The sequence below is a fragment of the uncultured Porticoccus sp. genome, assembly GCF_913061305.1.
GTDB lineage: Bacteria > Pseudomonadota > Gammaproteobacteria > Pseudomonadales > Porticoccaceae > Porticoccus.
Genome location: NZ_CAJXST010000007.1, coordinates 57,672 through 173,014 on the forward strand (window position 1 = coordinate 57,672; position 115,343 = coordinate 173,014).

General features: G+C 55.2%; 113 protein-coding genes and 1 other RNA gene (2 of these 114 cut by a window edge). 43 read left to right on the forward strand and 71 right to left on the reverse strand.

The window, feature by feature from the left end:
* On the forward strand, window positions 1-726 hold the 3' portion of the coding sequence (locus tag QZ516_RS09810; protein ID WP_297188932.1) for a sigma 54-interacting transcriptional regulator. 582 nt of this gene lie to the left of the window's left edge; the window shows 726 of its 1,308 coding nt (coding positions 583-1,308); its start codon lies beyond the left edge, outside the window; its stop codon occupies window positions 724-726.
* A gap of 209 nt (window positions 727-935) precedes the next feature.
* On the opposite strand, the gene groL is transcribed toward QZ516_RS09810, so the two are convergent.
* From groL to QZ516_RS09825, 3 genes are all read right to left on the reverse strand, one after another.
* The gene (gene groL / locus QZ516_RS09815; protein ID WP_297188938.1) at window positions 936-2,588 is read right to left on the reverse strand and encodes a chaperonin GroEL; all 1,653 of its coding nucleotides are present in this window, start codon (window positions 2,586-2,588) and stop codon (window positions 936-938) included.
* A 53-nt stretch (window positions 2,589-2,641) separates the two neighbouring features.
* Window positions 2,642-2,935 (reverse strand): co-chaperone GroES, encoded by a 294-nt coding sequence (gene groES, locus QZ516_RS09820; RefSeq protein WP_297188942.1) that lies wholly within the window; start codon window positions 2,933-2,935, stop codon window positions 2,642-2,644.
* A 133-nt stretch (window positions 2,936-3,068) separates the two neighbouring features.
* A complete protein-coding gene (locus tag QZ516_RS09825; RefSeq protein ID WP_297188945.1) occupies window positions 3,069-3,536 on the reverse strand; it encodes an FxsA family protein in 468 nt (155 codons plus the stop codon).
* A 100-nt stretch (window positions 3,537-3,636) separates the two neighbouring features.
* Here QZ516_RS09825 and QZ516_RS09830 point away from each other — a divergent pair, with 100 nt between their 5' ends.
* Window positions 3,637-3,945: an MGMT family protein gene (locus QZ516_RS09830; protein ID WP_297188948.1), complete on the forward strand. Its 309-nt coding sequence runs from the start codon at window positions 3,637-3,639 to the stop codon at window positions 3,943-3,945.
* Here the strand turns inward: QZ516_RS09830 and QZ516_RS09835 are convergent.
* On the reverse strand, window positions 3,903-5,282 hold the full coding sequence (locus tag QZ516_RS09835; RefSeq protein WP_297188950.1) for an AmpG family muropeptide MFS transporter: 1,380 nt from the start codon (window positions 5,280-5,282) through the stop codon (window positions 3,903-3,905). The two genes, QZ516_RS09830 and QZ516_RS09835, sit on opposite strands and share 43 nt — an antisense overlap.
* A gap of 68 nt (window positions 5,283-5,350) precedes the next feature.
* Between QZ516_RS09835 and QZ516_RS09840 the strand changes: the two genes are divergently transcribed.
* Together QZ516_RS09840 and QZ516_RS09845 are read left to right on the forward strand one after the other, a co-directional pair.
* A complete protein-coding gene (locus QZ516_RS09840; protein ID WP_297188953.1) occupies window positions 5,351-6,235 on the forward strand; it encodes an ABC transporter ATP-binding protein in 885 nt (294 codons plus the stop codon).
* A gap of 4 nt (window positions 6,236-6,239) precedes the next feature.
* Window positions 6,240-7,274, forward strand: a complete 1,035-nt coding sequence (locus QZ516_RS09845; RefSeq protein WP_297188956.1) for an ABC transporter permease — start codon at window positions 6,240-6,242, stop codon at window positions 7,272-7,274.
* A 7-nt stretch (window positions 7,275-7,281) separates the two neighbouring features.
* Here QZ516_RS09845 and ampE read toward each other — a convergent pair whose 3' ends face one another.
* The 4 genes from ampE to QZ516_RS09865 all read right to left on the reverse strand — a co-directional run bounded on the left by ampE (window position 7,282) and on the right by QZ516_RS09865 (window position 13,526).
* The gene (gene ampE / locus QZ516_RS09850) at window positions 7,282-8,121 is read right to left on the reverse strand and encodes a regulatory signaling modulator protein AmpE (RefSeq protein WP_297188958.1); all 840 of its coding nucleotides are present in this window, start codon (window positions 8,119-8,121) and stop codon (window positions 7,282-7,284) included.
* A 1-nt stretch (window position 8,122) separates the two neighbouring features.
* On the reverse strand, window positions 8,123-8,680 hold the full coding sequence (gene ampD, locus QZ516_RS09855) for a 1,6-anhydro-N-acetylmuramyl-L-alanine amidase AmpD (RefSeq protein WP_297189304.1): 558 nt from the start codon (window positions 8,678-8,680) through the stop codon (window positions 8,123-8,125).
* A 116-nt stretch (window positions 8,681-8,796) separates the two neighbouring features.
* Window positions 8,797-11,073, reverse strand: coding sequence for a DUF1631 family protein (locus QZ516_RS09860; protein ID WP_297188961.1), 2,277 nt, complete (start codon window positions 11,071-11,073; stop codon window positions 8,797-8,799).
* Between the two features lie 194 nt (window positions 11,074-11,267).
* Window positions 11,268-13,526, reverse strand: a complete 2,259-nt coding sequence (locus tag QZ516_RS09865; protein WP_297188964.1) for a DUF1631 family protein — start codon at window positions 13,524-13,526, stop codon at window positions 11,268-11,270.
* Between the two features lie 272 nt (window positions 13,527-13,798).
* Here QZ516_RS09865 and nadC point away from each other — a divergent pair, with 272 nt between their 5' ends.
* The gene (gene nadC / locus QZ516_RS09870; protein WP_297188967.1) at window positions 13,799-14,653 is read left to right on the forward strand and encodes a carboxylating nicotinate-nucleotide diphosphorylase; all 855 of its coding nucleotides are present in this window, start codon (window positions 13,799-13,801) and stop codon (window positions 14,651-14,653) included.
* On the opposite strand, the gene QZ516_RS09875 is transcribed toward nadC, so the two are convergent.
* The 3 genes from QZ516_RS09875 to QZ516_RS09885 are packed head-to-tail and all read right to left on the reverse strand — an operon-like array spanning window position 14,650 to window position 16,907.
* Window positions 14,650-15,744 carry an inositol-3-phosphate synthase gene (locus QZ516_RS09875; RefSeq protein WP_297188970.1) on the reverse strand — a complete coding sequence of 365 codons (1,095 nt, stop codon included), beginning with the start codon at window positions 15,742-15,744 and terminating at the stop codon, window positions 14,650-14,652. The genes nadC and QZ516_RS09875 overlap by 4 nt on opposite strands.
* Before the next feature lie 32 nt (window positions 15,745-15,776).
* Window positions 15,777-16,169, reverse strand: coding sequence for a GtrA family protein (locus QZ516_RS09880; protein WP_297188973.1), 393 nt, complete (start codon window positions 16,167-16,169; stop codon window positions 15,777-15,779).
* 3 nt (window positions 16,170-16,172) lie between these two features.
* The gene (locus QZ516_RS09885) at window positions 16,173-16,907 is read right to left on the reverse strand and encodes a CDP-alcohol phosphatidyltransferase family protein (RefSeq protein ID WP_297188976.1); all 735 of its coding nucleotides are present in this window, start codon (window positions 16,905-16,907) and stop codon (window positions 16,173-16,175) included.
* 334 nt (window positions 16,908-17,241) lie between these two features.
* Between QZ516_RS09885 and QZ516_RS09890 the strand changes: the two genes are divergently transcribed.
* The 4 genes from QZ516_RS09890 to QZ516_RS09905 all read left to right on the forward strand — a co-directional run bounded on the left by QZ516_RS09890 (window position 17,242) and on the right by QZ516_RS09905 (window position 22,677).
* Window positions 17,242-18,267, forward strand: coding sequence for a Fe(3+) ABC transporter substrate-binding protein (locus QZ516_RS09890; protein WP_297188979.1), 1,026 nt, complete (start codon window positions 17,242-17,244; stop codon window positions 18,265-18,267).
* Between the two features lie 17 nt (window positions 18,268-18,284).
* Window positions 18,285-19,949, forward strand: a complete 1,665-nt coding sequence (locus tag QZ516_RS09895; RefSeq protein WP_297188982.1) for an iron ABC transporter permease — start codon at window positions 18,285-18,287, stop codon at window positions 19,947-19,949.
* A gap of 1 nt (window position 19,950) precedes the next feature.
* Complete coding sequence (locus QZ516_RS09900) at window positions 19,951-21,018, forward strand: ABC transporter ATP-binding protein (protein ID WP_297188985.1); 1,068 nt, start codon at window positions 19,951-19,953, stop codon at window positions 21,016-21,018.
* 159 nt (window positions 21,019-21,177) lie between these two features.
* Window positions 21,178-22,677 carry a hypothetical protein gene (locus tag QZ516_RS09905; RefSeq protein ID WP_297188987.1) on the forward strand — a complete coding sequence of 500 codons (1,500 nt, stop codon included), beginning with the start codon at window positions 21,178-21,180 and terminating at the stop codon, window positions 22,675-22,677.
* On the opposite strand, the gene QZ516_RS09910 is transcribed toward QZ516_RS09905, so the two are convergent.
* The 8 genes from QZ516_RS09910 to QZ516_RS09945 form a co-directional block, all read right to left on the reverse strand.
* A complete protein-coding gene (locus QZ516_RS09910; protein ID WP_365333492.1) occupies window positions 22,662-22,880 on the reverse strand; it encodes a hypothetical protein in 219 nt (72 codons plus the stop codon). The two genes, QZ516_RS09905 and QZ516_RS09910, sit on opposite strands and share 16 nt — an antisense overlap.
* A 363-nt stretch (window positions 22,881-23,243) precedes the next feature.
* Window positions 23,244-23,636 carry a class I SAM-dependent methyltransferase gene (locus QZ516_RS09915; RefSeq protein WP_297188990.1) on the reverse strand — a complete coding sequence of 131 codons (393 nt, stop codon included), beginning with the start codon at window positions 23,634-23,636 and terminating at the stop codon, window positions 23,244-23,246.
* A 66-nt stretch (window positions 23,637-23,702) separates the two neighbouring features.
* Window positions 23,703-24,533, reverse strand: coding sequence for a phytanoyl-CoA dioxygenase family protein (locus tag QZ516_RS09920; protein WP_297188993.1), 831 nt, complete (start codon window positions 24,531-24,533; stop codon window positions 23,703-23,705).
* Window positions 24,523-25,473: a glycosyltransferase family 2 protein gene (locus QZ516_RS09925; RefSeq protein ID WP_297188996.1), complete on the reverse strand. Its 951-nt coding sequence runs from the start codon at window positions 25,471-25,473 to the stop codon at window positions 24,523-24,525. The genes QZ516_RS09920 and QZ516_RS09925 overlap by 11 nt, the downstream gene beginning before the upstream one ends.
* Window positions 25,470-26,165, reverse strand: a complete 696-nt coding sequence (locus QZ516_RS09930) for a WbqC family protein (protein WP_297188999.1) — start codon at window positions 26,163-26,165, stop codon at window positions 25,470-25,472. Before QZ516_RS09930 ends, QZ516_RS09925 begins: the two co-directional genes overlap by 4 nt.
* Window positions 26,166-26,477: 312 nt before the next feature.
* A complete protein-coding gene (locus QZ516_RS09935; protein ID WP_297189002.1) occupies window positions 26,478-28,070 on the reverse strand; it encodes a hypothetical protein in 1,593 nt (530 codons plus the stop codon).
* 138 nt (window positions 28,071-28,208) lie between these two features.
* Window positions 28,209-30,329 (reverse strand): sulfatase-like hydrolase/transferase, encoded by a 2,121-nt coding sequence (locus tag QZ516_RS09940; protein WP_297189005.1) that lies wholly within the window; start codon window positions 30,327-30,329, stop codon window positions 28,209-28,211.
* Window positions 30,330-30,468: 139 nt separating this feature from the next.
* Window positions 30,469-30,957, reverse strand: coding sequence for a pilin (locus QZ516_RS09945; protein WP_297189008.1), 489 nt, complete (start codon window positions 30,955-30,957; stop codon window positions 30,469-30,471).
* A gap of 412 nt (window positions 30,958-31,369) precedes the next feature.
* On the opposite strand from QZ516_RS09945, the gene pilB reads away from it, so the two are divergent.
* The 5 genes from pilB (at window position 31,370) to yacG (ending at window position 36,594) form a co-directional block, all read left to right on the forward strand.
* Window positions 31,370-33,106, forward strand: a complete 1,737-nt coding sequence (gene pilB / locus QZ516_RS09950; RefSeq protein ID WP_297189011.1) for a type IV-A pilus assembly ATPase PilB — start codon at window positions 31,370-31,372, stop codon at window positions 33,104-33,106.
* A 3-nt stretch (window positions 33,107-33,109) separates the two neighbouring features.
* Window positions 33,110-34,318 (forward strand): type II secretion system F family protein, encoded by a 1,209-nt coding sequence (locus tag QZ516_RS09955; RefSeq protein WP_297189014.1) that lies wholly within the window; start codon window positions 33,110-33,112, stop codon window positions 34,316-34,318.
* 271 nt (window positions 34,319-34,589) lie between these two features.
* On the forward strand, window positions 34,590-35,453 hold the full coding sequence (locus QZ516_RS09960; protein WP_297189017.1) for an A24 family peptidase: 864 nt from the start codon (window positions 34,590-34,592) through the stop codon (window positions 35,451-35,453).
* 97 nt (window positions 35,454-35,550) lie between these two features.
* A complete protein-coding gene (coaE, locus tag QZ516_RS09965; protein WP_297189020.1) occupies window positions 35,551-36,159 on the forward strand; it encodes a dephospho-CoA kinase in 609 nt (202 codons plus the stop codon).
* 216 nt (window positions 36,160-36,375) lie between these two features.
* The gene (gene yacG, locus QZ516_RS09970; protein ID WP_297189023.1) at window positions 36,376-36,594 is read left to right on the forward strand and encodes a DNA gyrase inhibitor YacG; all 219 of its coding nucleotides are present in this window, start codon (window positions 36,376-36,378) and stop codon (window positions 36,592-36,594) included.
* 43 nt (window positions 36,595-36,637) lie between these two features.
* Here the strand turns inward: yacG and mutT are convergent, their stop codons facing one another.
* The 21 genes from mutT to rnpB form a co-directional block, all read right to left on the reverse strand.
* Window positions 36,638-37,042: an 8-oxo-dGTP diphosphatase MutT gene (gene mutT, locus QZ516_RS09975; RefSeq protein WP_297189025.1), complete on the reverse strand. Its 405-nt coding sequence runs from the start codon at window positions 37,040-37,042 to the stop codon at window positions 36,638-36,640.
* Window positions 37,039-38,256 carry a bifunctional glutamate N-acetyltransferase/amino-acid acetyltransferase ArgJ gene (gene argJ, locus QZ516_RS09980; protein ID WP_297189028.1) on the reverse strand — a complete coding sequence of 406 codons (1,218 nt, stop codon included), beginning with the start codon at window positions 38,254-38,256 and terminating at the stop codon, window positions 37,039-37,041. Before argJ ends, mutT begins: the two co-directional genes overlap by 4 nt.
* Window positions 38,257-38,312: 56 nt before the next feature.
* On the reverse strand, window positions 38,313-41,018 hold the full coding sequence (secA, locus tag QZ516_RS09985) for a preprotein translocase subunit SecA (RefSeq protein ID WP_297189031.1): 2,706 nt from the start codon (window positions 41,016-41,018) through the stop codon (window positions 38,313-38,315).
* A gap of 71 nt (window positions 41,019-41,089) precedes the next feature.
* Window positions 41,090-42,010, reverse strand: coding sequence for a M23 family metallopeptidase (locus QZ516_RS09990; protein WP_297189034.1), 921 nt, complete (start codon window positions 42,008-42,010; stop codon window positions 41,090-41,092).
* A gap of 42 nt (window positions 42,011-42,052) precedes the next feature.
* On the reverse strand, window positions 42,053-42,967 hold the full coding sequence (lpxC, locus tag QZ516_RS09995) for a UDP-3-O-acyl-N-acetylglucosamine deacetylase (RefSeq protein WP_036859284.1): 915 nt from the start codon (window positions 42,965-42,967) through the stop codon (window positions 42,053-42,055).
* 142 nt (window positions 42,968-43,109) lie between these two features.
* Window positions 43,110-44,294 carry a cell division protein FtsZ gene (gene ftsZ, locus QZ516_RS10000; RefSeq protein ID WP_297189037.1) on the reverse strand — a complete coding sequence of 395 codons (1,185 nt, stop codon included), beginning with the start codon at window positions 44,292-44,294 and terminating at the stop codon, window positions 43,110-43,112.
* Window positions 44,295-44,332: 38 nt separating this feature from the next.
* Window positions 44,333-45,571: a cell division protein FtsA gene (gene ftsA, locus QZ516_RS10005; protein WP_297189040.1), complete on the reverse strand. Its 1,239-nt coding sequence runs from the start codon at window positions 45,569-45,571 to the stop codon at window positions 44,333-44,335.
* 8 nt (window positions 45,572-45,579) lie between these two features.
* Window positions 45,580-46,410, reverse strand: coding sequence for a cell division protein FtsQ/DivIB (locus QZ516_RS10010; protein ID WP_297189043.1), 831 nt, complete (start codon window positions 46,408-46,410; stop codon window positions 45,580-45,582).
* Window positions 46,411-46,504: 94 nt separating this feature from the next.
* Window positions 46,505-47,446 carry a D-alanine--D-alanine ligase gene (locus tag QZ516_RS10015; protein WP_297189046.1) on the reverse strand — a complete coding sequence of 314 codons (942 nt, stop codon included), beginning with the start codon at window positions 47,444-47,446 and terminating at the stop codon, window positions 46,505-46,507.
* 3 nt (window positions 47,447-47,449) lie between these two features.
* Window positions 47,450-48,841, reverse strand: a complete 1,392-nt coding sequence (gene murC / locus QZ516_RS10020; RefSeq protein WP_297189307.1) for a UDP-N-acetylmuramate--L-alanine ligase — start codon at window positions 48,839-48,841, stop codon at window positions 47,450-47,452.
* Window positions 48,842-48,863: 22 nt separating this feature from the next.
* Window positions 48,864-49,916 carry an undecaprenyldiphospho-muramoylpentapeptide beta-N-acetylglucosaminyltransferase gene (murG, locus tag QZ516_RS10025; RefSeq protein ID WP_365333509.1) on the reverse strand — a complete coding sequence of 351 codons (1,053 nt, stop codon included), beginning with the start codon at window positions 49,914-49,916 and terminating at the stop codon, window positions 48,864-48,866.
* 13 nt (window positions 49,917-49,929) lie between these two features.
* Window positions 49,930-51,114, reverse strand: a complete 1,185-nt coding sequence (ftsW, locus tag QZ516_RS10030) for a putative lipid II flippase FtsW (protein WP_297189049.1) — start codon at window positions 51,112-51,114, stop codon at window positions 49,930-49,932.
* On the reverse strand, window positions 51,111-52,454 hold the full coding sequence (gene murD / locus QZ516_RS10035) for a UDP-N-acetylmuramoyl-L-alanine--D-glutamate ligase (RefSeq protein WP_297189052.1): 1,344 nt from the start codon (window positions 52,452-52,454) through the stop codon (window positions 51,111-51,113). The genes ftsW and murD overlap by 4 nt, the downstream gene beginning before the upstream one ends.
* A gap of 21 nt (window positions 52,455-52,475) precedes the next feature.
* The gene (mraY, locus tag QZ516_RS10040) at window positions 52,476-53,558 is read right to left on the reverse strand and encodes a phospho-N-acetylmuramoyl-pentapeptide-transferase (RefSeq protein WP_297189055.1); all 1,083 of its coding nucleotides are present in this window, start codon (window positions 53,556-53,558) and stop codon (window positions 52,476-52,478) included.
* A gap of 2 nt (window positions 53,559-53,560) precedes the next feature.
* Entirely contained in the window at window positions 53,561-54,919 is a 1,359-nt protein-coding gene (gene murF / locus QZ516_RS10045; protein WP_297189058.1) for a UDP-N-acetylmuramoyl-tripeptide--D-alanyl-D-alanine ligase, read from the reverse strand.
* Complete coding sequence (locus QZ516_RS10050) at window positions 54,916-56,418, reverse strand: UDP-N-acetylmuramoyl-L-alanyl-D-glutamate--2,6-diaminopimelate ligase (protein WP_297189061.1); 1,503 nt, start codon at window positions 56,416-56,418, stop codon at window positions 54,916-54,918. The genes murF and QZ516_RS10050 overlap by 4 nt, the downstream gene beginning before the upstream one ends.
* Window positions 56,418-58,160 carry a penicillin-binding transpeptidase domain-containing protein gene (locus QZ516_RS10055; protein ID WP_297189064.1) on the reverse strand — a complete coding sequence of 581 codons (1,743 nt, stop codon included), beginning with the start codon at window positions 58,158-58,160 and terminating at the stop codon, window positions 56,418-56,420. Before QZ516_RS10055 ends, QZ516_RS10050 begins: the two co-directional genes overlap by 1 nt.
* Window positions 58,157-58,444, reverse strand: a complete 288-nt coding sequence (gene ftsL, locus QZ516_RS10060; protein ID WP_297189067.1) for a cell division protein FtsL — start codon at window positions 58,442-58,444, stop codon at window positions 58,157-58,159. The genes QZ516_RS10055 and ftsL overlap by 4 nt, the downstream gene beginning before the upstream one ends.
* 14 nt (window positions 58,445-58,458) lie before the next feature.
* Window positions 58,459-59,394 (reverse strand): 16S rRNA (cytosine(1402)-N(4))-methyltransferase RsmH, encoded by a 936-nt coding sequence (rsmH, locus tag QZ516_RS10065; RefSeq protein WP_297189070.1) that lies wholly within the window; start codon window positions 59,392-59,394, stop codon window positions 58,459-58,461.
* A gap of 17 nt (window positions 59,395-59,411) precedes the next feature.
* On the reverse strand, window positions 59,412-59,867 hold the full coding sequence (gene mraZ / locus QZ516_RS10070) for a division/cell wall cluster transcriptional repressor MraZ (RefSeq protein WP_297189073.1): 456 nt from the start codon (window positions 59,865-59,867) through the stop codon (window positions 59,412-59,414).
* A 465-nt stretch (window positions 59,868-60,332) separates the two neighbouring features.
* Window positions 60,333-60,719, reverse strand: an RNA gene (gene rnpB / locus QZ516_RS10075) — RNase P RNA component class A.
* Between the two features lie 163 nt (window positions 60,720-60,882).
* On the opposite strand from rnpB, the gene QZ516_RS10080 reads away from it, so the two are divergent.
* Complete coding sequence (locus QZ516_RS10080; RefSeq protein ID WP_297189076.1) at window positions 60,883-61,590, forward strand: ParA family protein; 708 nt, start codon at window positions 60,883-60,885, stop codon at window positions 61,588-61,590.
* Between the two features lie 21 nt (window positions 61,591-61,611).
* Here QZ516_RS10080 and rsmI read toward each other — a convergent pair whose 3' ends face one another.
* Entirely contained in the window at window positions 61,612-62,448 is an 837-nt protein-coding gene (gene rsmI, locus QZ516_RS10085; protein WP_297189079.1) for a 16S rRNA (cytidine(1402)-2'-O)-methyltransferase, read from the reverse strand.
* 14 nt (window positions 62,449-62,462) lie between these two features.
* Here rsmI and QZ516_RS10090 point away from each other — a divergent pair, with 14 nt between their 5' ends.
* The 4 genes from QZ516_RS10090 (at window position 62,463) to QZ516_RS10105 (ending at window position 66,001) form a co-directional block, all read left to right on the forward strand.
* Window positions 62,463-64,355 carry a penicillin-binding protein activator gene (locus QZ516_RS10090; protein WP_297189082.1) on the forward strand — a complete coding sequence of 631 codons (1,893 nt, stop codon included), beginning with the start codon at window positions 62,463-62,465 and terminating at the stop codon, window positions 64,353-64,355.
* A 73-nt stretch (window positions 64,356-64,428) separates the two neighbouring features.
* On the forward strand, window positions 64,429-64,818 hold the full coding sequence (locus tag QZ516_RS10095; protein ID WP_297189086.1) for a YraN family protein: 390 nt from the start codon (window positions 64,429-64,431) through the stop codon (window positions 64,816-64,818).
* A 23-nt stretch (window positions 64,819-64,841) separates the two neighbouring features.
* Window positions 64,842-65,429, forward strand: a complete 588-nt coding sequence (locus tag QZ516_RS10100) for an SIS domain-containing protein (protein WP_272980889.1) — start codon at window positions 64,842-64,844, stop codon at window positions 65,427-65,429.
* Window positions 65,429-66,001: a BON domain-containing protein gene (locus QZ516_RS10105; protein WP_297189089.1), complete on the forward strand. Its 573-nt coding sequence runs from the start codon at window positions 65,429-65,431 to the stop codon at window positions 65,999-66,001. Before QZ516_RS10100 ends, QZ516_RS10105 begins: the two co-directional genes overlap by 1 nt.
* Before the next feature lie 70 nt (window positions 66,002-66,071).
* Here the strand turns inward: QZ516_RS10105 and QZ516_RS10110 are convergent, their stop codons facing one another.
* The 8 genes from QZ516_RS10110 to zapE form a co-directional block, all read right to left on the reverse strand.
* Complete coding sequence (locus tag QZ516_RS10110; RefSeq protein WP_297189092.1) at window positions 66,072-67,250, reverse strand: acetyl-CoA C-acyltransferase; 1,179 nt, start codon at window positions 67,248-67,250, stop codon at window positions 66,072-66,074.
* A gap of 11 nt (window positions 67,251-67,261) precedes the next feature.
* Window positions 67,262-67,699, reverse strand: a complete 438-nt coding sequence (locus QZ516_RS10115; protein ID WP_297189095.1) for a ClpXP protease specificity-enhancing factor — start codon at window positions 67,697-67,699, stop codon at window positions 67,262-67,264.
* A 97-nt stretch (window positions 67,700-67,796) separates the two neighbouring features.
* The gene (locus QZ516_RS10120; protein ID WP_297189098.1) at window positions 67,797-68,423 is read right to left on the reverse strand and encodes a glutathione S-transferase N-terminal domain-containing protein; all 627 of its coding nucleotides are present in this window, start codon (window positions 68,421-68,423) and stop codon (window positions 67,797-67,799) included.
* Window positions 68,424-68,494: 71 nt separating this feature from the next.
* On the reverse strand, window positions 68,495-70,528 hold the full coding sequence (locus QZ516_RS10125; protein WP_297189101.1) for a cytochrome b N-terminal domain-containing protein: 2,034 nt from the start codon (window positions 70,526-70,528) through the stop codon (window positions 68,495-68,497).
* The gene (petA, locus tag QZ516_RS10130) at window positions 70,528-71,121 is read right to left on the reverse strand and encodes a ubiquinol-cytochrome c reductase iron-sulfur subunit (RefSeq protein WP_297189104.1); all 594 of its coding nucleotides are present in this window, start codon (window positions 71,119-71,121) and stop codon (window positions 70,528-70,530) included. The genes QZ516_RS10125 and petA overlap by 1 nt, the downstream gene beginning before the upstream one ends.
* A gap of 181 nt (window positions 71,122-71,302) precedes the next feature.
* Window positions 71,303-71,695: a 30S ribosomal protein S9 gene (gene rpsI / locus QZ516_RS10135; protein ID WP_036859255.1), complete on the reverse strand. Its 393-nt coding sequence runs from the start codon at window positions 71,693-71,695 to the stop codon at window positions 71,303-71,305.
* Window positions 71,696-71,708: 13 nt separating this feature from the next.
* Window positions 71,709-72,137 carry a 50S ribosomal protein L13 gene (rplM, locus tag QZ516_RS10140; RefSeq protein ID WP_297189107.1) on the reverse strand — a complete coding sequence of 143 codons (429 nt, stop codon included), beginning with the start codon at window positions 72,135-72,137 and terminating at the stop codon, window positions 71,709-71,711.
* Between the two features lie 150 nt (window positions 72,138-72,287).
* Window positions 72,288-73,424: a cell division protein ZapE gene (gene zapE / locus QZ516_RS10145; protein ID WP_297189110.1), complete on the reverse strand. Its 1,137-nt coding sequence runs from the start codon at window positions 73,422-73,424 to the stop codon at window positions 72,288-72,290.
* 218 nt (window positions 73,425-73,642) lie between these two features.
* Between zapE and QZ516_RS10150 the strand changes: the two genes are divergently transcribed.
* Window positions 73,643-74,158 carry a DUF1043 family protein gene (locus tag QZ516_RS10150; protein WP_297189113.1) on the forward strand — a complete coding sequence of 172 codons (516 nt, stop codon included), beginning with the start codon at window positions 73,643-73,645 and terminating at the stop codon, window positions 74,156-74,158.
* An 89-nt stretch (window positions 74,159-74,247) separates the two neighbouring features.
* A complete protein-coding gene (locus QZ516_RS10155; RefSeq protein ID WP_297189116.1) occupies window positions 74,248-75,396 on the forward strand; it encodes a trypsin-like peptidase domain-containing protein in 1,149 nt (382 codons plus the stop codon).
* Window positions 75,397-75,405: 9 nt separating this feature from the next.
* On the opposite strand, the gene hisC is transcribed toward QZ516_RS10155, so the two are convergent.
* The 6 genes from hisC to QZ516_RS10185 form a co-directional block, all read right to left on the reverse strand.
* Entirely contained in the window at window positions 75,406-76,470 is a 1,065-nt protein-coding gene (gene hisC / locus QZ516_RS10160; RefSeq protein ID WP_297189119.1) for a histidinol-phosphate transaminase, read from the reverse strand.
* 10 nt (window positions 76,471-76,480) lie between these two features.
* Window positions 76,481-77,794 (reverse strand): histidinol dehydrogenase, encoded by a 1,314-nt coding sequence (gene hisD, locus QZ516_RS10165; protein ID WP_297189122.1) that lies wholly within the window; start codon window positions 77,792-77,794, stop codon window positions 76,481-76,483.
* 2 nt (window positions 77,795-77,796) lie between these two features.
* Window positions 77,797-78,429: an ATP phosphoribosyltransferase gene (hisG, locus tag QZ516_RS10170; RefSeq protein WP_297189125.1), complete on the reverse strand. Its 633-nt coding sequence runs from the start codon at window positions 78,427-78,429 to the stop codon at window positions 77,797-77,799.
* A 53-nt stretch (window positions 78,430-78,482) separates the two neighbouring features.
* Window positions 78,483-79,748, reverse strand: coding sequence for a UDP-N-acetylglucosamine 1-carboxyvinyltransferase (murA, locus tag QZ516_RS10175; protein ID WP_297189127.1), 1,266 nt, complete (start codon window positions 79,746-79,748; stop codon window positions 78,483-78,485).
* A 71-nt stretch (window positions 79,749-79,819) separates the two neighbouring features.
* The gene (locus QZ516_RS10180; RefSeq protein WP_297189130.1) at window positions 79,820-80,053 is read right to left on the reverse strand and encodes a BolA/IbaG family iron-sulfur metabolism protein; all 234 of its coding nucleotides are present in this window, start codon (window positions 80,051-80,053) and stop codon (window positions 79,820-79,822) included.
* A gap of 3 nt (window positions 80,054-80,056) precedes the next feature.
* On the reverse strand, window positions 80,057-80,701 hold the full coding sequence (locus QZ516_RS10185; RefSeq protein ID WP_297189132.1) for an ABC transporter substrate-binding protein: 645 nt from the start codon (window positions 80,699-80,701) through the stop codon (window positions 80,057-80,059).
* Window positions 80,702-81,037: 336 nt separating this feature from the next.
* Between QZ516_RS10185 and QZ516_RS10190 the strand changes: the two genes are divergently transcribed.
* From QZ516_RS10190 to QZ516_RS10250, 13 genes are all read left to right on the forward strand, one after another.
* On the forward strand, window positions 81,038-82,009 hold the full coding sequence (locus QZ516_RS10190) for a KpsF/GutQ family sugar-phosphate isomerase (protein WP_297189134.1): 972 nt from the start codon (window positions 81,038-81,040) through the stop codon (window positions 82,007-82,009).
* Between the two features lie 2 nt (window positions 82,010-82,011).
* A complete protein-coding gene (locus QZ516_RS10195; RefSeq protein WP_297189137.1) occupies window positions 82,012-82,545 on the forward strand; it encodes an HAD-IIIA family hydrolase in 534 nt (177 codons plus the stop codon).
* Between the two features lie 4 nt (window positions 82,546-82,549).
* On the forward strand, window positions 82,550-83,131 hold the full coding sequence (gene lptC / locus QZ516_RS10200; RefSeq protein ID WP_297189140.1) for an LPS export ABC transporter periplasmic protein LptC: 582 nt from the start codon (window positions 82,550-82,552) through the stop codon (window positions 83,129-83,131).
* Entirely contained in the window at window positions 83,121-83,624 is a 504-nt protein-coding gene (gene lptA, locus QZ516_RS10205; protein WP_297189144.1) for a lipopolysaccharide transport periplasmic protein LptA, read from the forward strand. The genes lptC and lptA overlap by 11 nt, the downstream gene beginning before the upstream one ends.
* The gene (gene lptB / locus QZ516_RS10210) at window positions 83,625-84,350 is read left to right on the forward strand and encodes an LPS export ABC transporter ATP-binding protein (RefSeq protein ID WP_297189147.1); all 726 of its coding nucleotides are present in this window, start codon (window positions 83,625-83,627) and stop codon (window positions 84,348-84,350) included.
* A 124-nt stretch (window positions 84,351-84,474) separates the two neighbouring features.
* Entirely contained in the window at window positions 84,475-85,926 is a 1,452-nt protein-coding gene (locus QZ516_RS10215; RefSeq protein WP_297189151.1) for an RNA polymerase factor sigma-54, read from the forward strand.
* Between the two features lie 20 nt (window positions 85,927-85,946).
* Window positions 85,947-86,234, forward strand: coding sequence for a ribosome-associated translation inhibitor RaiA (gene raiA, locus QZ516_RS10220; RefSeq protein WP_297189154.1), 288 nt, complete (start codon window positions 85,947-85,949; stop codon window positions 86,232-86,234).
* 5 nt (window positions 86,235-86,239) lie between these two features.
* The gene (ptsN, locus tag QZ516_RS10225) at window positions 86,240-86,698 is read left to right on the forward strand and encodes a PTS IIA-like nitrogen regulatory protein PtsN (protein WP_297189157.1); all 459 of its coding nucleotides are present in this window, start codon (window positions 86,240-86,242) and stop codon (window positions 86,696-86,698) included.
* Between the two features lie 12 nt (window positions 86,699-86,710).
* Window positions 86,711-87,571 carry an RNase adapter RapZ gene (rapZ, locus tag QZ516_RS10230; RefSeq protein WP_297189160.1) on the forward strand — a complete coding sequence of 287 codons (861 nt, stop codon included), beginning with the start codon at window positions 86,711-86,713 and terminating at the stop codon, window positions 87,569-87,571.
* A 25-nt stretch (window positions 87,572-87,596) separates the two neighbouring features.
* The gene (locus tag QZ516_RS10235) at window positions 87,597-87,878 is read left to right on the forward strand and encodes an HPr family phosphocarrier protein (protein WP_036859234.1); all 282 of its coding nucleotides are present in this window, start codon (window positions 87,597-87,599) and stop codon (window positions 87,876-87,878) included.
* 151 nt (window positions 87,879-88,029) lie between these two features.
* Complete coding sequence (mgtE, locus tag QZ516_RS10240) at window positions 88,030-89,331, forward strand: magnesium transporter (RefSeq protein ID WP_297189163.1); 1,302 nt, start codon at window positions 88,030-88,032, stop codon at window positions 89,329-89,331.
* A 5-nt stretch (window positions 89,332-89,336) separates the two neighbouring features.
* Window positions 89,337-89,852, forward strand: a complete 516-nt coding sequence (yjgA, locus tag QZ516_RS10245; RefSeq protein WP_297189166.1) for a ribosome biogenesis factor YjgA — start codon at window positions 89,337-89,339, stop codon at window positions 89,850-89,852.
* Window positions 89,853-89,881: 29 nt separating this feature from the next.
* Window positions 89,882-90,487 (forward strand): DNA-3-methyladenine glycosylase I, encoded by a 606-nt coding sequence (locus QZ516_RS10250; protein WP_297189315.1) that lies wholly within the window; start codon window positions 89,882-89,884, stop codon window positions 90,485-90,487.
* A 20-nt stretch (window positions 90,488-90,507) separates the two neighbouring features.
* Here QZ516_RS10250 and typA read toward each other — a convergent pair whose 3' ends face one another.
* Window positions 90,508-92,319 carry a translational GTPase TypA gene (gene typA / locus QZ516_RS10255; RefSeq protein ID WP_297189170.1) on the reverse strand — a complete coding sequence of 604 codons (1,812 nt, stop codon included), beginning with the start codon at window positions 92,317-92,319 and terminating at the stop codon, window positions 90,508-90,510.
* 294 nt (window positions 92,320-92,613) lie between these two features.
* On the opposite strand from typA, the gene QZ516_RS10260 reads away from it, so the two are divergent.
* The gene (locus QZ516_RS10260) at window positions 92,614-93,564 is read left to right on the forward strand and encodes a diguanylate cyclase (protein WP_297189173.1); all 951 of its coding nucleotides are present in this window, start codon (window positions 92,614-92,616) and stop codon (window positions 93,562-93,564) included.
* A gap of 134 nt (window positions 93,565-93,698) precedes the next feature.
* Here QZ516_RS10260 and QZ516_RS10265 read toward each other — a convergent pair whose 3' ends face one another.
* Window positions 93,699-95,471, reverse strand: coding sequence for an SLC13 family permease (locus QZ516_RS10265; protein ID WP_297189177.1), 1,773 nt, complete (start codon window positions 95,469-95,471; stop codon window positions 93,699-93,701).
* A gap of 120 nt (window positions 95,472-95,591) precedes the next feature.
* Window positions 95,592-97,046, reverse strand: coding sequence for a tRNA uracil 4-sulfurtransferase ThiI (gene thiI / locus QZ516_RS10270; protein ID WP_297189180.1), 1,455 nt, complete (start codon window positions 97,044-97,046; stop codon window positions 95,592-95,594).
* A 337-nt stretch (window positions 97,047-97,383) separates the two neighbouring features.
* Here thiI and glnA point away from each other — a divergent pair, with 337 nt between their 5' ends.
* The 4 genes from glnA to glnG all read left to right on the forward strand — a co-directional run bounded on the left by glnA (window position 97,384) and on the right by glnG (window position 102,118).
* Window positions 97,384-98,790, forward strand: coding sequence for a glutamate--ammonia ligase (gene glnA / locus QZ516_RS10275; RefSeq protein ID WP_036859227.1), 1,407 nt, complete (start codon window positions 97,384-97,386; stop codon window positions 98,788-98,790).
* 132 nt (window positions 98,791-98,922) lie between these two features.
* Window positions 98,923-99,453, forward strand: a complete 531-nt coding sequence (locus QZ516_RS10280; protein ID WP_297189184.1) for a DUF4124 domain-containing protein — start codon at window positions 98,923-98,925, stop codon at window positions 99,451-99,453.
* 180 nt (window positions 99,454-99,633) lie between these two features.
* A complete protein-coding gene (gene glnL, locus QZ516_RS10285; RefSeq protein WP_297189187.1) occupies window positions 99,634-100,701 on the forward strand; it encodes a nitrogen regulation protein NR(II) in 1,068 nt (355 codons plus the stop codon).
* A gap of 1 nt (window position 100,702) precedes the next feature.
* On the forward strand, window positions 100,703-102,118 hold the full coding sequence (gene glnG / locus QZ516_RS10290; RefSeq protein ID WP_297189189.1) for a nitrogen regulation protein NR(I): 1,416 nt from the start codon (window positions 100,703-100,705) through the stop codon (window positions 102,116-102,118).
* 64 nt (window positions 102,119-102,182) lie between these two features.
* On the opposite strand, the gene secB is transcribed toward glnG, so the two are convergent.
* From secB to QZ516_RS10305, 3 genes are all read right to left on the reverse strand, one after another.
* Complete coding sequence (gene secB / locus QZ516_RS10295; protein ID WP_297189192.1) at window positions 102,183-102,695, reverse strand: protein-export chaperone SecB; 513 nt, start codon at window positions 102,693-102,695, stop codon at window positions 102,183-102,185.
* Between the two features lie 82 nt (window positions 102,696-102,777).
* Window positions 102,778-103,053 (reverse strand): glutaredoxin 3, encoded by a 276-nt coding sequence (gene grxC, locus QZ516_RS10300; RefSeq protein WP_297189197.1) that lies wholly within the window; start codon window positions 103,051-103,053, stop codon window positions 102,778-102,780.
* Window positions 103,040-103,450 carry a rhodanese-like domain-containing protein gene (locus QZ516_RS10305; protein ID WP_297189200.1) on the reverse strand — a complete coding sequence of 137 codons (411 nt, stop codon included), beginning with the start codon at window positions 103,448-103,450 and terminating at the stop codon, window positions 103,040-103,042. The genes grxC and QZ516_RS10305 overlap by 14 nt, the downstream gene beginning before the upstream one ends.
* 163 nt (window positions 103,451-103,613) lie before the next feature.
* On the opposite strand from QZ516_RS10305, the gene gpmI reads away from it, so the two are divergent.
* The 4 genes from gpmI to QZ516_RS10325 all read left to right on the forward strand — a co-directional run bounded on the left by gpmI (window position 103,614) and on the right by QZ516_RS10325 (window position 108,050).
* The gene (gpmI, locus tag QZ516_RS10310) at window positions 103,614-105,164 is read left to right on the forward strand and encodes a 2,3-bisphosphoglycerate-independent phosphoglycerate mutase (protein ID WP_297189204.1); all 1,551 of its coding nucleotides are present in this window, start codon (window positions 103,614-103,616) and stop codon (window positions 105,162-105,164) included.
* Between the two features lie 23 nt (window positions 105,165-105,187).
* Window positions 105,188-106,336 (forward strand): peptidoglycan DD-metalloendopeptidase family protein, encoded by a 1,149-nt coding sequence (locus tag QZ516_RS10315; protein WP_297189208.1) that lies wholly within the window; start codon window positions 105,188-105,190, stop codon window positions 106,334-106,336.
* A 53-nt stretch (window positions 106,337-106,389) separates the two neighbouring features.
* Window positions 106,390-107,673, forward strand: coding sequence for a S41 family peptidase (locus tag QZ516_RS10320; RefSeq protein WP_297189210.1), 1,284 nt, complete (start codon window positions 106,390-106,392; stop codon window positions 107,671-107,673).
* 143 nt (window positions 107,674-107,816) lie between these two features.
* Window positions 107,817-108,050, forward strand: coding sequence for a DUF6316 family protein (locus QZ516_RS10325; protein WP_036859208.1), 234 nt, complete (start codon window positions 107,817-107,819; stop codon window positions 108,048-108,050).
* A gap of 25 nt (window positions 108,051-108,075) precedes the next feature.
* Here the strand turns inward: QZ516_RS10325 and hisF are convergent, their stop codons facing one another.
* The 10 genes from hisF to ribD form a co-directional block, all read right to left on the reverse strand.
* Window positions 108,076-108,849 carry an imidazole glycerol phosphate synthase subunit HisF gene (gene hisF / locus QZ516_RS10330; protein WP_297189213.1) on the reverse strand — a complete coding sequence of 258 codons (774 nt, stop codon included), beginning with the start codon at window positions 108,847-108,849 and terminating at the stop codon, window positions 108,076-108,078.
* A complete protein-coding gene (gene ribA, locus QZ516_RS10335; RefSeq protein WP_297189217.1) occupies window positions 108,846-109,460 on the reverse strand; it encodes a GTP cyclohydrolase II in 615 nt (204 codons plus the stop codon). The genes hisF and ribA overlap by 4 nt, the downstream gene beginning before the upstream one ends.
* 92 nt (window positions 109,461-109,552) lie before the next feature.
* On the reverse strand, window positions 109,553-110,203 hold the full coding sequence (locus QZ516_RS10340; RefSeq protein ID WP_297189220.1) for a TIGR02281 family clan AA aspartic protease: 651 nt from the start codon (window positions 110,201-110,203) through the stop codon (window positions 109,553-109,555).
* A gap of 61 nt (window positions 110,204-110,264) precedes the next feature.
* On the reverse strand, window positions 110,265-110,753 hold the full coding sequence (locus QZ516_RS10345) for a phosphatidylglycerophosphatase A (RefSeq protein ID WP_297189223.1): 489 nt from the start codon (window positions 110,751-110,753) through the stop codon (window positions 110,265-110,267).
* Window positions 110,754-110,810: 57 nt separating this feature from the next.
* Entirely contained in the window at window positions 110,811-111,773 is a 963-nt protein-coding gene (gene thiL / locus QZ516_RS10350; protein WP_297189227.1) for a thiamine-phosphate kinase, read from the reverse strand.
* Window positions 111,774-111,804: 31 nt separating this feature from the next.
* On the reverse strand, window positions 111,805-112,245 hold the full coding sequence (gene nusB, locus QZ516_RS10355) for a transcription antitermination factor NusB (protein ID WP_297189230.1): 441 nt from the start codon (window positions 112,243-112,245) through the stop codon (window positions 111,805-111,807).
* 9 nt (window positions 112,246-112,254) lie between these two features.
* Window positions 112,255-112,725 (reverse strand): 6,7-dimethyl-8-ribityllumazine synthase, encoded by a 471-nt coding sequence (gene ribH / locus QZ516_RS10360; RefSeq protein ID WP_297189234.1) that lies wholly within the window; start codon window positions 112,723-112,725, stop codon window positions 112,255-112,257.
* A 69-nt stretch (window positions 112,726-112,794) separates the two neighbouring features.
* Window positions 112,795-113,907, reverse strand: a complete 1,113-nt coding sequence (gene ribBA, locus QZ516_RS10365) for a bifunctional 3,4-dihydroxy-2-butanone-4-phosphate synthase/GTP cyclohydrolase II (protein WP_297189237.1) — start codon at window positions 113,905-113,907, stop codon at window positions 112,795-112,797.
* Between the two features lie 41 nt (window positions 113,908-113,948).
* Complete coding sequence (locus tag QZ516_RS10370; RefSeq protein ID WP_297189240.1) at window positions 113,949-114,557, reverse strand: riboflavin synthase; 609 nt, start codon at window positions 114,555-114,557, stop codon at window positions 113,949-113,951.
* Window positions 114,558-114,614: 57 nt separating this feature from the next.
* On the reverse strand, window positions 114,615-115,343 hold the 3' portion of the coding sequence (gene ribD, locus QZ516_RS10375) for a bifunctional diaminohydroxyphosphoribosylaminopyrimidine deaminase/5-amino-6-(5-phosphoribosylamino)uracil reductase RibD (RefSeq protein ID WP_365333552.1). 375 nt of this gene lie beyond the right edge of the window; only the last 729 of its 1,104 coding nucleotides appear in the window; the start codon falls outside the window, past its right edge — the gene reads right to left on this strand; its stop codon occupies window positions 114,615-114,617.

Here is a 115,343-nt window from a genome sequence, read left to right on the forward strand (position 1 = left end):
CTTACAGAGACGCTGTTCGAAAGTGAGCTGTTTGGACACGCCAAGGGGGCGTTTACCGGCGCCACCTCCAGGAAAGCCGGATTGATAGAAGCAGCCGAGGACGGCACGCTGTTTCTCGACGAAATCGGCGACGTGCCACTGGGCATGCAGGTCAAGCTTTTGCGCTTGCTGGAAACAGGAACCTATCGTGCAGTGGGCAACACGGAAATCAAGCGCGCCCGGTTTCGGCTGATCTGCGCCACTCACAAGAATCTGCCGGCACTGATTGAGCGCGGCGGGTTCCGCGAAGATCTCTATTACCGCATCAATGTCTTCCCCATTGAGCTACCACCACTGCGCAAGCGGTACGAAGACATCGCTTTGATCGCCAAATCCGTTCTCGAGAAAATCAGTGGCGGCGACAAGCTCCATATCAGCAATTCCGCCGTCAAACTCCTGCAACAACAGCCCTTTCCGGGCAACGTCCGTGAGTTGCGCAACCTAATGGAGCGTGCGCTAATCTTCAAACAATCCAATGTCATTGATGACTCGGTGATTATCAGGTGCTTGAACGACTTACCGCAGATACCGCAACCTCGCATCGAGCAACAGGACATCGATCTCAAGACACTGGAATACAATTACCTGCGGACGTTAATGTCAGCGCACCAGGGGGACAAGGGCAAGGTGGCAAAGATCGCTGGCATCAGTGTGCGTTCGCTGTATCGCAAACTCGCCGAGGGGTAACAGACTTCTACAAGAACACCTCTCGCGAAGACGCGAAGGCTATTAAGTGGACAGATACATCATTTTCTCTAACTGACCTGCCCCCAATCAATATCCCAGTAATTGATGGGTTATCATGCAGACAAAATGCTACACCAAGCTAACAAAAAGGCCTGCAAACACTGGGCTTGCAGGCCTTTTTGAGGTTTATTGAGAGTATGCTTGGACGTTTACATCATGCCGCCCATACCACCCATACCGCCCATACCACCCATATCGGGCATACCACCACCAGCATTGTTGTCCTGGGGAGCCTCTGCCACCATGGCTTCAGTGGTCACCATCAGACCGGCAATCGAACCTGCCGCCTGCAGCGCAGTACGGGTCACCTTGGCCGGGTCGAGAATACCCATGGCAATCATGTCACCGTATTCACCTGTGCCGGCGTTGTAACCGTAGTTGCCTTCACCTTGCTTGACCTTAGCCACCACCACGGAGGCTTCCTCACCGGCGTTGGTAACGATCTGGCGAAGCGGGGTTTCCATGGCACGACGGGCAAGACTGATGCCGGCATCCTGGTCGTGGTTATCACCTTTCAGCGACTCAATCGCCTGAAGTGCACGAATCAGGGCAACACCACCGCCGGGCACAACACCTTCCTCTACTGCAGCACGGGTGGCGTGCAGCGCATCTTCCACACGGGCTTTCTTCTCTTTCATTTCCGTTTCAGTGGCAGCACCGACCTTGATCACTGCAACACCGCCAGCCAGTTTGGCAACGCGCTCCTGCAGCTTTTCACGGTCGTAGTCCGAGGAAGTATCTTCGATCTGGGCACGAATCTGATTGACGCGACCCTGAATGGCGCCGTGATCGCCGGAACCATCCACAATAGTGGTGTTTTCCTTGGTCATGGCCACGCGCTTGGCAGTACCCAGGTGATCCAGCGTCGCTGACTCCAGGTCCAGGCCCACTTCTTCAGAAATCACCGTACCACCGGTGAGAACAGCAATATCCTCCAGCATGGCTTTGCGACGATCGCCGAATCCCGGCGCTTTACAGGTGGCGACCTTGACGATACCGCGCAGATTGTTCACCACCAGCGTAGCCAGTGCTTCACCTTCCACATCTTCCGCAATAATGATCAATGGCTTGCCGGCTTTGGCAACGTTTTCCAGCAGCGGCAACAACTCGCGAATATTGGAAATCTTCTTATCAACCAACAAAATGAAGGCATCGTCGTGTTCAACGCTCATGCTTTCCTGATTATTGATAAAGTAAGGTGACAGGTAACCGCGATCAAACTGCATACCTTCCACGATATCCAGTTCATTCTCCAGACCGGTGCCCTCTTCTACGGTAATGACGCCTTCCTTGCCAACCTTGTCCATCGCCTCGGCGATGACATCGCCGATGTGGGCATCACTGTTGGCAGAAATCGTACCGACCTGGGCAATTTCCTTATTATTGGTGCAGGGCTTTGCCAGTTTCGCAATCTCTGCTACAGCGGCAATTACGGCTTTGTCGATACCGCGCTTCAGGTCCATCGGGTTCATACCCGCGGCAACGGACTTCAAGCCTTCATTAACAATCGCCTGGGCCAGCACAGTGGCCGTGGTAGTACCATCGCCCGCATCATCGGATGCTCTGGAGGCAACTTCCTTCACCATTTGCGCACCCATGTTCTGGAACTTGTCCTTCAGCTGGATTTCCTTGGCCACAGAAACACCATCTTTGGTGACAGTGGGCGCACCAAAAGATTTCTCCAGAACCACATTGCGGCCTTTTGGCCCCAGGGTAACTTTTACGGCGTCCGCCAGAATATTGATACCTGCTAGCATCGGGTGGCGTGCATCATCTCCAAACTTTACGTCTTTGACTGACATAATTAACCTTCCTTAAAAAATCGCGCTAATTAAATTTACTGAGCAACAAGGCATCATCCAGTGATAACGGCCTTGATGTCGCTTTCAGACAGAATAACCAGTTCCTGACCGTCAATTTCAATGGTGTCACTGCCGGCATATTTACCGAATACCACCTTGTCACCAACCTTGACGTCGACCGGGCGAACTTCACCGTTATCCAGCACTCGCCCAATACCTACGGCGACCACCTCACCTTCATTGGGTTTTTCCTTGGCGGAGCCAGGTAACAGGATGCCACCGGCTGTTTTTTCTTCTTCTTCCTTGCGACGAATAACGACACGATCGTGTAAGGGACGAATTTTCATTGTGTTTCTCTCCAACTTTTAACGTTCTACCCTATTAATAAGAACAGAGTCCGGATGTAACCGAGCTGTGCACTATGTGGAGGCTCCTGAAGCTATTTCAAGGGCCCTAAAAAATATTTCGTGCGTTCAACCTTCATTTTTCATTGTCCTGGTCCCGCCAGAATTCCCCCTCAAGGGTCTTGCCTTCGCCTTTTTGGGGAGGCTGATCGGCGCAGAAAGGGTCACTGGCAGGCGGTGCCTGATGGCGAACCACCACCAGGTTTTTCACAAACCTGGAGACCAACCAATACCGCACGGGGGGAATCAAACCAGCAAACCCCAGCACATCGGTCGCAAAGCCCGGCGTCAGGAGCAATGCCCCGCAAACCGCCAACACGATGGCCTCCGCCATTTCCATGGCCGGCAATTCACCGAGATCCATTTTCTGCCGGGCCCTGAACAAAGTTGCAAAACCCTGTGCCCGCAACAGCGCTACCCCCACAACAGCCGTGAGCAACACCAGTCCGATGGTTGGCAGCGCCCCAATCTGTCGCCCGACCGTGATCAGCAACCACATCTCCACGACCGGCATCACGATAAAAAGCAGCAACAGATATCTCAAAGCCATCCTCCTGAACCCATAGCCAACGAAATGGGGGCAGTTACCGCTAAATTCAAGGCAATTACTGGACGAAAGAAAGAAAACATTTCTATCATTGGCCATGACGTACGAAGATCAACTGCGCATCTACACTGTGCTCAATGCCATTCCCCCGGGATTCGTCACCAGCTACGGTTGCGTGGCCACACTCGCGCAACTTCCCCGGGGCGCGCGACAGGTGGGCAGACTTCTCAGCCAGCTTCCCGCAGAGTCAACGCTGCCCTGGCACCGGGTGCTCAGAGCTGATGGCTCAATTGCTTTCCCGCTGGACAGCCCGTCGTACCGGCGTCAGAAACAGCGACTTGAAAGCGAGGGTGTGACTGTGACTCAGGGCAGGGTGGATTTATCCGGGTTTGGCTGGAAGGGCTGACCCGCAACCAGCGCATGCCGCCACAGTAACCAGGAGAGCAATACGGCGGGCAATCCCATCAGTGCCGCATAGGTAAAAAACAGCTCATAACTACTGGCATCGACAATCACGCCGGAAAATCCGCTGAAAAATTTTCCCGGCAGCGTCATCAACGAACTGAACAACGCATACTGGGTCGCCGTATAGGCCCGATTGGTCATACTGGACAGATAGGCGATAAAAGCGGCATTGGCAAAACCACCGCTCAAGTTGTCGCCGCTGATGGCTACCGCCAGCCAGGTCAGATCAGCGCCCACCAGCGCGAGCTTCACAAACAGCAGATTGGTCAGCGCCACCATGACCGCACCGGCAAAAAGGGGCCGAAAAATACCGTAACGCACCACCAGCAGCCCCCCCAGAAAGGAGCCGACCAGGGTCATCACAAAGCCGTAGAGCTTGCCAACATTGGCGATATCCGTTTTGCTGAAACCGAGATCGAGATAAAACGGGTTGGCCATGATACCCATGGTGATATCACTGAGCCGATAAAGACCGATAAAGGACAGGATCAGAATGGCCCAGGTCCCGTTGCGTCGAAAAAACTCCACAAACGGTGCCACCACTGCCCCCAGAAACCAGCTTTCCAGCCTGAACCACCAACCGGGCCGGTCAGCGTGCAAGCTATGCTGCAGACCGGATTCAAGCTGCCAGGTTTCGGCTGGAACGGCCCGCTCGGGTTCACTAACCAGCAACACGGTTACCACGCCGACCAGCATCAGCAGCGCCATACACAGATACGCCGTACTCCAGCCCGACCAATCGGCGAGATAAAAGGCACCGGCACCGGCAACCAGCATGGCGATCCGGTAGCCAAAGATGTACATGGCCGACATCGCGCCCTGGTATTCATCAATGGCCGACTCGATCCGGAATGCATCGATGGCCACATCCTGGGTGGAGGCGGAAAAAGCCACCAACAGCGAACAAATGGCGACGCTGACCAGCGACACGGTCGGATCGGTGAGCACCATCGCCACCAACCCCAGCATCACCCCCATCTGACCGAGCAAGATCCAGCTGCGCCGCTGACCCAGCAGCCGGGTCAACACCGGCAGCCTGAGTCGATCCACCACCGGCGCCCAGAGGACCTTGATGGAATAGGTGATGCCCACCCAACCAAAGAAACCGATTGTACTGCGGCTGATCCCCAGATCCCTGAGCCAGGCGGTCAGTGTCGAGAACACCAGCAACAGGGGCAAACCGGCGGCAAAGCCGAGAAACAGCATGGCAATGACCTGTGGTCTGGAGTAGACCCGCACCGCCTCACCCCAGCTTGCCGTACCATCCTTCAATGCCATAACGACGCCTCTCCAAACAGGGCAATACCCTAACAGATAATCCTGCAGATGCTATACACTACGCCGCCATGACAGCCATCCTCGAAGTACGCAACCTGAGCAAATCATTTCGTTCACTGAAAGCTGTGGATGATATCTCCTTTGCCATTCCCAAAGGGGCCTGTTTCGGGCTGCTCGGGCCCAATGGCGCGGGGAAAACCACCACCATCGAAATGGTGGAAGGCATCACCAAACCCAGCTCGGGAGAGATCTACTACAGGGGTAAACCCAGGGACAGCAGCTTTCTGGAGGAAACCGGCATACAGTTTCAATCCACCTCGCTGATGGACTACCTCAGAACCCGCGAAGTGCTGGCCCTGTTTGCCCGCTTTTACGCCAACAGCACACCCATTGAAGCACTGATCGAGCTGTGCCAACTGGAAGATTTCCTGGACACCTATGCCACCCGCCTGTCCGGTGGCCAGCGCCAACGCCTGCTGCTGGCCGTGGCACTGATTAACGATCCGGAAATTCTGTTTCTGGACGAACCCACCACCGGACTCGACCCCCAGTCCCGACGACACTTCTGGTCACTGATACGAACCATCAAGGCCCGCGGCAAAACCGTGCTGCTCACCACCCACTACATGGAAGAAGCCGAGCTATTGTGCGATCAGCTGATTATTATGGACAAGGGGAATATCATCGCCGAGGGGTCGCCCCAGTCCCTGTTGCGCCAGCACTTTAAGGACAGCTATATCTGTCTCAACCGGGAAGATCTCGACGATGACCTGGCAAGCCTTGGCAGCCGGGTTGAAGTCCGTGAAGACGGTATTGCCATCGCCACCTCCAACGTCGAAAAAACCCTCGCCGAGCTGGTGGCCCTCAATATCAACCTGCGTTCCCTGCGAGTCCGCAACCCCTCCCTGGACGATCTGTTCCTCAAACTCACCGGCCACCATTTAAGGGAATAAACCCATGCGACGAATACTGGCCCTGTGGATGGCGAGAAACCGCGAATACTACCGGGATAAAGGCTCCCTGTTCTGGTCATTCATTGCCACTCCGTTTATCGTGATTGTACTGGCGGTCGCGTTCTCGTCTGAAAACGAGGAAATATTCCGCGCCGGCCTGTTGATCGACTCTGCGTCCGACCGCGCCTACACACACCCCTTCGGTGAAGAAACCGCCATTGGCCTGGTGGAATACACCGACCGACAGGAGGCCCTGCGGCGGGTACAATTTCATCAACTGGATATTCTCCTCACCACCCAGCAGCCACCCCGGTACTGGATCAATACCGAATCGGCCAAGGGCCGACTACTGGAAAAGTTGCTGCTCGCCCGGCAACAGACCGGGACAACGTTGCCACCTCAGCCGGACTGGCAGAAGCAGGAGGTCAGTGGAAAGAAAATTCGCTACATCGACTGGGCCATCCCGGGAATACTGGCCATGAACATGATGTTCAGTGGTTTATGGGGGATTGGCTATGTGATCGTCCGCTACCGCAAAAATGGTGTATTGAAACGACTTCAGGCTACCCCTCTCAGGGCCTGGGAATTCCTGATATCCCAGGGGCTGTCGCGACTGGGCATCATGCTCGCCGTGACCGTCATTGTATTTCTGATCTGCCATCTGTTCATCGGTTTCATGATGGCGGGCAGTTACCTGCTGTTACTGCTGATCGCCATCATCGGTAACCTGTCCATTATCAGTATTTCACTGCTGATGGCCACCCGCACCGCCAGCGAAGAACTGGCCAACGGCCTACTCAACCTGATCAGTTTTCCCATGCTGTTGCTGTCGGAACTGTGGTTCTCGCTTGACGATGCACCCAACTGGTTACAGCAACTCTCCCAACTGCTGCCGTTAACCCACCTGGTGTCAGCGGCCAGGGAGGTCATGCTGGAAGGGGCCGGGATCGTACAGGTGGCACCTCAGCTACTGGCACTGGTTGCCATGACGGCAGTGTTCATTACCCTGGCGGGTATGCTGTTCCGCTGGCACGACTGAGCCATCCTCACCAGAGCACCACCATCAACGCCACCATTGAAAGCGCAAAGATCAGGGTCCGGGTGAACAGTGCCTGAAGGTTGGCCGGCATCTCTTCACCGGCTGCATTGAGCGCTACTTCGCCCTCGGGCACAGCGTGCTCCGCATAACCACCCAACACCTCAGCACTTTCGGCAGAAGAAAAAAAGGAGCGCTGCCAGTGCTTGAGGCAGGCCGAAAAGTTACCCACAAAGCACATGGAAATACCCACCAGCCTGACTGGCAGCCATTCCAGCAACCAGAGCCACCCTGTATCGACAGACTCGCCGGTTGTACTTGCGCGGTCGCGCCGAATCACCGACAACCGATATAAAAGCGCGCCGGGAGCACCCGCCAGGATGAACCAGAACATCGCAGCAAAATAACGCTCGAAGTAGCGGTAGGCAATCACCTCCAGGGCCGCCAGGCGGGACTGCTCCGCATTCACCACATCGTCCTGGCGATCGGGACTGAGCGCCGCAACATCGCGATAAGCCGCCTGGTGATCACCCCGCCCCAGGTCTTCCTCGTAATCCGCCACCTCAGGCTCAAGACTGCCGCGCCCGAGCGCATAGAGAAACACCAGCAAACTCAGCACAAACTGCGGCAAACCCAGCCAGCTGTTACCCAGCAACCCGATCACCAGCGCCAGGGCGGCGACCGGCAGCAACAGGGTGATCACCTGCTGCACGCGGGGAGCCGACTGAAGCTTTGGCCAGCTGGCAAGCCGATCACAGAACCGGTGAAACCAGCCATCGGACTGGATCGCCGCCAACGAACCCAGCTGACGTAACAGCAGAAGCCCCACCACAATTACAATAAATTCCATATCACGCCTCCAGGGCAGCGCTCAATCGCCGCCAGTCAAAGCAGGGGCCCGGATCGGTCTTGCGCCCGGGCGCGATGTCACTGTGACCGACAATACGCTGTTTTGACAGACCGGGGTAGTGCGCCAGTAAAACCCGAACCAGCGCCGCCAGACAGTGGTATTGCTGGTCGGTATAGGGCTGGTCATCGCTGCCCTCCAACTCTATCCCCAGCGAAAAGTCATTACAGTTTTCCGCGCCATCAAAGCAGGACTGCCCCGCGTGCCAGGCGCGGTCGTGAAACGAAACAAACTGCACCACGCCACCATCGCGCCGGATCAACAGGTGAGCGGAGACCCTGAGATCGGCAATCTCACGAAAATAGGGGTGGGCGTCGGCATCCAGGCAATTGGTAAAAAAGTCGCAGATGTGCGCACTGCCAAACTGACCGGGTGGCAGGCTGATATTGTGGATCACCAGCAATGATAGCGCCGCCGTTGCCGGCCGCTGATTAAAGTTTGGCGAGGGCACATGCCGCGCACCCGTCAGCCAGCCTTGCGAATCGATAGAAAAACCAGAAATAGTCTATGCTCCCGGCAAAGAATCACCTGAATACTAGTGGGGGTTATCCCGGGGTTGAAGAATCAGCGGGGACAGCTCCGCAGCCTCTTGTTTGCAGCAGGAAAGCCAACATAGCCTCAATGCACCGATTTGGACTGGCACATCTCACCGACCACACCTTCCAGAGCACGGTCAAACAACCGGGTTTTTTCCAGCGGGCGAAGCTTCTCGGTTTGCAGATCCATCGCCACCCGGTTGCGGTGCTTTTCAGATACTTTGGCGCCCTGGCGGTTCACAAAAATAAATTTACCGGAAGGCAACACAACCCCCGCCAGCTTACAGCGCCGCTTGTCGGCGCCCTCATCGGTCATTTCGACCCAGGCACCTCTGGTGAGGCTATCGGCCCGACGCAGGTACTGCTCATCCACATGCTCAGCCGAATCGTCCTCCAACCCGGCAGGATTACCCGGAATATTGGTTCTGAGCGCATCCACCAGCACCGACTGCAGGGGGCTGGCAGACACACCGTGGCGCAAGCTCTCCTCGCTGCCAGTAACGGGTTCGCCACGAAAATACTGTTCCATCGCCCCCAGCAAACGGCCCATGTCATAGTCGTCGTAGGAGACATTTTCCAGACTGTCCTTGATGGTTGCCAGTACCGGTGCGACAACCCCGGCATCCGTCTGCCCCTGGGCGACCAGCTCAAGCAAACGATCCAGCAACCGAATGCTGCCATGCCATTCTTCAGAATCCTGACCGGACCGCACGTGGTTCAGGAACAACACCTTGCACCAGGCGTCTTCGGCAAAACTGACCACAAAACGCGGCAGGGTTTTGCCCTTTACACGCTCCATCAGCACCTTCACCACGGCCTGATGCGCATGGTTGACCTTTTCTGTGGCAGTCGCCTCCTCCATCAGCCGCTGCTCAAGTACGGCAACACGGCGCCGCTCTTTTTCTACCAGATCAATAAAGTTCAGCAGCAATTGTGTCAGCGCAGCATGGTCGCCGGGAGGCTGCCCGGCGAGCTCATCGGCCACACTGGAAATTGCTCGCGCAACCGGATCTTCATCAACATCGACCTTTTCCGTGTAACCGATGGACGCTTCGGCAATTTCGTTTAACAGCCGTCTGGCCGGGTGCTTTTCCCGATCAAGAAATGTGTTGTCCTTGAGGGCGAGCTGCAGAATAGGCAACTCCAGCTTGCGCAATTCCGTCGCCAACTGGGCACAGGCAATCGTCTGGTGATTGACCTTGACAAACAACCTGTCGAGCAAATCGACGAGTCCTCGCTCAGTACCACCGAGACTGGCTTCTCCCTGCCGCTCGAGATGGCCATCAATAAGTTGTAAAAGCCCTTCGCTGTCGTCAGCTTCAGCGCTGACCGCATTGGACCAGTCCTGCTGCAAATCGCCCACCATGGAGACGAGCTGGTCCCCCTCAATGCGCTGGCGCGTGTCAGCAGCCTCGGAACCCGACTTTCCCGACGCACCCCAGTGCAACAGATTTTTCAGCTGCGAAAGCAACTGACCATAGCGCTGGCCATCATCCTGCCTGCGATTCGTCGGTTGACCGGTACCGGCTTGATGGCGGCTGTCGGTAGCGCGGCTATCCGGGCCGGGCTGACCAGCGGTCTCTCCAGAAGCAGAAGCAGAAACCGGGGCAGGGGAAGAGGAGGAATGTGCGGTGCCGGCCACAGACGCCTGTTCCGGCGGGGGCGCCGGGGGTTTTTCCTGCTGTCGCTGTTCAACCCGAGCCTTGCGCAACTGCTCCAGATCGGGCAACACGCCCATATCGCGGAGACGCTTGTTGCCCTCCACCAGAAAATCCTTCAACGACACCATTACCTGACGGTCAAACAACTTGAACAGCACCAACTTAACCGGCAGTTTGAGTTCGAGGTGGGCCACGGCCTCATTAAAGGATTCACAGATCACATCCGGCCCGACCGGATTGTTTTTCATGGTCACCGTGGCCGGCACCATGGAGCTGAGACGGGTATTGAGGGCTTCGAGTTCAGGCTTGCAGAGCTCCGATACCCGAAACACCATGGTATCCAGTGCGATGATTTCTTCGAGCTGTTCGTTCTCCACCACTTCCAGCCCTTCGGGCTCCTGAGTGGGTAGTTCCGGATCCTGGTGCTGGCCCAGCTGCTGAAAGCTCTGGGTGAGCACACCAAAAAAATTGTGCTCGATATTTTTTCGTTCCATCCGGATCAGACGCATCGCATCAAAATACATGGTTTGCTGGCGGTTGTTGTCCGCGCGATCGGCGAGATCGAAAAAGGTGTCATCCACCTGATCAAACATATTGTTCAGACGGGAAGAGAGGAACGTATGGACACGCCCCTTGAGCGCCAGTAGTGGCCGAGGCAACCGAAACAAAGCTACTGATAGCTTATCTACATCTGTCACTTCTGCCCTCTACTCCAAAACAACCAGTTGCTGATCATAACTTACCTGCACATTCGAGTCTCAGGTTGTCCTGGAAGAATAGCTTAACAACAGGGAACAACAAGGGTGCCCGGCCACTGAAACTGGCCGGCTATGGCACCAATTGTTTATTTGCCGCAGAAGAGGGCATCAGAAAAAGTGTTGCAACAATAAGGCTAGTGAGCCTGGCGGCTGGTTCGAATATCCTTTATTACGCGCTCCAAAGTATTGTCAAACAAGTGTGAGTTATCCAACACAACCAGGTTTTTGTTTTGTATGCTGATGGCCGTGCGGTTGCGGTTCATCTCAGCAACCTTGGTGCCCTGGCGGTTCACGAAAATATAGATTCCCGGGGGAGATATCACTCCAGCCACCTTGCAGCGCTTGTTGGAAGAAGTTTCATCCAGAAAATCAACCCAGGCGCCGCGACAGAGAGAATTGAGTGCCTTCAGAGACGCTTCATCAGGACCTGCCGCCTCATCACCTTCAGTGGCAGCATCCTCCTCCAGTTTGCGCTGCCCCGGCATGTCCGTTTTAATTTTCCTGATAACCACTGTCTCATGTGGTTTATTGGCAACAACGATGGTCTGTACTTTCGGCCCGGCCACCTCTTCCGGTTGGCCGGTCAATTCTTCAGCGACGGGTTCTATCTGGCCAACACCTTCATCGGGTTTATCGTTTTCAGATTTATTGCGATAAAAGTATTCCTCGAGCCTGATGATCAGCCGACCCAGGTCATAGGATTCATAAGCGATATCTTCGAGGTGTTCCTGAATGGCAGCCAATAGCGACTTGACGTCGTCATCACTCACCTCACCGCCATCTGCATGTGCCAGCACCCGGTCCAGAATCCCAACCGCAGTTTCCCACTGCTCGGGCGACGATTCAGTCCGCAGACAGGCCATGAACATCACCCGGCACCAGGCCTTCTCGGCAAAATGTACCAACAGTCGAGGGAAAGACTTGCCCTGCATGCGCTCATTCAGGGTCTTGTCGACCAACTGGTGTGCCTGATTGACCTTTTCGGATGCCGCCGCTTTCTCTATAACGCGCTGCTCCATCATGAGAGCCTTGCGACGTTCCTTTTCTGTCAGCTGAATGAAGTCGAGCAGCAACTGTTTAAGGTCCTCCGTACCCATGGTTTCTTCAGCCGAAAGCTTCTGGGCGATTTCAGAGATAGCTCTACCCACAGGATCGGTATTGATATCCGCATCTTCGGGAAACCCTATGGCAACCTGTGTTATCTCATTGATCAACCTTCTTGCCGGGTGTTTCTCCTTATCAAAAAAGCTGGGGTCCTGAAGCACGATTCTCAGAAGGGGTAATTCCAGCTTCCGCAACTCACGGGAAAACCCGCCCGAAATATGGTTTTCACTGTGCATTCTCGAGAACAGCTGATCCAACAGGCTGACCACACTGTAATCCTGCCGCCCCAGACCCGGGCCGCCCTGTTGCTGGAGTCGGCCCTCAATCAGACCAAGCAGCCCCCCCTCGCTGTGGCTGCTCTCGCCCCACTCGCGCTGCAGGCCGGAAACCAGAGAGACCAGCTGATCCTGGCTGATGGATGCGTTAGGTGCCGAAGCATAAGCATAATTATCCGGTTGCCCCAGAAATTCCTGTAATTGAGAAATAAGCTGGCTGTGGCCGCCGGATCTCTCAGCGCCATGTTTTGCAAAGGCGGAGTTGCCTTCTTGATAATCCGGTTTCTTGGCCGCACCACTGCCCTGAGCAGATTGATTGGGGTTGATCGCTTTTTTTGCCTGCTGCTTTTCCAGGTCAGGCAATACACCGAATTTACGGAGCAACCGGTTACCGTCAACCAATAGAGTCCCAACAGCATCCATGACATGCCGGTCAATCAGTTTAAGCAACACCAGTTTTGAGCGAATATCAATTTCCAGCTCCAATAGTGTCTGCCGCAGTGATTCACAGATAATGTCCGGCCCAAGGGGGTTGTTAATTGCGGTGACTTCACTGGGCACTATGGAATTTATCCGCATCACCAGCAGCTTGAGATCGTATTTATGGCGCTTCGCCACCTTGGAAACCATGCTGTCCATGGCAATCATTTCTTCGAGATCTTCGTTTTCCACCAGCGTGAGACCCGCCGGGCTCTCCGCTGCGGATGCCCTGGTGCTGGCACCCCGATATCCCCGGTTGCCAAGCCGTTGAAAAGAATTGTCGATGGCCTGTGAAAATTTATGTTCAATTGATTTTCGTTGCAGACGAATCAACCGCATCGCATCGAAATACGTTGCCTGCTCACCGTTACTCGCCGCCCGATCTGCAAGATCGAAAAACGTATCATCCACATGGTCAAAAACTTCAGCCAGCCGCTGATCCAAAACGACTTTTGCGTGATCTCTCAACTGGCGAAGGGACTCAGGCATTTCAAAGCCCCTGGCCTTCATTTTTTCAGCCTCAACTAATTTCAAACGCTCGTTCATCATTGTGTGGCCTGCTCGGAGATAAATCGTATTAGACGAAGTGGTCAAATATTGACTCAGATTATAGGTCCCATACCCAGCACCCGGGATAAGTGAAACGCCAACCAGTTCCCATAACTGACCAGCCGATCAGGACTTTGTCCAAAACCGAGAAACAGGTCACACTTGCTGCCGCCAATGACTGCCGCAACTTATTCCACACCAGCCTATTCCCCCATAAACGACTGTTGTAATATGCCCGGATCGCAGCTGGATACCCTATGTCAAAGAATTTGCCTGAAAACCATATCGCCACCTCCGTCAAGCAGGCCCTCGCAGAAGATATCGGCGAAGGGGATATTACTGCCCTCCTGATTCCAGAAGAAAACACTGCCGAGGCCAGCGTCATTACCCGTGAACAGATGGTGGTATGCGGAACGGCCTGGGTGGATGAAGTGTTCGCCCAGCTTGACCCCGCGGTCAGGATCGAATGGCGGGTTCGCGACGGTGACGAGGTCAAACCGGGGGGAACTCTCCTGACCCTCTCCGGACCGGCCCGCAGCCTGCTGACCGGCGAGCGCACCGCGCTGAACTTTTTGCAGACCCTCTCCGGCACCGCCACCATTGCACGGCAGTTTGCGGCACTGGTAAAAGGGACGACCATTCAGATTCTCGATACCCGAAAAACCATCCCCGGCCTGCGTCTGGCGCAAAAATATGCGGTGACCGTGGGCGGTTGTCACAACCACCGTATCGGGCTGTACGACGCCTTTCTGATCAAGGAAAACCACATTGCCGCCTGTGGTGGCATCGTCGCTGCCGTCACCAAGGCACGGGAGATCGCCCCCGGCAAACCTGTCGAGGTGGAAGTAGAGAGTCTGGAGGAGTTTCAGCAGGCGCTGCAGGCCGGAGCCGACATTATCATGCTGGACAATTTCGATGAAAAACAGATCCGCGAAGCGATCGCCATGAACCAGGGGGCCGCCAGACTGGAAGTGTCCGGCAACCTGGAAATGGACAACCTCTCCTCAAAAGCTATCGAAGGAATCGATTACCTGTCATCCGGCAGCCTGACGAAGCACTGCCGGGCCATTGACCTGTCGATGCGGATACAGCTGAAAAGCCTGCCGGGCTAGACCCACTCCGCCATCAGCGCAGCATAGGACTCGTCGTCCGGAATCTGGCGCGGCGGATGCTTGCAGAAGAACGCCGAGGGAATGTCCACAGTCCCACTGATGCCGCGCTCCAGCGCCAGCTTCGCACAGCGAAGGGTGTCGATGGCCACCCCGGCGGAATTTGGCGAATCCTCCACCGACAGCCGCAGTTCAATATTCATCGGCACATCGCCGAACAATTTGCCCTCCATGCGGATAAAGCAGACCTTGTTGTCATTCTGCCAGGGCACATAGTCACTCGGCCCCACGTGAATATTCTCATCGGCCAGCCGCTGGGGAATAGCACTCTGCACCGCTTCGGTCTTGGACTCTTTCTTGGAGGCCAGGCGATCCCGATTCAGCATATTCAGAAAATCCGTGTTACCACCGGTATTCAGCTGGTAGGTCCGCTCCAGTTTCACGCCGCGATTTTTGAACAGGTTACCCAGCGTACGATGAAGAATCGTCGCCCCCAACTGCGCCTTGATATCATCGCCGATAATCGGCAGGTTCTTTGCCTTGAAGCGGGCGGCCCAGTCCGGATTGCTGGCAATGAATACCGGGATATTGTTAACAAAGGCACAACCGGCCTCCAGGGCGCACTCGGCATAAAACTCAGTAGCTTTCTGGGAACCCACCGGCAGATAGTTCATCACCACATCCACCGCTGCATCCTTTAACTGCGCCACCACATCGGCCAGGCTCGGCTGGGGGTCGGAGCAGAGCAGAAACGTGCGATCATCGCCGTAACCCGCCATATGCTCTGAATAACCGTCGAGCACATTGCCCATGGAAACTGTGACACCGCAGGGCGGCAGATCCGGACAAAATACCGCAGTACAGTTGGGCAGTGAAAAAATCGCCTCGTTGACATCCCGACCCACTTTTCGCTTATCGATATCAAAGGCAGCGACCACCTCGATATCTTCCGGCCGGTAACCGCCCAGTTCGTAATTCAGCAAACCGATTGAATCCTGCACCCCACGCAAACGGTAGTGGTGAATTCCCTGAATCAGCGAGCTGGCACAGTTGCCCACACCCACCACCGCTATTTTTATTTTCTGTCTTTCCACTTGGGCTCCTTAAACATCAAAAACAGCAAAACCTAGTCGTCGCTGACAAACCTGCCAGAGGTCACAAATACCACCCGCCGGTGCAGGGGATAATTAATGGCCAATGCCACCGCAGTCGCCACCAATATCCTCGCCAACAAATAATCCAGTGAAAAATACTCTACCAACGTCAATACGCCAACCACATTGGCGGCGGCGGCGATCAGACAAACCAGCATATAGCTATAGATCTGCCAGCCAATGTCCTCCCGGTGGGCATTGAAACTCCAGCGGCGGTTGAGAAAAAAGTTTACCAACCCGCCACTGATCGGCCCAGCCGCCACGGCAAACGCCAGCGGCAGACCCAACACCTGAAAACACAGCATCATCACCAGAAAATCGATAGCCGTGGCCACCACAGCCGATGTCTGCGCCCGAAAAAACATCCGTCAACCCGCCCGTGCCGACAGGAACAACGCCCTGAACCGCAGCGCCGCAGAGACATTACCCAGTACGGCCACGAGCCAGATCACCAGCAATAGCGGCAGGCCCTGCGGCCAGAATGCCGAGGCCGCCAATCCCAGCAACAGATACACGTAGCGCTCCGTGCGCTTCATGACACCCCGGGGGACGGCCAGCGTCATGGCCTCCGCCTTGGCGGTGGTGTAACTGATCATGAATGAGCCGTGAATGGCCAGCAGACAACCCAGCAGAGCCCAGGTCTGGTGGCGAAAAAACAGCGCACACCCGGCCAGCAACATAAAATCCACATAGCGATCAATGGTGGAATCGAGCACCACACCACCGCGATCCGCTGTCGCCTGCAACCGCGCCAGCATGCCGTCCAGCACATCGCTGACACCGGACAACAGGGCCAGGCAGAACCCGTAGCCAAAATGGCCGAGGGCAATCGACACTGCGGCAAGCAGGCCGAACAGCAAAGACACGAACGTGACCTGATTGGGCGTCACCGAACAGCGCTGCAACAGTCTCACCAGCGGCTCGACACACCAAACCGCAAAATTCATCAACGCCTTGCCGAGCAGCGCGCTGCCACCCTGACGATCCACGCGCTCGTAGCGTTTGAACCCCCCGCCGGCCAAACCCCGCAGAAAATAAATCAGACCGAGTGACAGCATCAGCACAAACACCGCCAGAACGACCCATGCCTCACGCTCTATCACGGCGAGCACCCGGTGACTTCATCGGCCCTGATCGGCAACCGTTTACGACGGATCCACCCGTATAAAACGCCAAACAACATCGTTATTTTTATCTCACCTTCAGCCAGCCACTACGGTCAACGCGAACACTGTCGCCCTGACCCCTCGACACCGGCCATTATAGGAAGGTCAAGAGCCGCTTCCCACCGTTTATTTCAAACCGATGACACCCGTTGCAATGAGAGATGATAATTTGATCCAGCGCAACGATCTGCCACATATTTCTCAAAGCGACTGTTTCATTTAATAATAAATCTCATTACCATTAAGGGTTATTGCTACCGGAGAGGGTGTTATGCAAATCAGTAGGCGTTTTCCACACTGTATTCTGGGCCTGCTTCTGGCCTGCTCCACTGCGGTTGCCTCAGCCGCTGAAGTCAACTTGTATTCCGCGCGGATCGAGGCGCTGATCAAGCCATTGCTGGACACCTTTACCGAGCAGACCGGTATCGAGGTCAATCTGGTCACCGGCGATGCCGACGGTCTGATTCAGCGCCTGAAGAGTGAAGGCCGCAACTCCCCCGCAGATATTCTGCTCACCACCGATGTAGGCCGCCTGTACCGGGCCAAAGAGGCCAACCTGACCCAATCGGTGGAATCGACCACACTGGAGAAAAACATCCCCGTGATGTATCGCGATGACAGCAACCACTGGTTTGGTCTATCCCTGCGTGCGCGGCCCATCCTTTACGTCAAGGACAAAGTGGACCCGGCCGAACTGAGCAACTACGAAGACCTCAGCGACCCTAAATGGAAAGGCAAAATCTGTATTCGCTCTTCCAACAATGTTTACAACCAGTCCATGGTGGCATCGCTGATCGCCGCCAATGGTCTGGAGGCCACCGAGGAATGGGCCAAGGGGTTAGTAGCCAATTTCGCCATGCCACCCAGAGGTGGCGACCGCGACCAGATCAAGGCGGCGGCGGCCGGCCAGTGCGACCTGGCCATCGCCAATACCTATTACCTGGCGGGCATGCTCACCAGCGATGACGAAGAGCAGCGGGCTGCCGCCGAAAAAATGGCCGTGTTCTGGCCCAACCAGGATGGTCGTGGCGCCCACGTCAATATCTCCGGTGCTGCCGTCACCGCCTCGGCACCCAACCGCGACAACGCCATTGCCCTGCTGGAATTTTTAAGCACCGATGCGGCGCAATCCTGGTATGCACGTGAAAATGGCGAATACCCCATCCGCGATGATATCGAGATCGGTCCGGTACTGAGCAGCTGGGGCACCTTCAAGGCGGACCCGGTGGAACTTTACAAGCTGGGAGCCGGCAACGGCGAGGCACTGCGCCTGATGGATCGGGCCGGCTGGCGCTAGCCCGCCAAGCCCCCTCCATGCCAGATTCTCCACGACAACAACAGACACTGATCAGTACCGGCGCAGTGCTCCTGGCACTGTTGCTGGCGCTGCCGGTGATTGTCGTGGTGAGCTACGTGTTTGTGCCCACTGGCGAAATCTGGAGCCATCTGGCCGCCACGGTGCTGCCGGATTACATTATCAACTCGTTGCTGCTGATGCTCGGCGTCGCCATCGGCACCCTGCTGATCGGGGTGAGTACCGGCTGGCTCACCAGCATGTGCCAGTTTCCCGGCCGGGGCCTGTTTGAATGGGCCCTGCTGCTGCCCATGGCCATGCCCGCCTACATCATCGCCTACACCTATACCGGCATGCTGGACTTCTCGGGACCGGTACAAACCACCCTGCGGGAACTGACCGGCTGGGGCTTCGGGGATTATTATTTCCCCGATCTCCGCTCGATCGAAGGGGCTGCCATCATGCTCACGCTGGTGCTCTACCCCTATGTTTACCTGCTCAGCCGCGCCGCTTTTCTCAATCAGTCCATCTGTGTGCTGGATGCCAGCCGTACCCTGGGCAACGGGCCATGGAGCACCTTCCTGTTTGTCGCCCTGCCATTGGCCCGACCGGCGATTATCGCGGGGCTGTCACTGGCATTGATGGAAACCCTTGCGGATTTTGGCACCGTGCAATATTTCGGGGTATCCACCTTTACCACCGGCATTTTCCGCACCTGGTTCGGCATGGGCAGTGCCGCCGCCGCGGCCCAACTGGCTGCCGGGCTGATGGGTTTCGTGATGATTCTGATTCTGGTGGAGCGCTACTCCCGACGCCGCGCCCGTTACCACCACACCAGCCGCCGCCATCAGGATATCCACCGCTATTCACTGCGGGGCATGCGAGCCGTTGCGGCAAGCGGTTTCTGCTTCGGTATCGTCGCATTGGGATTTCTGCTGCCCGCCACTCAATTGCTGAGCTGGACGGTCAGTGTTGCCGACCAGGTGCTCGATGCACGGTTCATGGGGCTGGTGACAAACAGTCTCGAGCTGGCCAGTTACGCCGCCGTGCTGGCTCTGCTGCTGGCTTTACTGCTGGCCTACAGCCAGCGACTGTTTCCGGGCAAGGTTCTGCAGGGTGCCGTCCGGCTGGCAGGCATGGGCTACGCGGTACCCGGCCCGGTGATTGCGGTGGGTGTGATGATTCCGTTTTCCTTTATCGACAACAGCATCGACAGCTGGGCGCGCAGCAATTTCGATATATCCACCGGGCTTATGCTCAGTGGCACCGTGGTGGCCGTGGTGTTTGCCTACCTGACCCGGTTTCTCGGTGTATCGCTGCAAACGGTGGACAGCGGCCTGAGCAAAATCACCCCATCCATGGACGAAGCCGGTCGCTCCTTCGGTTATGGCCCCCTGCAAATCCTCAGACAGGTGCATGTGCCCATGCTGAAAGGCTCCCTGCTCACCGCCCTGCTGCTGGTCTTTGTCGACGTCCTGAAAGAGCTCCCGGCCACCCTGATTTTGAGGCCATTCAATTTCAACACCCTCGCCGTGCGCGCCTACGAACTGGCATCGGATGAACGTCTCGCCGAGGCCGCGCCCGCTGCCCTGGCCATCGTCGCTGCTGGTATACTGCCGGTCATCTTGATCAGTTGGACCATTACCCGGACCCGCCGGGTGGCCGTCACCAGGGATACCCCATGACATGACATCACAACTCACCGTCACGGACCTGCAAATTGACTACGCGGGAACAAGTATCCTGCAACATATTTCTTTCTCGCTGGAAGCGGGTGAAATCGCCTGCCTTGTCGGGCCGTCTGGCTGCGGTAAAACCTCCCTGCTGAGAGCCATCGCCGGCTTCGAACCGATTTCCGCCGGACAGATCGAACTGCGTGGCCGGATCGTCTCCGGCCCCGACAAAACACTGCCGCCGGAACAGCGCCACATCGGTATGGTGTTTCAGGACTTTGCCCTGTTTCCCCACCTCACCGTAGCCAGGAACATCGCCTTCGGTCTGCGCAAAATGCCGCGCGGGCAGCGTCGGCAGCGGGTCGACGAACTGCTCAAGCTGGTGGAGATGCAGGATACCCGCAACCAGTACCCCCACCAGCTCTCCGGCGGCCAGCAACAGCGCATCGCACTGGCGCGCGCCATGGCGCCGCGCCCGGATATCCTGATGCTCGATGAACCCTTTTCCAGCATGGACTCGGAACTGCGCGAACAACTGGCCCGCGACGTGCGCCAACTGCTGCGCAAGGACGGCATCACCGCCATTCTGGTGACCCACGACCAGAACGAAGCCTTTGCCATGGCAGACCACATCGGCGTACTGGGGGAGGGGACACTGCACCAGTGGGGCACCGGGTTTGATCTCTACCACCGCCCCGCCGACCGGTTTGTCGCCGACTTCATCGGCCAGGGTGTACTGCTGCCGGGCATGATCATCAACGACAAGCAGGTGCGCACCGAGCTGGGAATCGTCACCGGCGATCTGGAACCCGGCGAAGCCGCCTCACCGGCCAAAATAGTCGACCTGCTGCTGCGTCCCGACGATGTCATTCACGTTGAAGACAGCCACCTGCAAGCCGAAATTGTCGCCCGCGCCTTTCGCGGCGCCGTGTACCTCTACACCCTGCGCCTGGAGAGCGGCCAGAAAGTGCTCTGCCTGGTACAGAGCCATCACCAGCACGAAATCGGTGAAATGCTCGGCATCCGTCTGGAAGCGGACCACCTGCCGGTCTTCAGGCGGCACACCTCCCCGGCAACCTGACACCCGGTCACTTATACCGGGTGTCGTTGAAAAGACTACAAAACTCCGCTCTGCTATCTATCCAGACGGCCTTCGCCGGATTACACTTCGCACAGATAACCCGCTCCGGCGCCGACTCGACCAACCCCTAAAAATAATAACTATTTTTAATAATCATTGATGCTAAGAAAAACCTGCAAGGATGTGGTGCTATTCCCCATCACCATTTATCGGGCCTGCCTGTGGCTGCCCGCGCGGCTGCGTGGCGACCGGTGGCACCCCCGTATCAACACGACTCTCGGCCTGCTGCTTTACGGCCTGTTTGGCCTGCCACTATCCATCCTGCTTCTGCTTGAAATACTGATCGTCATCAATACCCAACTGATGGCACAGCCGATGGATGACGACGAAGCCACACAGCAACCGCTCTCATCGACCGGCTACAGCCCCACTCACCACGGACCCGGCAGGGCACTGGCGGAGTGGCCCTCAGACCTACAGGTCACACTGCCCGGCTATGCGGACAACGCATCCCCACCGCCGGACCCGACACTGCCACGCGACCAGTATTATGACCAGCTACTGGCAATCTACAGCCCCACCATCCTTCACAAAATGGGGCACGAACCGCTGTGGGACATTCCCACCGACATCTTCTTCGACGGCGACACAGACCCGCGCAACAACGTGAGCAATGCCCTGAGCCTAGGCACAGTGCCACCAGTGGTCCACGGCGAAGTCATTGCCGAAACCCGCGACGCCTACTACCTCACTTACATGCTCTATCACGTCAAGGACTACGACCTGCCCGTGCGGGAAGCCATCTCCGACGCCACCTTTCACGACGGCGACAACGAAGGCATTCAATTGCGCATCGACAAGGCCAGCATGCAGGTCACCCTGGTAGAAACCTGGTTCCACAACCGCTTCTTCCTATGTAACCGCACCGGCGAATCCCAGGGCACCGAACCCATCCAGACCCGCACCCTGTTCGAGGGCGGCACCCACCTCGTCCTGTTCGTCCAGAGCATGGGGCACGGCGTGCGCTGCGCCAGCCCGGCGGATTTGGAAGAACTGGCCAACAACAGCAAAATCCTGCGACTGGCCAGCGACCCGGACAAGCTGATTGCACCCGCAATCAACGACCACACCGAATACAATATCGGCTACCGACTCTCCAGCCTGAAGCCCTGGTACCGCCTGGCTAAAACCCATGCTGACTCCGGCAATGACGCCACCACCCTGTTCGAAGACACCATCGTGCTGAGCACAGATTCCACCGGAAAGGAGATTCAGATCGGCAAATTCTTCGCCGCCAACGACTTCGAAAAACGCGCCTGGTCACGTCCCAAACCGCCCTGGGCATGGGACGATCGTTGGGACGACATCCCCGTCGCCCTGTGGCACTTCCACCCTGCACTGGCCTTCAACAGCCATACCGGCGAAACCTACTCGGAGCAGTATTACTACAACGCCCCGATGAGCCTGATCTTTACCGCCGATGAAAGAAACACCGTGCTGACCAGCCTGCTGAACGAACACTACCACCGTGCACCCCAGCGGCTGGCGAGAAAAACCAACCCGGCGGTCCGGCAGCCATCCTCACCGCCCACCGAAAAGCCGGGCATCGGAGTACAGGTCAAACGCTATATGAACTACGTGATTCATTCGTTGGGGTAATAGCCTGCCAAATAAACATTGCTCGTGGCCATCCTCCTGGCCAAGGCAGCACCCTCGCAGATATCCACTTGATAGAAATGATAGCGAGTCGATTCGACTACCGAAGCCAGTGACTCCAGGTTGCCCGCATAGGTCAACTTATCGAGGTTGGCGACCTCGCTAGCGGTATTGTCGATCCACGGCGGAGCCGATAAAGCCGGCACCGCCGGTTATTAGAATTTTTGAGGTCACTATCTTTACCAAAAATGATTTAAATCTTACCCAAGCGCTGCATCCACGGCGGCTACAACGGTTTTTACTCCGTCGTCAAGGCCAACCCAGAGCGGTAAACGCACCAACCTTTTCGCAACGCTATCGGTCTTCAGGGTCCCACAGGAACGCCCAAAGCGTAAACCACCAGGCGCCTCTTCATGTCACTTTCCTTACCAGAATTGTGAATTCATATAACCCGTAATCATGTAGCAATGCCACATTGCACGAGTAGCGGCGCTTGCAGAGGTCAAACAATGCGCAGGGATCCGCATAGAAGAGATCGTCGCGCATCTTCTCTGCATCCGAATAAGAAGTCAGGCAGTTGAAGGAAAAACCGATGCGACTGGTACGGTCGAGAATGTCCAACGCGGCTTCGACATATTCACACCATTCCGCACCTTATCAGCCCCCTGATAACGCTGCTGAGCGGACCGAATCATATTTTCAGAGACATCAATGCCAGAATAGCAAAATCCAGAAAAGCGGCCACCGAGAAAATCACGCAGCGCTCCATAGCCACAACCGAGATCATTGAGCGAAAATTGATTCTGACCATCGATGAGCTTGCACAGCTGCTCGAAGCGCAACGTTTGACTGTATTCTCCGTTCCAGTCAACCCCTTTTGGGGTTTCGCCATGGAGTGCTAATTTTTCCGAGTAGTAGTCAGCCACATCAGACAAGATTGCTTTCTCAATGCCGCCGCTCATTTTTGCCTCTCTTGCGGCACGGGCCAAGCCTCAAAAAAATTATCATGAGCCTAAACCATGCCACCATTAACACTTAGTGCTTTTAGCATCACGCGTAGATAAATAGTCAAGGATAGAACATGGCTCGACATAATCGAATCCAAAAATATTTTTTTCCTCAAGCGAGAGCCCGACACCCTCAAAGCTCCTTGGGATATTTATCTGCTGTTTGAAAAAAGGAATAGTGTAAACATGATTAACTGCGCGCCTTGCCAGGTGCGAATTATTATACCCACCTGCATGGAATAGCATACAATCGAGCAAGATAAAGGATCCTGCTTTTGCTTCAATCTGTACTGCATTTCTGCTGACATAGCTTTCAGAAGGAAAGGCTTCTGATTTGTGCGACGCAGGAAGAACGAAAGTAGCTCCATTATCAAAGGTGAAGTCATCAACACAAAACAGGGCATTAATGGCAAGCGGCCTTGATGAGATGAAGTGCTGATAGGGCAGGTCACGATGCCATGCGCCCTGATTATATATTTCCTGCGGCGGATTGATCACACCATTCTGTTGATTAAGGATAAACTTTCCCGAAATCAAACATCCAAGAACAGACAATAATCTGGTATTTAGAACAAGATCGATAAACGGCCTGCCTCCATGCGCGAACGGAGAGCGAATCGTGTAAATTTCGTTGATGGCCCTTAGTCGAGATTCACCATAGGTTTCAATATAACGCTTTAATGTACGATCAAACTCATCCGAAACGTCTTGGATCTGTGACAATGAACAACCCGAATCCAGAACGGCATAGCCAAGACTACGAACTTGTTCAACCACCTCATCAAGAGTGTTATCCACCTTGCTTTGCTCAAGAACACCGTAAAAATCCCGAGGCACATCATTAGGCATCATCCTCTCCCCTTTCCTTTGTGCCTTTTTTATACAGGTGGCGAACAATTGTATAGGGGCGCTGCTTTACTTCAGAAAACAGCTTTGAAATATATATCCCCTGAATACCAATAAAAAAAATAATCAGCCCTGAAAAAAGCCATATTGATGCAATAATCGAAGTATACCCATCCGGTGGAGAGGAGCCCGACATATACCCTACTGAAAGATAAACGATATAAGCAAGAGCGGAAATAGAAATACATAGCCCCGAGTAAAACGTAAAAACCAGTGGTAGGCTGCTGAACGATGTTACTGCATTTACAAGATGACTAAACTTTCTGGAGAATGTATAGGTCGTACGGCTACTAGAACGTTTAAGTACGTTTCGCTGGCATTGTTTGAATCCCGTCAGCAGCCAAAGACCACCAATATTTATTTCGCGTTCCCGATGCAAAAGAAGCGCTTCCACGTATCGTCGGGTCATCAATCTTGCTGTCAAAATATTGTCTGGCTGCGCTATTCCGGTAAGAAGGCGGAATATGCGATAAAAAAGGTTGCCGGTAACTTGCTCGAAAAGCCCGCCTTTTCTTACGGACTGAACACCAAAAACAACATCACTTGCTTCGTCATTCATTTGCATTTCAAACTGAAGCAACCACTCAGGATCCTCTTCTAGGTCACTGTCGATCAGAAATACCCGCTCGCCCACCGCGTGGGCAAGCCCGGTCATCATGGCCTTGTGATGACCGAAGTTACGCGATAGGTCCACGACGACAACATGACCATCGTACTCTGAAATTTGCACAGCCAAGTCCAAACTGCTGTCTGGCGATCCGTCGTTTACCAGCACGATCTCATAATTGTCACCGACGAGCTGTCTGGCAGCGGCACCCGCACGCTGATGAAACTCGGCAATGTAGGGAGCAGATTGGTAGAGGGTTGCAACGATAGACAACTTCATGAGCGCACATACCTCATGTTGCGGTGTGCATTTTTACCGCAGTTGAAAAGCAAATCGAGAATGCTGACCTCGTGGGTGAAGTCGCCCCAAAGCTGAGGATATTCTGGGTATCCGGCGTAGTCAAACCACGTCAGCTGGATACCACGCTTGGCGAACACGGCTCTGTCGATGTAGTCCTTGGTAGCGGGGCCGGAGATGTATTCGCTCCCACCACCCGCCGCACACAGATCAGCTAACCGCTCTGACTTACCTTCAGACAATGGATAATCCCATGAATTACTGATGGTCGTCTTGATACCCAGGTAAGTGCAAATTGCTTCAATAAAGCATCGATTCAGTTGTGAAAGTTGCTCTGGCGGCTCAGCCAAATAAAGCGGCTCAAGCCAGGCCGAAATCTCGTTGAAATATGGTGCACGGCGATAGTTCTGCGAAAGTGCTTTCCAATGATCCTTTGCCCACTGGGTACCTTCGACCTCCGTTTCGCGAATGGCCTGGTAATATTTGCCCTTTACCTTGACAGGAATAGTCAGCCAGTTAGCACCTTGTGTCGTCTTGATCTGATTTCGATTACGCCAATCACGCCGAGTATATTGCATGTCATCAAAGAGAATAAACTCGTCGACTGCAGCAATCATGTCGAAGTAGCCTTTCCAGGGAATATAGTTGGATTGAACAATAGCTACTTTCTTCACAATGGTTTGCTGCCCACCAAATACGTGAATTATCTTAGAGCATCAATTGGCATAAGAGGCGCTTCCTTTAACAGCGAGTACCGCTCGGCATGTCCGGGAATCTATCATTGGTGGGCTGAAGCTGGTCACTATCAAGATCTCCCTAGCTCCTGCCTCCACGCAAGCATCCTCCAGCTGACCTTTCCCCTGAATTAGCACCATTGGCTTGATGACATTTGGACTCATTATAACAAGGAACTACTATAGCCAGCGTGCCAACTTTATTACTAATTTGATCCATTATTTCTTATTCCTAATACTGTTCCACAGTATTTACTGATGCAGCTTCGAAATATCCACAATTGAACCTGTAAAACCGTCGATATTATATTCATCCAAAAGTTTAACCTCATAGGTATCAGGCGCCTTTAGTGCTTGATATAGCAAAGCAGACATATACTGCCCCCCATGGGACACGTTGCTCAACACCAAGGCAAAACTGTCGGGATATTCACTCAAGTCTGCCTGATTGTTATGGTATGTCACAATATATTTGAAATTCTCTTTACGGTGATCGATGTACCCCATTATTGGACTTGATGTATAAAAGGTATCAAAGAGATTCAGATAGACATTCCGGTCATCTATATTTTCTGCCGATTTCAGTAGAGAGCTTTGCATTTCATTGAAGGACCTGTATTCCATACTGCGCTCTGCAATAGAAAATGCCGTAATATCTTTCCCATAATTCGGATAATATTCCCCTGATTTATTGCTCCAGAAAAAACCTATCATCACCAACATAAGAACATTGACAAAAATTTTTACAGCATGACTATAGCTTTTATTTTCTCGCTTTAACTTACCACTTGCACACGATATCAGCGTGACAAGTGTTATAACCATTACAGGCCAAATCCAGATGTAGTACCTTATAAGCGGGTAAAACTCCACACCAGTCAATGGGACTACAACAATAAAACCCACAAACGCACTTATCATCAATATACCGCCGAGCAGTACCCTTTTTTCGGCCTCGATATCTCCCGCACCGTGATTGCTCAGCAAAAATTTCCTTCTGAACATATCCTTGTTCTTCACCAAATACCACCATCCACCCATAGCAAGGAAAAGCAATATCAAATAGAAGTCGGGTGTCTGCGAGAGCCGACCATGAAACTGATGGATTAAATAGCCAACAAAATCAGTATTGTTAGTTAGTGCCTTATCGGCAGCCTGCATCCAACGCAACCATTCAATACCAACACCAAATATCGCCATTATAGCCACATAAAGCATACGCCTGGCTCGCCCACCCTTTTCGAGCATAAATAGCAAAGAAAGGCACGTTATTATCGGCAAACCTAGCGACTTGACCAAGCAAGCGGCAATTGCAGCAATCGCCGCCCAAAAATAATTCTGCTTAACCCAATTTGAGAAGGCGAGCATTACACATAGGCTTCCCCCGATCTCCATATACATATATCTTGATTGAATTAGAAAAGGAGGAAAAAGCAAGATAGCTGCTGTCACCAACAGCGAAGTATAAATGCCGAAAATTGACCTGCTCAGATTAAAAACGACAGCCAACACCGCCCCGGTTAAAAGAAACTGGATGAAGTGAAGCAATAGGTAGACAAGCTCATTATCACCATCGAACAGCCACATCACTGCCGCCGTCACAACTGTGATAGGTGTATATACGTGGACGTTCGGGCCCGCTTGCCGAAATCCGGGCTCTTCTACCAAGGCGTAAAAATCAAATCCTGTTTCATAGAGGTAAATTGCGGGAGCAAAGACACCAGCCGCAGTATCCCATACAGGCTTTTCGTAACGAGCATCCCAATTGAGGATACAAACAAGAATGAAAAAAACCAAAAATACCAAACACGCAGAAAAGTACTTTTTTCCTTTTAAAATATCCATTACCTTTCCACAACTCTAGGCACTCATAACTTAAGCGTTTTCATCAAACCAGCCCCGCAACCAATTAAGAGTGCATCTAAAATCCGAACTATAGATTTAACCTAAAAACCCAAGTTTTCGAATAACTATTGCACAAACTTATCGAATTTTCTGGTCACAAATACCGGCCGTATCAAACCCGACGTCATTCTTATAATGCTCGCACAGGTCACGAAGCATACCGGCAGTGTCGGCATCCCCTTCATACTGGTCCAGCGACCACCATTTTTTTTCGGGGATGTTAATCAGCACCAAGTATTCGCCCATGCTGGGAATCAGGGTCAACTGCCAGTCACCTTTGACCACGGCGCGGTGTTTGCTCCTGATAATCATGTCCCGGAAGTCATCCCTGACCACCAGCTTGCCGGCAGCATCGGTGGCATAAATTCCCACGGTCTGGGTCAGCAACCTTTTTTTGTTGATCTCGTCCTTGGTCAGTTCCGTGACAATTACCCCGGTTTCCATAAACAGAGGCCTGTTTGATAACTCCCGGTCGGTGACAGAAAGCAGTGATAGACCATCGAACGCTTTATCTGCAAAGCGGTTATCCAGCAGTTCTGAGATCGTCGGGGCAATATCCATCAGTGAGCCGTTACCGGTGCGGAGCGCCGGGCCAAAATCATCGTTGCCGTAACTTTTTGCTGCCAGTAGCACACGGCTCTGGCCCAAGTTAAGCAGATTGGTGGCGTGGCCGCGGGTGGTGGTATACACCTCAAAAATGGCATCGTCCCGGGCTGCCGTTAATTCATCGGCCGGCAGATCAAAGCCGTCACCGTGGTCCGACATAAAGAACACGTAGGCATTATCCAGCGCACCGGTCGCCTCCAAGTCCGCCATAAACTGACCGAACTGCCTATCTACCTGCTTCAGCATCATGCGGTAGCGGTAAAACGACTGCTCGGCGGGGTCATCGCTATAGGCCTCACCCTCCAATGGCTCCCACTCCCGTGATAACCAGGGCCAGTGGGGCAACACAAAATGAGCAGCCAGAAACACCGGTTTATCCGGCTCGCTGACCACGGCATCCAGAATCGCCTGGCTGTATCGCTCGGGGTCGTAGTTCATGTCGCGCCCCCGGTTCAGATACATATTCGGAAACAGCCACTTGCCCGCCACGGTATTGCAAAGCAGGTTGACCAGCGGGTGATCAAAACCGCCGAGCATGAAGTTGAGTGCACCGTACTCGGGGCCGACTACCTCATCAAAACCGAAAGTTTCGTCAATGTTATTGAAGCGCCTCTCGTCCATCGCATAAATTGAACGATAGCCACTATTCTGCATCCAGCGTCCCAGTGCGCGGTTTTTGTCTATATATTTATGGTTAGTCAGATTGTAGCGGCCATTGTGGTTGACCGGCTCGGCACCAGTGAGAATGCTCATCCACGCCGGAAAGGTTCGGGCATAGGGCGTGTAGGCATTTTCAAATACGGTGCTCTGTTGCAGAAATTTGTCTACATTGGGCGTCAGGCCGGTGGTATTGCCAAAATAGCCGGTCTGGTCCGGACGCAGGGAATCGATACCGATAATAAAGATATTGGGTGGTCCAGCACCATTGGCCCCAGCACTATTAACCACAGCACTATTAACCACAGCGCCATTAAATTGCGCATTGCCGGCTGTGATGCTCAACCCGTACATCACGCCAAACGCGCCCACTGCCAACACACAGGCCGAGCCCCAGACACGGGCGTTGCGCCGAATCAGAAAACCCAGGCTTACAACAAACGCCACGGCAAAAATCGTCAGCAGGCCGACGAATACCGCGTCACTCATTAACCAGGGGCTTTGATGGAGAAAACCGCTGCCCTGCATCTGCGGATAGCGCCGGTTACTCCACACCAGCAACAACAGCGCCGACAACAGAAACAGCAATACCGGCAACAACTGGCGGTTTTTCGGGCTGATCGCAGGCAGGCCCAGCCAGCCCGCAGAAGCCAGCCACAGTAAAAATAGCCAGGCCAGATGAATCGCCACCATGGCCAGCACAAAGTAGCCCAGATCCCACCAGAAGCCGGGGCTGACCAGCAGAGCATGGTAGAAGGCTTTCATGTCAACCTGGTCCGGCGCCACAATCAGCACCTGGTAAAAGTTGGCCACTAACACCACCAACAGAAAACCCAAAATCAGCCCGGTGTAGAGGGAGATCGACTTGCGGGGTGGGATAGCTTCTAATCTGGGTCTGGCGGCCAGGCTGCGGTCCGTATCGGGGGTGTCCGTCATAATCAATTACATCTGCTGGTAATAAGCTTCATTCATGAAAAAACCCTGCCAGGTCATCCAGGCAGGGTTTTGTTTACCACGATCGTGAACTGATCCAGTAGCAATCACACTCACAAGGCCCAAAGGCCCAGGTGCGGACTTAGCCTTTACAGGAACCTGGCAGGAATTTATTCATAGTAGTATTTTCAGGCTCACACTTAAACTTGAATATCTGCGTGCCTGCGTCAGAGGTCGTCATTGTGGTGGTACTATCGGAATAAGGTACCAGCTTGATGACCTCGCTATCAACGTCAGTATCACCAAAGCCCTGAGTAGTGACCTCGATCACGCCACTACCGGTCGTATGAATACTTTTGACGTATTTGGTAATGCCGTTGCCACCGGTACCGCTGCCTTCACCACAACCCCAACCGTCGGACCCGATGGTCGACAGGGAGGTTGAATCGGCTGTCTGGTAGACCTCAGATATCGTGGTGCGGCACTGGCTGGTGGCCAGGATCACTTCAGACATTTTCGCCTTGACCACGTAGCTCTGGTAGGCAGGCAGTGCCACGGCGGCCAGAATACCGATAATCGCGACCACGATCATCAGTTCGATAAGGGTAAAACCCTGTTGTACTTTCTTCATTGTATTTCTCCCTTGAAATAACGGTATGCCAAATGGCGTTGTTGCAGTGTATATGGAGAGCATTTACCGTGCCAACCAAAAAATTATTGGACAGTAAGGGCAACCGCCTTCCGCAAACTGACAATTTTTGTCAGTTTACACCAAGACCCGACAGCTATAGCGCGTTCAGCCGGGCATCCTGACGCCCCCGGTCAGCCCGTAAGCCCGGCGTCAATCAGCCGCTATTCACTACCAACCGGTTGCGCCGCCCACCCCTATCGGTGTCACCGCCCACAACTAATCATTTGCGCCGTGGTCAACGGGGTTGACGCCCGATTGCCAGACTATGGCTCCCACCGCCACCTTGTATTACCATCACGGCTGGTTCTACTACTTCATACTTCTTTATTAGCCGCTGAGTATCTGTCCGCCTATGAAACAAACCGATACATTGAAGGGCTTGGCCAAACGTCTGGTAACAGATCAGTTGCTGGAAGAAAATGTTGCCGTGCAGGCACTGGCAGAATGTGAAAGCGACAAGTCCAACCTGGTTCATTACCTGACCCACAATAATCTGCTGGCCCCCAGCCTGATCGCCGCGGTTGCGGCCAATGAGTTTGGCACACCACTCTACGATCTCTCGGCCCACAACATCGATGCCAGCCCGAAGGAGCTGGTCGAGAAGAAGTTGATTCGCAAACACCAGGTATTGCCCCTGTTCAAACGGGCCAACCGCCTGTTTCTGGCAGTGAGCGACCCCACCAACCACCAGGCGGTGAGCGAGGTGCGTTTTCAGACCGGCCTGTCCGTTGAGCTGGTACTGGTGGAGCACGACAAACTGGAGCGGGCACTGGATGCCTACCTGCATGAGCAGGATGAACACGAAATGGGCGATGCGCTCGGCACCATGGATGATGTGCACCTCGACGACCTGGATATCGAGGCCGTCGACGAAGATAAGAAAGGCAGCGGCACCGGCATTGACACCGCCGATGTGGACGATGCCCCGATTGTGCGGTTTATCAATAAACTGCTACTGGACGCCATCAAGCAGGGGTGTTCGGATATTCACTTTGAACCCTACGAAAAAGTCTACCGGGTGCGGTTCAGAACTGACGGTATTCTTCGCGAGGTCACCAAGCCCCCGGCCAATCTGGCCCCGCGGATGGCGGCTCGTCTGAAGGTGATGTCGCAGATGGATATTTCCGAGCGCCGCGTACCCCAGGATGGCCGGATTAAACTGCGGATTTCAAAGAACCGGGCCATCGACTTTCGGGTGAACACCCTGCCCACCCAGTTCGGTGAGAAAATCGTACTGCGGATTCTCGACCCCGCCAGTGCCCAGGTGGGTATTGAAAACCTCGGCTATGAAGAAGACCAGAAGCAGATGTATCTGGACGTGCTGAACCAGCCACAGGGCATGATTCTGGTAACCGGCCCCACTGGTAGTGGTAAAACCGTCTCGCTCTACACCGGCCTGAATATTCTCAATACCACGGAACGCAATATCTCCACGGCCGAGGACCCGGTGGAAATCAACATGCCCGGCATCAACCAGGTGCAGATCAATTACAAGGTAAAACTCACCTTCCCCGAAGCACTGCGGGCTTTCCTGCGACAGGATCCGGATGTGATCATGGTGGGTGAGATCCGCGACCTGGATACCGCTGAAATCGCCATCAAGGCAGCCCAGACCGGTCACCTGGTATTGTCCACCCTGCACACCAATAGTGCGCCGGAAACCCTCAACCGTCTGCTCAATATGGGCGTGCCCGCGTTTAACGTGGCCACCTCGGTGAACCTGATTATTGCCCAGCGGTTGGGCAGACGACTCTGCGTGCACTGCAAAAAACCCGCTGACGATATACCCCAGAAGATTCTGATCGATGAGGGTTTTGACACCATAGGCCGCCCCCTGGAGGAGCTGACCCTGTTTCACCCGGTGGGCTGCCCAAAATGCACCAACGGCTACAAAGGACGGGTGGGGATTTACGAGGTGTTGAAAGTGACACCCAAAATAGCCCGGCTCATCATGGAAGGCGGCAATTCGATTGAAATTGAACAGGCGGCCATTGAAGAAGGCTTCAGAACTTTGCGCCAGTCGGCACTTCGTCGTGCGGCCGAGGGTATAATCAGCCTGGAAGAGGCTAATCGGGTAACAAAGGACTAATCCATGGCAACAACGGCGCAGGTCTATACCTACAAGGGCAAGGATAAAAGAGGCAAGCCCATTCAGGGCGAGTTGAAGGCGAGCAGCGCGGCGATGGTAAAAGCCCAGCTCCGCAAGCAGGGCATTGCCGCCAACCGGGTAAAGAAAAAGGCCAAGCCCTTGTTCGCTGGCCAAAAGCCCGTCAAACCCCAGGATATCGCGATATTCACTCGTCAGCTGGCCACCATGATGCGCGCCGGTGTGCCACTGGTACAGAGCTTTGATCTGGTCGGCGAAGGTGCCGATAAAGAGAGTCTGCGCGACATCATTTATACCATTCGCGATGACGTCTCCTCAGGTATCAGCCTGGAGGGGGCTCTGCGCAAACATCCCAAACACTTTGATGACCTGTTTTGCAGCCTGGTTGGAGCCGGCGAACAGGCTGGTGCGCTGGAAACCATGCTGGACCGGATTGCCACCTACAAGGAAAAAACTGAATCCCTGAAAGCCAAAATCAAAAAAGCACTCACCTACCCGATTGCCGTTGTTCTGGTGGCGGTGATTGTGACCGGGATACTGCTGGTCAAAGTGGTGCCGGTATTTGCCCAAACGTTCAGCAATTTCGGGGCCGACCTGCCCGCGTTTACCCTGTTCGTACTGGGTCTGTCGAATACGGCCCAGGAGTGGTGGTTTATCTGGCTAATCAGCCTGGTCGCTTTCTTTGTGATCTTCCGCGAGGCCAAGCGGCGCTCAACCAGGTTTGATGCGTTCATTGATAAATACATGCTGAAAGTGCCGGTGGTGGGCAATATTCTCTACCAGGCCATTATCGCCCGGTTCGCCCGCACACTCTCCACCACCTTTGCCGCCGGGGTACCGCTGGTGGATGCCCTCACGTCGGTGGCGGGGGCGGCGGGCAATGCTGTTTACCGGGAAGCCATATACAAGGTTCGGGACGATGTAACCACCGGGATTCAGCTTCATCAGGCCCTCAAGACAACCAACAAATTCCCTGTGATGCTGCTGCAAATGACCTCAATCGGTGAGGAGTCCGGCGCACTGGATGACATGCTGGAGAAATCTGCGGTGTTCTACGAGGAGGCGGTGGACAATGCCGTGGATAACCTGACCACGCTGTTGGAACCGATGATCATGTCGGTTCTGGGGGTTCTGGTGGGCGGTCTGCTGATTGCCATGTACCTGCCGATCTTCAAACTTGGCGCGGTAATCTAGGGCCTGTTAACACTAATTGGATTGCCACTGTTGTGGCTAAAAAAGCGCCAATCAAGGCGCGAGGAGCGTAGTTTGGTGATTCTAAATAAGAGACGAGCAACGAAGAGTGGCGTTTTTTTAGCCGCAACCCTTTGGGTTGGGGACATTTTTGCCTCCAGTGTTGTTGAAATTTGCTCATTTAGAGTGACTAAACTTTGCTCATTCCGCCTAGCCGGAGGCAAAAATGACCGCCAGCAGAGATAATCCAATTAGTGCTAACAGGCCCTAACCGATGCCTGACATGCTGGGTTTATCCGTTGCGCCAGTGCTGGCTGTCAGTCTGGTACTGGGTTTGCTGGTGGGCAGCTTTATCAATGTGGTGATCTACCGCCTGCCCCGGCAACTGGCCGCCAGCTGGCGGCGGGACTCCCAGGAGTTTCTGGAGATTGAACCCGATTCAGAGGCCGTGCCGGAACCGCTCAATGTGGTGTTTCCCGCTTCGCACTGCCCGCAATGCGGTGCTCCGATTAAAGCCATTCACAATATCCCCCTGCTGAGCTACCTCCTGCTACGCGGCCGCTGTGCGCACTGTCGGTCTGCCATTTCCCTGCAATACCCGCTGGTTGAACTGGTTTCCGGCCTGCTGACCCTGGTGGTGGTGTATCAGTTTGGTCTGACGGCGACCACCGCACTGGCATTACTGTTCAGCTGGAGCCTGCTGGCGCTCACCGGCATTGATTTCAACGAGCAATTGCTGCCGGATGGCATTACCCTGCCCCTGCTGTGGCTGGGCTTGCTGGTCAACGTCAACGGCCTGTTCACGTCGCTGGACAGCGCGGTAATTGGTGCGGCTGCGGGCTATCTCAGCCTCTGGTCGGTGTTCTGGCTGTTCAAGCTAGTGACCGGCAAGGAGGGCATGGGCCATGGCGATTTCAAACTGCTGGCGGCGCTGGGTGCCTGGCTGGGCTGGCAACAATTGCTGTTGATCGTTTTACTGTCTTCGCTGGTGGGCGCGGTGGTGGGCCTGCTGATGATTATTTTGCTGGGACGGGACAGGCAGATACCCATTCCATTTGGCCCCTACTTGGCAGCGGCTGGCTGGATTGCCCTGCTCTGGGGCGAAACCTTGACCAGCAGTTACCTGACGCTGTTCTGACCGATACTGTCGACGAACGTTGTTCGTTGATGTTTAGCTCGATTATGCTTTTCTCCGTAATTAATATGTTTTCAACCTTCCTGTGAGTGACCGCTTCATGTTTACCGTAGGTCTGACCGGCGGCATCGGCAGTGGCAAAAGCGCCGTGGCACAGTTATTTCGACAGCACGGTATCACCGTGGTGGATGCCGATCAGGCGGCGCGCGAAGCCGTGCTGCCCGGTTCACCGGCATTGGCGAAAATCCGCGCCCATTTTGGGGCCGCGGTGCTGAAGGAGGACGGCTCCCTGAACCGCGCCTGGTTGCGGGACGCGGTGTTTGCCGATCCCGAACAACGACAGTGGCTGGAAGCTCTGTTACACCCGGCCATTGCAGTACTGATAGACGAGGCCCTGAATAGCGCCACCAGTCCCTACGCCATTCTGGAATCGCCCCTGCTGCTGGAAACCTCACAGCACGCATTGGTGGATCGGGTATTGGTGGTGGATGTCAGCGAGGCGACCCAGGTGGCCCGTGCCGTCCGGCGTGATGGCAGCGACGAGGCACAGATTCGCGCCATTATGGATGCCCAGATCAGTCGCCATGGGCGACTCGGCAGGGCGGACGACATCATTGATAACGATGGTCCGCTGGCGGCATTGGAACCGGCCGTGGCGGCGCTGCATCAGCGCTACCTGGCGCTGGCAGGCCAGCGCACCGGACAATAGAAAACTGCCAGAACGGTCATAACAGGGTGACAGAGGCCCGGATGATAAATCGGTGAATATGCCGTAACATTCGGGCTGTCACTTTATCGCGACAACCTATGGCAAGTAACGTGATGGCAAGTAGCCTGATGGTCAATAACGGTTTCACTTTCAATAATTCAATAACAGCCCGATCCCTCCAACAACAATCCTCCAACAACAGTGTCTGATGTCAGTATGAATAAACCCAAACCCCTTACCGTGAACTGCCCCACCTGCAAAAAGTCCGTGATCTGGGGAGAGGACTCACCCTATCGGCCGTTTTGCGGCAAGCGCTGTCAACAGCTGGATTTTGGCGCCTGGGCAAGTGAACAGTTCAGTATTCCGGGCGATGAGACCATGCCGCCGGACGATGCAGATTCCGATGCCGAAAACGGTGGTGTCACCCGGCATTGATCTGCAACCTGCCTAACCGGCGTTGGGGAGGTTGCGCAGTCAGTCAGTTCGGCTGTAATGCCGATTGTAGTGCATCGATAATCGGCTGATTGGCAGCGGGAAAAGCGTAGTCCGCCAATTCGGCCACTGTCACCCATTGTAACGGCTGCCCCTCATTGCCTTGCGGCTGGCCGGAAAATGCCCGCACCCACCACACATCGAGCAGAACCGCCTTGTCGGCGTAATCGTGTTGCACCTCGAGAAAGGGCTCGGCGGACTGCACCGAAATCGCCAGTTCCTCGTGAAGTTCGCGGTGCAGGGCGGCCGCCACGGTTTCATCCGGCTCGACCTTGCCGCCGGGAAATTCCCACAGCCCACCCTGATGCTTATGCTCGGGCCGTCGGGCAATCAGAATGCGCTGGTCTGCCGCCAGAATCACCGCTGCCGCCACATGAATACGAGGGGTCAAGTGCGGTATTCCGCGTTGATGGTGACGTACTCGTGGGAAAAGTCGGTGGTCCAGACGGTTTCCCTGGCTTCGCCGCGGTTGAGGCGGATTTCGATGGTAATTTCTTCCTGACTCATCACCGATTGGCCTAGTTGCTCGGTGTAACTGGCGGCGCGTCCACCGTCTTCTGCGATCAGCACGTCGTCGAGGTAGACCTGAATGGCGTCCACGTTGAGATCGGCAATACCGGCCCGGCCAATGGCGGCCAGGATCCGTCCCCAGTTGGGGTCCGAGGCAAACAGGGCGGTTTTCACCAGCGGCGATTCCGCCACGGTATACGCCACCGCCAGACATTCGGCACTGTCACCGCCACCGGTGACCCGCACGGTGACAAACTTGGTGGCCCCTTCACCATCCCGGATGACCTGCTGCGCCAGGGAGATGAACACCTCGATCACCGCCAGCTCAAAACGGGTCTGCTCCTCGGCGGACAACCCGTCAATATCCAGATTCGATGCACCGGTGGCCACCAGCATGGCGGCATCATTGGTGGAAGTATCGCCATCCACGGTTATGCGATTGAAGGAGCATTCTGCGGCCGTACTGACCAGTGTCTGCAAACGGGTTGCCGAGATTTCGGCATCGGTGGCCACATAGGCCAGCAGGGTGGCCATGTTCGGTTTGATCATTCCGGCGCCCTTGGCAATGCCGGTGATGGTAATGGGCTGCCCCGCCAGGGTGAGCTGGACGCTGGCGCCTTTGGGGCGCGTATCGGTAGTGAGAATACCTTTGGCCGCGCTGGTCCAGCCATCTTCACTGAGGGCGCCAATGGCGTTTGGCAGGGCAGCCAGAATTTTTTCGACCGGCAGTGGTTCGCCAATCACCCCGGTGGAAAATGGCAATACCGCAGTGGGTTCAACATCACCGAGCTCGGCAACTTTCTCGCAGACCCGGGCCGCGTTAATACGGCCCGACTCGCCCGTTCCCGCATTGGCATTGCCGGTATTGGTCACCAGGTAGCGAGTGGCGGTCCCGGCAAGATGTGCCTTGGCCAGCTGAACCGGCGCGGCGCAAAAGGCGTTTTGGGTGAACACGCCAGCAGCGCGACCACCCGGCGCAATCGCCATCAGCACCAGATCCTCGCGACCGGGTTTTTTAATACCCGCACTGGCTGTACCGAGCCGGAAACCCGGCACCGGGTGCATCACCGGAAAACAATTTTCGCCAACGGCCATGATGTCTGTCTCTTTATGTTTTCGCTATGGGCGCACGTCGCAGGGCCTGAACCCACTCACGACAGGCGTCCGTGACACTGTTTGTATTTCTTTCCGCTGCCGCAGGGACAGGGGTCATTCCGGCCCACCTTGCGACCTTCCCGAACAAACGGCTGCTCAGGGTTTCCCTGCTGCTGTGCAGGCGATTGCCCGCCCAGTGCCGACACTTCCTCGTGCTGCATCTGCAACTGCTGGCGCTGCTGCGCTTCCCGCTGCTGTCGCTCCAGGGCTTCGATTTCCTCGTGACTGCGGACTTCGACGCGACAGAGAAACTTGATGGTCTCGAGCTTGATATTATCGAGCATTTCCCGGAACAGCATGAAAGATTCACGCTTGTATTCCTGTTTGGGGTTTTTCGCCGCGTAGGCCCGCAAACCGATACCCTGGCGGAGGTGATCCATGTTCGATAGATGCTCTTTCCAGAGGGTATCCAGCACCTGCAACATCACCTGCCGTTCAATGGTGCGGATATCCTCGCCGATAGTCTGGGCTTTTTGCTCATAGCGCTCGCTCATCGCCTGCTGGATACGGTTGCGAAGACCTTCCTCGTGCAGCCGGGAATCCTCATCCAGCCACTGCTGGACCGGCAGTTTCAGTCCGAATTCCGTGGAGAGGTGTTCCTCCAGTCCGGGAATGTCCCACTGTTCAGCGAGACTCTGGGGCGGCACAAAATAGTCGATCGCCTGATTGACCACGTCAGCCATGATGTTAGTGATCACATCGGCGATATGATCGGCCGACAGCAGGTCTTCGCGCTGCTGGTAAATGACCTGACGCTGATCGTTGGCCACATCATCGTATTCCAGCAGGTTTTTCCGGATATCAAAGTTGCGACCTTCGACCTTGCGCTGCGCTTTTTCAATGGCACCGGTCACCATGCGGTGCTCAATGGCCTCTCCCTTTTCCATACCGAGGGCGCGCATCATGTTCTTGACCCGATCCGAGGCAAACAGACGCATCAACTGGTCTTCCAGTGACAGGTAGAAGCGGGTGACACCGGGATCGCCCTGACGTCCAGCCCGACCGCGCAACTGATTGTCGATACGGCGGGATTCATGGCGCTCGGTACCCAGAATATGCAGACCACCAGCGGCAATGACCGCATCGTGGCGCTCCTGCCAAGCCTCTTTGACTGCTGCAATTTTTGCCTCGTCCGGGTTGGCCAGCTCGGCAATCTCGGCATCCAGATTACCCCCCAGCACGATATCCGTGCCGCGACCCGCCATATTGGTGGCAATGGTGACAGCGCCGGGTCGTCCCGCCTGGGCGATAATCATCGCCTCTTTTTCATGCTGCTTGGCGTTCAGGACCTGGTGGGGAATTTTCGCTTCACGAAGGCGGGCCGCCATAGCCTCTGAGGTTTCGATGGAGGCGGTACCAACCAGTACCGGCGCCTTTTTTTCAATACAGGCGCGGATATCCTCCACCACGGCATCGTATTTTTCCTCGGTGGAGAGGTAGATCAGGTCGTTGAGATCTTTTCGGGCCAGCGGTTTATTGGAGGGTATGACCACCACCGGCAGGCCGTAAATCTGATGAAATTCGTAGGCTTCGGTATCCGCGGTGCCGGTCATGCCCGCCAGTTTTTCGTAGAGACGGAAGTAATTCTGGAAAGTGGTGGAGGCCAGTGTCTGGCTCTCGCTCTTGATCGTCACCCCTTCCTTGGCTTCGATAGCCTGGTGCAACCCCTCGGAGAGACGCCGGCCCGACATGGTGCGACCCGTGTGTTCATCGATCAGGACGACCTCACCCTCCTGGATGATGTACTCGACATCCCGGTTGAACAGGTAGTGGGCCCTGAGGGCGGACTGCACGTGGTGCAACATGCCCAGATTGGATGCATTGTAGAGGCTATCACCGGATTGAAGTAAGCCATCACTTTCAAGCAATGACTCTATTTTCTTGTGGCCTTCTTCAGTAAGTTCTATCTGGCGGGTTTTTTCGTCAATGATGAAATCGCCGGGTTCTTCATCGCTGTGGGACTTCAGCATCGGCATCATGCTGTTCATGCGTTTGTACAGGGCCGAGCTGTCCTGGGCCGCGCCGGAGATGATCAGCGGTGTCCTGGCTTCATCGATCAGGATGGAATCCACTTCATCCACGATGGCAAAATTCTGACCCCGCTGAACCCGGTCGTCGAGTCTCAGCACCATATTGTCGCGCAGATAATCAAAGCCGAATTCGTTATTGGTACCGTAGGTAATGTCCGCCTGGTAGGCCCGTTTTTTGTCCTCGGGCAACTGCTGGGACATGATCGCGCCCACGCTCAGACCGAGAAATTCGTAGACCGGCGACATCCATTCGGCGTCGCGTCTGGCCAGGTATTCGTTCACGGTGACCACGTGTACCGCGTCACCGCCGAGGGTGTTGAGATAGGCCGGCAATGTAGCCACCAGCGTTTTACCCTCACCCGTGCCCATTTCCGCAATGCGTCCCTGATGCAACGTCAGGCCACCGATCATCTGCACATCAAAGTGGCGTAGTCCGAGGGTTCGCCCGGCGGCCTCGCGCACCACGGCAAAGGCTTCCGGCAGCAATTGATCGAGAGACTCTCCCTCGCTGACACGTTGTCTGAACTCGGTGGTTTTGGCTTTTATCTGGTCGTCGGTGAGCTCCGCGAGAACCGGCTCAAATGCGTTGATCTGTCGAACAGTCTTCCACATTTTTTTGATTTCGCGGTCATTTTTACTGCCAAGAAGCTTCTTTAAGAGTTTCATTATCAAATCCAGTATCACAAGATGCGCCAAGGCGCCCTGAAAAACGTGCGGGTGTCGGGTGTGGACAGATGGGAGCGCTAGCGGATGGTGCGTCGGATATAACTGGCCGGATCGACCGAACGACCATTTTTGTAGACTTCGAAGTGAAGGTGGGGACCGGTTGCACGGCCGGTACTACCCATCAGGGCAATCACATCACCCTGCTTGACGGTATCGCCCGCCTTCACCAGGTTTTCGCGGTTATGGGCATAGCGTGTCAGGTAACCTTCACCGTGATCCACCTCAACCAGTGCACCATAGCCGCTGTGTCGACCCGCCCGGGTAACCACACCGGAGGCAACCGCAATGATTTGATCCCCTTCCTGGCCGGCAAAATCGACGCCGTTATGCCAGGCGCGGTGGCCGCTAAAGGGGTCGGTACGTCTGCCGTAACGGGAGGACAGCCAGCCTTTCAACACCGGCCGTCCAGCCGGTTGGCTCTGGCCATTGAGCTGGCGGTCCAGCATCAGTGATTCGAGGACACCGAGCTGACCTTCACGGTTTTCCACCTGGGACTGAAGTTGGGCAAACATGAGATCCAGCTCGGTGTGGCTGTATTCAAGTTCTAGGGGTTCCAGCTCTGGCCCGCCGATAGCCGGTTGCAGACTGAAATCAAATTCACCGTCTTCGAGATCGGCGATGTTTGCCAGCCGCGCACCCAGTGCATCCAATCGCAACAGCCGGGTTTGCAGGGCGGCCAGTTTTTTGGTGAGAGCGGCCACTTTTTGTCTGGCTTCGTCGCGGCCCGCGTCGAGATTGGCCTGTTGCTCGGCCAGCTCCTGCTGCATGTAGTCCGTCAGCCGGTCATCCACCTTGCTTTCACCGAGCTGCATGCCGAGGTAAATGCCACCGGACACAGGTAAACCCAGCAGGCACATGGACAACAGGAACTTGGCCCAGTTATTCAGGGTCAGCGTCCAGGTTTTTCCCTTGCGGTTACCGATAAAAATGATATTCACGGGTTGACGATCACCCTCTTTGGCTCTGCACAACAGCTCACGCTAGGCGGTGACCATTGGCTTGATATAGGAGATGGGCACATCGGCTTCATCCTCTTCGAAGGTGACCATTTCCCAAGCATCTTTCTGGGCAATCAACTGCCGCAGCGAAGCATTGTTCAGTCCATGGCCGGATTTGTGCGCAACAAATTCGCCGATCAGGCTGTTGCCAAGCAGGTACAGGTCGCCAATGGCATCGAGTATCTTGTGCTTGACGAATTCGTCTTCATAGCGAAGACCGTCCTCATTTAACACCTGATACTCGTCCACGACAATAGCATTGTCCATGCTGCCGCCCCGGGCCAGGCCCATGGAGCGCAGGTATTCAATTTCGTGCATGAACCCGAAGGTACGGGCCCGGCTGACTTCTTTTACAAAGGAGGTGGTGGAAAAGTCCACTTCCGCCTTGAGCGTCCGGTTGTGAAATACCGGGTGATCAAAATCGATGGAAAACGTCACCTTGAATCCGTTAAACGGTCGCAGGGAGGCCGACTTGTCGCCATCGGTCACCGTGATCGGTTTCAGGATACGGATAAACCGTTTCGGTTCTTCCTGCTCACGGATACCCGCAGATTGCAGCAGGAACACGAAAGGTCCGGCACTGCCATCCATGATCGGCACTTCCGGCGCCGTGACATCGATAATGGCGTTGTCGATACCGAGACCGGCCATGGCGGACAACAGGTGCTCCACGGTCGAGACCTTGACGTCGCCGTTCACCAGTGTGGTGGACAGGGTGGTCTCGCCGACGTTCTCGGCCTTGGCGTGAATTTCCACCACGGGATCAAGGTCGGTTCGACGGAAGATAATACCGGTGTTAACTGGGGCTGGATGGAGGGTCAGGTAGACTTTCTCGCCAGTGTGGAGACCCACACCCGTGGCGCGAATCATGTTGTTCAAAGTACGCTGTCGAATCATGCGTTACGAATACCTGCCAAAATTACAAAAAACCGCCGACAATACTAGCAGAACTCTGCCCACAGCTCCATAAAGCAAACCGCCAGACATTTGAGGGGTGTCACTGGCGGTTCACCTTGTGGATCCAGATAACCTACGTCGGTCAGTCGGCCTGACGACGCAGGAATGCCGGAATATCCAGATAGTCCATGTCGGCATCGGCACGGGCGTCCAGCTTGCGCGCCACCGCTTCACCACCACTGGACCCGCGCCGGATGACGGTGGGTTTTTCCAGGGCATCGTAGTCGGTTTCACCACTGCTCTTGCGCATGTGAATCGGCGCCACATGGCCGTTGTCGACAACTTTGGACGGGGCCTTGCGTTCCAGTGCGGGCTGACCCAGACCAGTGGCCACGACCGTAACCCGCAGACGATCACCCATTTCCGGGTCGATCACTGTTCCCACCACGACGGTGGCGTTATCGGAGGCAAAAGCTTCTACAGTGTCACCCACATCGGAGAACTCACCCAGAGACAGATCGGGACCAGCGGTGATGTTAACCAGAATACCGCGGGCACCCTGCAGGTTGATGTCTTCCAGCAGCGGGCTGTGAATCGCTGTTTCGGCGGCGATCCGGGCACGATCTTCGCCTGTCGCTTCACCGGTACCCATCATCGCCTGCCCCATTTCGGACATCACGGTGCGCACATCGGCGAAGTCCACGTTGATCATGCCGGGGCGGATAATCAGGTCGGCAATCCCCTGTACAGCACCCAGCAACACATCGTTGGCCGCCTTGAAGGCCTCCAGCAGACTGGTGGTTTTACCCAGCACCTGCAGCAGCTTTTCATTGGGCACCGTGATCAGTGAATCCACCCGGTCCTTCAGTTCTTTCAGGCCCTCTTCGGCGATGGCCATGCGCTTGCGGCCCTCAAACACAAACGGCCGCGTGACCACCGCCACGGTCAGGATGCCCAGCTCGCGGGCCACATCGGCCACAATGGGCGCGGCACCGGTACCGGTTCCACCACCCATGCCAGCAGTGATGAACACCATATCGGCGCCCTGCAGGACATCGGCGATGCGCTCGCGATCCTCCATGGCGGCATGACGCCCCACTTCAGGGTTGGCTCCCGCACCCAGCCCCTTGGTCAGGCCATTGCCCAACTGCAGGATGGTGGCGTGCCCCAGGTCCTTGAGTGCCTGAGCATCGGTGTTGGCGCAGATAAACTCCACCCCGTCCACACAGCTGCTCATCATGTGACGGACAGCGTTTCCGCCACCGCCTCCGACCCCTATTACTTTGATTTCTGCGCTATCCGGTGCGCTATCTACGATCTGAAACATGATAAATACCCCTCATTTGGTATAACTGCGTTAAAAAATTACAAATTTCCCTGAAACCAGCTTTTCAGCCGGGCGATAAAACTTTCCTTGGCGCTCTCCCGGCGCCGCACGGGACGGGTACCGTCCTGCTGCTGCTGCAAGCCATAGAGCAGCAGTCCGACGCCAGTGGAGTAGATCGGGTTGTCGACAATGTCCGCCAACCCTTTGATATTGTGTGGCGAGCCAACGCGCACCGGCATGTGGAAGATCTCTTCCGCCAGTTCGATGACCCCCTCCATCTTCGAGGTGCCACCGGTCAGCACGACGCCGGCGGCCACCAGATCTTCAAAACCGCTGCGGCGCAACTCTGCCTGTACCAGGGTGAACAGCTCGTCGTAGCGCGGTTCGACCACTTCTGCCAGGGCCTGCCGGGACAGGTCCCGCGGCGCACGATCGCCGACACTGGGCACCTTGACGGTCTCGTCCGGACCAGTCAGCTTGGCCAGCGCACAGGCATATTTGACCTTCAGTTCTTCGGCGTGCGCGGTGGGCGTACGCAGGGCGTGGGCAATGTCATTGGTCACCTGATCACCGGCAATGGGAATGACCCCGGTATGACGAATGGCACCGTCGGTGAAAATCGCGATATCCGTGGTACCGCCACCGATGTCCACCAGACAGACGCCGAGCTGCTTTTCATCTTCGGTGAGCACAGCGTAGGAAGAGGCCAGCTGCTCGAGAATGATGTCGTCGACCTCAAGGCCGCAGCGCCGAATACATTTTTTAATGTTCTGGGCGGCATTCGCGGCACAGGTCACCAGGTGTACCTTGGCTTCCAGTCGCACGCCCGACATACCCAGCGGTTCGCGAACACCTTCCTGGTTGTCGATAATGAATTCCTGAGGCAGGACGTGGAGGATCTCCTGGTCGGCGGGAATCGCCACCGCCCGCGCCGCATCGATAACCCGTTCAATATCCAGGGGCAACACCTCACGATCGCGAATGGCCACGATACCGTGGGAATTCAGGCTGCGGATGTGGCTGCCGGCGATACCCACATAGACCGAGTGAATATGGCACCCCGCCATCAACTCGGCTTCTTCAATTGCCCGCTGAATGGAATGAACGGTGGACTCGATGTTGACCACCACACCCTTTTTCAAGCCGGAGGAGGGATGCAGCCCGGTGCCGACAATTTCCAGTGTGCCACCGGGTCCCGCCAGACCCACGATCGTCACGACTTTTGATGTGCCGATATCCAGCCCGACAATGAGTTGTTCGTCATTTGAGTTCGCCATTCTCGACCTCATACTTGCTCTGGCTCGCCAGATGCCATTGATAATTGCTGTTGATTGAGTTGCGCCTGTTGCGCAGGTTTTTTCACCCACTGCACCGCGACACCGTTGTCATAACGAATATCTACCCAGCCAACCTCTGTCGCCCGCGCCTTGAGGTGCTGATCCCAGACCAGCAGGAAACGGCGCATTTTTTCGATAATCTGATCGCGGCCGATCACCAGTTCCAGATCGTTGGTGAGCGTCAGCCGCCAGGCATCGCGGGCATCGCGTTTCAATGCTGCAATACGCAACTCCGCCGGTTGCAGCATCTGCGCCATCTGCCGGTAGGAGCGCATCATCTGCCGCTCACTGCGTTCAACGCCTTCCAGTAGAGGCAGGTGTGACAGCATGCTGTTGTCGCCGATTTCCAGTCGCTCCCCGCGATGATTGAGAAAAGCGCTATCGCCCCAGCGAGCGATAGGAACCTCTTCTACCAACCGGATCACCAGACTGTCTGGCCACTGGCGACTGATACTGGCCTCTTCGATCCAAGGATGCTGCTCCAGACCGTCGCGGATTTTTTGCAGGTCGAGGCTGATAAAACCACCACTCAACAGCGGCTCAACCATCTTCTGGATCTGTGCCTGATCCACCTGGGTGTATTGCCCCCGCACCAGGATCACCCCGATGGGCGCATCGACTTTGTTGAACACCAGCCACGCACCCCAACCGCTGCCGACCAGCAATCCACTCAGCAGCAACAGCGACAGACCGCGTTGCAGCCAGGCCAGGCGATCACGCCAGGGCTTCGTCTCGCCCCGCCGTTTGGCCCCTGCCATTTTTGGTAATTTGCCTGCCATCGCTCTGCTGTTTCTCCGTTGTTGCCTTGCCAAACTTTCAGGTTGTATCACTCGTCCTCGAAGCGCGCTCACAGCGCCTTTAAAGACAACGCCTTTAAAGAGAGGTATCGAGGATCTTCAATACCAGCTCATCAAAGCTGTAGCCCGCCGCCTTCGCCGCCATCGGCACCAGACTGTGGTCGGTCATACCCGGTACCGTGTTGACTTCCAGCAGCTGGAATTCACCGGCCTGATCACACATCACATCCACCCGCCCCCAGCCACTGCACCCGAGGCTGTTAAACGCCGCCAGCGCCAACTCCTTGAGTTCGGCCTCCCGGTCCTGATCCAGCCCACAGGGGCATAGATAGCGGGTGTCATCGGCCAGATATTTGGCGTTGTAATCGTAAAAACTGTGGTCGGTCTCCAGCCTGATCGGCGGCAACACCTCGCCGTTGAGCACCGCCACGGTGTACTCCGCGCCGCTGATCCACTGCTCGGCAATCACACTGCTATCCATTGCGGCGGCCTCAACCCACGCCTTCTCCAACTCAGCGGCACTGTCCGCCCGGGTCATGCCGAGACTGGATCCCTCATGGGATGGCTTGACCATCACCACACCGCCCAGGGCATCGAGTGTTCCCTGCCAGTCACTGCTGTCGTTCAATACCGCAAATTTTGCCGTGGGCAACCCCACGCCCTGCCAGAACTGCTTGCTGTGCAATTTGTCCATGGCCAGCGCGGAGGCAAATACGCCGCTGCCGGTGTAGGGCAGACCGAGAAACTGCAGGGCGCCCTGCAGGGAGCCGTCTTCACCACCCGGCCCGTGCAGCATGATCAAGGCCCGCGCCAGTGACAGCTGCGGCAGTTGCTGCAACAGGTCGGCAGCCACATCGATGGCGACCAGATCGACACCGCTGCGCTGCAGGGCCGCGATCACCGAGCTACCGGAGATCAGTGAAATCTCCCGCTCAGCGGAGGTGCCCCCATAGAGCACACCCACCCGGCCATATTTCTGTTTCATTGCCTCACTGACTGCCATCGTTCTCTCTGTCATGTTTCACTGGACCAATTGTCGATCGTCGAGCAGCTTCACCAACTTGCCCACACTGCCCGCCCCCTGGGTCATCACCAGATCACCGTCGCGGAGCAGGTCTTTCAGCACGTCACCGACAGCTTCAATGTCTTTCACATAGATCGGTTCCACCAAACCGCGCTGACGGATACTGCGACACAGGGCGCGGCTGTCTGCGCCGGGAATCTCCTCTTCACCGGCGGGATAAACCTCCAGCAGAATCAGCACATCGCAACCGGAGAGCACCTGTACAAAGTCTTCGTAGAGATCGCGGGTACGGGTATAGCGGTGTGGCTGGAAAACCATGACCAGACGCCGCTCCGGCCATCCCTCACGCACAGCCTTGATGGTGACGGCCACTTCTTTCGGGTGGTGGCCGTAGTCGTCCACCAGCATGGCCGTGCCACCGCTCACGGGGTATTCACCGTAAATCTCGAAACGTCGACCCACCCCCTGGAAATTGGCAAGTCCGCTCTGGATGGCCCGGTCGTCGACACCTTCATCAGTGGCGACAGCCACCACCGCCGCCGCGTTCAGCACGTTGTGCTCCCCGGGAATATTCAGGGAGATGGGCAGGGGCTCGGCATGGTCGGGCCGATAGATCACGAAATGGCTGTTGTTCTGGTGAATAGTGACCTGGTCAATGCGGAAATCGGCATCCTCGGCAAAGCCATAGGTCAGCACCGGGCGCGACACCAGCGGCAGAATTTCCCGAATCACCGGTTCGTCAATACACAGCACCGCCAGCCCGTAAAACGGCAGGTTGTGCAAAAACTCGACAAACGTCTGCTTGAGCCGGTTGAAATCAAATCCGTAGGTTTCCATGTGGTCGGCATCGATATTAGTCACGATGGCCACCATCGGTTGCAGGTGGAGAAAAGAGGCATCGCTCTCATCCGCTTCAGCCACCAGATAGCGGCTCTCCCCCAACCGCGCGTTGGTTCCCGCGCTCTTCACCAGCCCGCCGATGACGAAAGTCGGGTCCTTGCCACTGGCGGCCAGTACCGATGCCAGCAAACTGGTGGTAGTGGTTTTACCGTGCGTCCCCGCCACCGCAATGCCGTGTCGATAGCGCATCAGTTCCGCCAGCATTTCCGCGCGGCGAACAACCGGAATGCGCCGTTCCCGCGCACTGACAATCTCGGGATTGTTTTCATCCACAGCGGAGGACTGCACCACCACGTCCGCATCCGCAATATGCTCGGCCGCATGCCCCAGGGTAATCCGCACACCGAGCCGGCGCAGCCTGACAATATTGCTGTTGTCCGCCAGATCGGAGCCGGAAATCAAATAGCCCTGATTCAGCAATACTTCGGCGATGCCACACATGCCGCTGCCACCAATACCAATAAAATGGATACGGCGGATACGACGCATTTCCGGTACGGGATGAAAGCCTTTATCGCCCACGGCAAACCTCCTCGCAAATTTCGGCCACGGTCTCCGCCACATCAGGTCTGGCAAGTTTTCGCGCATTCAGCGCGCGCTGTTGCAGCTGGGCGGCATCCGCCAGCCAGTCCGCCAGCAATGTCGCCAGTTTTTCAGCGGTCAGGTCCTGCTGCTGGATCATGTCGGCCGCACTCTCGGCCACCAGCCACTGGCCGTTGCCGGTCTGGTGGTCGTCAATGGCGTGGGGGTACGGAATGAGAATGGCACCGATGCCCGCCGACGCCAGCTCGGAGACGGTCAGGGCACCTGCCCTGCAAACCACCATGTCCGCCCAGCCATAGGCGTCGGCCATGTCCTTGATAAAGGGCTCGATCTCGGCATTCACACCCTGTTGCTCGTAGGCCGCAGCGGTGGCATCCACATGGTTCCTGCCACACTGGTGACGGATGAGAGGCCGCTGGGCTTCAGGCAGCAGTGCCAGCGCCGCCGGCAGGATCTGATTGATCGCCAATGCACCGAGGCTACCGCCCAGCACCAGAAGGTGGCGGGGCCTCCCCACCGGGGCAATTCGTTGCTGCGGGGCGCCGAGCGCCGCAATCTCGGACCGCACCGGATTGCCGATCCACACCGCGTTGGGCAAGGCATCGGGGAACGCCGACAGTACCCGGTTTGCCACCTTCGCCAGCAAGCGGTTGGTGGTCCCGGCCACGGCATTCTGTTCGTGAATGACCAGCGGAATGCCCAGCAATTTGGCCGCCAAACCACCGGGGCCAGAGGCAAACCCGCCAAATCCCAGCACCGCATCGGGGCGCTCGCGGCGCAATACGGTGATGGCCTGGCAAAGTGCCCGCAACAACTGCCAGGGTGCGCTGATCAGCTTTCGCCACCCCTTACCGCGCAACCCCGCCACTTCGATATAATGGATCGGGAAACGATTGGCCGGCACCAGTTCGGCCTCGATACCGCGCCGGGTGCCGAGCCAGCACACCGCAATATCGCGTGCGCGCAGGACATGCGCCACCGCCAGGGCGGGGAACACGTGTCCACCAGTGCCGCCGGCCATGACCATCACCTTGTTACAACTCCGCTCTGTCACGTCTCACCTGTTTTGCAACGGCCTGCACATCATCCATCTCCCGGCTGATCCTCAGCACCAGTGCCACCATGGCACAACACACCAGCAGGCTGCTGCCGCCGTAACTGATGAAGGGCAGTGTCAGCCCCTTGGTGGGCAACAGCCCGGAGGTGACACCGATATTGATAAACGCCTGGCCCGCCAGCACGATCGCGATACCGAAACAGCTGTAGGCGGCAAACCAGTCCTCCTGCCGAACTGCTTTTCTGGCCACATGCACGATTCGCGACACCAGCAGACTGTAGAGCCCGAGCACAACCGCAACCCCGATCAGACCGAACTCCTCGGCGTAGATCGAGAACACGAAATCGGTGTGTGCCTCGGGCAGAAAAAACAGCTTCTGGATACTGTTGCCCAGACCAACCCCGAACCACTCGCCGCGACCAAAGGCGATCAACGACTGGGTTAACTGATAACCGCTGTCGTATTGATGGGCCCAGGGATCGAGGAACGTCACCAGACGCTCAAGGCGGTAGGGGGAAATCAGCGCCATGGAGGCAATGCCACCGATACCGGCCAGCAACAGCCCGCTGAACAGCCACAGCTTTGCGCCACCGATGAACAGCATGGCCAGCACCGTGCCGCACACCACAACCATTGAGCCGAAATCCGGTTCCAGCAGTAACAGGCCCGCGACGCCAATCAACAGCAGTACCGGCCTGATAATGCTCTGCCAGCGTTCACGCAGCTCCCGCTGATAACGCTCCAGATAGCTGGCCATGAACAGGATCATCATGAACTTGGCCACTTCGGAGACCTGCAGATTGATCGGTCCCAGGGGGATCCAACGCTGGGCACCGTTGACCCGGCGACCGATTCCGGGAATCAGCACCGCCACCAGTAAAATGATGGTGACCACCAGCAGAGGTACCGCGTTGTGATACCAAAATCGCGATGGCAGGTAGAGAAACAGCGCGGCCACTACCAGCCCCATGGTCATGTACAACACCTGGCGCTTGAGAAAATAGAAACCGTCGCCAAGACTGTGTTCGGCAAAACTGATGGAGGCCGAGCTGATCATCACCAGTCCGATGGTGGCAATGGCGATTGTCGACAGCAGCAAACCCTGATCGAGCTCCCGCAGGAACAGGGTAATGCGCGGCCAGTAGACAGCGGCAAGATTCATCGCAATGCCTCCGCCGCCCGGACAAATTGTTCACCGCGGTCGGCAAAACCCCGGAACATATCAAAGCTGGCACAGGCCGGTGACAACAGCACGATGTCACCGGGTCTGGCGATCTGTGCGGCGGCACTGACTGCCGCATTGAGACCCGTAGCAAACAGCACGGGAACGGCCCCAGCCACGGCATCGCCAATAACCGGTGCATCCTCGCCCATCAGGATCAGCTGCCTGACAGCCCCCTGCAGGACGCTGGCCAGCGGGGTGAAATCCTGCCCCTTGCCCTGTCCACCAGCGATCAGCACCAGATTATCAGCACCGCGCAGACCGGCGATTGCCGCCAGGGTGGCTCCGACATTGGTGGCCTTGGAGTCGTTGATATAGGTGACACCGTTGCGTGTCGCCACCCGCTGGCAGCGGTGGGGCAGGCCCTGGAAACGCCGCAACACGGCCAGCATCGGGGCTATTGGCAGGCCAGCTGCCGTCCCCAGCGCCAGGGCCGCCAGCGCATTGGCGGTATTGTGTCGCCCGGTCATACCCAGCTCCCGCTCCGCCAGCAACGGTTCAAACTGGTAGTACAGCCAGGACTCGCCCTGGTGCTGACGCAGGCCAAAGCCTTTGAAATCGGGCTGATCGAGACCAAAGCTCCACTGTTTTACGGCATCGCCCACCAGTGCCGCACTGAGCCGGTCGTCGCGATTGGTCACCACCTGACGCGCCCCGATAAAAATCCGGTGCTTGGCCTGGTGATAGTCCAGTAAGCTGCGATAGCGATCCATATGGTCAAGGCTGATGTTCAGCACAGTGGCGACTTCGGCGTTCAGTGCCAGCACGGACTCCAGCTGGAAACTGGACAACTCCAGTACGTAATACGCGATGTTGGGTGCCAGCAGATCGAGCGCGGGCACGCCGAGATTGCCGCCCACGGCGGCGTCGATGCCGGCTTCCGCAAACATCTCCCCCACCAGGGTGGTGACGGTGCTTTTGCCGTTGGAACCCGTGATGGCGACGATCGGTGCACTGGCGCGGCGGGCAAACAATTCAATGTCGCTGATCACCGGAATTCCGGCCTCGATGGCTGTCTTTACCGCCGGGTGCTGGCGCGATAATCCGGGGCTGAGGATCACTTCATCGGCACCCAGAAAGGCGTCGTCGCTGAACTCGCCCAAGGTCAGTGGTACATCGGGCAGTTCGCTTTGCAGCTGTGCCAGGCAGGGGGGACTGGTGCGACTGTCGAGCACCACAAACCGCTCGCCCATTTCGCTTAAATGACGCGCCACAGACAAACCGGTGACACCGAGACCGGCGATCACTTTCAGTTTGCTACTGGCGATTAATTGCGTCATTGCCACTCCCGTATCCTTCCCCTAACGCAGCTTCAGGGTAGCCAGGCCAAACAGCACCAGCACCAGCGTAATAATCCAGAAACGCACGATAACGCGCGGCTCCGGCCAACCTTTCAGTTCAAAATGGTGATGGATCGGCGCCATGCGGAAAATCCGCCGTCCAGTCAATTTGAAGGAGGCCACCTGCATGATCACCGAGACGGTTTCCAGCACGAACACACCCGCCATAATGAAAAACACAATCTCGTGGCGCACGATCACCGCGATGGTGCCCAGTGCCGCACCCAGTGCCAGCGCACCCACATCACCCATAAATACCTGGGCCGGGTAGGTGTTGAACCAGAGGAAGCCGAGGCCGGCGCCACCCAGCGCCGCGCAAAACACCACCAGTTCGCCGGCACCCACCACATAGGGAATGTGCAGATAACTGGCAAACTGGGCATTGCCCACGGCATAGGCAATCACCCCCAGCGCACCGCCGATGACGACACTGGGCATGATCGCCAACCCATCCAGGCCATCGGTCAGGTTGACGGCGTTGCTGCTGCCCACGATCACGAAATACCCCAGCAGCACATAGAACAAGCCCAGTGGCAGCGCCACCTCCTTGAAGAACGGTATGATCAGCTCGTTCTCCGCACCGGTACTGCCGGTGTAGTAAAGAAAAAAGGCAGCCCCGAATCCCGCGACCGACTGCCAGAAATATTTCCACCGGGCCGGCAGGCCACGGGAGTTTTTTTCCACCACCTTGCGATAATCATCCACCCAGCCGACGGCGCCAAAGGCCAGCGTCACCGCCAGAACCACCCAGACATAACGGTTAGTGAGGTCGGACCAAAGCAGCGCACTGATGAAAATGGACAGAATAATCAGTGCACCACCCATGGTCGGTGTGCCGGATTTACTGAGGTGGCTTTGTGGGCCATCGTTGCGAACCGACTGCCCGATCTGCAGATGATTGAGCCGGCGGATCATCACAGGACCCAGCACCAATGACAGTCCCAACGCAGTGAGCGCACCGAGAATGCCGCGAAATGTCAGGTACTTCACCACGCCGAAAACGGTGAAGTACTGTGTCAGATAGTCTGCCAGCAAAAGCAACATGGCTAGTGTTCCCCCAGTTCCGTTATCATCTTCACCACAGCGTCCATGGCCATGAAACGCGATCCCTTCACCAACACCACAGCATCTTTATCCAGCAGGCTCTTCAACCTTTCCAGCAGCTGTTCCTTGCTGTCTAAATGTTCGGCCCCTTCACCAAACTCACGAACCGTATTGATCGACAAAGGTCCAACTGCGAGCAGGTGGCCGACACCCTTGTCAGCGGCATAACGACCCACTTCGCCATGCAGCGCAGCTTCGTCGTCACCCAGCTCGCCCATGTCACCCAACACCAGAATCTGTTTTCCGCTGATGGTCATCAGGGTATCCACCGCAGCTTTTACGGAACCGGGATTGGCGTTGTAGGTGTCATCAATCAGCGTGCCGCCAGTGGCCAACATCTGCCTGTGCAGGCGACCCGGCACTGCCCGAACTTTATTCAGGCCGGCGGCAACTGCACCGAGGTCGGCGCCCGCTGCGTGGGCACAGGCCGCCGCTGCCAGTGCGTTGGCAACGTTGTGGCGACCGCTCACCGCCAGCTGCACGGCCGCTTCGCCGACGGGAGTCACCAGCACAAAGGAGAAACAGCCCTGCGGGTCTGGCACCATGGCTTTGGCATAAAAATCAGCGGATTCGCTGACGAGGGAGTAGCTGACCACTCTGGCCAGGGTGGCTGCACGCCATTGGGGCGCCCAGCTTTCGTCGAGATTGATTACGGCAGTGCCTTCGGAACAGACGCCGCTGTATATTTCTCCCTTCGCACTGGCAATCCCCTCCAAGCTGCCAAAACCCGACACATGTGCGGGCAGCACATTATTTACCAACACCACATCCGGCTTGGCCAGACTGCATAAATAGCTGATTTCCGACGGCCCGCTGGCACCCATTTCGATCACGGCAAAACGGTGTTTGGCAGTGAGGCTGAGCAGGGTCAGCGGCACGCCAATCTGGTTGTTCAAATTGCCTTTTGTGGCGAGCACGGAGCCACATTCGCCGAGGATAGCGGCCACCATTTCCTTGACGGTGGTTTTGCCGCTGCTGCCAGTAATCGCCACCACCGGCCCGTGAAAGCGACGGCGGTTTAACAGCGCGAGCTGGCCAAGTGCCACCGTGGTATCCGGCACCACCCACTGGGGCAGGTTGATGTCCCTGTCGGCGTATTCCACCACCATTCCCGAGGCTCTGGTGGCCACATCGGGCAGAAAATTGTGGGCATCGAAGCGCTCACCGCGCAGGGCGACAAACACCTCGCCCTCATGGATCTGGCGACTGTCCGTACTGACCGCGCTAAATTCACAATCGGGGTACATGAGTGTGCCGCCAAAGGTTTGCGCAGCCATCGTCAGGGTCATCGGCTGAATCATCGACACCCCCCTCGCTGGCGCAATGCCAGCCTGGCCTGCGCCTGGTCGCTGAACGGCAACCGCTCGGCACCGATCAACTGGTAGTGTTCGTGCCCCTTGCCGGCAATCAGCACAACGTCGGCATCGGCCGCTTCCCAGACTGCGCTCTGAATGGCCAGGGCGCGATCGGCAATACTATCCACCGCTGCACCGGCTGCAACGCCCCGTACAATATCGGCAATGATTTCGCCGGGCTTCTCACTGCGCGGGTTGTCACTGGTCACGATGGTGCGGTCAGCCAGCTGGCTGGCGATTGCACCCATCTGCTCGCGCTTGCCCCGATCGCGATCACCACCACAACCAAATACGCACCACAGCTGGCCTTTACAGTGCTCGCGCAAGGTGAGCAGCACCTGCTCCAGGGCAGCCGGTGTGTGGGCGTAATCCACTACCACTGTAGGCCCGGCACCCTTGGTGATTTTCTCCATACGACCCGTCGCTGGCTGCAAACCCGGCAGCGCGCTCAACACCTGTTCCAGGGGCAGCCCCTGAATGCAGGCAGCAGCCAGCACGGCCAGCAGATTTTGCAGATTGAAGCGGCCCAGCAGGGAACTGGCGAGCTGTCCGTCACCCCAGGGCGTGGTCACATTGGCTTGCAGGCCACTGTCGGAAAATGCGATGTCCGAGGCATACACTGTGGCGGCGGGATTGCCCAGTGAGTAAGTCGTCAACGCGACGGACGGGGGTAGTCGCAGAATCATTTCTGCGCCGACCGGGTCGTCGATATTGATTACCGCGTGAGCCAGCCCGGGCTGGGTGAACAGCCGCGATTTGGCATGGGCGTAATTCACCAGATCACCGTGATAATCCAGGTGATCCCGGCTCAGATTGGTGAAGACTGCGGTATCAAATTCAATGGCCGACACCCGGCATTGATCGAGACTGTGGGAAGACACTTCCATCACCACACGGTCTACCGATTGATCGGCAAAATCCTCCAACAGCGCCTGCAACGTGATGGCATCCGGCGTGGTCATACCGGTTTCAGTGAGCGCCACCTGACCCTCGCGCACCACACCGCAGCCCAGTGTGCCGATCACCCCGGCCGGATAACCCGCCAGACTGAATAGCTGTGCCAGCAGCAGGCTACAGGTGGTTTTACCGTTGGTGCCGGTAATACCGGTCAGTGACAGTGACGCCGAGGGATCGCTGTAAAAACGGCCTGCCAGCTCACTCAGCTGACGATTCAGGCCCTCGACCGGGATCACACGCGGGTCCTGGCAGTCGAGTCCATCCGCCTCGGCCAGCGCGGCAACAGCACCGGATGCCAACACCTGGGACAGGTAGTCGCGGCCATCTGCGTTGGTACCGGGAATCGCGATAAATAGTTGACCCGGCTCGAGTAAACGACTGTCGAGACACAACCCGGTCACGGGTGTGCCGGCCAATGCGGCAGGCAGGGACATGCCCGGCAACAGGGTTGCCAGTGTTGGCAGCGGGGTGTTCGCGGAGGCTGTCATCACGTGGCATCTCCGGGCTTGCGATTGTTCAACACCACTTTCTGCTGGATATTTTCCAGCGATGGCGGAATTTTCAGCATTCTCAGGGCATCGGCGGTCACTTCGGAAAATACCGGCGCAGCCACTGCCCCGCCAAAATAATCATCACCCCGCGGATCATTGATCACCACGACGGTCACCAGCCGCGGGTTGTCGGCGGGCACCATGCCGGCAAACATCGAGACATAGCGATTTTTTTCGTAGCCGAATTTGCCCACCTTGTGCACCGTGCCGGTTTTCCCCGCCACATCGTAGGAACTGATCGCCGCCCGGGTGGCTGTGCCACCCGTTTCGGTGACATGGGTCATCATCTCCCGCATGGTGGTGGCCAGCTCTGGATCCACCACCTGCTCGCCGACCGGCACATCATTCACACTGAGCAGCGATACCGGTTTTTTCAGACCGTCGCTGGCGATCACGGCATAGGCCTGGGCCAGTTGTAATGCCGTGGCAGAAAACCCGTGACCAAATGCAAAGTTGGCCCGCTCGATCGAGGGCCAACGGCGGTAGTCAGGCAGGCTGCCGGGGCTCTCTCCCGGGAATCCGGTACCGGGACTTTTTCCCATCCCCACCCGGTAGAACATCTCCCGGATATGCTCCGGCTCGAGATCCAGCGCCATCTTGGTGGTGCCCACCTGACTGGACTTGGTCAACAGTGTGGTCAGATCAATCACGCCGTAGTTGCGATGATCATAGAAGGTCTTTCTGCCAACCCGTATTGAGCCGGGGTTGGTATCAATCAGGGTTTCGGGTGAGTACTTGCCGCTCTCCAGTGCCGCCAGCACGGTGAAGGGCTTCATGGTGGAACCGGGTTCCACCAGATCAGTCACTGCGCGATTGCGCAGCGCATCAGAACTCAGCTGGCTGCGATCGTTGGGATTGAAAGACGGCTGATTGGCCATGGCCAATACTTCGCCAGTGCGCACATCCAGTATGACCACCGACCCCGAGACAGCCTGAAATTTACCCATCGCCGCCTTGAGCTCGCGGTAGGCGGTGTACTGCAGGCGCAGGTCGATACTGAGGGCCAGATTTTGTCCCGGCTTCTCGCTGTGCACCAGCGCCAGATCCTTGATCACCCGGCCCTTGAGATCCTTGAGCACCTGCTTTGCCCCGGGCACACCGGTTAACAGGTGGTCGTAGGCAAGCTCCATGCCCTCCTGACCACGGTCATCGATATTGGTAAAGCCTACCAACTGGGCTGCAACCTCTCCGGCCGGATAAAACCGCTTGTATTCCGGTTGGCCAAAGACCCCTGGAATTTCAAGGTTTAGCACCTGCTCCGCCTGCTCGGGCGTTACCTGACGAGCCAGATACATAAACTCCTTGTTGGCATAGCGAACCAGACGCTGCTGCAACTCCTCCCGGGTGATGGACAACAGGCTGGCCAGCTCGGCGAGCTCGGGCGCCCGGTTATCCATCAACTTTGGATTGGCCCATAGCGTTACAACCGGCGTACTGACAGCCAGGGGCTCACCGCGACGATCGGTAATGACGCCCCGGTAGGCCGGAATCGTTTCGGTCCGGACTGTACGGGCCTGCCCCTGTATCTGTAAAAACTCATAACCGCGGTCGACGTCCGGCAGTACCTGCAGGCTGGCGATATGCCAGAAACCTGCCACCGGCAGAATCGCCAGCACCATCACCACCAGCATGTAACGCCAGCGCTGAATAGTGAGTTTGTTGTGCCTGATGCCACTCATTCGACTTTCTCTCCGGCACGAACCACAATAACTTCACCGGGTTTCGGTACCCGCATATGCAATTCCGATTTGGCCAGTTGCTCTACGCGGCTCAGCGAAGCCCATGAGCTCTGTTCCAGCAAATAGCGGCCCCATTCAACCTGAAACCCATTGGCCTCCTGCTCGAGTTTGGCCAACTCGTTGTACAGCTGGCGGCATAAGTGGCTGACATAGATAACCGACAGCGCCGAGAGCACCAACAGCAACCACAGCACTGGCAACCAGCCGCCCGTGCGAACGGACAAAGGGCGCCTGGCAATCACGACAGTTTCTCCGCGACGCGCATCACGGCGCTTCTTGAACGCAGGTTAGCGGCGACTTCAGCCGAACCCGGTTTGCTGGCCTTGCCCACAGAGCGCATCCGCCGAACAATATCTTTCTCCATAATGGGCAGCCCTTTTGGCAGCGGCTTGCCGCGCTCTTTTTCCCGGATAAACCGCTTCACAATCCGGTCTTCCAACGAGTGAAAGCTGATAACCACCAGCCGCCCGCCAACCGCGAGCACATCCAGAATTGAGGCCAACGCCAACTCGAGGTCTTCCAGCTCGCGGTTAATAAAAATACGAATACCCTGAAAAGCCCGGGTGGCCGGGTGTTTACCTTTTTCCCAGGAGGGGTTGGCTTCAGCGACAATCGAAGCCAGCCTCGCGGTGCGGGTAATTGGTTGCTCATTGCGGGCGGCAATAATGGCTTTCGCCATGCGCCGGGCAAAGCGCTCTTCGCCGTAGTCGCGCAGCACCCGGGTAATTTCTTGCTCTTCTGCAGTTGCCAGCCAGTCGGCCGCACTGATACCGGAATCCGGATCCATACGCATATCCAGAGGACCATCGCGAAGAAAACTGAATCCCCGCGAGGCATCATCCAGTTGGGGAGAGGAAACACCCAAGTCCAGCAGCACCCCCTGAACCTCACCCAGCCGATGCTGTGCCGATACCATCTCGGCCAGCTGCGCAAAGGAGCCACGGACTATCTGAAAGCGGTTGTCTTCAGCAAATTTTTCGCTGGCAACCTGACAGGCCACCGGGTCTTTGTCGATGCCCATCAGCCGACCCCGCTCACTCAGTGCGGCGAGAATCCTGGTCGCGTGCCCGCCCCGGCCGAAAGTGCCGTCCACGTAAAAACCGTCGGGGTCGGTGACAAGGGCAGCAACTGCCTCGTCCAGCAGAACGGTCGTGTGTTCGACCTGTGCCGACATAGCCCCTTACCTCAGCATTACAGTGACAGGGATTGCATTTCTACCGGTATCTGCAGATCGCCTTCGCTGTCAGCCAGCCAGCTCTCTCTACCGGAATTCCAGTTTTCTTCGCTCCACAACTCAAAGCGGTGGCGCTGGCCTACCAGCACCACTTTCTTGTCCAGTTGCGCGTATTGGCGCAACTCCGGGGGGATCAGAACACGTCCGTTACTGTCCAGTTCCAGTTCTCGGGCATGGCCGATCAGGATTCGTTGCAACTTGCGCGTCAGCGGGTTGAAGGAAGGCAGCTGTGCTATTTCTTCTTCAATCTTTTCCCATTCCTGTAGCGGATAGATCAGCAGACATTTATCCTGTATATCGATAGTGGCAATCAGGCAGCCACCGCAGCTGGCTTCCAGGGAGGCACGGTACCGCGCGGGCATGGCCATTCGCCCCTTGGTATCCACATTAATTTCGTTGCTGCCTCTGAACACTGCTATCGCCTGACTCGAAATGACAGGGGGAATGGGAGAGAAAACCCACTCCGCCCCACTTTTACCCACTTTTCGTCACTATATGCCGACCAAGGCCAATGTCAAGGCAAAAAAAGGGACGCGAATCACGAAAAATGTTTCGAAAACTCAACAACTTGCGACAAACAACAGGACACAGAAAAGCGCCTTGAAAAATATAGCGAAGATAAACAATTCGCTAGAATCCGCCGTTAATGTTTTACATTAACTTTGAAATAACGGCGGCAGAGAAAACACATACGAAGATTTTTTTGATTAATTTTTGACCACCTTGCAGGAGGCGTAAACGGGTTAATCCCGGCACCGTCTTGCTGGCGGCGTTGGGCGACTGCCCTTGAGAAAACACTGAGATTCGAGGCAAACGCGGTCACTGACCATGTTGTCAATTCGAGTCGATGAACAGGCTGTTCAGAAAGGGGGATAAAAAATGGGAGTTGGCCGATAAGCCGGGTTCTGTCGTGGGCAACCATTCCTCTAGGGTGCACGTCACCGTACACCTCAAGCAACCTACCCGGATCCAGCGCGGGCCACGCCAAAGGATCCCTATTTGGTCTTGCTCCGAGCGGGGTTTGCCGTGCCACAAACTGTTACCAGTTGCGCGGTGCGCTCTTACCGCACCCTTTCACCCTTACCTGTGCCACAACGTATTGCGGCCATCGGCGGTCTGCTCTCTGCTGCACTTTCCGTAGGCTCACGCCCCCCAGGGGTTACCTGGCACTCTGCCCTATGGAGCCCGGACTTTCCTCCCCTTCACTCCCACCATCACCTGCGGAGATAACGAGAAATTAAAGCGGCGGTTGCCTGGCCAACTCCCGCGGCAAGGTTAGCACGAAGCCAGCCCCGCTGGCGATTGGCAAAAGCGGCAAAAAGCCCATTGCACAGCAGGCGCATTGGTTATTTTTTGATCTGATCGTGGTTTCTGCGAGGCGTTGTTGGGTAGCCTAGGTAATCTTGCGAATCATACGGGATCAGAGAAATGCAAAGAATCGTGGTAATGAACCCCAAAGGAGGGTGTGGCAAAACGACGCTGTCCACCAACCTGGCCAGTTATTTCAGCCATTGGGGCAAAGTCACCACATTAATGGACCTGGACCCCCAGGGGTCGAGTGTGTTCTGGGCGCACAAACGTCCCGACACGGCCTCCTACATTCAGCTGGTGGATGCGCATCATGCACCGCAAAATGTCACTCGCAGCTGGGCGATTCAGCCGCCCCGCAATACGGAAGTGCTGGTTCTCGATACCCCCGCCAGACCGGACCTGAACAATCTCAGCCCCTTACTGCGTGAAGCGACTGCCATACTCTTACCGGTGTTAACCGCCGAGTTCGATTTGCACGCCATTGTCACTACCGTCCAGCAACTGCGGCGGATGCTGCCGTCCAAACAGACTATCGCGCTGGTTCTGAATCGTGTGCCGCGGACCGCCACCACCGCCAGACAGGCAGAGACATTGGCCAGACAACTGCAGCTTCCGGTCATCGGTAGCCTGCGCAATTCATGCAATTACCTCAATGCCGCCAGCCAGGGCCTCGGCATGGTCGACATGCTCGGGGCCCACTACCAAGGTGACCAAAAAGATATCGCGCGCATTGCCCAGTGGTGTGCTGGAAAAACACCGGAAAAGCCGGTCCGGCAATTCAGGCAGATCAGCCCGGAAACCATAGCACTGGCCTGTAGTGCCTGACCGGTCATGGCCGGACCGGCTTCAGTCGGAGCGCAATGAAAGTGCCAGCTGGTACAGCGCGTTTTTCTGACCACCGGTAATTCTGGCCGCCAGCGCGGCAGCCTGTTTGACGGGCAGGTCGTCCAGCAGGGTTTTCAGGATTCTCAATTGCTCTGCATCGGACGCGCTGACAGCATCAGCATTTCCCTTCACCATCACCACCATTTCACCTTTTTGCTGGTTGCTGTCCGCGTTCACCTGCTGCAATATTGCCGCCAGAGTACCGGTCAGGAATGTCTCGAAGGTCTTGGTAATTTCTCTGGCCAGCACCGCTTCACGGTCGGAGCCGAAGGTGGCGATCATATCCGTCAGTGTGTCGAGTATCCGGTGAGGGGACTCATAAAAAATCAATGTCTGAGCTGATCCGGCAAGGATCTCAAATTTTTTCAGTCTGGCGGCAGTCCTTGCTGGCGGGAACCCCTCAAAGCTGAACCGGTCACTGGGCAACCCGGAAGCGCTCAGGGCTGCAACAGCGGCGCAGGCACCCGGAATCGGCGTGACCCTGATGTCCCGCAACCGGGCCTCTCTGACCAGGCGGTAGCCGGGATCAGAAATCAGGGGCGTTCCCGCATCCGAGATGAGCGCCACCGTCTGGCCCTGCACCAGCATATCGATAATCCGGCCCATCTGGCGCTCATCGCTGTGATCATGATAGGCAACCAGCGGTGTATCGATACCGAGATGTTTCAGCAATCTGCCACTGTGACGGGTATCCTCTGCAGCAATGAGATCAACCGCATGGAGAACCTCAACGGCTCGGGGTACCATATCACCCAGATTACCAATGGGCGTGGCTACCACATACAATTGACCCGGCATAAGAAATGACACCTATGTTCAAATTCAGAATAACAGCGACTGTGTTGCTGGGGCTGGCTTTAGTGCTCAGCGGCTGCGCCCAAACGGGCCGCGACACACCGAAAACCACCGGTCCGGCCACATCCCTGAGCCCCGCAGAGCGCGCCGAACAGGCACTCTCACTGGCCGCGAACAGCATAGCACCGCACCGACAACTCCACCAACTGGATGCCGCCGAGTTTCTGGTGCTCGCGGGGGAGAACCAGCAGGCGCTACAGGTGTTGTCGTCGCTTGATCAGAATGCGCTCTCAGGCCAGCGCTTTGTGGACTTCCGTCTGTTATTCGCTGAAGTGGCCATGGCTGAGGAGCGTTTTTTCCTCGCCAGGGACTTACTCACCGATCCGAAATTCACGGCCAACGCTGACCAACTGCCGACCAGCCACCGGGTTAAATGGCAAAAATTGCGCGGGGAGCTGTTTTCGCTATTGGGGGAAGATGAGCAGAGCATTCGCGCCTATGCGGAACTTTCCAAGCTGGTGACATCAACCGGGGAACAGACAGACATCTCCGAAGCGATATGGCGATTGCTGACCCACATTTCACAGAAGCACCTGGCAGCACTGCAGGCAGCGGAATCCGACCCACTACTACAGGGCTGGTACACGCTTGCCAGCAGGGTTCGGGGAAACCAGGGCGATATGGACAAACAGCTCCGCGAGATAACAGCTTGGCAAGTTGAATGGCCAGACCATCCCGCAGCCCTGAATCCACCACCATCACTTACGGCATTGCAGGAAGTCGCGAATAATCTCCCTGAACAAATTGCAGTATTGCTACCGCTGCAAGGTTCCCTTGCAGAAGCGGGCAAGGCCATTCGCGGCGGCATACTGTCCGCCTGGTATGGCGTCAGGGGAGCTCGCGGCAAGACACCATTAATACGATTCTACGACACCTCCTCCAGCGACGATATCGGCCCACTCTACCAGCAGGCTATCAGTGAGGGAGCCGGGTTGATCGTAGGTCCGGTACAACGGGAAAAAGTTGGCCAGTTGCTAGACCTTCCCGAGCTGCCGGTACCGACAGTGGCGCTCAATTATCTGGATACGCCCAGCACTGAGCCCCACCAGAATTTTTTTCAATTTGGTCTTTCCTCCACTGCTGAAGCGCGTCAGGTCGCCGACCGGGCATGGCTTGAAGGACGCAGGTTCGCACTAACCATCACGCCAGACTCCAGCTCGGGAATACGTGCATTGGCAGCATTCAGGGAACGCTGGCACGAGCGGGGCGGCACGCTGGTCGAAGTGCCCGCCTACGCAGCATCCCAGAGCGATTTCATCGCGCTACTAAAGCCCGAACTTCAGATTGAACAGAGTATTGAGCGCAACAACCGTTTACAGCGTTTACTCGGAAAACAACTGGCCCATACGCCCAGGCGGCGCCAGGATCTGGACATGGTCTTTCTGATAGCCTCACCCAGTCAGGCACGACAGATCAAACCCACGCTAGACTTTCTCTTCGCCAGCGACCTCCAGGTTTATGGCACGTCCCAGCTTTTTAGCGGGATACAGGATCCGGGGCGCAATCGCGACCTGGACGGGGTTCGTTTCAGCGCCATGCCCTGGACACTCCCCGGCTACAGTGCTGACGCCATGCAACCGACAGAAGACCTCGAACCCATTTATCGACATATGTATGCGCTGGGCATTGATACCTACCACCTGCACCAATGGCTGGGGCAGATGCTGTTGTTTCCTAACATCCGGCTGCCCGGGAACACCGGCATGTTATATCTGACGCCACCGGACACCATTGAACGGGAACAGCCCTGGGGTGTTTTTAAAAATGGCAGGGTGGTTCCCGCCATACAATTGCAGAAAAAAAACCTCGAAGAGGAGCACCAGACAGCCCCCTCACCTCAGATACCGTGATGGCAGCGAGACCCATGTAATCTTTATCGAGAAATGTGTACGGCGGGAAAACATCAGCGAAAAGGGATTTTCAATGACCAAAGGGAAACTATCGTCCCGCTCAAACCAGAGCGGGGCTATTGCCGAACAGTGGGCCAGGGAATTTTTGGAACGACAGGGTCTGGTGACCCTGCACCGGAATTACCGGACGTCCCAGGGAGAAATCGACCTGATAATGCGGGAGGGAAAGACCGTAGTCTTTGTCGAAGTTCGATTGCGCAACCATGCCGCATTCGGTGGCGCGGCCTCTAGTATTGATCACAGGAAGCAGCGGCGAATCATTGCTGCAGCCCGGCATTTTTTACAGGCCACCCAGGCGTGGGACAAGGTAGCCTGCCGTTTTGATGCGGTGTGTCTCAGCAAAGACATCACTAATAACCCGCCGTATCAGGTAGAATGGCTGCCAAACGCCTTTGACCACTAACCCCAGAAAGCCAAAGAAAACCTATGGAATCCAGTGTTATTGAGCTATTTCACGAGAGCATTGAAGCGAAAATGGCCTGTGGCGAAATACTGGCACCACTGATTGCCGAAGCCAGCACAGTGGCAGTTCAGCGGTTGCTCCAGGGACAGAAGATACTCTGTTGTGGCAACGGCCTCTCCGCCTCACTATCAAATATTTTTTCCCAATCCCTGTTACTGCAATATAAACTGGAAAGGCCGGGGTTACCGGTGATTTGCCTGAACAGCAATAGCTCTACAATTACCGCTATCGGCCATTATCACAGTGTCAGTGAAATTTTCAGCCGACAACTGAAAACCCTGGGCCAGGCAGAGGATGTACTGGTTATCTTCAGCCTCGGGACCAATCCAAGCAATCTGGTCCAGGCGATTCACACCGCCCATGACCGCGGGATATCTGTCATTGGTTTTACTGGCGCGGGCGATGTCGACCTGTCGGCATTGCTGAGTGGTGACGATATTGAGATTCGTGTTGATCATCATGACCGACATCGCATCAGCGAAATTCATTTATTGAGCCTGTTCTGTCTTTGTGAACTTATTGATCAACAATTATTTGGAGGAAATTCTTGATGTTGCCACGTCTGGCACCTCTGTTACTTGCGGGCATGCTCATCCTCTCGGGCTGCACCAGTATTATCCATGCAACCACCGACGAGCCAATCAAGCCCGATCCCTCCTCTACCTCGCTGGGCACCGATATTGATGACTGGCAGATGGAGACACTGATCGGCGTGAACATCAAGAAGGCCCACGCTGACCTCGAAAGGGCTCACATCAATATTACAGCCTACAATGGCGTGATTCTGCTGACCGGCGAAGTGGTTTCCGGCGATCTCCGTACGCTGGCGGGTGATACTGCAAGGAAGTTTCGTGGTGTCCGCCAGGTACATAATGAACTGCAGATACGCACTCCAACCTCCCTGATATCAAGAAGCAATGACACATGGCTAACCACCAAGGTAAAAGCCAAGCTGATTGCTGAAAAAAACCTGAAATCGTCGACCATAAAGGTGATTACCGAAAACAGCGTGATCTATCTGATGGGGCTGGTGACGCATAATACGGCCGATCAGGCAGCCCTTATAGCCAGCAAAACCCGTGGTGCCCAGCGGGTGGTCAAAGCTTTTGAATATATCGATTAATAGCGCTGTCTACCGTTAAAAAAACCGGCCCTGTGATCAGCAGGGCCGGTTTTTTATTACTCGAGAATCGCTAGATCAGTTCGACAGCAATCGCAGTGGCTTCACCACCACCGATGCAGATAGCCGCCACACCCTTGCGTTTCCCGTAGGTTTGCAGGGCACTGAGCAGGGTCACAATAATGCGGGCACCCGAGGCACCAATGGGGTGACCAAGGGCACAGGCCCCACCGTGGACGTTGACTTTGTCATGGGGCAAATCCAGTTCTTTCATGGCCGCCATGGTGACACAGGCAAACGCTTCGTTAATTTCAAACAGGTCCACATCGTCCTTGGTCCAGGCCACTTTCGCAAGCAGCTTGTTGATAGCACCTACCGGAGCGGTCGTAAACCACTCGGGTTCCTGAGAATGGGTACTGTGGGCGTGAATGGTTGCCAGGGGTTTCATACCCAGTTTTTCTGCGACAGAAAGGCGGGTCAGCACCAGGGCAGCAGCACCATCGCTGATAGAACTGGCATTGGCAGCTGTGACAGTGCCGTCTTTGATGAACGCCGGGCGCATTTGCGAGATTTTATCGGCGACCGATTTGCCAGGCTGTTCATCAATTGAACAGACTACCTCGCCCTTGCGGGTCTTGACGGTTACCGGCGCAATTTCGTCCTCAAAATTGCCGTCCTTGATCGCCCGTTGAGCCCGCTCCAGTGAGGTCACGGCAAAAGCGTCCTGCTCTTCCCTGGTAAAATCGAATTTGCTAACACATTTTTCGGCGAAAATACCCATCGCTTCGCCATTGTAGGCGTCCTCAAGACCATCCATTGTCATGTGGTCAAAAATCTGCGCGTGACCAAACCGGTAGCCGCTGCGACCCTGAGTCATCAGGTATGGGGCATTAGTCATGCTCTCCATTCCACCGGCTACGGCCACATCCACATTGCCCAGCGTCAGGCTGTCACAGGCATTCATCACCGCTTTCATACCGGATCCACACACCTTGTTGAGGGTGGTAGCCCCCACACTCGGCGGCAATCCCGCACCAATAGCAGCCTGACGAGCCGGGGCCTGCCGGAGACCGGCCGTGAGACAACAGCCCATATCAACGGAGCCAATCAGTTCACCGGCAACCCCGGCCCGCTCAATGGCGGCCCTGATGGCCACGGCACCCAGCTCTGTCGTGGGAACACCGGTAAACTGCCCTTGCATGCTACCGATGGGCGTTCTTGCCATACCGGCAATGACAATTGGATCTGACATAATTGAGGCCTCTATTTTACGATTCTGAGAGAAGGTTTTTTGCCACTGTCCCCAGCAGCTCCTCCAGAAGGTTTTTCTTTCGATGGTACGGATTTTACAGGACCCGGTCCGGCAGGTGGCGGAGGCTCATGGTCAGCCTCCGGTTCAAACATCATGCCCTGGCCGTTTTCACGGGCATAAATGCCCAATATCGACTGAACGGGTAATTCTATCGTACTCGGCACTCCCCCAAACCGGGTAGTGAAGGAAATGATCCGATTATCCATGACTAAGGAGGTTATTGCTCGCGGTGCCAGATTCAACACGATCTGTCCGTCACTGACATGTTGCTGGGGAACAGCAACCCCCGGATAAAAGGCATCGGCGACTATGTAAGGAGTGCAGTCGTTATCCACAATCCAGTCATAGAACGCCCGAACCAGATAAGCTTTGTTTGACGTCATGCTCATGACAGTTATATTGGCCCAATATGTCTGTGCTGCAGTTTACGAAAAAAGGGACATATCATGCCCCCTTTTCAAGATTCCTCCCGGCCACACAGGGTTTTCACATATCCCGCTCAAACTCTGACAGACTTTCTGCGAAGGACGGCCGGTCAAACAATCGTTTCATATAGTCCTGCAAAGGCTTTGTCTGACGATTTGATGGCAGTTTAATCTCAAGGTGCTTTAATCGCCACAAAATAGGTGCCAGGCAGCAGTCGACCAGGGTGAATTCTTCACTCATGAAAAATGGCAGGTCAGCAAAGATCGGCGCAATGCTTGTCAGGCTGTCGCAAAGCTCCTTGCGGGCTATTTCGGCTGCCTTGCTGTCACTGTTGCCAATAATAAAATCCAGTTGACTACAGCAATCCCGCTCAATGCGGTGCATGAACTGGCGGCTCAGTGCCCTGGCAACTGGATAGACAGGCAGTAACGGCGGGTGAGGGAATCGCTCGTCGAGATACTCCATCATCACTTTGGTTTCATAGAGTGCCAGATCCCGGTCCACCAGAGTAGGAAGGGATGCGTAGGGATTCAGTTCAAGTACATCTTCGGGCAAATTTTTGCCGTCGACATTTTCGATGTCTACCGTGACCCCTTTTTCTGCCAGGACAATACGAACACGATGGCTGTAGTGGCATGTAGGGTCAGAAAAAAACGTCATCGAAGATCGTTTTGCAACAACCCCCATAATAAGACCTCAGTTGTATTGTTGTTGGCAGTTGGATGACCGTCTTGTTCCGACGGCCATCCCCATTGAAATCAGTGAATCTCTTTCCAGTATTCCCTGTTCAGCAACCAAACCCAGATGAAGAGGAAGGCAAGAAAGAGCAAAACGTAGGTGCCGATTCTCTTGCGATCTTCGGCCATTGGTTCTGCGGTATAGGCCAGAAAGTTCACCAGGTCATACGCCGCCTGGTCATACTCCTCCGGAGACAAAGCCCCTTCCTCAACCAGCGTGTAACGTCCGCAATTGTCTTCGAGGATTTCCTCTCGGGTTAGCGGGTCTCGCTTCACACCACCATTGGCTGCGATTACCGGTCCCGGCGCGCATTCCTGAAGGCCCTGAAGATCGAGCAAGGCATGTGGCATACCCACGTCCTTGAACACCTTGTTATTGACGCCCATCGGGCGGTTCGGATCGGCATAGAAATGGCGCAGGTAAGTATACACCCATTCGGATGTGCGGGCGCGGGTAATCATGGTGAGGTCTGGCGGTGGAGCACCGAACCACTGTTTGCCCTTCTCCTTGGTCATGGCAATTTTCATCAGGTCACCGATTTTCTGATCGGCAAACACCAGATTGTCCATCACCAGGCCAGCGGGCATTTTCAGATCCGAGGCGACCCTGCCCCAGCGCGAATACTCAGCTGAGTGACAACCCATGCAATAGTTTACAAACAGTTTGGCACCCTGCTGCAGGGACGCCTTGTCTGAGGGATCGGCCTCGAAGTCATCACAGGGGATGGTACCGCAATGATATTCCGACTCGGCACCGACCGCTTTCAGTGGTAACCAGGCCAGCAGAATGACAATCAACAAGCCGCCCATGGACTTCCAGAAGCCAAAGCCGCCTCTACTGGTCACCCGCTTGGGCTCTGGCTGGGTTTTCTCCATTCGGGTCCAGATTGGCATCGCGAGGAAGAACAGGAAATACAGGACCGTACAAATCTGCGCCAGAAACGTGCGAGCCGGAGTCGGAGCCTTGACGCCCAGTACACCCAGAATAATGAAGGAGGCGGCGAACACCAGTACGGCGTACCGACTGAACAGACCTTTGTAGCGGATCGATTTTACCGGACTGCGGTCAAGCCAGGGCAGAACAAACATAATGGCAATCGCTGCCGCCATGACCATAAAGCCGGCAAACTTGTCCGGTACTGCTCGCAACATTGAGTAAAACGGCGTGAAGTACCAAACTGGCGCAATATGTGCGGGCGTCTTCAGTGGGTCGGCAATCTCGAAATTGGCATGCTCCAGAAAGTACCCGCCCATCTCCGGAACGAAGAAGAGGATAAAGCAGAATACGAAGAGGAAAACGACAATCGGTACCAGATCATGCACGGTATAGAATGGATGAAAAGGAATACCATCCACAGGCACACCGTTGGCATTCTTGTTTTTCTTGATTTCAACACCATCAGGGTTGTTCGACCCGACTTCGTGCAGCGCCAGAATGTGCAGCACCACCAACGCCAGCAGAATAATCGGCAGGGCAACCACGTGCAGCGACATAAAGCGATTCAGAGTAATACCGGAAATCAGGTAATCACCACGAACCCATTGCACGATATCCTCGCCAACCACGGGTATCGCACCAAACAGCGAGATAATCACCTGGGCTCCCCAGTAGGACATCTGCCCCCAGGGCAGCACATAACCGAGGAAGGCTTCTGCCATCAGGGCTACATAAATTGTCATACCAAAAATCCAGACCAGTTCACGAGGCGGTTTGTAGGAGCCGTAGAGCAGACCGCGGAACATGTGCAGGTACACAACAACGAAAAATGCCGATGCACCGGTGGAGTGCATATAGCGAATAATCCAGCCGTAGTCCACATCACGCATGATGTACTCCACTGAAGCAAATGCTGTTTCAGCGGAACCCTGATAGCTCATCAGCAGCCAGATACCGGAAACCAGCTGAATCACTAATACCACCAGCGAGAGAACACCAAAGTAATACCAGAAATTAAAGTTTTTCGGGGCGTAATACTCACCCATGTGGGTATTCCACGCACGCACGATTGGCAGGCGCGCATCTACCCAGTCACGTAAAGACACCAACGCTTTCATTAGCCTGCCTCCTGATCTACACCAATGACAACCACACCATCACTCTCGTAGGAATATGGAGGGACTACCAGATTTGTCGGTGCGGGAACCCCTTTGTAAACCCGACCGGCGAGGTCAAATTTAGAGCCATGACAGGGACAGAAAAATCCTCCCAGCCACTCGGCACCACCCAAGTCCTGGGCGCCCACATCGGGACGAAACATCGGAGCACAACCCAGGTGTGTACACAGTCCCACCAGAACCAGGTACTCTTCCTTAATGGCACGGTGCTCGGCATCCACGTAGGCAGGCTGATCGGAGGCCTCGGACGACGGGTCCCTGAGCTCTTCACGCCCCTTGAGGTTATCGAGCGCCTGCTGGGTACGGCGAACAATGTATACCGGTTTACCACGCCACTCGACGGTCACCATCTGACCGGGTTCGATTTTTGAAATATTGGCTTTTACCGGAGCACCAGCGGCTTTTGCCTTGGCACTTGGGTTCCAGGAACCCACAAAAGGAACAACAGCTCCTACGACCCCAGCGGCACCCACCACGCAAGTGGCCCCCGTCAGGAAACGTCTACGCCCCTGATTAATACCGTCATTGCTCATGACGCACTCCCGTTAGCAGCAAAGGTTGGCAAATTTTATCTGTGCAAAATGGCGTGCAATAGTAAAGAAAACCACTTTTTATTACAAGACAAAACCCTATACAAAGTAGGTAATAGTCTGTTTTAAAACATAAAAAAACCCGGCTGTAGGCAGCCGGGTTTTCGTTGAACAAAATGATCGATCAACGCTTGGAGAACTGGGGACGCTTGCGGGCTTTGCGCAGGCCCACTTTTTTACGTTCCACTTCACGGGCGTCTCTGGTCAGGAAGCCAGCTGTCCTCAGCTGACCCCGGAGGCCCTCGTCGTATTGCAGTAGTGCACGAGCGATACCATGGCGAATAGCACCCGCCTGACCAAAACTGCCGCCGCCAGCGACGGTAATATTGAGGTCAAATGTGGTGGCACGATCAACCAGCTCGAGTGGCTGACGCACAATCATACGCGCCACCTCACGGCCAAAATACTGATCGAGGGTGCGGTCATTGACCACGATGTTACCCGCTCCGGACTTCAGAAAGACTCTGGCGGAGGAGGTTTTGCGACGGCCGGTACCGTAGTATTGGGTGTCTGCCATAATTAACAATCCGTTAAATGTTCAGTTCTTGCGGCTGCTGAGCGGTATGGGGATGCTCGGTGCCTGCGTATACTTTGAGCTTCTTGAACATGGCACGACCCAGTGGACCTTTAGGCAACATGCCTTTCACAGCCGTCTGGATAGTCCGCTCAGGAGCCTTGGCGATCAGCTTTTCAAAACTGATGGACTTCAACCCACCGATATAACCGGTGTGGTGGTGATAAATTTTGTCTTTGGCCTTGTTGCCGGTCACACGCACCCGCTCAGCATTCACCACGACAATATAGTCGCCGGTATCCACATGCGGAGTAAACTCCGGCTTGTGTTTGCCACGGAGACGAGAGGCAATCTCGACGGCCAAACGACCTAATGTTTTGTCAGCCGCATCTACAATAAACCAGTCGCGCTGGACGGTTTCGGCCTTTGCACTAAATGTTTTCATTTTTTCCTGCCTGAAAGTTTCTGGCCTTCCTAAAAGGAGGCCGCATTTTACAGACCGACCCTACCCTTTTCAAGAATAATTTTGCCTAAAAAATAATTAGCCAATCGAGCTGAACAGTCCCTGCCTGTCAGGCTCAAGGGGGCGCCTTTGTCAGGGGCGATGTGGTCGCGCCAGATACTCGTGTGACTGCATTTCGAGCAAGCGACTGCGGGTTCGCTCAAACTCAAAGCCCAGCCGACCTTCAGTATACAGTGCGGGTAATGGCACCTCGGCGGACAGCACCAGCTTAACATTCCGGTCATAAAATTCATCTACCAGATTGATAAAGCGCCGCGCCTGATCTTCATTGCTGCGCCCCATCTGCCGAACATTGGTGACCAGCACCGCATGGAACTCACGGGCCAGCTCGATATAATCATTCTGGCTGCGCGGGATATTGCATATCACATCAAAGTCAAACCAGACGACGTCTTCAGCAACCGAGCGGCAGTGAAGGCTCCGCCCTTCGATGGTGATATCCACAGACACCTGCACTTCGCCACTGGCCGGCACAAGGCTGCCAAAGGCCTTTTCCATGGCTTCCTGCGCGCTATCATCCAGAGGGGCATGATACAGTTCGGCCTGCTCAAGGGTGCGCAACCGATAATCGACGCCACCATCGACATTAACAACCTGGGTATGCTCATTGAGCAGGGCGATGGCGGGCAGGAAGCGTCGCCGCTGTAAACCATTCTCATAGAGTTGATCGGGGGCAATATTGGATGTCGCCACCAATGTCACCCCACGCTGGAACAGCAATTCCAGTAGCCCTCCCAACAACATTGCATCAGCAATATCGGCGACAAAAAACTCGTCAAAGCAAATCACCCTGGCCTCAGCGGCAATATTGTCAGCGACTTTTTCCAGCGGGTTCTTCACACCGCCCAGTAGACGAAGCTCCCTGTGAACCCGGCGCATAAAGCGATGGAAATGCGCACGCATTTTCTCTTCGAAGGGTAGAGATTCAAAAAAATTATCCATCAGGTAGGTTTTACCACGGCCCACACCACCCCAAAAATACAGCCCCTTGACCGGCACGGAAGGTCGGGTAGACCTAAAGTACGCCCTGAGTCGCTGAAAAATCGAGTGGTTTGCTGTCCGGGCATTCTGTTCCAATAATTTCTCATAGAGCGCCTGCAGCAGGGCCACTGCCTGTTCTTGGGCAGGGTCGTAGCTGAAGGAGGCCTGCAGCAAGTCCTGCTGGTATCGCTGCGAAGGCGTGTGTGAGGGAACAGGCACCCGAATCATATTGGCTGGTTCAATGGAAGAATGCAGAAAACAAGGCCGGGAACTTTAGCCGCGCAAAAGGATAATCGCAACCCGTTACTCATGCAGTGTGGTGGCCTAACTGTTCTGCAACAGGGTTGGTAAACACGGCAAGGTGTCGTCAAAAAACAGTTGCCTCCAGGTACAGCTTCTTTCAGACTACACCTCAAAATCTGCTGTATATCTCTGGAGGTAGTCGCTTGGATACCACGACTGTATTATTGATTGGCTTGCTGTGTGCAGTGAGCGGCTTGATTATTGGCCTGCTGGCTGGGCGAACCCTTCACCCCAGGGAGCAAGAGCGCAAAGCTGCCGAACACAAGCTCAAGGAAGCACAGGACCGGCTCCAGGATTACGAACATGAGGTAACCGAGCATTTCATCAAAACCTCTGAACTGTTCAACAACCTGTCACACAGCTATCGCGATGTTCACGAGCACCTCGCCGCCAGCGCCATGCGGCTGACCGGCCCCGACGCCAGCAAGAAAATGGTCGATGCAGGGTTTGGACGTCTCGAAGAGCGCGGCGCAATGCTGTCAACAGAAATGCCGGAACCACCGAAAGATTATGCACCCAAAGTTCCCGGCGGCATTCTCAGTGAAGAATACGGGCTAAGAGATGACAATGTCTCCCGCGACAATCTCCGCGCAAAAGTGGCAAATGATACAGCAGAAGACACCAATGACAATGATGACCCAACGCTCAAGGTGAGCTGACGGGCAACGAGAACAAAGCTATCCCTCAAAGCCTTCCCGCTGTGCGGTTTGTGACATAATGCGCTCTTTGTGAGCTCGCGGAGCCTGTGGTGTCTGTTATTTTTCGAGTGTTGCGTTATATCAGCTGGCCTGTGGTTGCCGGTCTGCTTGCGGCCGCACTGTTCATGTTATTGCTGCCGGAAACGCTCAACAACGCGGCCAAAATGGAAACCAGGGGGTTGTCACCTGGCGTGTCCGGAGAGTGGCAGGGGCCCGCTTCGTATGCCGCTGCTGTACAACGGGCATCGGCATCGGTCGTCAATATCTATACGCGCAAAACACTCGAGCGCCCCCGCCATCCGCTTTTGGACGACCCTTTCTTCCGCCGCTTCTTCAGCAACAGCAATCTGCCGCAACAACAGCGCATGCAGTCTTCACTGGGCTCCGGCGTCATCCTGACCGAGGATGGCTATATCTTGACCAACAACCATGTGGTGACCGAAGCCGATGAAATCGTCGTCCAGCTCCAGGATGGTCGCGAGGCGATGGTCAAGGTCATTGGCAAGGATCCGGATACAGACCTGGCTGTGCTAAAGATAGATCTCGATAATCTGACACCCATCAATATTGATGCGGCCTCCATGCCCAGGGTGGGTGACGTCACGCTGGCCATAGGCAACCCGTTCGGGGTCGGACAATCGGTCACCCAGGGCATTGTCAGCGCTACCGGCCGCAATGGCCTGGGGCTCAATACGTTTGAGAACTTTATTCAGACGGATGCAGCCATCAACCCGGGCAATTCTGGCGGGGCACTGGTGGACGCTTTCGGCAACTTGCTGGGTATCAATGCTGCCATTCTCGACAAGACCGGCTATTCAGTGGGCATCGGCTTTGCCATACCCGCCAATACGGCAGTGAAAGTTCTACAGGATATCGTCGAACACGGCTATGTTATCCGGGGCTGGCTGGGCGTCGAAGCCCGCCCACTGACCAGGCTGGCGGCGACGAAACTGGGCATGGACCCGCCATCGGGACTGGTGATCACCAGTATTTATATCAACAGCCCCGCTCACCTAGCGGGCTTGCAACCGGGGGACATTATCACCCGCATCAATGATTACTGGGTGGTAGACAATGAAAAGAGTATGAATCTGATCGCTGATCTCTCGCCCGGCGACTCCGTCAAACTGGAGGTCATACGGGACGGGCAAAAAAGCACGATCATGGCGGTGACGGGTACCCGGCCACCGCCCGAATAACCCGGGGGATTACTGCTTGAGCAGCTCGGCCAAAACGTCCAACAGCCGGCAGTTTTGCTCGTTTGTGCCAACCGTAATCCGCAAAAACTGTTCTATTCTCGGCTGTCTGAAGTGACGCACAATAATACCCTTCTCACGCAATCGCGCCGCAAGCCCGGCGGCATCCCGCGACGGGCAGGTCGCCAGCAGGAAATTCGCGGAGGACGGCAGCACCTCAAAACCCAGTGATTTCAAGCCGGTGGCCAACCTGTCACGACTACGAATAACCTGCTCGCAGACCTCCCGAAAATAGTCGTCATCGGCAAAGGCCGCAGCGCCCCCGACAATGGCAAAACGACTGAGCGGGTAGGAGTTAAAACTGTTCTTCACACGCTCCAGCGCCTCAATCAGGGCAACGTCACCGATAGCAAACCCGATCCGCAAGCCGGCCAGTGACCGGGATTTTGACAGCGTCTGAGTCACGAGCAGATTGGGGTAGCGCCCAACCAGGGACACCGCAGTCTCTCCGCCAAAATCGATATAGGCTTCATCCACCACCAGAACTGACCGCTGATTTTTTTTCAGTAACCATTCAATTTCCGGCAACGACAGCAGCATCCCGGTGGGAGCATTCGGATTGGGAAAGATAATGCCGCCATTATTGCGCAGGTAGTCCGCCACCTGAATACGGTAATCGCTGCCCAGCGGTATCCGTTGATAATCCACCTGATACAGGCCGCAATAGACGGGGTAAAAGCTGTAGGTGATATCAGGAAAGAGGATCGGCTCATCGTGCTTGAGCAGCGCCTGAAAAATATGAGCCAGCACTTCATCTGAACCATTGCCCAGAAACACCTGGTCCGGAGCAACAGCATAATAATCTGCCACCGCCTGTTTGAGTAACGCACCATTGGGGTCAGGGTAAAGGCGAAGGCTATCCCCCAATTCTCCGGCGATGGCTTCCAGAACCCGGGGGGACGGCCCATAGGGGTTTTCATTGGTATTCAACTTGGTCAGGTTGGCCAGTTTGGGCTGCTCCCCGGGCACATAGGGATCCAGCCTTGCAACGACATCACTCCAGAAAGGGCTGCTCACGGGGCTACCATCATGACTTGATGCGATATTCGGCAGAGCGGGCGTGGGCTGTCAGGCTTTCCCCTCGAGCCAGTACCGACGCAGTTTTCCCCAATGTCGAAGCACCTTCGGCGGAACACATAATAAGTGAACTGCGCTTTTGAAAATCATAAACACCCAGCGGCGAGGAAAAACGGGCTGTCATGGAGGTCGGCAGGACATGGTTGGGGCCGGCACAGTAGTCGCCCACCGCCTCGGCGGTATAACGACCCATAAAAATCGCTCCGGCATGACGAATACCCGGCAACCAGTCTTCGGGGTTGGCCACAGACAGCTCCAGGTGCTCGGGAGCAATGCGGTTGATCAACGCCAGTGCGTCCGTCATGTCCGCTACTGCGATCAGGGCACCGCGCCTCTCAAGGGACGCACGAATAATCGAAGCCCGCTCCATGGTGGGCAGCAACTTGCCAATACTGGTTTTTACCTGTTCGAGGAAATCCGTGTCCGGGCTGATCAGAATGGACTGGGCTTCTTCGTCGTGCTCAGCCTGGGAAAACAGGTCCATCGCGATCCAGTCCGGGTTTGTCTGACCATCGCAAACCACCAGGATTTCCGAGGGCCCCGCCACCATGTCCAGACCCACTGCCCCGAACACAGCCCGCTTGGCCGTGGCAACAAAGATATTGCCCGGCCCGACAATCTTGTCCACCCGAGGCACGGTTTCCGTACCATAGGCCAATGCACCAATGGCCTGAGCGCCGCCCAGTGTAAACAGGCGATCAACCCCGGCAATCGCTGCCGCAGCAAGCACCAGCGGATTCAGTTCGCCACCCGGCGCAGGCACCACCATGATAATTTCGTTAACACCGGCCACCCGGGCGGGCAGAGCATTCATCAGCACCGAGGACGGATAGCTGGCTTTACCCCCGGGCACATAAATGCCCACCCGATCCAGTGCGGTGATCTGCTGCCCCAACAGGGTGCCATCCTCTTCCCGGTAGTGCCACGAAGCCTGCTTCTGGTGCTGGTGATAACGGCGAATTCGTTCCGCCGCCAACTCCAGTGCATCGCGCTCAGCTGCGGGGATACCGGCCAATGCCCCGGAAACGACGTCGGCAGGAATTTCGAGCTCCCGGACATCATCGACATCCCGGGCGTCGAAGCGATTGGTAAATTCAATCAGGGCTTGATCGCCGCGCTGGCGAACAGCCGCCAGGATATCACCAACGATCTGCTCAACATTTTGATCTGATACATTCTCCCACGCCAACAGCTCGGTCAGCCGGTCGTCGAAACAGCTATCTGAGGTAGACAACTGCAAGATACTGATGGGTTCACTTTGCATCGTCATCGGACCTTGTTCACCGCTTCCGTCAGGCGGTCTACGATATCCTGCAGCAATCGGTGCTTCATCTTCATGGCGGCCTTGTTCACTATTATCCGGGAACTGATGTCGGCAATAAACTCCCGGGCCTCCAGGCCATTGGCCCGAAGCGTATTACCGGTATCCACAATATCCACAATCTCATCCGCCAGGGCCATGATCGGAGCCAGCTCCATGGCACCGTAGAGTTTTATGATATCCGCCTGACGACCCTGTTCGGCATAAAAACGGCGGGCCACATTGACGTATTTGGTGGCGACCCGGACACGCCCTGTGCCGGGCGTTGACCCGGCCACTGCCGCTGTCATCATGCGACAGCGCGCGATACCCAGGTCCAGCGGCTCATAGAGCCCGTCACCGCCATGCTCCAGGAGGGTGTCTTTTCCCGACACACCCAAATCCGCTGCGCCAAACTGCACATAAGTAGGGACATCCGAACCGCGCAATACCAGTAATCGCACATCGGATCTGCTGGTATCAAACAGCAACTTGCGGCTGGCACTGATGTCTTCCAGAGGGGCAATACCGACTTCCGCCAGCAAAGGCAGGGTTTCTTCCAGAATACGCCCCTTGGTCAGGGCAATGGTAATTTGCATGGCACTCACATTGTTTATGCAACTGGTTACTTGAGGAAAACGCCCGACCGGGACTAACGACCCGGAATCCTGCGGATATTGGCACCGAGCTGCTGCAGCTTTTCCTCAATACATTCATACCCTCGATCTATATGGTAAATACGATCGACAATGGTTTCACCATCAGCCACCAGACCGGCAATCACCAGACTGGCCGAGGCCCTCAGATCCGATGCCATAACCGGCGCCGCCTTGAGCCGCTCAACCCCGGTAACGATGGCGGTATTTCCTTCCAGGGTGATTCTGGCCCCCATCCGATTCAGCTCATGGGTCTGGACCAGGCGATTCTCAAAGATCGTCTCGGTAATCGTGCCCACCCCATCGGCAACCGCGTTGACAGTTGTCAGTTGCGCCTGCATGTCGGTGGGAAAAGCCGGATAGGGGGCTGTCTTGAAGTTGACCGATTTCGGCCTGCGGCCTTCCATATCCAGCGCTATCCAGTCCTTGCCGACACTGATCTTCGCACCGGCTTCCTCCAGTTTGATCAACACAGCCTCGAGGATATGCGGATCGGTATCCTTGAGCTTGACGCACCCCCGGGTCGCTGCAGCCGCCGCCAGGTAAGTGCCCGTCTCAATGCGATCAGGCATAATCCGGTAACTGCCCCGATGCAGGGTGTCGACCCCGTCGATGGTCAGGGTTGTAGTGCCCATACCCTTCACCCTGCCACCCAACGCATTAATACAGTTCGCGAGATCGACCACTTCGGGTTCGCGAGCGGCATTTTCAATCACTGTCTGGCCATCGGCAAGCGCGGCGGCCATCATGAGGTTTTCCGTTGCACCGACGGAGACCGTGTCCATCAAAATATGGGCACCCTTCAGACGGCCGTTACAGCGGGCATTGATGTAGCCACCGTCAATATCTATCTCTGCACCCATCATTTCCAGCCCGCGCAGGTGCAGATCTACCGGTCGACTGCCAATTGCACATCCACCGGGAAAGGAGACATTGGCAACACCAAACTTCGTAAGCATTGGCCCCAGCACGAGAATGGAGGCACGCATGGTCTTGACCAGGTCATAGGGTGCCACATGACTGTGCAAGGTCGTGGCATCGACTTCCACCTGCATCTTTTCATTTAATACCACACTGACACCCAGGCATCCGAGCAGCTCGAACATGGTGGTTATGTCATGCAGGTGGGGCACGTTGGATATCATCACCGGGCCATCGGCCAGGAGTGTGGCCGCCATAATCGGCAATGCGGAATTTTTGGCACCGGAGATACGGATTTCCCCGAACAGTGGGCCGCCTCCGGAAATCAACAACTTGTCCATTCAAAACCCTTGTGATTCAGCAAGGCAGTGGCCAGTTTGAGCTGAGATAGGTGAGGGAAACCGGCGCGGGCTTAGTTGCGAACTTCATCCGGCGTATAGGTTTTGATATTTACCGCGTGAATAGCACCTTCGGCTATGTGCTGCTGAAGCACGGCATAGATTTTTTGTTGCCGCTGTACGGGACGGAGTCCGGAGAATACGTCGCCAACGACCTGTATCTCAAAGTGACTACCATCGCCACCGACGGTGACATCACAATCGGCCAGAGCATCCTGCAGAAGTGCCTGCACCTCATCGGGGGTCATAGGTTACCCCTCACTTTTAATAACGTCTGACGGGGCGGACCAATTGGCTATGACCTGATCGATATTGCCGTCATATTTTTCGGCTCTCTGGGCGAACTGGTTGCGGAACGTTTTGCCAAGGTTGATTCCGTTGATTACAACGTTGGTGATTTTCCACGCCCCGTCACGGTTCAGTGCCATCGAGTAATAGAGTGGAAAGACACCGTCCTTGCCACGAATTTCCTGAACCACAGTAACCCGACGCTTATCCTCAATGTCTTCCTTGGGCGGCAACACCACGATGGTTTCATCGCCATAGGAAATCAGGCCGCGACCATAGGTTTCAATCAGGTCGCGATGAAAGGTTTTGACGAACAGTTCGCGCTGTTCATCGGTAGCCTCGGCACGGTAGGCCCCCATAACATTGCTGGCAATCCACTTGAAATCAATCACCCGGGCCAGCAGACAATCCAGTGATTCAAAGAAGGCCTGGGGATCATCATCAAAGGTCTCACGGTGCTCGGCAATCGTCTGTAACAGGTCGTCGGTCACAGTCTCAATTAACTCATGGGGAGTTTGTTCCGATGAGGTCACAGCATCATCCGCAGCCTGCACAGCAATTGCATGACCCGATACCAGAACAACCAGTGCGGGGAGTAATAATTTCATCAACCTCTTGTACATGGCAACTTTCCTCAAATTATTCGAACCTACTGACTACACAGCCGCCCTTTTTCTCGGCTACCGCCATTTGACATCAACAAACCAGCCAAGTGCCAAATCAGCTGACGTGAAAAGGCGTGCACTATACCATTGCCTCGCTATTTCCGAAATCCTTGAAGGTCGGGCAATTTTATGGAGACCCGGTTAACAGCCTCTGCCGGGGCTGGCCAGGGGGAGCTGACCGATTTAACCTCCTGGCAGTGTTACCCACCCCTGATCACTGCCAGCACTTACAGCATTACCTGGTTGCCGGTATACTTGGCAAAATATTTTGGGTAGCCAATGACCACCAGTAATTTTGCCGAAGCCGCACGCCGCACTATCCGTCTGGAAGCTGAAGCTGTCACTCTGCTCGAAGAGCGGGTTGATGCAGCTTTTGACTGCGCCTGCGAGCTGATTATGCAGTGCACCGGCCGCGTCATTGTTACCGGCATGGGGAAATCGGGACATATTGGCAGGAAGATCGCCGCCAGCCTAGCCAGCACGGGAACCCCCGCTTTTTTCGTCCATCCCGGGGAAGCCAGCCATGGCGATCTTGGCATGATCACCCGGATAGATCTGGTTCTGGCATTGTCCAATTCCGGAACAACGGCCGAAATCATTACCCTGCTACCACTCATTAAACGTATGGGCATCCCATTGGTCAGCATGACTGGCAATCCGGACTCGATTCTGGCCCAGGCATCGGAGGCCCATTTGGATGTTCGGGTTCCCAGTGAAGCCTGTCCACTGGGATTGGCACCTACCACCAGCACTACGGCGACACTGGTCATGGGCGACGCTCTGGCGATTGCCCTGCTGGAGGCACGCGGCTTCACTGCCGAGGACTTTGCTTTTTCCCACCCCGGCGGGGCACTCGGCCGCAAGCTGCTGCTCAAGGTGGAAACCATCATGCACAGTGGTGACGAACTGCCCCAAGTGTACGAGGATGCGCTTCTGAAAAAAGCCCTGGTGGAAATGACCGCCAAAGGGTTTGGCATGACCACGGTGGTCAACCACCAGGGAGAGTTGGTCGGGGTATTTACCGATGGCGACCTGCGCCGGGCGGTCGATAACGATATCGACATCAATCACAGCACTGTCCGTCAATTGATCAAGGGTAGCTGCAAGGCCGTTCACCGGGAACTGCTCGCAGCCGAGGCACTAAAAATCATGGAAGACAATAAAATTACTGCGCTCGTTGTTGAAGACACCAACCACCATCCGATCGGAGTCCTCCACATGCATGACATCCTGCGTGCGGGGGTGATGTAACCATGTCAAACCCGAGCCTGAAGGTCACCAGCAAAGCTCGTCAAATCCGGTTATTGCTACTGGACGTGGACGGCGTTCTGACCGATGGCTGCCTCTATTACGGTAATAATGGGGAGGAGCTGAAATCGTTCAATATACAGGATGGTCTCGGCATAAAACTGCTACAGCGCAAAGGTATCAAGGTCGGCATTATCACCGGCCGATCTTCAGCACTGGTGGCGAGGCGGGCTGAAGAACTGGGTATTGATCTTGTCGTTCAGGGACGGGAGGACAAGCTGGCCGCCCTGGAAGACTTGCTGGGCACACACCCCTACCAGATGAATGAAATCGCCTTCCTCGGCGACGACCTTCCAGACCTCGCCGTCATCAGGCGCGTGGGGCTGGGGGTTGCCGTGGCGAATGCCAGGCCAATTATCGCTGAGCATGCACTCTGGCAAACCTCCGCCTGTGGTGGAGCCGGGGCGGTCCGGGAACTGGCCGAGATGCTTCTGCAGGCTCAGGATAAACTGGAAGCCACCTTTACGGACTACCTCTAAACATATGCGCAATATTTTGATAACCGCCATGCTGCTCGCTTCAACAGGGATTTTCCTGTTGTTCTGGCTGTCGCCACCAGAGGTATTTCTGAACAAGCCAGGCACCGATGTAGAAGAATTACCCAAAGCAGACAGCTATATGAATAACATTGATACGGTAAATTTTGACAGGAATGGCAACAGGGCTTTCACCCTCACCGCCATTGAGGCACGCCACTTTAATCGCGGCAACCGACTGGAACTGGAAAACCCCGGCATGGTGTCTTTCAGCAAGCCGAAGAAGGGCTCGGAACAGACACCCCCATGGTATGTAACCTCCCAGAAAGGCACCATCTACAACGGGGGTGAACGGGCTGTCCTGTCCGGTGACGTCTACGCATGGCAATCTGTTAAAAAAGGCGGCAAAAATGAATTTCTCACCAGCAAATTAACCATATTCCCTGAGACCAACATTGCGGAAACTGGCCTACCCGTGACTATCAAAACACCTCAGGGGAAAACCACCGGCACAGGCATGTGGGCAGATCTTAATGATGAGATATTCAAACTGCTATCAAAAGTAAAGGGGATTCACCGTGCGCCATAACCTATTCATTCTGCTGCTACTGGCAGCATGTCACTCCTCCAGTCTGGCGCTTCCCAGCGACGCACAACAGCCTATCAATATTGAATCAGACAGGGCCGAGCGCTACGAAAAAACCGGCACGACGATCTATGAAGGCACTGTCGTTATTACCCAGGGAACCATCAAAATCCACGCGGACAAGGTCACTGTCTATACGGCAAATAACCAGGTCGTTCGAATTGTCTGCGTTGGAGAGCCTGCCCGCTACCAACAACAACCGAACCCCAATGACAGCCTGATGTACGCCAAGGGCGACACTATCGAATACCATCTGGCCAGTGACCGTATCGACCTGCTGAAAAATGCCAGTGTTGAGCAGAATGGTACCGTTATCACCGGTGAAAAAATCAACTACGACCTTAAGGCAGAGGTGGTCAAGGCGAGCAGTGGCGACAATCCTCGCCAGCGGATCCAGATGGTCATTCCACCCAACAAGCAAAAGGATGCAAACTAAATGGCTATCCTTAAGGCTTCAAATCTGGTCAAAAGCTATAAAAGAAGACCGGTGATTCGCGATGTATCCCTCACCGTAGAAAGCGGTGCAATTGTCGGGCTGCTGGGTCCTAACGGCGCTGGCAAAACCACCTGTTTTTACATGATTGTCGGGCTGGTTCATCAGGATGGCGGCTCTGTTCATATCGATGATGAAGACATCACTTCTCTGTCCATGCACGGCAGGGCTCGAAAAGGGCTTGGCTATCTCCCGCAAGAGGCCTCCATTTTTCGCAAGATGACCGTGGAGAATAATATTCTGGCGATCCTGGAAACCAGAAAGGATCTCGACAAACAACAGCGTGCGAAAAAACTGGAACAACTGCTCCAGGAGTTTCACATCAGTCATATCCGCAACACCCTTGGCATGAGCCTCTCTGGGGGGGAGCGTCGCAGGGTGGAAATTGCTCGCGCACTGGCCATTGAGCCGGCCTTCATTCTTCTGGATGAACCCTTTGCCGGGGTGGATCCGATTTCAGTCAACGATATCAAGCAGATCATCCGCCATTTACGCGATATGGGTATTGGTGTCCTGATCACAGACCATAACGTACGCGAGACACTCGATATCTGTGAGCATGCTTATATCGTTGGCGAAGGACAGGTTATTGCCGAGGGTCAGGCCACCGATATTGTCGCCAACCAGCAGGTTCGGGATATCTATCTCGGCGAAGACTTTATGCTTTGATGGCACGTACTACCGCACAGCCATTATGCAAAGCGGCACACATTTTGCTTGTCACTCCCCCCGGAGGCAGACTACACTTTCCCTGTGAATATTTTCGTAACAATCCTCTATACGCAGTCATAACATGAAAGCCAGCTTGCAACTGAAAATCGGCCAGCAGCTGACGATGACCCCTCAGCTACAGCAGGCCATTCGTCTGTTGCAATTATCCTCTCTCGACTTGCACCAGGAAATCCAGCAGAACCTCTACGACAACCCGCTGCTTGAGCTTGCCGAAGAATCCGAGAACCTGGCCGCAGAAACCGCCACCCGGAAAAATGAGGATATCGACAGTGCGACGCGTGATCTCAACAGCAGTGAATGGGACAACAAAATACCCACTGACCTGCCCGTCGATGCCAATTGGGACGATATTTACCAACCCAGTACCCCCATCAGAAACACGGGTGCGGATACACGCGATTTTGACAGCGTTCACAACGTCACAGAGTCGCTTCAGGACCACCTGATCTGGCAACTCAATCTGACGCCGATGTCTCCCAAGGACTACCTGATCGGTGAAATGATCATCGATTCAATTGATAGCCGGGGCATGCTGACGGCACCCATTGAAGAAATCTGGGCTGCACTGGACGACGAAATTGAGCTGGATGAAGTACTCGCCGTGGTGCACCGCATCCAGCAGTTTGACCCACCCGGTGTTGCCGCCACCAGCCTCGCCGAATGCCTTCTGATTCAGCTGAACCAGTTCTCTCCGGATACACCGCTGATTAACGAGGCCATCCAGCTCGTTACCGACCATCTGGAGCTGGTTGGACAGCGCAATTTCCGACAGATGGAAAAAATCACCGGCCTGCCCCACGAGATACTCGAGGGCGCCATCCTGCTCATTCAGACGCTGTCCCCCAACCCCGGTGACGCCATTCGAAACGATGATATCGAGTACGTGGTACCCGATGTTCGTGTCACCAAAGCCGATAATCACTGGAAAGTTTCCCTCAACGAGGACATCACCCCTCGCCTGAGCATCAATCAACAGTATGCCCAGCTGATTCGCAGGGCTGATTCCAGTCAGGACAACACCTTTCTGAAGAATCACCTCCAGGAGGCCAAATGGTTTCTGCGCAGCATGGAAAGCCGCAATGACACCCTGATGCGCGTCACCAGCTGCATCATCGAATTACAACAGGGCTTTCTGGAGCAGGGCCCCGTGGCGATGAAACCCATGGTGCTGGCAGATATTGCCGAACGACTGGAGCTGCACGAATCCACTATTTCCCGAGTGACCACCCAGAAGTACATTGACACGCCGCAGGGCGTTTTTGAACTCAAGTACTTTTTCTCCAGCCACGTCTCGACCGACGCAGGCGGGGAGTGTTCATCAACAGCCATTCGCGCTATGCTGAAAAAAATGGTGAGCGCTGAAAATCCGGGCAAGCCGCTCAGTGATAACAAGCTGACAGCACTGCTTCAGGAGATGGGAATTCAGGTGGCTCGACGCACTGTTGCCAAATACCGTGAGGGAATGGGCATCCCCTCTTCCAGCGAAAGAAAACGCTACAACCCCAATACCTAACACCTATTAAGGAGAACCGCATGCAATTGAACATCAGCGGACATCATCTCGATATCACTGATCCGATCAAAGACTATGTCACCACCAAATTATCCAAACTGGAGCGCCATCACGACGGCATCACCAACACCAATGTGATTCTCTCAGTTGAAAAATTGATCCAGAAAGCTGAAGCGACAGTCCATGTCAGCGGGGGTGAATTCTTTGCAGATTCCGAGCACGAGGATCTTTATGCCGCTATCGATATGCTGACCGACAAACTGGACCGGCAGTTGATCAAGCACAAGGAAAAGAACCGCGGTAGATAATACTCATGAAACTGATCGATGTACTCACCCCCGAAAACACCGTTGCCAGCGCCGAGGGCGGTAGCAAGAAAAGGGTATTGGAAAACCTTTCCGTCTTCCTGGCAGAACGCATGGAAGGCGTCGGTGCGGACGACCTCTACCAGAGCCTGCTGGCAAGAGAGCGACTGGGCAGCACCGGGATAGGAGAAGGTGTTGCCATCCCCCACTGTCGATTGGCAAGCTGCGAAAAAATTACCGGAGCACTTGTCAAACTGGCTGACGCCGTCGATTTCGATGCTATCGATGGGGAGTCGGTGGATCTGATCTTTGCACTGATTGTTCCCGAGGAGCAAAACGACGAGCACCTGCAGGTCCTCTCTTCCATTGCCGAATTACTTCAGGATGAAACAGTGCGCAACGCATTGCGACAGGCCAGCAGTAATCAGGACCTCTTCCGGATAGCAACCGGCAATGATGGCGGCTGAGGTGAAAGACTAATGCGACTGGTGGTGGTGAGTGGGCGTTCCGGATCCGGTAAGAGTACCGCACTGAACGTTCTCGAAGATGTCGGTTTTACCTGCATTGACAACCTTCCCGCCAGTTTGCTTCCCGGCCTTTTTCAGAAAGCCATCAACGCCAAGAGCCAGCATTGGCTGGAAAAAATTGCGGTGGGGATCGATGTCCGCAACCTGGGCGAAGATCTTGACCAGCTACCAAAAATTCTTGCGGAGCTGCAGCATTCGGGCATTAATTATGAAGTGCTTTTCCTCGATGCCAGAAACTCCGTCATTATCCAGCGTTTCAGTGAGACAAGGCGCAAACACCCGCTCACCACTGACCAGGTAGATATCCACGAAGCCATAGAGCTTGAGACTACGCTGCTGGACCCAATCGCTTCAATTGCAGATCGCAGAATCGATACCAGCACCATGACCCTGCACCAGCTGCGCGATGTCATCAAACAACAAATTGCGCCCCACAGCAGGGATGACATGGCTGTCATGTTTGAGTCCTTTGCCTTCAAACGCGGTGTGCCAGTCAACGCGGACTTTGTCTTTGACGTTCGCTGCCTGCCCAATCCCCACTGGAAACAGGAGTTGAGGCCCTTTACCGGCAATGACCAGCCCGTGATCGAATTCCTCGAGTCGCAACCGGACGTCATCGACATGACTAATGACATCAAGCAGTTCCTGTCCCGCTGGACACCGTCATTTCTTGCCAATAACCGCAGTTATCTAACCATTGCTGTGGGCTGTACCGGAGGGCAGCACCGCTCAGTCTACGTATCCAATGTTCTAGCCAGACATTTCAGCAACACCATGCCGAATGTACAGGTCCGGCACAGAGAACTGTCCTGACGGGCGTCATCACGAGAGGGCTGTTATGTCGAAAATAATCTGTACAGAAATAACCATTGTCAATCGTCTCGGACTGCATGCTCGCGCAGCCGCGAAGCTGGCTTCAACCGCCGGAAAATATGGCTGCGCCATCAAAACCGGCCGCAGTCCTGACAAACTGGTGGACGCCAAAAGCGTGATGTCACTGATGTTGCTTGCCGCTACTCAGGGGACCTCTCTCCATTTCATATTCGAAGGCAGTGATGCGGAGCGCGCCCACCGCGATATCGAACAGTTAATCGGCAACCGCTTCGAGGAAGAGCACTAACCGCGCTGCCTACCAACCCAGCCACTGTATAATTTTGTCACGCCCACCTATACACTATCCGCCTTCAAACTGACGGTCATGGAAAACTTCTCAGATGCAGGGGCCTAACGAAAAATTCAGCCATTTGTCCAGGCTCGCCAGCATCAATGAAATGATGAATTCGAGCGATGTGCGCCTGCTTCGGCACATGCTCAACAACCTTTCTCCCGGCGATATCGCCGACCAGATAGAGTCTGCACCACCCAAAGCCCGGCGGGTATTATGGGATCTGGTTGACCGGGAGCTGGAAGGCGAGGTGATCGGTGAGCTCAGCGAGGAACTTCGCGGTGAAATCCTTCGTGAAATGGAAAGTCACGAGGTCGCCTCACTTACCGAAGGTCTTGATCCCGATGACATTGCGGACATCCTGCAGCAACTTCCCGACCAGGTAATACCGGAAGTACTTCAGGCGATGAGCAGCCAGGACAGGCTGCGGGTAGAGCGAGTACTCACTTACAACGAAGATACCGCCGGCGGGTTGATGAACACGGACACCATCACTGTCCGGCCCGATCTGACGATTGATGTGGTATTGCGTTACTTGCGCCGCCACGAAGAAATTCCGGATATCACCGATAATATTTTTGTGGTGAACCGGGAAGATACGTTTCTCGGCACATTACCACTCACCAAACTACTGACTGCAAGCCCCAATATCACTGTGCGCGAGATGATGGTAACCGATGCACAGGCCATCACGGCCGACATGCCCGATTCGCAGGTTGCACTGCTGTTTGAGAAGAATGACTGGGTTTCCGCGCCAGTCGTGGGCCTCGACCACAAACTACTCGGCCGAATCACCATCGATGACGTGGTGGATGTGATTATCGAGGATGCCGCCCACTCACTGTTGGGGTTGGCCGGTCTCAGTGATGAAGAAGAGACATTTGCCTCGGTTAAGCGCACGGCGCCCCGTCGGGCCGTTTGGCTCGGGATGAACCTGATAACCGCAATTCTCGCCTCCTCGGTAATCAACATTTTCGAAGCCACGATTGAAAAGGTCGTCGCGCTGGCTATCCTGATGCCTATTGTCGCCAGTATGGGTGGCGTCGCGGGCAGCCAGACACTCACCGTTGTTATTCGGGGCATGGCACTGGGACAGATCAGCAAAAACAATATGCGCTGGTTGCTGAGCAAGGAATTTGCCGTCGGCGCCTTGAATGGCATGCTCTGGGCGCTGGTAATGGGCGGCGTCGCCGCTCTCTGGTTTAACGACCCGATCATAGCCTTCATCATTGCTGCAGCCATGGCCATCAACCTCATCTCAGCCGCTGTTGCAGGTACCTTGCTGCCGGTATTTCTAAAGAAATGCCGCATTGACCCCGCTCTGGCGGGGAGCGTCGCGCTCACCACGGTTACAGATGTGGTGGGTTTTCTCTCGTTTCTGGGTCTCGCCACCCTGTTTTATAGCTAACCATCATGATTGAAGATTCTTTTCCAGACCGCCTGCCAGAAGAAGAACTCCCCAAAAGTAAGTCGGCCGTCAAACGTGAGATGACCGCACTGCAAAAGCTCGGTGAAGAGCTCGTGGATCTAGCCCCGGCCAAACTGGCCAAGATCACCATGCCGGAAGACCTTGCCGAAGCGGTGATGTTGGCGCGACGGCTAAAAAACCGCGAGGGTCGACGACGCCAGCTGCAATATATTGGCAAAATCATGCGTGTCATCGACAGCGATGGCATACGCCGTGAACTGGAGAGTTTTCACCATGACAGCCAGGTTTTTCGCCAGCAGTTTCAACGCCTGGAGAACTGGCGCGACAGACTGATCAGTGAGGGCGACTCCGCACTCGATGAACTGATTAGTGAAATACCGGGCCTGGACCGACAGCACTTGCGCCAGCTAATCAGGCAGGCCCAGCGCGACGCGTCACAACAAAAACCACCCGCAGCCAGTCGCAAATTGTTTCAGTACCTTCGGGATAACTGCCAGTGAATTCGTCCAGTGACCCGGAAAAGCGCTCTATGGACTTTTCCCGGAAGCGGATACCCGACGACAACCCTGTGTTTCGCTGCCCCTGGGCTGGCAATGATCCACTCTATCAGAGCTATCATGATCAGGAATGGGGTGTTCCCTGTCGCGATGACCGGAAGCTGTTTGAATTTCTGGTGCTAGAGAGTGCCCAGGCCGGGCTCGCATGGATCACCATTCTCAGAAAGCGCGAGCACTATCGACGGGCCTTTACCGAATTTCGACCGGAGCAGGTAGCCCGCTTCAACCGGCAAGAAATGGCGCATCTGCTGCAGAATACGGGTATTGTGAGAAATCGTCTCAAGATTGAAAGCGCTGTCAGTAACGCCCGCCTGTTTCTGGACATTCAAGCGCAATTCGGCAGTTTTGCAGATTACCTGTGGGGCTTCGTCGACAACCGTTCCATTCAGAACCATTGGCAGGATTCCGACGCTGTCCCGGCGACTACCCCGCTATCGGACACCATCAGCAAGGACATGAAAAAACGCGGCTTCCGATTTTTTGGCAGCACTATCTGTTATGCCTACCTGCAGGCTACCGGGCTGGTCAACGACCACCTGGTAGACTGCTTTCGCCATCGGCAATGCCACGATCTTTAATCGTGGCTGCCTGATAGTTCTCAGTTTTTGCCGGCACGCTTGCGTTCGTTCTCGCTCAGGAGCTTTTTGCGCAGGCGAATGTGGTGGGGGGTTACCTCTACCAGCTCATCTTCGGCAATAAACTCCAGCGCCTGCTCCAGGGTATGTCGAACCGGCGGACTGAGAACCAGGTTCTCATCGGTACCGGCCGCCCGGATATTGGTCAACTGCTTGGCCTTGGTGGGGTTCACCGGCAAATCATTGTTGCGGGAATGCAGACCGATGATCTGCCCCTCATAGACCTCGGCACCGTGCCCGAGGAACAAACGACCACGATCCTGCAGGGTAAACAGGGCATAAGCCAGTGTCTTGCCCTTGGTCATGGAGACCAGCACGCCGTTCTGGCGACCGGCCATGTCACCCTGCTTCACCGGACCATAGTGATCAAAAATGCTGGTCATGATACCTGAGCCACTGGTCAGCGTCAGAAAGTGTGAACGAAAGCCAATCAGGCCTCGAGAGGGCACCATAAACTCGAGCCGGACACGGCCTTTCCCGTCGGGCTCCATGTTGGTCATGTCCGCCTTGCGGAGACCCAGCTCCTCCATTACCGCACCCTGATGCCGGTCTTCAATATCAATCACGACCTGCTCATAGGGCTCGTGAATTTCGCCATCCACATCTTTCTGGATCACTTCGGGACGCGATACACCCAGCTCGAAACCCTCACGGCGCATGTTTTCAATCAATACCGACAGGTGTAATTCACCGCGTCCGGACACCACAAATTTGTCAGGGGTCTCACCCTGCACAACCCGCAGTGCCACATTGTGAATCAGCTCCTGATCCAGCCGCTCCCTGATATTTCTCGAGGTAATGTATTTACCATCCTGACCGGCGAACGGGGAATCGTTCACCTGGAAAGTCATACTGACAGTCGGCTCGTCAACACTCAGTGGCACCATTGCTTCCGGCTTGTCCGGGCTGCAGATGGTGTCGGAAATATTCAATTTATCGATACCGGTGATACAGACAATATCACCCGCTTCGGCCTGTTCCACCTCGAATCGTTCCAGACCGCGATAACCCATGACCTGCAACACACGACCGCGTCGGGTTTTGCCCTCGCGATCAACCACCACCACTTGCTCGTTGGTCTTGAGCTTGCCGCGGGTAATTCGACCAATGCCGATAACCCCCACGTAACTGCTGTAATCCAGAGCACTGATCTGCATTTGCAGTGGACCATCGCGGTTCACCGCCGGGGCTTTGACCTTATCCACCACCATCTGGAACAACGGTGTCATGTCTTCCGCCAGATCATCTGGCTCATTGCCGGCAACACCATTCAGCGCCGACGCATACATAATGGGAAAGTCCAGTTGTTCGTCGGTGGCACCGAGACGATCGAAGAGATCAAACACCTGATCGACGACCCAATGGGGACGGGCGCCGGGGCGGTCTACCTTGTTGACCACAAGAATCGGGTGGAGGCCCTGTTCAAAGGCCTTTTGGGTAACAAACCGGGTCTGCGGCATCGGGCCGTCAACCGCGTCCACCAGCAACAATACAGAATCCACCATCGACAGAACCCGCTCAACCTCACCGCCAAAGTCGGCGTGGCCCGGGGTATCGACGATATTGATCCGGTAACCATTCCATTCGATGGCCGTGTTTTTGGCCAGGATGGTAATACCGCGCTCACGCTCCTGATCATTGGAATCCATGACCCGCTCGGCACCCATGGCTTTGCGGTCCAGCGTACCGGATTGCTGCAACAGGCGGTCCACCAATGTGGTTTTACCGTGGTCAACGTGGGCAATAATGGCAATGTTGCGGAGATTTTCGATCACAGGATTTCTCGGTCGGTAAAAAATAGGCGCGGATTATAGCGGTTATAGCGCCAGAACGCAGAGATTTCTTCAACACCGTACCCAGATCTGCCCACAAATGGCAAGAGCCGTCAAGGAAAGCCGTTTTGGCCAGGAACTCCAACCGGGATGCCCCGGATAACTTTGATGAAACCAGGCAAGGAAAAGGGCAGCGACACCTGCCGGGGTCTGCCAATGTCCGTACATCGACATCCCAAACCGAGAGCCCTATACTGCTCAGCAATTCACACACACCATATAAAGGATCTTATTTTGGTGGTTCAACAGCAAAAATTTGCTGTCAGTCTCATGGAGCATCTGGTCACGGCGACTTTTGTCCTCGACAGGAACGGCTACGTCGTCATCTGGAACAAATCCTGTGAGCGACTCACCGGCGTCAGGGCCGATGAGGTGCTGGGGACACGGGATCACTGGAAAGCTTTCTATTCAAAGCAACGGCTTTGTCTCGCTGATGTACTGGTGCAGGAACGAACAGCTGAGCTCGATCAGCTCTATGCAGTTCACGCACAACCCTCAATCTATGGGGAAGGCTATAAAGCCGAAAACTGGTGTGTTATGCCTCGCATCGGCTCACGACTCTATCTCACAGTGGACGCGGGCCCTATTTACGATATCCACGGCAACCTGATCGCTGTTGTTCAGACGATCAGAGACAATACCGACTATAAAAATGCCCAGTCCAAGCTCGAAAAAATGGCCATCACCGATGAGCTTACCGGCCTCTATAACCGGCGCTATTTTACCGACCATCTCGACATGGAATGGCGGCGGGGTATGCGCAGCCGGGAACCGCTGGCGCTGATCTTCCTGGATATCGATTACTTCAAACAATACAACGACCTCTACGGACATCTGGTCGGCGATGACTGCCTGAAATCCATTGCCACCACCCTGCAGCACAGCCTGCTACGCGCCACCGACATGGCCACCCGCTATGGCGGTGAGGAGTTTTGCGTCCTGCTGCCCGACACCTCACTGACCGGGGCACTGAAAGTAGCAGCCCAAATCCAGGCGAACATCAAAAGATTGCAAATCCCACATGCCGACAGCCCCATATCGTCGTCGATAACCATCAGCGCCGGTGTTGCCAGCCTTGTTCCCGCTACAGAGGACAGCCCCTCACGGCTGACATCTCTGGCCGACAAAGCCCTTTATGAAGCCAAAGGCAGAGGGCGAGATCAGACAGTTGCCAGCGATACCTGTTAACTACAGCACTGAATAAAGCAGCCCTGTGCGGTTGGGCGTTCTGCTTGAAATCGGCTTAATACCTGATCGCTATTTGGAAAGGACACAGGAATCTGCTCATGTGGTTTATAGCGGCATGGAATACCGTTCAACAATTAGCTGAGCGGCCAACCGATCAATAAAACCGTCAATGTCACTGTGCCGATAAGCAGGTTCATCGGAATCCCTACGCGAAGGAAGTCCGAAAAGCGGTAACCACCCGGCCCATAAACCATCAGATTGGTTTGGTAGCCCAGAGGTGTCGCAAAGCTTGCCGAGGCCGCCATGATAATGGCAAAAATAAAAGGCTCGTTGTTCAAACCGGCCTGCTCTGTCATTTCCAGCACAATCGGCAACACCAGCACGGCCGAGGCATTGTTGGTAATCAGCTCGGTCAGAATTGATACCAGCAGATAGCACAATATCAGCAGCAACCAGGGCTTACCGGAACCCAGCTGAACCATATTGTCGGCGAGAAAGGCCGCCACGCCGGTTTTCTCCAGCGCCATGCCCAGTGCAAAAGCGGCTGCGATAGTCACTATCACCATCATATCGATATTTTTTTCCGCCTGATTGACCGAGCAGCAACCGCAGAGGATCATCAGCAAACTACCGAGCAGTGCCGCGTTTAGCATGCTGGTCAACCCGAACCCCGCCAGAGCGACAACGCCGCCCAGAATGGCCCAGGACAAGTAGGCTCGCTCGTGCCTCGGCGGTTCAGTATTGCGCTCGTTGACTAACAGGAAATCCTTGTTATAGCGCTGACGGCTGACAAATGCGGGCCGGGCTTCCAGCAACAGGGTATCACCCACTGCCAGCTCAATCGTGCCCAGATTCCCCTGAACCCGCTCGCCATGACGCGCAACGGCAAGGACCACTGCACCATAGCGACTCCGAAACCCGGAATCCCGTATGGCATGCCCCACCGCATCGCAGTGGGGCGACACGACCACCTCCACCAGACGTCGCTCGGCACGGTCAGTATCCAGGGACAGCCCCTCCTCATTCTCGGTCGATGGCACCAGGCCATTGATGCGCAGCAGATCCGAAATCGCCTCTGTATCTCCAGCGAACACCAGGCGGTCCCCGCCCTGCAGTTTTTCCTCAGAGGGTACGGCAGTCACCACCGTGCCACCCCGTACAATTTCCACCAGATAAACACGCCTCAGGTGGCGCAGCCCTGCGCTTGCCACTGTTTTACCGACCAACGGACCATCTTTCGCAACAGAAACTTCCAGCGTAAATTCACGCAGGTTGCCAAAAGCCTGCTGATCCCCGCGATCCGGCAGCCACCTGGGAAAAAATAACCAGATAAAGAACAGCCCGATAAGCGCGACCGGAAAACCCACAGCAGTGATCGAAAATAACGAAAATCCGGGCTCACCCGTCAACACCTGATACTGGCCATTGACCACCAGATTGGTGCTGGTGCCGATAAGGGTCAGGGTACCGCCCAGAATTGCCGTATAGCTCAGCGGAATCATCAATTTGGATGGCGCAATATTGATTTGTCGCGACCAGGCATGAATGGCCGGAATCATCGTGGCGACAACTGGTGTATTGTTTAAAAAGCCACTCAACAATGCCACGGGCGCAAACATCCTGGTCAAGGCAGACCGGACGGTTTTAGGCCGCCCCAGGAAGCGGTTCACCAGCAGATCAATACCGCCTGATGCGTGCAGCCCTGCTGCCACCACAAACATTGCTGCGACAGTGATAACACCGCTATTGCTGAATCCAGACAGCGCTTCGGTGGCAGTCAGGATACCGGTGACGCTCAGTATGCTCAGCACCACCATCATCACCAGATGGGGTCCAATCCGGGTGGTTGCCAATACCAGCAACGCACCCAGTGTCAACGCCAATGATAAAACGCCTTGCCAGTCCATAGATTTCACTTCGCCTGCTCAAAAAGAGCAAGAATAGGGGCCATTGTTAATACCCACAAAGAATAAAAAATCATCTGTGGGTATATTTATGAGATATAGGGTTTCTAAAAGCCTCTGCCTTTATTTGCGGACAGGACGATAGACACCCACATTGCAGAAACCCTGCTCTATCAGGTGTTCTGCATGAAGCCGGCTCATCACCCCCCTGTCACAATACAGCACATACCGGGACGCCTGTTTCAGCTCGCGGAACTGGCCCTGCAGGGTATAAAAAGGCATCAGCTCCACCTCTGTTTCAGGCACATTCAGTGGCCGGGAACAGACTTCTTCAGGGTGCCGAATATCCAGGATCACCGAGTCCGCTGGCGGATTTTCAAAAACATCCACAGGAATGACGTCATTGTCATTCAGCACATCATCGATGGCCTGGACACGAGTATGAGCAAGCGCGTGCGCCAATACGCTGAAATCAAATTTTTCCTCTTCGTTAGCCACCTTTTGGCCCGTCGCACGGGTGGTGGGCCTGACCGAAATAACACCGCAGTATTCAGGCATGTTGGCCGCAAAACCTTCTACCCCTATGGCCCGGGCAATATCGATGATTTCACCTTTGTCAGCGGTGATCAGTGGTCGGAGGACCAGCGTGTCAGTCACCGCATCAATAACCGCGAGATTGGCCAGAGTCTGACTTGATACCTGGGCAACGCTCTCACCCGTTACCAGCGCATCAATCTTCAGCTCCCTGGCGACCTCACTGGCGACACGCAGCATCATGCGCTTCAGTACAACCCCCATTTCCGCATTGCCGACCTTGGTCAGGATTTCCTCCACCACACCAGCGAACGGGATTGTTATAAAATGCACTTGGTGGGAGCTGGCATATTTCTGCCACAGATAAGAGGCCACCTGCTTGACCCCCACCTCATGATTTCGCCCACCCAGATTAAAAAACAGATAATGTGTACACAGGCCCCGCTTGATAGTGAGGTAACTGGCCACAGAGGAATCAAACCCACCCGAAAGCAGCGAAATCACTGCATCCTGGGTGCCAAGAGGGAAGCCGCCCAACCCGGGATAAACCGCTTCAATCACATAGAGCTCGTTATGACGAATCTCCAGACGGACCGTGACATCCGGCCGCTTGAGATTAACGCGGGCTGAGCCACAGTGGTTCAGCAGAGCAGCGCCGACATAGCGCTCGAGATCACTGGACTTGAAGCCGTGCTCGCCAACCCGTTTCACCCGAACAGCAAAACTTTTGTTATCCAGACAGTTTCGCCAAAAAATCAGTGTTTTTTCAACCACATCGTCAAAGTCTCCCAGCGGATAGCGCTGTATTCGGGCAAATTTGGCGATTCCAGGGGTTCTGCCCAACAGATCTACAACCTGGCGAGCCAGCTCCTCGTCGACAGGGCCGACGACCTGAATTTTCTCCCAGTCCTGTTGAAGCTGGATAGCAGGATCGATGCTCACCAACAATTTGCGGAGATTATCCCTCAGCTGGCGGGTCATGCGCTTGCGGACAGGGGGACTCTTAATGGTAATCTCGGGGAAAAGCTTGACGATGAAATGCATGGGGATAATGACTACAACTCGTGTTTAACGGCCCAAGATTATATTACAAATGTGGCCAAATCCGCTTATCATGGATCACTGCGACCGGATTCAAGCAGTTAGCACTATTTTGGTGCATATTTCAGAAAATAGATTCTAATATGGTGCAAAAGGCTGTCTTGCCAAACTGATAACCTGTTGTTTTACTTGACTGATACCGATGGCATGGCTTTTGCTTCATATTGGCACATTGCTTGCAAATCATTAAAACAAACCCATTTAACTAACGATATACTCAACCCAGAGCTGCCGCTTTCGGCAACCCTACAAAACCGGATATCCATACCTGGAGGAGCCAATGTCCAATAAAACTCTTAACCTGATCAAAGAGAGTGAATCTCGCTGGGTAGACCTGCGTTTCACCGACACAAAAGGTAAAGAACAACACGTCACCATTCCCTCAAAGTCTGTCGATGAGGAGTTTTTTGAAACCGGACAAATGTTTGATGGCTCATCCATTGCTGGCTGGAAAGGCATCAACGAATCAGACATGGTGCTGATGCCCGACGATAGCACCGCAATTCTCGACCCCTTCTCGGACGACAGCACAGTCATTCTTCGCTGTGACATCCTGGAACCCAACACCATGACCGGTTATGAGCGCGACCCACGCTCTGTGGCCAAACGCGCCGAACAATACCTGGCCGCCACCGGCCTTGGGGATACCGCTTTTTTTGGCCCCGAACCCGAGTTCTTCGTTTTTGATGACATCAAGTGGGGCATCGACATGAGTGGATGCTTTGTCAAAATCAGTTCCGAGGAGGCCGCCTGGTCTACTGGAAATGAATATGCCGAAGGCAATATGGGTCACCGCCCACGCGTGAAAGGCGGCTATTTTCCGGTACCCCCGATTGATTCTCTGCACGACCTTCGGGCTGCCATGTGTACCGCTATGGAGCAAATGGGCCTGGATGTGGAAGTGCACCACCACGAAGTGGCCACCGCCGGTCAATGTGAGATCGGAGTGAAGTTCAGTACGCTGGTCAAGAAAGCGGATGAAACCCAAATACTGAAATACTGTGTTCACAACGTGGCCCATGCCTATGGCAAGACAGCCACGTTTATGCCCAAGCCCATTGTTGGCGATAATGGCTCCGGCATGCATTGCCACCAGTCTTTCTGGAAAGACGGCGTCAACCAGTTTGCCGGTGACGGTTACGCAGGCCTGTCCGAAACGGCCCTGTATTACATCGGCGGCATCATCAAACACGCCAAAGCCCTTAATGCCTTCACCAATCCCGGCACTAACTCCTACAAGCGTCTGATTCCGGGCTTTGAGGCACCAGTGATGCTCGCCTACTCGGCCAGGAACCGCTCTGCTTCAATCCGTATTCCCTACGTCGCATCGCCCAAAGGCAAGCGCGTCGAGGCCCGCTTCCCCGACCCGATTGCCAATCCCTACCTGGCTTTCGCTGCCATGTTGATGGCCGGCCTCGACGGCGTGCAAAACAAGATTCACCCCGGCGATCCGGCAGACAAGGATCTCTATGATCTGCCCCCGGAAGAAGCCGCCGCAATCCCCCAGGTCTGTGGCAGCTTGCGTGAAGCCCTGAGCAACCTCGATGAAGACCGGGCCTTCCTCACCGCTGGTGGTGTCTTTACCGATGACATGATCGATGCCTACATTGAGCTGAAAATGCAGGAAGTTTACCGTGTTGAGCACACCACTCACCCGATAGAGTTCGATATGTATTACTCGGTTTAAGCTGAAGATCTGCTCTCAACTGCTCTACTTCAGCAACGCTGAGTAAATAAAAAAGCCCGTCATTTTCGAATGACGGGCTTTTTCTTTTGTCAAAGCAGGGTTAGTCTTGGAAACCATTGTAGGGAGAAGGCCATGTCGCTGCAGAAAAGTAAAACCGCTATCGCATTGTTGACACTGATGCTTTCACTGACTGTTGCCGCTCAGGTCTATCGCACTGTGGATGAAAAGGGCAATGTAAAATACACCGATCAACCCCCTGCCAATGACACCTCTGCTGAGGAACTCACATTACCCTCAATCAATACCCAGCCCGCCGTGGCACCAAAAAAACCCACCAGAAGCAGCCAAAGCGAGGAAGTCAGTTATAAGGACATTGTCATTCTGTCACCCGCTCAGGACTCAACCATCCCGCCCGGGCAGCTTGAGGTGGTGGTGCAGGTGTATCTTGAACCCGCCCTGAGGGCCGGGCACCGGGTACAATTGATGCACAACGGACAGCCCCATGGTCCAGCAGTCCCGGCCACATCATTCGTGATAGATTCACTAATTCGGGGCGCCCATACTCTCCAGGCGCAGGTGGTCGATAATACCGACAACCCTATCGGTCAGTCAGACACCGTGACCATTCATGTCAAACGCCACTCCATATTGCACAACCCCTAGCCGCGCACCATAACGGTGCAAACCAATCGCCCATCAATTACACTCAAGCCACGTACACGGGGATTGAGGCATCTTCCAGCCACAAAAAAACTGGCCCAGTAATTGCTAAGTATTTACTGGTACTGAACCATAAAGAGGCAATACTGCCCAGCCTGTAGAAGCCGCAATTGAAGTAGAGAGATGACTGACCACCAGCTCCACCACCTGTTACTGGATAATCTGAGCACGGCTGTGTTGTTGCTGAATGACGAGCTGGATATATGCTATTTGAATCCTGCTGCAGAAAGCCTCCTGGCAGTGAGCGCCATGCGCCTCTGTGGAAACTCCATCAACACCCTTTTCGATGCCGGGGACGGCACTTACGATTCGCTAAAAGAGGCCCTGGCGACCAGCCACCCCTTTACCCAGCGGCAAGCACCGCTGACGCTTCCCGACCAATCGCATATCACAGTGGATTTTACGGCCACACCGATACAAACGACTTCGGCTGAAATGTTATTGATAGAAATGCAGCCCATGGACCGGCTGATGAAAATCAATCGTGAAGAAGCACTCATCACCACTCACGACACCACCCGGAACCTGGTGCGCGGACTGGCCCATGAAATAAAAAATCCGCTGGGTGGCATCCGCGGCGCCGCTCAACTACTCTCGGAGGATCTGATCGACCAGCCAGAGTTGCGGGAATACACCGATATTATCTCCGCTGAAACTGATCGGCTCTGCAACCTCGTTGACCGGTTGCTTGGCCCCAATACCATGCCAAAATTTCTGCCGGTCAATATTCATGAGGTCCTTGAGCATGTCGCCACACTTGCCGAGGCGGAGACCCGCGGCAGCATTCTGATCAAACGCAACTACGATCCGAGCATTCCCGAAATCAGCGGCGATCGGGGACAACTGATCCAGGCCATACTCAATATCGTTCGAAATGCTGTCCAGGCTCTGCGCAACAGCCCCCAAAAGCGGCCCACCATCAAACTCAGAACACGAATACAGCGTCAATTCACCATCGGCAAAACGCATCACAAAGTGGTGTGCCGAATTGATATTACGGACAACGGACCGGGTATACCTGACAACCTCATAGACCGTATTTTCTTTCCCATGATCAGTGGCCGAGCCGAGGGCAGCGGCCTGGGCCTGCCAATTGCCCAGTCGGCTATCCACCTCCATCACGGCCTGATTGAGTGCGACCACGATCATGGTGAGACGCGCTTCACGATCTATCTACCTTTGGACACATAACATGGACAAGCGAACTGTATGGATAGTGGATGATGACCGTTCCATCCGCTGGGTAATGGAAAAGGCGCTGAGTCGCGCCGACCTGGATGTCACCAGCTTTGAAAATGCCAGCGAACTGCTCGCCCGGCTCGACAAGCACCAGCCCGACACCATCATCAGCGACATCCGCATGCCGGGCATTGACGGCCTGCAATTACTGCAACGAATTCATACCAGCAATCCCGCACTACCGGTGATCATCACGACCGCCCACTCCGACCTGGACAGCGCAGTAGCCGCGTATCAGGGTGGTGCCTTTGAATATCTACCCAAACCGTTCGACCTCGATGAACTGGTTGCTGTGACCAACAGGGCCATTAATTTCGTCACCGAACAGAATCGCACACCGGTTGAAAGTGATATTGACATCAGCGGTGAAATTATCGGCGAAGCACCGGCGATGCAGGAGGTCTTTCGCGCCATTGGCCGCCTGTCTCACTCCAACATTACTGTGTTAATCAATGGGGAGTCCGGTACCGGCAAAGAGCTGGTCGCCAAGGCATTACATGATCATAGCCCACGCCACAACAACCGTTTTGTCGCCCTTAACATGGCAGCGATCCCCCACGATTTGATTGAATCTGAACTGTTCGGTCATGAAAAAGGGGCTTTTACCGGCGCCACCCAGCGACGCGAAGGCAGGTTTCAACAGGCCGATGGCGGGACACTTTTTCTCGATGAAATCGGAGACATGCCTCCCGAGGCGCAAACGCGATTGCTGAGGGTACTGGCCAACGGTGAATTTTATCTGGTCGGCGGACACACGCCGGTAAAAGTCGATGTGCGCATCATCGCCGCCACGCACCAAAACCTTGAGCAGCTGGTGGTGGAAAACCGTTTTCGTGAAGACCTGTATCACCGCCTGAATGTCATTCGCATTCACCTGCCGAAACTGGCAGATCGCCGGGAAGATATTCCCATGTTGATGCAATATTTTTTACAGCGGGCAGCCAAGGAGCTTGAGACAGAAACCAAAACCCTGTCCAGCGAAGTTGAACAGTTCCTCAGCCTCCTGCCCTGGGCCGGCAACGTCCGTCAGTTGGAGAATACCTGTCGCTGGCTAACCGTGATGGCATCCGGGCGAGAGGTACACATGGAAGACCTGCCACCGGAATTGCGCGACAGCCCGGTGGAAAAAAATGTCACTTCGGGAAGCTGGCAACAACAGTTGCGCAGTTGGGCTGATGCCGAGTTGCATGCCGGTCGGCAGGACATACTGGCGTCAGCCGTGCCGATTTTTGAACGCACCCTGATCGAAACGGCACTAAGTCATACCCGTGGGCGGAAACGCGATGCCGCAGAATTATTGGGGTGGGGAAGAAATACGCTCACTCGAAAGTTGAAAGAGCTGGGGATGAATGATGAGGAAGACCATTAATCGGGGTTAACCCGTCAGCCAGCTGAACCTGCAGCAATTGCAGGTTCAGCTGACCGGAGCAGCACTAGTGCGTTACATCGCTTTTATCCGACTCAGCTTCCTGCTCTTTCTTCTCTCTCGCCTCGGCAACAGCCTGGGCAAATAGCGCTTCAAAATTGACTGGCGGCAACATCAACGCCGGGAAAGTACCCTTGATCACAGTATTGTCTACCACCTCCCTGGCATAGGGAAACAGGGTTGCAGGGCAAAGTACATTGATAACATGTGTCATCTGGGATTTATCCAGTCCCTTGACGAGAAATATACCCGCCTGATGTACTTCGATCAGGTAAACCGTGTCGTTGCCATCTTTGACGGTAATCGTCACGGTGATAATCACTTCAAAATGCGTCTCATCCAGCTGATTGGTTTTTGTCGACAGCTCCTGTGCAATTTGTGGTTTCACCTCGCGATGAAAGGCCTCTGGACCCATGGGGGTCTCGAACGAGAGATCTTTCAGGTAAACCCGTTGCAGGGCAAACTGTGGGGATTCAACACCAGCTGCCGCAGCGTCATCAGTAACGTTTTCTTCTGTCATAGTCATGCCTTTATTCGTTCAATATTTGTGCCTGGCTCACGGTGTCCCGACAAGGCAACATCAGAATTCCGGGCAACTCATTTCAGCGCTGATCAGCGATAATACTATCCAGTTCGCCCTGTTGCTCCAGGCGACGCAGGTCGTCATAACCGCCAATGTGAGTCTCACCAATCCAGATCTGAGGGACGGTGTGGTAACCGCTCAACACCACCAGCTCTCGTCTCATGGCCGGATCGTTATCCACAGGAATTTCCTGGTAAGACAAATCTTTTGCTGCAAGAAGATTCTTTGCCGCGACACAGTAACCACAACTACGGGTGGTATAGATCTTTGCCGCAACCATGTCAGCTTTTGACAACCGGCAGTTGCTGACTCTGCCACTCCATCATACCGCCGGTAAGCCGGAACACTTTAAAGCCCTGTTGCCGCAGCCGACGTCCTGCAGCTCCAGCATTCTGACCGACCTTGTCAGCGATAATAATAAACTTTTCACGGTGCTCATCCAGCTCAGCGAGTTTGTCTGACAGTTTTGCCTGGGGAATATTCACCGCTCCGGCAATATGCCCCGCTTTGAACTCCTTGCTGTCCCGAATATCGAGCAACAACGCCTCATCTGCATTGATCATACGAGTAACGGCATGCACAGATAGGGGCCTGCCACTTTTAATGCGCTCGTTGATTGCAAACAGATAAATCAATATCAGCAATACACTCACCAGCACCCACTGCTCGCTGATAAAAACAAAGAATTCCACGATTAAGATACCTACAGTTACGGGCCGGACCAAACCGGCCCCGGGAAGCTGCGAAAGTATACACACCACGCTCTTCTCTAGGAACCACCATTAGCACTGAAACACCTTTACAGGTAAGATTCACCTACCATTCAAACTTGCTGGAAAACCCCTGACTGAAATCATGAGCGAGCAAAAAAAACCGCTGGTTTTGCTGGTGCTTGACGGCTATGGCCACAGCGACAGCAACGAATTCAATGCTATACAGGCTGCCAAAACTCCGGTTATGGACCACCTCCGGAGCCATTGCCCCACAACACTTATTGCCACATCCGGACTGGCTGTGGGCCTGCCCGAAGGGCAGATGGGAAACAGCGAAGTGGGCCATATGACCCTCGGCGCCGGCAGAGTGATTTATCAAAGTTTTACCCGCATCAACAAGGCCATTGCCGACGGCGACTTTTTTGCCAACCCCACCTACAGTCGCGCCATCGACAACGCGATCAGCGGCAAGAACAGGGTTCATATTCTCGGGCTCCTGTCACAGGGCGGTGTCCACAGCCACGAAGATCACATCAATGCCATGGTGGACATGGCCGCACAACGGGGGGCAAAAGAAGTTTACGTACACGCCTTCCTCGATGGCAGGGATACCCCCCCACGCAGTGCAGAGCAATCACTGCAACGCACTGCTGCCAAGCTGGCCGAACTCGGTGTGGGCAGAGTCGCCTCTATCTGTGGTCGCTTTTACGCAATGGACCGCGACAATCGCTGGGATCGCGTTCAGGCCGCCTATGACCTGCTCACGCTGGGCAAGGCCGAGCACAGCGCAGCCGACCCGGTCGAGGGGCTCCACGCCGCTTACCAACGCGGCGAGAATGACGAATTCGTACTGCCGACCCTCATCGCCGACGATTTACACCCGGCTGTCACCATCCGGGATGGCGATACCGTATTATTCATGAATTTCCGACCGGATCGTGCCAGGGAAATGACCCGCGCCCTTGTGGACAAGGATTTCTCGGGTTTCTCCCGCACGGCCCATCCAGCGCTGGGCGCCTTCGTGATGACGACAGAATATGCCGCGGACATCCAGGCTGACTGCGCATTCCCACCCGAAGATCTGCATAACACATTGGGCGAATACCTAAGCAATCGGGGCATGACACAACTACGCATTGCCGAAACAGAAAAATATGCCCATGTGACCTTCTTTTTCAACGGCGGTCAGGAAACCCTGTTCCGGGGGGAAGATCGCATCCTGATTCCCTCCCCGAAGGTCGCCACCTACGATCTGAAGCCGGAAATGAGCGCCTATGAGCTAACGGATGAACTGGTTAAAGCCATCACCGGCTGCCAATACGATGTCATCATCTGTAACTATGCGAACTGCGACCAGGTGGGCCACAGCGGTGTCTTTGACGCCGCAGTAAAAGCGGTGGAAGTCGTGGATGCCTGCCTGGATCGAGTATTGAAGGCAATCCGGCAAACCGGAGGCGAGTGCCTGATCACTGCGGATCACGGCAATGTTGAACAAATGTTCGATAAAGAATCCGGCCAGGTCCACACCCAGCACACAACCTTGCCGGTACCACTGACCTACGTGGGCCAAAGAGCGTTGATGCTGAAGGAAAACGGCTCACTTGCAGATGTAGCAGCCACCCTGCTGGATCTGCTGGATCTACCACCACCACCAGAGATGACCGGACACTCTCTGGTCAGTTTTACCCGTTGACGAAAACAACATGGCTGAGGGATATGATCAGGATACGACAGGCGCTGCTTACGGCAATGGCCTTTCTCCTGTTGAGCACAGCCAGTGCCGGGGAAAAGGAAGATCGCGCCAAGCTGGAAAAAATCGGCAAGGATATCAGCAAACTTGAGCAATCCATCAAAGGCCAGAGCCGACAACAGGACCAGCTGGCCGGTGAACTGAAAAAAATTGAGCTGGCATCCGCCGACCTGAGCAATAAAATTTCCACCATTGAAAAACAGCAGGCAGCACTGAACAGAGAGCTCATTCAACTTGAGAAACAACAGGCTGAGCTCGAGTCATTGAAACGCACTCAACAACAGCTGATCAGCAAAGAGATCGTTGCTGCTTACCGGCTCGGCAGCGAGGAACCCATCAAGCTTCTCCTCAACCAGGAAGATCCGGAAAAGCTCAGCAGAACCCTCAAGTACTACGATTATTTTCTCGCGGCACGCGCTGAAAAGCTGGCCGCGTACCGACAGACGAACCAACGACTCGAGACAACCAAAACCGATATCGCCTCCCGCGAGCAGTCACTGACCGAATCGCGCCAACAACTGGCCATCGAACAGCAGACCCTGAAAGAAAATCGCCAGCAGCGAGAACAGTTACTCACTTCGCTGGACGAACAGATACAGAGCTCTCAGCAAACACTGAGTCAGCTCAGAAATGAACGTCAGCGTCTGGAAACGGTACTGAAAGCACTGGAACAGCGTGCCATGCAGTTGGCAGCCCCGGCATCCAAACAGCCCTTCAGCAAACAGAAGGGCAAGCTACCCTGGCCTGTATCCGGCAAATTAACCCGGCATTTCGGGGCAATACGCAACGCGGATATCACCTGGAACGGCTGGTTGATGCAAGCCACCGAGGGGCTTCATGTACACAGTATCCATCATGGCCGAGTCATTTTTTCCGACTACCTGCGGGGTTACGGACTGCTGGTGATCATTGATCACGGCGAAGGCTATATGAGTCTCTACGCCCACAATCAGGTCTTGCTCAGCGAAACCGGTGATTGGGTGAAGCCCGGGGAACGCATTGCCAGAGTGGGCAACACCGGTGGACAGGCAGATCATGCACTTTACTTTGAAATTCGACATAATGGTAAACCCACCAATCCGAAGCCATGGCTGGCCAGCAAAGCCGGATCCTGAAAGGTTCCAGAACGAACACCGGCCAAACTACTGTCAATCAATCAGGACATTTCATGAAACCGCTGACTAAATCGTTGCTGATGACGCTACTTATATTGGGATGGCCAGTGCTGTCCCATGCGAATGAAGAGGCTGACGATGCCCGTTTACCACTGGAGGAGCTGCGCTATTTCACTCAGGTATTCGATCAGATACGCCAGGCTTACGTCGAGGAAATTGACGATCAGGCACTTCTGGAAATGGCCATTAGTGGTTTACTCAACGGGCTGGACCCTCACTCCCTCTATCTGGACGAAAAAGCCTTTGGCGAGTTACAGGAGAGCACCAGCGGAGAATTTGGTGGACTCGGCATAGAGGTGGGAATGGAGGATAGTTTTATCAAGGTTATCAGCCCAATCGATGACACCCCAGCATACCGCGCCGGCATTCAGGCGGGGGATCTCATCATCAAGCTTGACGACCAGCTGGTCCAGGGCATGACCCTGACGGAATCGATTGAACTGATGCGCGGACCCAAAGGCTCAAAAGTCACCCTGACCATTGTCAGACAAAATACCGACGGACCTTTCGAGGTGGAAATCACCCGCGATATTATTCAGATAATGAGTGTCCGCCAAAGAACACTGGAACCCGGCTTTGGTTATGTCCGAATTGCACACTTCCAGGAACATACCGGCGCAGATTTCCGGCAGGCACTGGCTGATCTACAGAAGGAGAAAGATCCTCTGAAAGGGCTGGTACTGGATTTACGCAATAATCCAGGTGGTTTACTCAATTCGTCAGTAGAGGTAGCCGATGCGCTATTGGATGGCGGGCTGGTGGTTTATACGGAGGGGCGGATCCCGAGCTCCAAAGAGCAATTTTATGCCACATCTGGCGACACCCTGAAGGGTATCCCGATTGTTGTGCTGATTAATGAAGGGTCGGCCTCAGCCGCTGAAATCGTCGCCGGGGCACTTCAGGATCATCGCCGGGCGGTACTGCTGGGCACCAGCAGTTTTGGCAAGGGTTCAGTCCAGACGGTGATACCACTGGGAGCAAAACGGGCCATTAAGCTGACTACTGCCCGCTACTACACGCCCAACAAACGCTCTATACAGGCAGAGGGGATTCAGCCCGACATTATCGTCAGACCGGCGGAGATTCACTTGCTTGAAACGCAGAAACAGATCAAGGAGGCCAATCTTGCCGGCCATCTGAGTAGCGGTAATGACAAGCAGTCGGCTGACAAGGACGATCTGCTGCAAACAGACAACCAGTTATACGAGGCCATCAACCTCCTGCAGGGACTCGATATTTTTTCACGCAATACCAGCCGAGCTGACGCAGCTCAATAGAACATGTAATCACATTGACTTTTCTGGAAAAATTGTGCTGAATTGCGGGGGTGTTTACTCTTTCGATATATTAGGAAAATAATCGGATTATGTGGAGACCTTTACCAAAACGATACCAGTAGTAGCAGTACACGGGAGACCACATGGTAACGCCAAGAAAAGCAGAAGATGGCAGTCAAAAACCACTAATAAGAAGTGACCGTTTTTTTAAACTTCATAACTTCTGGTTCTTTGCCACACGCGAAGGTGCGGCAGTTGGCCCATTTGACTCGAAAGAGGGTGCTGTTCAGGCCGTGGCTGACTATATTGAGTTCGCCAAGAAAGCAGACGAGGAAACACTGCAGTTTTTTAAAATAGGGACGCGTTACGCCATCTAACACGCCCACACCCGATATTCCCGGCTCAAAGCCGCACTTCGATACCCCGTTCTGCCATATACGCCTTTGCCTCTCTGACGGTATATTCCCCAAAGTGAAATATACTCGCCGCCAATACAGCGTCGGCTTTCCCCTCAATCACACCATCCACCAGATGTTGCAAATTGCCTACTCCACCTGAGGCGATGACAGGAACATCGACGGCATCACTGATGGCTCTGGTGAGGGGAAGATTAAACCCACTTTTAGTGCCATCCCGATCCATGCTGGTAAGCAGAATTTCACCCGCACCAAAGCAGGCCATCTGCTCAGCCCAGGCAACAGCGTCAATCCCGGTAGCAATACGGCCACCATGGGTAAACACCTCCCAGCGCAGCGGCTCGTTGTCGGCGCTCACCTGTTTGGCATCAATCGCGACCACAATACACTGCGACCCAAACCGCTCCGCCGCCTGCCGGACAAATTCGGGGGTTTTGACAGCCGTCGAATTGATACTGACTTTATCCGCCCCGGCATTCAGCAGTGAACGGATATCCTCAAGGCTGCGAACACCCCCGCCAACCGTCAGGGGAATAAACACTTCACTGGCCATTCGCTCCACCGTCTGGATCATTGTGTCCCGCTCTTCATGACTCGCGGTGATATCCAGAAAAGTGATTTCGTCGGCACCTTCCTCGTTATAGCGTTTAGCCACTTCAACCGGGTCACCGGCGTCGCGTATATCGAGAAATTTAACCCCTTTAACCACTCGCCCCTTGTCCACGTCGAGACAGGGGATAATTCGCTTGGCCAGCATCAATGATCACCCTCATTTTCATTCTGCTCATCGAACAGGTGCCCCATCTTGCCGGCTTTTGTCGCGAGATAACGAAAATTGTGGGGGTTTCGGCCCGACTGCAACGCAATCCGCTCCACGACTTCTATTCCGAGACTCTCAAGCGCTTCTACCTTGCGGGGATTATTGGTTAACAGTCTGACCTGGGTTATCTGCAGGTGCCTGAGCATCGACTGACAGATACTGTAATCGCGCAGATCGGCGCCAAAACCGAGCTGCTCATTGGCTTCCACGGTGTCGGCCCCGGCATCCTGAAGGTGGTATGCCCTGATTTTGTTGAGCAGCCCGATACCCCGTCCTTCCTGACGAAGATAAAGGATGACCCCGCGACCTTCAACGGCAATACGCCGCATCGCCTCTTCCAACTGCGCGCCACAGTCACAGCGGATGCTGAAAAGTGCATCGCCGGTAAGGCACTCGGAGTGAATGCGCAACATAACAGGTCGGTCACCGGTGACGTCACCCATGGTAATAGCCACGTGCTCTTTATCGCTATTCACGTCTTCAAAGCCGTGAATATCAAACACCCCCCAGCGAGTGGGCAGTTTGGAGCTTTCAACAAAACGTAGGGTCACCAACGACTCCTGAAATTCGGCGGGTGGGTATTTTAGCCGGGATAGACGCCGAGTAAAGCTTGTCGGCCAGGTTTTTGGCGAAGTCTGAAAAGTTAATATTTTTTTCTCATCACCAGAACGCCGGCCTCTTCACTCATTTCAATCTGACTCAAAAAACTGTTACCCAGCAACACCTGCGCCGGAAAGTTACCGATCACAACGGTTGATCGAACTTGATGGACGGTAATATTGCCAATACTCAGTTTATCGAGATCGACGTGATAGGTATTCACAATACCACCAGCAGTGCTGGCATTACCTTTAATACCGCGGCGAAAGTTCACCCCCAGCCGCTGGGCATCGTGCATATTCATGGCTACGGCACTGGCCCCGGTGTCCACCATAAAATCGACCGGGCGACCGTTGATATAGCCGCTGACATAATAGTGTCCATTATCAGCCCGGGGGATTCTGACCTCGGCCTTTTCCGCCGCGTGAAAACTGGCAGAGATACGATCTGAAAGCCCGAGGGACAAGCGCTTACCATCCACCAGCAATACGGCCTGCTGGCTATTACTTTCCAGCAGTGTGACGCCCTCCGGGCTGGTCTGCCCCTGCTTGAGCAAGTGCTGCTTGCCATTGATAACCAACACCGCGCTGCCACTGAACAACCCGTTCACCCGAATCTCCGGCATCGACCAACCCGGGAGCGAAACTGTCAGCCCCATTACGCTCAGCAAGATTGCGGCAATCTTTTTTTTCATCCCTGTCCACGCTTACCCGAAAACCTTGACCAGTATCGGCTATAACACACCTGTTCGGTACCTAAAACCAGATTTGCCATACAGCAAACAGAATGAGCCAGGCAAACACACCGGCCAGCAGGTCATCCAGCATGATACCGGCACCACCGTCAACATGACGATCAAGCCAACAGATGGGCCAGGGCTTCCAGATGTCAAAAAGACGAAACAGGACGAACCCGGCCAGCGCCCAGGCCCAGGTCGCCGGCAGCGCTGCCATGGTCAGCCAGTAGCCCACCATCTCATCCCAGACAATCCCCTGATGATCCTTGACACCAAGGTCGTGGGCCGTCCTGCCGCAAAGGTAAAAACCCAACAGCGCGGTCAGTGCCACGATCAGTAAATAGAGCGTTAATGGCAGGGTGGCCAGGGCCGGCCAGATCAGCACGGCCACCAGCGTTCCGGCAGTACCCGGACCCTTGGGGGCCAGCCCACTGCCGAAGCCAAATGCCAGAAAATGCACCGGGTTTTTCAATAACTGTGCAAAAGAGGGGTTCAGTCGACGATCCATTCACTACACCTGAAAACCAGTGGCCAGCATCAATCATACCAGCGGCCAACAAAAAGACTAAAAGTGCCGATAACCCGTCTGCCCAACCTGCACTGACATGCCGTTGCCATCGATACAGCGAATTCCTGCGGTGCTGGTCATCCGGCCAATGCAGGTGGCGATTAACTCACCCCTGGCTATCATACCGTCAATTGCAGCCAGGTTTTCAGGCGGTACCGTAAAACAAAGCTCATAGTCATCACCACCGCACAGCACCCAATCCTGCACCGTCCCGGCATCGGCCAGTTTCTTCAACCAGGGTGCCACCGGCAACGCAGCTAACTGCAGTTCGGCACCGAGGGCACTTTGTTCAGCGATATGCCCGAGATCTGCCAACAAACCGTCCGACACATCCAGTGCCGCCGATGCAACACCACGCAAATTCAGCCCTTCCTGCAACCTGGGAGCGGGTTGATAAAAGCGTTTTCGCAATCGCTCACTGACCGTCGCCGCGAGTTTTGCCGAGGGCTCAAACAACTGCAGTGCCGCCGCACCCTCACCCAACGTCCCGGTGACAAAAACATGATCGCCTGCCCGGGCGCCACTGCGGGTCAGCGCCCGACCCGCTGGCACCAGACCCATGACCTGGATGGAAATACTCAGCGGCCCGGCAGTGGTATCACCACCAACCAGGGCACAGCCAAACTGCTCTGCATCCATCGCCAATGCCCGGGAAAACGCCTCCAGCCAATCCATATCGGCGCCGGGCAGTGTCAGTGCCAGCGTAAACCAGCGGGGGGCTGCTCCCATAGCAGCGAGATCGCTGAGATTAACCCGCAAGGCGCGATGAGCAATATCATCGGGAGCGGCATCCTCAGGAAAATGCACTCCGGCGACCAATGTATCCACCGAAACAACCAGGTGCTGGCCTGCCGGAACATCCAGTAGCGCACCGTCGTCTCCGACCCCTGACACCACACCACCAGCCTGTCCAATGGCGGAAAAGTAGTGCTCGATCAGCGAAAATTCATTGAGTGACATATTCACCCTGCCCGGGATGGTGGAAAGAGAATCAGCGCGCCCTGGCTGCCTTTACTTCCACCGCCCTGCGTTCAACGGCTACTTTATCGAGGATGCCGTTTATGTATTTGTACGCATCGGTGGGACCAAAGGTCTTGGCCAGATTGACCGCCTCATTGATGGCCACTTTGTAGGGGACATCGATGCGATAACACAACTCGTAACTGCCCATGCGCAGCAGCGCCCTGGACACCGGATCCAGATCGGTATTCTTGCGATCGAGGTGGGCGCCGTAAACAGCATCCAGTTCGTCCAGATGCCGCGGAATACCGTGTAACAACTCCCGAAAAAACTCTGTATCCACCTTGCGCATATTGTTGTCGACAAAAAATTCCGCTTCGATACTGTGCAAGTCCGAACCGGAAAGCTGCCATTGATATAATGCCTGAACCAGTAACTGGCGGGCTTTTCTTCGTGTTGAGGGCAATGACAAGACAATCTCCTAAAGCTGACGAAAAAGGGAGATCATTTCCAGTGCGGTCAGCGCCGCTTCCTCTCCCTTGTTTTCCTGATTATCACCAGCGCGCTGTTGCGCCTGTGCCAGATCATCGGTTGTCAAAACACCGAAGGCGACGGGCAGCCCCTCCTGCAGAGCGACCTCCCCGATGCCACGGGTAGTCTCGCTGCACACATAGTCAAAATGCGGCGTACCCCCACGGATCACACACCCCAGGGCAACCACAGCATCATAACGGCGGGTTTTTGCCGCCCGACTGCAGGTCAGCGGCAGCTCAAAGGCACCGGGAACCCGGAACAGATCAATAGCCTGCTCGCCGATACCGTGACGCAACAATGCCCGCTGCGCACCCGCCAACAGGCTGTCGGTAATCTGACTGTTCCAGCGCGCCACCACAATAGCGATGCGTGCGCCCTCCACGTTAAAACTACCCTCATCGGGGCGATATTCACTCATGGTCTTTTTCCGATAGGTTTACAGCCTGTGAAAACAGCTTCCAGATCCCCACTGAACGATCCGCGGGAATCAATCACAATTGATGTATTCGACGACTTCCAGATCAAACCCGGAAATGCCGGTGAAACGAAACGGCGCGCTCATCAGGCGCATTTTATGGATGCCGAGATCCATCAGTATCTGTGAGCCAGTGCCGACCTGCTGATACACCACCTCACCTGCCTGCTGGGACCTTGATGGTTCACGATTGAGCATTTCGTCGACATTGGCATCAATGTCATCCGCCGTCTCCGGATAGTAGAGAAACACGACAACCCCGCGGCCTTCCTCGGCGACTTTCTCCATGGCGCGCGACAGACTCCAGCTCCGGTAACCATCCCCGGGCTCCATGGCAAACAGGTCGCGGGATGATTTATTGATGTGCACCCGCACCAGCGGCGGCTCACCCGACATTACATCACCCATCACCAACGCGAAATGTTTTTCATTGCGAGCCACATCGAGATAGGTTTTCAGATCAAACCGACCGTATTGGGTATCAATGGGGCGATCATTGATGCAGCTGACGGTTTTCTCAGTCACCAGCCGATAATGAATCAGATCGGCGATAGTGCCCATTTTCAACTGGTGCTTGATCGCAAAGGCTTCCAGATCAGCTCTCCGGGCCATGGTGCCATCATCATTCATGATTTCGACTATCACTGCCGCCGGCTCAAAGCCGCCCATGCGAGCCAGGTCGCAACCGGCTTCCGTATGTCCCGCACGACTCAGTACGCCACCCGGCTGGGCCTTGAGAGGAAAGATGTGACCCGGCTGCACAATATCCTGAGGTCTGGCATTGCTGGATACCGCCACCTGCACCGTCCGGGCCCGATCAGCCGCGGAGATGCCGGTGGTAACGCCCTCGGCCGCCTCAATGGACACGGTGAAATTGGTGCCGTGGCTCGCCTTGTTGGCATCCACCATCAAGGGCAAATTCAACTGTCGACAGCGATCCTCGGAGAGTGTCAGGCAGATCAGCCCGCGGCCGTGGGTAGCCATAAAATTAATATCTTCCGGGCGAACCATGGTTGCAGCCATGACCAGATCACCTTCATTTTCACGGTCCTCGTCGTCCATGAGGATGACCATTTTCCCCTGGCGAATATCGGCAACCAGTTCTTCGATAGTATTCAATGCCATAATTTGATCTTCTCTAACTGTCCGTTTGTCGCGGTCGCACTTTAAGCCTCTGCCGCCTTGTCACCCAACAGTAGCCGCTCCAAGTAGCGAGCCACCAGGTCAACTTCGAGGTTGACCCGGCTGCCGGGTACGTAGGTACCCATCACCGTATTCTCCAGTGTATGGGGAACAATATTCAGCTCGAACTCTGCGCCCTCCACGCGATTTATCGTAAGGCTGGTGCCATCCACGGTGATGGACCCCTTGTGGGCAATGTATTTTGCCAGCGAGTCGGGGGCACGCAGACGAAAGCGCTCTGACCGCGCATCGGGGTAGCGGCTCAGCACTTCACCCACCGCGTCCACATGACCAGAAACCAGGTGGCCTCCCAGGCGGCTCGAAGGCGTCAAGGCCCGCTCAAGATTGACAGGCGTGCCCGGTTGCCAGTCACCGATAGTGGTGTTCGCCAGGGTCTCCGCAGACACATCGGCCAGATAACCGTCACCGGGCAATGCTATTACCGTCAGACAAACGCCGTTGGTGGCAATGCTTTCGCCCAGGGCAATACTACCGAGATCCAGATCAGAGGTTTTAACCCGCAACCGCAGATCACCACTGTGGGGCTCGCAGACCACGATTTCGCCAACTGCTTCAATAATGCCTGTAAACATATTACCTGCGCCCACCAGCACGCGATTACCAGTCGATTAAGCTCAATTTGCTGTCTTTTACCGGGACGGTGCCGGGGGTTCCGACGTGATCCGCAAATCGTCACCCACCATGCGAACATCCCGTATCTTCAACGGCAGCTGCTGATCCATATTATCAAAGGGCAACACCAGCATGGGTCTCGCCAGGCTACCGAGTAATGTCGGCGCCATGTAAACGATCAGCTCATCCACCAGCCCCTCGCTGACAAACGCACCGGCGAGCGTCGCCCCGGCCTCCACCAGCACACGATTGCACTCCAGCCCTGCAAGCTCTCGCAGCAGGGCTGCCAGATCCACGCTGCCGTCACCCCTGTCGAGGGCGAGCGATGCCACCCCGGGAATATTTTTCTCTACCGGTGACACCAGCAACGTCCTGCCGCCATCGGTTAGCAGGGTTGCCGCAGACGGCAAAGGGCTTTTACCACACACCACCACCCTGAGGGGCTGCCTCATGGCGATCCCGGCTGCATCTTCAAGCCCCAGCTCGGCGGCCCGGACAGTGAGCGACGGGTTATCGTGCAACAGCGTACCGCTACCGGTAATATTCGCACAGCTCTGCGCCCGCAAGCGCTGCACATCACTGCGCGCTGCAGCACCGGTAATCCACTGGCTTTCACCACTGGCCATGGCCGTGCGTGCATCCAGACTCATGGCCAGTTTAACCGTGACCCAGGGCATGCCATGCCGGTGCCGCTTGATAAAGCCTCGGTTGAGTTCCAGCGCTTCGTCCTCCAGCACCGGCCCGTC

Excerpts from the sequence above, each read along its gene's own strand:
- QZ516_RS10015 (WP_297189046.1), bottom strand. The coding sequence starts at position 47,446 with ATGACAGAGAGAACGATGGCAGTCAGTGAGGCAATGAAACAGAAATAT.
- petA (WP_297189104.1), bottom strand. The coding sequence starts at position 71,121 with ATGAGCAATGACGGTATTAATCAGGGGCGTAGACGTTTCCTGACGGGG.
- yjgA (WP_297189166.1), top strand. The coding sequence starts at position 89,337 with ATGATTGAAGATTCTTTTCCAGACCGCCTGCCAGAAGAAGAACTCCCC.
- QZ516_RS09940 (WP_297189005.1), bottom strand. The coding sequence starts at position 30,329 with ATGACGGACACCCCCGATACGGACCGCAGCCTGGCCGCCAGACCCAGA.
- QZ516_RS09925 (WP_297188996.1), bottom strand. The coding sequence starts at position 25,473 with ATGAAGTTGTCTATCGTTGCAACCCTCTACCAATCTGCTCCCTACATT.
- ftsA (WP_297189040.1), bottom strand. The coding sequence starts at position 45,571 with ATGGCGAACTCAAATGACGAACAACTCATTGTCGGGCTGGATATCGGC.
- QZ516_RS10340 (WP_297189220.1), bottom strand. The coding sequence starts at position 110,203 with ATGAAAAAAAAGATTGCCGCAATCTTGCTGAGCGTAATGGGGCTGACA.
- ptsN (WP_297189157.1), top strand. The coding sequence starts at position 86,240 with ATGAAACTGATCGATGTACTCACCCCCGAAAACACCGTTGCCAGCGCC.
- murA (WP_297189127.1), bottom strand. The coding sequence starts at position 79,748 with ATGGACAAGTTGTTGATTTCCGGAGGCGGCCCACTGTTCGGGGAAATC.
- QZ516_RS10345 (WP_297189223.1), bottom strand. The coding sequence starts at position 110,753 with ATGGATCGTCGACTGAACCCCTCTTTTGCACAGTTATTGAAAAACCCG.
- pilB (WP_297189011.1), top strand. The coding sequence starts at position 31,370 with ATGAAACAAACCGATACATTGAAGGGCTTGGCCAAACGTCTGGTAACA.
- lpxC (WP_036859284.1), bottom strand. The coding sequence starts at position 42,967 with ATGATTCGACAGCGTACTTTGAACAACATGATTCGCGCCACGGGTGTG.
- QZ516_RS09945 (WP_297189008.1), bottom strand. The coding sequence starts at position 30,957 with ATGAAGAAAGTACAACAGGGTTTTACCCTTATCGAACTGATGATCGTG.
- mraY (WP_297189055.1), bottom strand. The coding sequence starts at position 53,558 with ATGTTGCTTTTGCTGGCAGACTATCTGACACAGTACTTCACCGTTTTC.
- QZ516_RS10235 (WP_036859234.1), top strand. The coding sequence starts at position 87,597 with ATGTCGAAAATAATCTGTACAGAAATAACCATTGTCAATCGTCTCGGA.
- secB (WP_297189192.1), bottom strand. The coding sequence starts at position 102,695 with ATGACAGAAGAAAACGTTACTGATGACGCTGCGGCAGCTGGTGTTGAA.
- QZ516_RS10110 (WP_297189092.1), bottom strand. The coding sequence starts at position 67,250 with ATGTCAGATCCAATTGTCATTGCCGGTATGGCAAGAACGCCCATCGGT.
- QZ516_RS10325 (WP_036859208.1), top strand. The coding sequence starts at position 107,817 with ATGGTAACGCCAAGAAAAGCAGAAGATGGCAGTCAAAAACCACTAATA.
- QZ516_RS10265 (WP_297189177.1), bottom strand. The coding sequence starts at position 95,471 with ATGGACTGGCAAGGCGTTTTATCATTGGCGTTGACACTGGGTGCGTTG.
- mgtE (WP_297189163.1), top strand. The coding sequence starts at position 88,030 with ATGATGAATTCGAGCGATGTGCGCCTGCTTCGGCACATGCTCAACAAC.
- ftsW (WP_297189049.1), bottom strand. The coding sequence starts at position 51,114 with ATGAATCTTGCCGCTGTCTACTGGCCGCGCATTACCCTGTTCCTGCGG.
- coaE (WP_297189020.1), top strand. The coding sequence starts at position 35,551 with ATGTTTACCGTAGGTCTGACCGGCGGCATCGGCAGTGGCAAAAGCGCC.
- raiA (WP_297189154.1), top strand. The coding sequence starts at position 85,947 with ATGCAATTGAACATCAGCGGACATCATCTCGATATCACTGATCCGATC.
- QZ516_RS09960 (WP_297189017.1), top strand. The coding sequence starts at position 34,590 with ATGCCTGACATGCTGGGTTTATCCGTTGCGCCAGTGCTGGCTGTCAGT.
- QZ516_RS09955 (WP_297189014.1), top strand. The coding sequence starts at position 33,110 with ATGGCAACAACGGCGCAGGTCTATACCTACAAGGGCAAGGATAAAAGA.
- groES (WP_297188942.1), bottom strand. The coding sequence starts at position 2,935 with ATGAAAATTCGTCCCTTACACGATCGTGTCGTTATTCGTCGCAAGGAA.
- ftsZ (WP_297189037.1), bottom strand. The coding sequence starts at position 44,294 with ATGTTTCAGATCGTAGATAGCGCACCGGATAGCGCAGAAATCAAAGTA.
- rplM (WP_297189107.1), bottom strand. The coding sequence starts at position 72,137 with ATGAAAACATTTAGTGCAAAGGCCGAAACCGTCCAGCGCGACTGGTTT.
- QZ516_RS10195 (WP_297189137.1), top strand. The coding sequence starts at position 82,012 with ATGTCAAACCCGAGCCTGAAGGTCACCAGCAAAGCTCGTCAAATCCGG.
- QZ516_RS09915 (WP_297188990.1), bottom strand. The coding sequence starts at position 23,636 with ATGAGCGGCGGCATTGAGAAAGCAATCTTGTCTGATGTGGCTGACTAC.
- glnL (WP_297189187.1), top strand. The coding sequence starts at position 99,634 with ATGACTGACCACCAGCTCCACCACCTGTTACTGGATAATCTGAGCACG.
- murF (WP_297189058.1), bottom strand. The coding sequence starts at position 54,919 with ATGATTCAGCCGATGACCCTGACGATGGCTGCGCAAACCTTTGGCGGC.
- QZ516_RS10180 (WP_297189130.1), bottom strand. The coding sequence starts at position 80,053 with ATGACCCCCGATGAGGTGCAGGCACTTCTGCAGGATGCTCTGGCCGAT.
- yacG (WP_297189023.1), top strand. The coding sequence starts at position 36,376 with ATGAATAAACCCAAACCCCTTACCGTGAACTGCCCCACCTGCAAAAAG.
- QZ516_RS09900 (WP_297188985.1), top strand. The coding sequence starts at position 19,951 with ATGACATCACAACTCACCGTCACGGACCTGCAAATTGACTACGCGGGA.
- QZ516_RS10370 (WP_297189240.1), bottom strand. The coding sequence starts at position 114,557 with ATGTTTACAGGCATTATTGAAGCAGTTGGCGAAATCGTGGTCTGCGAG.
- QZ516_RS10100 (WP_272980889.1), top strand. The coding sequence starts at position 64,842 with ATGGAATCCAGTGTTATTGAGCTATTTCACGAGAGCATTGAAGCGAAA.
- QZ516_RS10050 (WP_297189061.1), bottom strand. The coding sequence starts at position 56,418 with ATGACAGCCTCCGCGAACACCCCGCTGCCAACACTGGCAACCCTGTTG.
- QZ516_RS10280 (WP_297189184.1), top strand. The coding sequence starts at position 98,923 with ATGTCGCTGCAGAAAAGTAAAACCGCTATCGCATTGTTGACACTGATG.
- QZ516_RS10250 (WP_297189315.1), top strand. The coding sequence starts at position 89,882 with ATGGACTTTTCCCGGAAGCGGATACCCGACGACAACCCTGTGTTTCGC.
- QZ516_RS10090 (WP_297189082.1), top strand. The coding sequence starts at position 62,463 with ATGTTCAAATTCAGAATAACAGCGACTGTGTTGCTGGGGCTGGCTTTA.
- QZ516_RS09935 (WP_297189002.1), bottom strand. The coding sequence starts at position 28,070 with ATGGATATTTTAAAAGGAAAAAAGTACTTTTCTGCGTGTTTGGTATTT.
- QZ516_RS10215 (WP_297189151.1), top strand. The coding sequence starts at position 84,475 with ATGAAAGCCAGCTTGCAACTGAAAATCGGCCAGCAGCTGACGATGACC.
- QZ516_RS10320 (WP_297189210.1), top strand. The coding sequence starts at position 106,390 with ATGAAACCGCTGACTAAATCGTTGCTGATGACGCTACTTATATTGGGA.
- gpmI (WP_297189204.1), top strand. The coding sequence starts at position 103,614 with ATGAGCGAGCAAAAAAAACCGCTGGTTTTGCTGGTGCTTGACGGCTAT.
- QZ516_RS09890 (WP_297188979.1), top strand. The coding sequence starts at position 17,242 with ATGCAAATCAGTAGGCGTTTTCCACACTGTATTCTGGGCCTGCTTCTG.
- QZ516_RS10115 (WP_297189095.1), bottom strand. The coding sequence starts at position 67,699 with ATGAGCATGACGTCAAACAAAGCTTATCTGGTTCGGGCGTTCTATGAC.
- hisG (WP_297189125.1), bottom strand. The coding sequence starts at position 78,429 with ATGCAAATTACCATTGCCCTGACCAAGGGGCGTATTCTGGAAGAAACC.
- QZ516_RS10095 (WP_297189086.1), top strand. The coding sequence starts at position 64,429 with ATGACCAAAGGGAAACTATCGTCCCGCTCAAACCAGAGCGGGGCTATT.
- nadC (WP_297188967.1), top strand. The coding sequence starts at position 13,799 with ATGTCAAAGAATTTGCCTGAAAACCATATCGCCACCTCCGTCAAGCAG.
- QZ516_RS10120 (WP_297189098.1), bottom strand. The coding sequence starts at position 68,423 with ATGGGGGTTGTTGCAAAACGATCTTCGATGACGTTTTTTTCTGACCCT.
- lptC (WP_297189140.1), top strand. The coding sequence starts at position 82,550 with ATGCGCAATATTTTGATAACCGCCATGCTGCTCGCTTCAACAGGGATT.
- rsmH (WP_297189070.1), bottom strand. The coding sequence starts at position 59,394 with ATGTCGGCACAGGTCGAACACACGACCGTTCTGCTGGACGAGGCAGTT.
- ribH (WP_297189234.1), bottom strand. The coding sequence starts at position 112,725 with ATGAGTGAATATCGCCCCGATGAGGGTAGTTTTAACGTGGAGGGCGCA.
- zapE (WP_297189110.1), bottom strand. The coding sequence starts at position 73,424 with ATGATTCGGGTGCCTGTTCCCTCACACACGCCTTCGCAGCGATACCAG.
- thiL (WP_297189227.1), bottom strand. The coding sequence starts at position 111,773 with ATGTCACTCAATGAATTTTCGCTGATCGAGCACTACTTTTCCGCCATT.
- ampE (WP_297188958.1), bottom strand. The coding sequence starts at position 8,121 with ATGGAATTTATTGTAATTGTGGTGGGGCTTCTGCTGTTACGTCAGCTG.
- rpsI (WP_036859255.1), bottom strand. The coding sequence starts at position 71,695 with ATGGCAGACACCCAATACTACGGTACCGGCCGTCGCAAAACCTCCTCC.
- lptB (WP_297189147.1), top strand. The coding sequence starts at position 83,625 with ATGGCTATCCTTAAGGCTTCAAATCTGGTCAAAAGCTATAAAAGAAGA.
- QZ516_RS09905 (WP_297188987.1), top strand. The coding sequence starts at position 21,178 with ATGCTAAGAAAAACCTGCAAGGATGTGGTGCTATTCCCCATCACCATT.
- QZ516_RS10105 (WP_297189089.1), top strand. The coding sequence starts at position 65,429 with ATGTTGCCACGTCTGGCACCTCTGTTACTTGCGGGCATGCTCATCCTC.
- QZ516_RS09830 (WP_297188948.1), top strand. The coding sequence starts at position 3,637 with ATGACGTACGAAGATCAACTGCGCATCTACACTGTGCTCAATGCCATT.
- ribBA (WP_297189237.1), bottom strand. The coding sequence starts at position 113,907 with ATGGCATTGAATACTATCGAAGAACTGGTTGCCGATATTCGCCAGGGG.
- QZ516_RS10315 (WP_297189208.1), top strand. The coding sequence starts at position 105,188 with ATGATCAGGATACGACAGGCGCTGCTTACGGCAATGGCCTTTCTCCTG.
- glnG (WP_297189189.1), top strand. The coding sequence starts at position 100,703 with ATGGACAAGCGAACTGTATGGATAGTGGATGATGACCGTTCCATCCGC.
- QZ516_RS10190 (WP_297189134.1), top strand. The coding sequence starts at position 81,038 with ATGACCACCAGTAATTTTGCCGAAGCCGCACGCCGCACTATCCGTCTG.
- QZ516_RS09840 (WP_297188953.1), top strand. The coding sequence starts at position 5,351 with ATGACAGCCATCCTCGAAGTACGCAACCTGAGCAAATCATTTCGTTCA.
- QZ516_RS09835 (WP_297188950.1), bottom strand. The coding sequence starts at position 5,282 with ATGGCATTGAAGGATGGTACGGCAAGCTGGGGTGAGGCGGTGCGGGTC.
- rapZ (WP_297189160.1), top strand. The coding sequence starts at position 86,711 with ATGCGACTGGTGGTGGTGAGTGGGCGTTCCGGATCCGGTAAGAGTACC.
- QZ516_RS10125 (WP_297189101.1), bottom strand. The coding sequence starts at position 70,528 with ATGAAAGCGTTGGTGTCTTTACGTGACTGGGTAGATGCGCGCCTGCCA.
- QZ516_RS10080 (WP_297189076.1), top strand. The coding sequence starts at position 60,883 with ATGCAAAGAATCGTGGTAATGAACCCCAAAGGAGGGTGTGGCAAAACG.
- argJ (WP_297189028.1), bottom strand. The coding sequence starts at position 38,256 with ATGGCCGTTGGCGAAAATTGTTTTCCGGTGATGCACCCGGTGCCGGGT.
- murG (WP_365333509.1), bottom strand. The coding sequence starts at position 49,916 with ATGGCCGGCGGCACTGGTGGACACGTGTTCCCCGCCCTGGCGGTGGCG.
- murC (WP_297189307.1), bottom strand. The coding sequence starts at position 48,841 with ATGCGTCGTATCCGCCGTATCCATTTTATTGGTATTGGTGGCAGCGGC.
- rsmI (WP_297189079.1), bottom strand. The coding sequence starts at position 62,448 with ATGCCGGGTCAATTGTATGTGGTAGCCACGCCCATTGGTAATCTGGGT.
- thiI (WP_297189180.1), bottom strand. The coding sequence starts at position 97,046 with ATGCATTTCATCGTCAAGCTTTTCCCCGAGATTACCATTAAGAGTCCC.
- hisD (WP_297189122.1), bottom strand. The coding sequence starts at position 77,794 with ATGCAAAGTGAACCCATCAGTATCTTGCAGTTGTCTACCTCAGATAGC.
- QZ516_RS10185 (WP_297189132.1), bottom strand. The coding sequence starts at position 80,701 with ATGAAATTATTACTCCCCGCACTGGTTGTTCTGGTATCGGGTCATGCA.
- murD (WP_297189052.1), bottom strand. The coding sequence starts at position 52,454 with ATGACGCAATTAATCGCCAGTAGCAAACTGAAAGTGATCGCCGGTCTC.
- QZ516_RS09895 (WP_297188982.1), top strand. The coding sequence starts at position 18,285 with ATGCCAGATTCTCCACGACAACAACAGACACTGATCAGTACCGGCGCA.
- QZ516_RS10010 (WP_297189043.1), bottom strand. The coding sequence starts at position 46,410 with ATGGCAGGCAAATTACCAAAAATGGCAGGGGCCAAACGGCGGGGCGAG.
- QZ516_RS09920 (WP_297188993.1), bottom strand. The coding sequence starts at position 24,533 with ATGATGCCTAATGATGTGCCTCGGGATTTTTACGGTGTTCTTGAGCAA.
- QZ516_RS09880 (WP_297188973.1), bottom strand. The coding sequence starts at position 16,169 with ATGTTTTTTCGGGCGCAGACATCGGCTGTGGTGGCCACGGCTATCGAT.
- groL (WP_297188938.1), bottom strand. The coding sequence starts at position 2,588 with ATGTCAGTCAAAGACGTAAAGTTTGGAGATGATGCACGCCACCCGATG.
- glnA (WP_036859227.1), top strand. The coding sequence starts at position 97,384 with ATGTCCAATAAAACTCTTAACCTGATCAAAGAGAGTGAATCTCGCTGG.
- QZ516_RS10055 (WP_297189064.1), bottom strand. The coding sequence starts at position 58,160 with ATGAGTGGCATCAGGCACAACAAACTCACTATTCAGCGCTGGCGTTAC.
- QZ516_RS09845 (WP_297188956.1), top strand. The coding sequence starts at position 6,240 with ATGCGACGAATACTGGCCCTGTGGATGGCGAGAAACCGCGAATACTAC.